This is a genomic window from Shewanella holmiensis (assembly GCF_025370255.1).
Classification (GTDB): domain Bacteria; phylum Pseudomonadota; class Gammaproteobacteria; order Enterobacterales; family Shewanellaceae; genus Shewanella; species Shewanella holmiensis.
In genome coordinates this window covers 1-106,241 of the sequence record NZ_JAMTCD010000015.1, presented here as the reverse complement: position 1 = coordinate 106,241, position 106,241 = coordinate 1, and the positions used below count along the sequence as shown (strand labels likewise).

84 protein-coding genes and 3 tRNA genes are annotated in these 106,241 nt (G+C 41.2%); 51 read left to right on the top strand and 36 right to left on the bottom strand.

Going from position 1 to position 106,241, the window contains the following annotated elements; translation table 11 throughout:
* Positions 1–389 (top strand): hypothetical protein (locus NE535_RS12430; protein ID WP_261298954.1); only part of this gene is annotated, 389 nt, incomplete at its 5' end.
* 357 nt (positions 390–746) lie between these two features.
* Positions 747–1,232, top strand: coding sequence for a DUF4468 domain-containing protein (locus NE535_RS12425; protein ID WP_261298953.1), 486 nt, complete (start codon positions 747–749; stop codon positions 1,230–1,232).
* Between the two features lie 919 nt (positions 1,233–2,151).
* Here the strand turns inward: NE535_RS12425 and mnmC1 are convergent.
* Positions 2,152–4,146, bottom strand: a complete 1,995-nt coding sequence (mnmC1, locus tag NE535_RS12420) for an FAD-dependent 5-carboxymethylaminomethyl-2-thiouridine(34) oxidoreductase MnmC1 (RefSeq protein WP_261298952.1) — start codon at positions 4,144–4,146, stop codon at positions 2,152–2,154.
* 131 nt (positions 4,147–4,277) lie between these two features.
* Between mnmC1 and fabB the strand changes: the two genes are divergently transcribed.
* On the top strand, positions 4,278–5,489 hold the full coding sequence (gene fabB, locus NE535_RS12415; protein ID WP_261298951.1) for a beta-ketoacyl-ACP synthase I: 1,212 nt from the start codon (positions 4,278–4,280) through the stop codon (positions 5,487–5,489).
* A 113-nt stretch (positions 5,490–5,602) separates the two neighbouring features.
* Here fabB and NE535_RS12410 read toward each other — a convergent pair whose 3' ends face one another.
* Entirely contained in the window at positions 5,603–6,199 is a 597-nt protein-coding gene (locus NE535_RS12410) for a Yip1 family protein (RefSeq protein WP_261298950.1), read from the bottom strand.
* A 332-nt stretch (positions 6,200–6,531) separates the two neighbouring features.
* On the opposite strand from NE535_RS12410, the gene miaE reads away from it, so the two are divergent.
* Positions 6,532–7,326, top strand: coding sequence for a tRNA isopentenyl-2-thiomethyl-A-37 hydroxylase MiaE (gene miaE, locus NE535_RS12405; protein ID WP_261298949.1), 795 nt, complete (start codon positions 6,532–6,534; stop codon positions 7,324–7,326).
* Between the two features lie 102 nt (positions 7,327–7,428).
* Here miaE and NE535_RS12400 read toward each other — a convergent pair whose 3' ends face one another.
* Positions 7,429–8,163 carry a UDP-2,3-diacylglucosamine diphosphatase gene (locus NE535_RS12400; protein WP_261298948.1) on the bottom strand — a complete coding sequence of 245 codons (735 nt, stop codon included), beginning with the start codon at positions 8,161–8,163 and terminating at the stop codon, positions 7,429–7,431.
* Complete coding sequence (locus NE535_RS12395; protein ID WP_261298947.1) at positions 8,163–8,654, bottom strand: peptidylprolyl isomerase; 492 nt, start codon at positions 8,652–8,654, stop codon at positions 8,163–8,165. The genes NE535_RS12400 and NE535_RS12395 overlap by 1 nt, the downstream gene beginning before the upstream one ends.
* Positions 8,655–8,796: 142 nt before the next feature.
* Here NE535_RS12395 and cysS point away from each other — a divergent pair, with 142 nt between their 5' ends.
* Complete coding sequence (cysS, locus tag NE535_RS12390) at positions 8,797–10,176, top strand: cysteine--tRNA ligase (RefSeq protein ID WP_261298946.1); 1,380 nt, start codon at positions 8,797–8,799, stop codon at positions 10,174–10,176.
* Between the two features lie 36 nt (positions 10,177–10,212).
* Here cysS and NE535_RS12385 read toward each other — a convergent pair whose 3' ends face one another.
* From NE535_RS12385 to NE535_RS12340, 10 genes are all read right to left on the bottom strand, one after another.
* Positions 10,213–11,457, bottom strand: coding sequence for a CDP-glycerol glycerophosphotransferase family protein (locus NE535_RS12385; RefSeq protein WP_261298945.1), 1,245 nt, complete (start codon positions 11,455–11,457; stop codon positions 10,213–10,215).
* Between the two features lie 33 nt (positions 11,458–11,490).
* A complete protein-coding gene (locus NE535_RS12380) occupies positions 11,491–11,910 on the bottom strand; it encodes an FAD synthase family protein (RefSeq protein ID WP_261298944.1) in 420 nt (139 codons plus the stop codon).
* Between the two features lie 31 nt (positions 11,911–11,941).
* Positions 11,942–13,294: a nucleotidyltransferase family protein gene (locus NE535_RS12375; protein WP_261298943.1), complete on the bottom strand. Its 1,353-nt coding sequence runs from the start codon at positions 13,292–13,294 to the stop codon at positions 11,942–11,944.
* 9 nt (positions 13,295–13,303) lie between these two features.
* Entirely contained in the window at positions 13,304–15,223 is a 1,920-nt protein-coding gene (locus NE535_RS12370) for a WecB/TagA/CpsF family glycosyltransferase (RefSeq protein WP_261298942.1), read from the bottom strand.
* Positions 15,224–15,486: 263 nt separating this feature from the next.
* A complete protein-coding gene (locus NE535_RS12365; protein ID WP_261298941.1) occupies positions 15,487–16,527 on the bottom strand; it encodes a glycosyltransferase family 2 protein in 1,041 nt (346 codons plus the stop codon).
* A complete protein-coding gene (locus NE535_RS12360) occupies positions 16,524–17,840 on the bottom strand; it encodes an oligosaccharide flippase family protein (RefSeq protein ID WP_261298940.1) in 1,317 nt (438 codons plus the stop codon). The genes NE535_RS12365 and NE535_RS12360 overlap by 4 nt, the downstream gene beginning before the upstream one ends.
* Positions 17,841–18,129: 289 nt before the next feature.
* A complete protein-coding gene (locus NE535_RS12355) occupies positions 18,130–19,416 on the bottom strand; it encodes an O-antigen ligase domain-containing protein (RefSeq protein WP_261298939.1) in 1,287 nt (428 codons plus the stop codon).
* Positions 19,374–20,921, bottom strand: a complete 1,548-nt coding sequence (locus NE535_RS12350; RefSeq protein ID WP_261298938.1) for a GumC domain-containing protein — start codon at positions 20,919–20,921, stop codon at positions 19,374–19,376. Before NE535_RS12350 ends, NE535_RS12355 begins: the two co-directional genes overlap by 43 nt.
* A gap of 11 nt (positions 20,922–20,932) precedes the next feature.
* Positions 20,933–22,204, bottom strand: a complete 1,272-nt coding sequence (locus NE535_RS12345; protein WP_261298937.1) for a polysaccharide biosynthesis/export family protein — start codon at positions 22,202–22,204, stop codon at positions 20,933–20,935.
* Between the two features lie 41 nt (positions 22,205–22,245).
* Positions 22,246–22,611, bottom strand: a complete 366-nt coding sequence (locus NE535_RS12340; RefSeq protein WP_261298936.1) for an STAS domain-containing protein — start codon at positions 22,609–22,611, stop codon at positions 22,246–22,248.
* A gap of 702 nt (positions 22,612–23,313) precedes the next feature.
* On the opposite strand from NE535_RS12340, the gene NE535_RS12335 reads away from it, so the two are divergent.
* Positions 23,314–23,514 (top strand): hypothetical protein, encoded by a 201-nt coding sequence (locus NE535_RS12335; RefSeq protein ID WP_261298935.1) that lies wholly within the window; start codon positions 23,314–23,316, stop codon positions 23,512–23,514.
* Between the two features lie 525 nt (positions 23,515–24,039).
* Here the strand turns inward: NE535_RS12335 and NE535_RS12325 are convergent.
* Positions 24,040–24,432 (bottom strand): ATP-binding protein, encoded by a 393-nt coding sequence (locus NE535_RS12325; protein WP_261298934.1) that lies wholly within the window; start codon positions 24,430–24,432, stop codon positions 24,040–24,042.
* 10 nt (positions 24,433–24,442) lie between these two features.
* Entirely contained in the window at positions 24,443–25,756 is a 1,314-nt protein-coding gene (locus NE535_RS12320; RefSeq protein WP_261298933.1) for a SpoIIE family protein phosphatase, read from the bottom strand.
* Positions 25,757–26,026: 270 nt separating this feature from the next.
* On the opposite strand from NE535_RS12320, the gene NE535_RS12315 reads away from it, so the two are divergent.
* Positions 26,027–29,575: a PAS domain S-box protein gene (locus NE535_RS12315; protein ID WP_261298932.1), complete on the top strand. Its 3,549-nt coding sequence runs from the start codon at positions 26,027–26,029 to the stop codon at positions 29,573–29,575.
* Positions 29,576–29,592: 17 nt separating this feature from the next.
* Entirely contained in the window at positions 29,593–31,047 is a 1,455-nt protein-coding gene (locus NE535_RS12310) for a sigma-54-dependent transcriptional regulator (RefSeq protein WP_261298931.1), read from the top strand.
* A gap of 82 nt (positions 31,048–31,129) precedes the next feature.
* Here the strand turns inward: NE535_RS12310 and folD are convergent, their stop codons facing one another.
* On the bottom strand, positions 31,130–31,984 hold the full coding sequence (folD, locus tag NE535_RS12305) for a bifunctional methylenetetrahydrofolate dehydrogenase/methenyltetrahydrofolate cyclohydrolase FolD (RefSeq protein WP_261298930.1): 855 nt from the start codon (positions 31,982–31,984) through the stop codon (positions 31,130–31,132).
* Between the two features lie 254 nt (positions 31,985–32,238).
* Between folD and NE535_RS12300 the strand changes: the two genes are divergently transcribed.
* The 10 genes from NE535_RS12300 (at position 32,239) to NE535_RS12255 (ending at position 42,561) form a co-directional block, all read left to right on the top strand.
* Positions 32,239–32,315, top strand: a tRNA-Pro gene (locus tag NE535_RS12300).
* 189 nt (positions 32,316–32,504) lie between these two features.
* Positions 32,505–32,581: transfer RNA gene (locus tag NE535_RS12295), tRNA-Arg, on the top strand.
* Between the two features lie 8 nt (positions 32,582–32,589).
* Positions 32,590–32,665: transfer RNA gene (locus NE535_RS12290), tRNA-His, on the top strand.
* Positions 32,666–32,991: 326 nt separating this feature from the next.
* A complete protein-coding gene (tig, locus tag NE535_RS12285; protein ID WP_261298929.1) occupies positions 32,992–34,296 on the top strand; it encodes a trigger factor in 1,305 nt (434 codons plus the stop codon).
* A 90-nt stretch (positions 34,297–34,386) separates the two neighbouring features.
* Positions 34,387–34,998 carry an ATP-dependent Clp endopeptidase proteolytic subunit ClpP gene (gene clpP, locus NE535_RS12280; RefSeq protein ID WP_261298928.1) on the top strand — a complete coding sequence of 204 codons (612 nt, stop codon included), beginning with the start codon at positions 34,387–34,389 and terminating at the stop codon, positions 34,996–34,998.
* A 133-nt stretch (positions 34,999–35,131) separates the two neighbouring features.
* Complete coding sequence (gene clpX / locus NE535_RS12275) at positions 35,132–36,412, top strand: ATP-dependent protease ATP-binding subunit ClpX (RefSeq protein ID WP_261298927.1); 1,281 nt, start codon at positions 35,132–35,134, stop codon at positions 36,410–36,412.
* Positions 36,413–36,542: 130 nt separating this feature from the next.
* The gene (gene lon / locus NE535_RS12270) at positions 36,543–38,894 is read left to right on the top strand and encodes an endopeptidase La (protein WP_261298957.1); all 2,352 of its coding nucleotides are present in this window, start codon (positions 36,543–36,545) and stop codon (positions 38,892–38,894) included.
* Between the two features lie 262 nt (positions 38,895–39,156).
* Positions 39,157–39,429 (top strand): nucleoid-associated protein HU-beta, encoded by a 273-nt coding sequence (gene hupB / locus NE535_RS12265; RefSeq protein WP_261298926.1) that lies wholly within the window; start codon positions 39,157–39,159, stop codon positions 39,427–39,429.
* A gap of 211 nt (positions 39,430–39,640) precedes the next feature.
* Positions 39,641–41,515, top strand: a complete 1,875-nt coding sequence (locus tag NE535_RS12260) for a SurA N-terminal domain-containing protein (RefSeq protein WP_261298925.1) — start codon at positions 39,641–39,643, stop codon at positions 41,513–41,515.
* A gap of 167 nt (positions 41,516–41,682) precedes the next feature.
* Entirely contained in the window at positions 41,683–42,561 is an 879-nt protein-coding gene (locus tag NE535_RS12255) for an AraC family transcriptional regulator (RefSeq protein ID WP_261298924.1), read from the top strand.
* Between the two features lie 90 nt (positions 42,562–42,651).
* On the opposite strand, the gene fabV is transcribed toward NE535_RS12255, so the two are convergent.
* The 7 genes from fabV to pspF form a co-directional block, all read right to left on the bottom strand.
* A complete protein-coding gene (gene fabV / locus NE535_RS12250) occupies positions 42,652–43,854 on the bottom strand; it encodes an enoyl-ACP reductase FabV (protein ID WP_261298923.1) in 1,203 nt (400 codons plus the stop codon).
* Positions 43,855–43,959: 105 nt separating this feature from the next.
* Positions 43,960–44,745, bottom strand: coding sequence for a peptide ABC transporter ATP-binding protein (locus NE535_RS12245; RefSeq protein WP_261298922.1), 786 nt, complete (start codon positions 44,743–44,745; stop codon positions 43,960–43,962).
* On the bottom strand, positions 44,726–45,736 hold the full coding sequence (locus NE535_RS12240) for an oligopeptide/dipeptide ABC transporter ATP-binding protein (RefSeq protein ID WP_261298921.1): 1,011 nt from the start codon (positions 45,734–45,736) through the stop codon (positions 44,726–44,728). The genes NE535_RS12245 and NE535_RS12240 overlap by 20 nt, the downstream gene beginning before the upstream one ends.
* Before the next feature lie 3 nt (positions 45,737–45,739).
* The gene (locus NE535_RS12235; protein WP_261298920.1) at positions 45,740–46,630 is read right to left on the bottom strand and encodes an ABC transporter permease subunit; all 891 of its coding nucleotides are present in this window, start codon (positions 46,628–46,630) and stop codon (positions 45,740–45,742) included.
* Positions 46,617–47,648: an ABC transporter permease subunit gene (locus tag NE535_RS12230; RefSeq protein WP_261298919.1), complete on the bottom strand. Its 1,032-nt coding sequence runs from the start codon at positions 47,646–47,648 to the stop codon at positions 46,617–46,619. The genes NE535_RS12235 and NE535_RS12230 overlap by 14 nt, the downstream gene beginning before the upstream one ends.
* A 2-nt stretch (positions 47,649–47,650) precedes the next feature.
* Complete coding sequence (locus NE535_RS12225; RefSeq protein ID WP_371931186.1) at positions 47,651–49,276, bottom strand: ABC transporter substrate-binding protein; 1,626 nt, start codon at positions 49,274–49,276, stop codon at positions 47,651–47,653.
* Between the two features lie 147 nt (positions 49,277–49,423).
* Entirely contained in the window at positions 49,424–50,524 is a 1,101-nt protein-coding gene (gene pspF / locus NE535_RS12220; RefSeq protein WP_261298917.1) for a phage shock protein operon transcriptional activator, read from the bottom strand.
* Between the two features lie 179 nt (positions 50,525–50,703).
* On the opposite strand from pspF, the gene pspA reads away from it, so the two are divergent.
* From pspA to NE535_RS12190, 6 genes are all read left to right on the top strand, one after another.
* Positions 50,704–51,387, top strand: coding sequence for a phage shock protein PspA (gene pspA, locus NE535_RS12215; RefSeq protein WP_261298916.1), 684 nt, complete (start codon positions 50,704–50,706; stop codon positions 51,385–51,387).
* 20 nt (positions 51,388–51,407) lie between these two features.
* Positions 51,408–51,647: an envelope stress response membrane protein PspB gene (gene pspB, locus NE535_RS12210; protein WP_188842879.1), complete on the top strand. Its 240-nt coding sequence runs from the start codon at positions 51,408–51,410 to the stop codon at positions 51,645–51,647.
* Complete coding sequence (gene pspC / locus NE535_RS12205) at positions 51,634–52,029, top strand: envelope stress response membrane protein PspC (protein ID WP_261298915.1); 396 nt, start codon at positions 51,634–51,636, stop codon at positions 52,027–52,029. Before pspB ends, pspC begins: the two co-directional genes overlap by 14 nt.
* A gap of 46 nt (positions 52,030–52,075) precedes the next feature.
* Positions 52,076–53,533, top strand: coding sequence for a YcjX family GTP-binding protein (locus NE535_RS12200; protein WP_261298914.1), 1,458 nt, complete (start codon positions 52,076–52,078; stop codon positions 53,531–53,533).
* Between the two features lie 15 nt (positions 53,534–53,548).
* Positions 53,549–54,676, top strand: coding sequence for a YcjF family protein (locus NE535_RS12195; RefSeq protein ID WP_261298913.1), 1,128 nt, complete (start codon positions 53,549–53,551; stop codon positions 54,674–54,676).
* A gap of 137 nt (positions 54,677–54,813) precedes the next feature.
* On the top strand, positions 54,814–55,146 hold the full coding sequence (locus NE535_RS12190) for a ComEA family DNA-binding protein (protein WP_261298912.1): 333 nt from the start codon (positions 54,814–54,816) through the stop codon (positions 55,144–55,146).
* Positions 55,147–55,205: 59 nt separating this feature from the next.
* Here NE535_RS12190 and NE535_RS12185 read toward each other — a convergent pair whose 3' ends face one another.
* On the bottom strand, positions 55,206–55,943 hold the full coding sequence (locus NE535_RS12185) for a YciK family oxidoreductase (protein ID WP_261298911.1): 738 nt from the start codon (positions 55,941–55,943) through the stop codon (positions 55,206–55,208).
* Between the two features lie 257 nt (positions 55,944–56,200).
* On the opposite strand from NE535_RS12185, the gene NE535_RS12180 reads away from it, so the two are divergent.
* The 3 genes from NE535_RS12180 (at position 56,201) to NE535_RS12170 (ending at position 60,877) form a co-directional block, all read left to right on the top strand.
* Positions 56,201–58,699, top strand: a complete 2,499-nt coding sequence (locus tag NE535_RS12180) for a VolA/Pla-1 family phospholipase (RefSeq protein ID WP_261298910.1) — start codon at positions 56,201–56,203, stop codon at positions 58,697–58,699.
* Positions 58,700–58,814: 115 nt separating this feature from the next.
* Complete coding sequence (sohB, locus tag NE535_RS12175) at positions 58,815–59,825, top strand: protease SohB (protein WP_261298909.1); 1,011 nt, start codon at positions 58,815–58,817, stop codon at positions 59,823–59,825.
* A gap of 8 nt (positions 59,826–59,833) precedes the next feature.
* Positions 59,834–60,877 (top strand): helix-turn-helix domain-containing protein, encoded by a 1,044-nt coding sequence (locus tag NE535_RS12170; RefSeq protein WP_261298908.1) that lies wholly within the window; start codon positions 59,834–59,836, stop codon positions 60,875–60,877.
* 351 nt (positions 60,878–61,228) lie between these two features.
* On the opposite strand, the gene NE535_RS12165 is transcribed toward NE535_RS12170, so the two are convergent.
* The 4 genes from NE535_RS12165 to NE535_RS12150 all read right to left on the bottom strand — a co-directional run bounded on the left by NE535_RS12165 (position 61,229) and on the right by NE535_RS12150 (position 67,182).
* Positions 61,229–62,227 carry an SO2930 family diheme c-type cytochrome gene (locus NE535_RS12165; RefSeq protein WP_342454522.1) on the bottom strand — a complete coding sequence of 333 codons (999 nt, stop codon included), beginning with the start codon at positions 62,225–62,227 and terminating at the stop codon, positions 61,229–61,231.
* Between the two features lie 302 nt (positions 62,228–62,529).
* Positions 62,530–65,175, bottom strand: coding sequence for a parallel beta-helix domain-containing protein (locus tag NE535_RS12160; protein WP_261298906.1), 2,646 nt, complete (start codon positions 65,173–65,175; stop codon positions 62,530–62,532).
* Positions 65,176–65,392: 217 nt separating this feature from the next.
* Positions 65,393–66,460 (bottom strand): DUF3083 family protein, encoded by a 1,068-nt coding sequence (locus NE535_RS12155; RefSeq protein WP_261298905.1) that lies wholly within the window; start codon positions 66,458–66,460, stop codon positions 65,393–65,395.
* 164 nt (positions 66,461–66,624) lie between these two features.
* Positions 66,625–67,182, bottom strand: a complete 558-nt coding sequence (locus NE535_RS12150; protein WP_261298956.1) for an arylesterase — start codon at positions 67,180–67,182, stop codon at positions 66,625–66,627.
* A gap of 61 nt (positions 67,183–67,243) precedes the next feature.
* Here NE535_RS12150 and NE535_RS12145 point away from each other — a divergent pair, with 61 nt between their 5' ends.
* From NE535_RS12145 to NE535_RS12065, 17 genes are all read left to right on the top strand, one after another.
* On the top strand, positions 67,244–67,987 hold the full coding sequence (locus tag NE535_RS12145; RefSeq protein WP_261298904.1) for an ABC transporter ATP-binding protein: 744 nt from the start codon (positions 67,244–67,246) through the stop codon (positions 67,985–67,987).
* A complete protein-coding gene (locus NE535_RS12140) occupies positions 67,987–70,470 on the top strand; it encodes an ABC transporter permease (protein WP_261298903.1) in 2,484 nt (827 codons plus the stop codon). The genes NE535_RS12145 and NE535_RS12140 overlap by 1 nt, the downstream gene beginning before the upstream one ends.
* Before the next feature lie 429 nt (positions 70,471–70,899).
* The gene (recR, locus tag NE535_RS12135; protein WP_261298902.1) at positions 70,900–71,499 is read left to right on the top strand and encodes a recombination mediator RecR; all 600 of its coding nucleotides are present in this window, start codon (positions 70,900–70,902) and stop codon (positions 71,497–71,499) included.
* A 209-nt stretch (positions 71,500–71,708) separates the two neighbouring features.
* Positions 71,709–73,622, top strand: a complete 1,914-nt coding sequence (gene htpG / locus NE535_RS12130; RefSeq protein WP_261298901.1) for a molecular chaperone HtpG — start codon at positions 71,709–71,711, stop codon at positions 73,620–73,622.
* A 58-nt stretch (positions 73,623–73,680) separates the two neighbouring features.
* A complete protein-coding gene (locus NE535_RS12125) occupies positions 73,681–74,547 on the top strand; it encodes a tetratricopeptide repeat protein (protein ID WP_261298900.1) in 867 nt (288 codons plus the stop codon).
* Between the two features lie 135 nt (positions 74,548–74,682).
* Positions 74,683–75,327, top strand: coding sequence for an adenylate kinase (gene adk, locus NE535_RS12120; protein ID WP_188842916.1), 645 nt, complete (start codon positions 74,683–74,685; stop codon positions 75,325–75,327).
* A gap of 90 nt (positions 75,328–75,417) precedes the next feature.
* Complete coding sequence (locus tag NE535_RS12115) at positions 75,418–75,735, top strand: transposase domain-containing protein (RefSeq protein WP_261298899.1); 318 nt, start codon at positions 75,418–75,420, stop codon at positions 75,733–75,735.
* Between the two features lie 415 nt (positions 75,736–76,150).
* Positions 76,151–77,410 (top strand): efflux RND transporter periplasmic adaptor subunit, encoded by a 1,260-nt coding sequence (locus tag NE535_RS12110; protein WP_261298898.1) that lies wholly within the window; start codon positions 76,151–76,153, stop codon positions 77,408–77,410.
* Positions 77,411–77,446: 36 nt separating this feature from the next.
* A complete protein-coding gene (locus NE535_RS12105; protein ID WP_261298897.1) occupies positions 77,447–77,668 on the top strand; it encodes a hypothetical protein in 222 nt (73 codons plus the stop codon).
* A 125-nt stretch (positions 77,669–77,793) separates the two neighbouring features.
* Positions 77,794–78,492 (top strand): ABC transporter ATP-binding protein, encoded by a 699-nt coding sequence (locus tag NE535_RS12100; RefSeq protein WP_226416011.1) that lies wholly within the window; start codon positions 77,794–77,796, stop codon positions 78,490–78,492.
* Between the two features lie 18 nt (positions 78,493–78,510).
* Positions 78,511–79,824 carry an ABC transporter permease gene (locus NE535_RS12095; RefSeq protein ID WP_261298896.1) on the top strand — a complete coding sequence of 438 codons (1,314 nt, stop codon included), beginning with the start codon at positions 78,511–78,513 and terminating at the stop codon, positions 79,822–79,824.
* Positions 79,825–79,846: 22 nt separating this feature from the next.
* Positions 79,847–81,055 carry an FtsX-like permease family protein gene (locus NE535_RS12090; RefSeq protein ID WP_261298895.1) on the top strand — a complete coding sequence of 403 codons (1,209 nt, stop codon included), beginning with the start codon at positions 79,847–79,849 and terminating at the stop codon, positions 81,053–81,055.
* Positions 81,056–81,215: 160 nt separating this feature from the next.
* Positions 81,216–82,619 carry a sigma-54-dependent transcriptional regulator gene (locus NE535_RS12085; RefSeq protein WP_261298894.1) on the top strand — a complete coding sequence of 468 codons (1,404 nt, stop codon included), beginning with the start codon at positions 81,216–81,218 and terminating at the stop codon, positions 82,617–82,619.
* Positions 82,620–82,621: 2 nt separating this feature from the next.
* Positions 82,622–83,965: a sensor histidine kinase gene (locus tag NE535_RS12080; protein ID WP_261298955.1), complete on the top strand. Its 1,344-nt coding sequence runs from the start codon at positions 82,622–82,624 to the stop codon at positions 83,963–83,965.
* Positions 83,966–84,696: 731 nt separating this feature from the next.
* Positions 84,697–86,001, top strand: a complete 1,305-nt coding sequence (locus NE535_RS12075) for an inosine/guanosine kinase (protein ID WP_261298893.1) — start codon at positions 84,697–84,699, stop codon at positions 85,999–86,001.
* Positions 86,002–86,320: 319 nt separating this feature from the next.
* The gene (gene nadE / locus NE535_RS12070; RefSeq protein WP_261298892.1) at positions 86,321–87,151 is read left to right on the top strand and encodes an ammonia-dependent NAD(+) synthetase; all 831 of its coding nucleotides are present in this window, start codon (positions 86,321–86,323) and stop codon (positions 87,149–87,151) included.
* Between the two features lie 200 nt (positions 87,152–87,351).
* Positions 87,352–88,311, top strand: a complete 960-nt coding sequence (locus NE535_RS12065; RefSeq protein ID WP_261298891.1) for a WD40 repeat domain-containing protein — start codon at positions 87,352–87,354, stop codon at positions 88,309–88,311.
* 53 nt (positions 88,312–88,364) lie between these two features.
* Here the strand turns inward: NE535_RS12065 and NE535_RS12060 are convergent, their stop codons facing one another.
* Positions 88,365–88,907, bottom strand: a complete 543-nt coding sequence (locus NE535_RS12060) for a DUF6942 family protein (RefSeq protein WP_261298890.1) — start codon at positions 88,905–88,907, stop codon at positions 88,365–88,367.
* Positions 88,908–89,016: 109 nt separating this feature from the next.
* Between NE535_RS12060 and NE535_RS12055 the strand changes: the two genes are divergently transcribed.
* Entirely contained in the window at positions 89,017–90,471 is a 1,455-nt protein-coding gene (locus NE535_RS12055; protein WP_261298889.1) for an alpha/beta hydrolase, read from the top strand.
* Here the strand turns inward: NE535_RS12055 and NE535_RS12050 are convergent.
* A complete protein-coding gene (locus tag NE535_RS12050) occupies positions 90,449–92,626 on the bottom strand; it encodes a sensor domain-containing diguanylate cyclase (protein ID WP_261298888.1) in 2,178 nt (725 codons plus the stop codon). The genes NE535_RS12055 and NE535_RS12050 overlap by 23 nt on opposite strands.
* 356 nt (positions 92,627–92,982) lie before the next feature.
* Between NE535_RS12050 and NE535_RS12045 the strand changes: the two genes are divergently transcribed.
* The 4 genes from NE535_RS12045 to NE535_RS12030 all read left to right on the top strand — a co-directional run bounded on the left by NE535_RS12045 (position 92,983) and on the right by NE535_RS12030 (position 97,664).
* Entirely contained in the window at positions 92,983–93,249 is a 267-nt protein-coding gene (locus NE535_RS12045) for a DUF4212 domain-containing protein (RefSeq protein WP_188842927.1), read from the top strand.
* Positions 93,250–93,260: 11 nt separating this feature from the next.
* Positions 93,261–94,979, top strand: a complete 1,719-nt coding sequence (locus NE535_RS12040) for a sodium:solute symporter family protein (protein ID WP_261298887.1) — start codon at positions 93,261–93,263, stop codon at positions 94,977–94,979.
* A 136-nt stretch (positions 94,980–95,115) separates the two neighbouring features.
* Positions 95,116–96,963, top strand: a complete 1,848-nt coding sequence (locus NE535_RS12035; RefSeq protein ID WP_261298886.1) for a DUF294 nucleotidyltransferase-like domain-containing protein — start codon at positions 95,116–95,118, stop codon at positions 96,961–96,963.
* On the top strand, positions 96,963–97,664 hold the full coding sequence (locus NE535_RS12030; RefSeq protein WP_261298885.1) for an exonuclease domain-containing protein: 702 nt from the start codon (positions 96,963–96,965) through the stop codon (positions 97,662–97,664). The genes NE535_RS12035 and NE535_RS12030 overlap by 1 nt, the downstream gene beginning before the upstream one ends.
* A 100-nt stretch (positions 97,665–97,764) precedes the next feature.
* Here the strand turns inward: NE535_RS12030 and NE535_RS12025 are convergent, their stop codons facing one another.
* The 5 genes from NE535_RS12025 to dapA all read right to left on the bottom strand — a co-directional run bounded on the left by NE535_RS12025 (position 97,765) and on the right by dapA (position 103,345).
* A complete protein-coding gene (locus tag NE535_RS12025; RefSeq protein ID WP_261298884.1) occupies positions 97,765–98,850 on the bottom strand; it encodes a ketoacyl-ACP synthase III in 1,086 nt (361 codons plus the stop codon).
* Between the two features lie 140 nt (positions 98,851–98,990).
* Complete coding sequence (locus NE535_RS12020; protein ID WP_261298883.1) at positions 98,991–99,686, bottom strand: GntR family transcriptional regulator; 696 nt, start codon at positions 99,684–99,686, stop codon at positions 98,991–98,993.
* A gap of 106 nt (positions 99,687–99,792) precedes the next feature.
* The gene (locus NE535_RS12015) at positions 99,793–101,364 is read right to left on the bottom strand and encodes an aldehyde dehydrogenase (NADP(+)) (RefSeq protein ID WP_261298882.1); all 1,572 of its coding nucleotides are present in this window, start codon (positions 101,362–101,364) and stop codon (positions 99,793–99,795) included.
* A gap of 10 nt (positions 101,365–101,374) precedes the next feature.
* Positions 101,375–102,376 (bottom strand): 4-hydroxyproline epimerase, encoded by a 1,002-nt coding sequence (locus NE535_RS12010; RefSeq protein ID WP_261298881.1) that lies wholly within the window; start codon positions 102,374–102,376, stop codon positions 101,375–101,377.
* Positions 102,377–102,436: 60 nt separating this feature from the next.
* Positions 102,437–103,345, bottom strand: coding sequence for a 4-hydroxy-tetrahydrodipicolinate synthase (gene dapA / locus NE535_RS12005; protein WP_261298880.1), 909 nt, complete (start codon positions 103,343–103,345; stop codon positions 102,437–102,439).
* A 407-nt stretch (positions 103,346–103,752) separates the two neighbouring features.
* Between dapA and NE535_RS12000 the strand changes: the two genes are divergently transcribed.
* Positions 103,753–105,024, top strand: a complete 1,272-nt coding sequence (locus NE535_RS12000; RefSeq protein WP_261298879.1) for an NAD(P)/FAD-dependent oxidoreductase — start codon at positions 103,753–103,755, stop codon at positions 105,022–105,024.
* A 138-nt stretch (positions 105,025–105,162) separates the two neighbouring features.
* On the top strand, positions 105,163–105,717 hold the full coding sequence (gene gmhB, locus NE535_RS11995; protein ID WP_261298878.1) for a D-glycero-beta-D-manno-heptose 1,7-bisphosphate 7-phosphatase: 555 nt from the start codon (positions 105,163–105,165) through the stop codon (positions 105,715–105,717).
* Positions 105,718–106,241: the final 524 nt, after the last annotated feature.

Sequence of the window (106,241 nt, the reverse complement as noted above, 5' to 3'; positions counted from 1 at the left end):
GCGCACTCCAAGTCAGACGAGAAATGTTTGATATTAGTAAAAAACTAGTAATAGCAATGGATAAATTTTATGTAATAAGCTCAGACTCGAATAGTGCACGATTAGAAAATCTATATTTTAAACTTATTGAAAAAATGCGAGAAGGAATAGACTACCACTACAACCCCAAAAGAATTATAGTACCAACTGATTACCTATGTAATTTCAATGTGTTAAGATCTGAAATCATAGAGGTGCTTAACAACGAATTAAATGACTCTAGTAAAACTTTAGTAACTTTTAAAAGAGCAATTCAAACTACAAACACCTCTGCCACTAAGATGTTCGAACCAGAAGATAAAACAGAAAGTGCACAGCGGGGTGATGATCTGTCGTCACATAAAACGTGACCGTTCCCTAACATCAAACCTCCGGACTAATAATTTCTGACAGCGGAGCGTATATGTCCATTTTAATCACTTTAAGTCATTTCTGTCCCATAACTAGTTCCTAGTTCCCGAGATAAATGGATGAATCGGAGAACAGCTAATATAGCCTAATATTTTCTGATTTATTGGGTGATATGATCTTTTTAGTACTAGAGCAATATACCGTTATAATTTCACACCGCAATCCGTGAGAAAAAAGAGCGATAAACTGTTTTTCTTTATGCTTAACAAACTGCTGACGACTTTTTAAGTGTCTGAATTATTGTGGCTTAATAAGCTTTTATGTGAATCTAAAAATATCAAAATAAGGAGATAAATTTGAAAAATCTATTCGCATTTGTAGTTTTAGTAGGGCTAAGTGGATGTGCAACAACATCTATGCAGCAAGTATCTGATCAAGATATTCAGCCTAAAGAGTATATCTATGAAGATCTTGCGATTGATCAGGAGCAAGTTTTTAAGAAAGCGAGAGACTTTTTTGCTGAATCTTTTGGTGACAGCACTTCAGTTGTAAGAGTGTCTGATATTGATGAAGGAAAGTATATCGGTAAGGGAATTGTTTCATGGACTCTTTCAGATGGTATTGCTTCAATACAATGCCCCTCAAACTATACACTTAAATTTTTAGCAAGAGATAATCGCGCAAAATTAGAACTAGTATTAAATAAAGGTATTGTACCAGGGCAAACATGTCGCTGGGATAAACCTACGGTTAGTGGTTATAACGAAGTTCTTGCTCTGTTTGATTCAATATCTGCAAACTTAGAAAGCTATCTAAGATCTAATCAAAGTGATGACTTTTAGTATATAAACATAATCAGGAGGCCGGAAGTTTCAAGCCTCCCAACACCAACCTGCATAGGGCTCCGGACAGGGGGGCGCATTTAGAACACCTAATCTACACTCTTTGGCTAGCTTGTGCTTCGAGAGTGAACTGCGACCTACCTGTCTCTTAGTGAACATAATTCCACTTTCTTAAGATAGCCATTAGTAATGATAATGTGAACCGTATAGTCTAGAGCCTAAGCTCTAAACGATTCCTGTCCAAAAACGATTTAGCTTTTTATTGTCCGATTGATACCCGAAAGGTTAAATCGAAGAGATCAAATAACCAAGTAATCAAGTGTAGATGCGGCTGAGGGTATCGAAAACAGGGATGTTTTCGTTAAGCGGTCAGGGATGACGCATAGCGTCCCGAAGCAGTATCTGCACATAAGCGAGCCGCAGGCTTTTAACAACAATGAAGATTCGACTTTAAACACAAAGCCCAATTCCAACTCAGCCAAATGTTATAAGCTCAAAATGCCAACGCCTTCATTCGAAGGCCTACACACTTTTGTCCAAAAATAAGCTAACTTCTGTTTTATATAGCTCTTTCGAGCAGCCAACAATGAAGCTAAATCGAAGAAACAAAAATTCAGGTGCAGATGATCCAGCGAGTATCCAAAACAGGGCGAAGTTTCACTAAGTGAAACATTTTTGAGCGAGAGGCATGGATGCCGAACTGGCTGTTTAACATGGATGTTATTGTTTTGGTTAAGCCCACATGGAGATGCTTGCGGCGTCTAGCTTGATCATTGGCACTTGAAGTCAATCTGACGTCTATGAAAATTTAACTGAGTTTTAAAATTTAGTCTGGTCAGGGCAAACTTTTATAAAAACAAATCTTCCAATACGCTTATTTTCCAAATAAACGTAACGTTTAAATCTTTAAACATCGAATTTATATCGCTTTGCCTTTGAGTAATTTTCGCATCCACATTCGATTTGGGTTAAGTAACGTTTGGGTGTCTAAGCCTACTGGTATCACCTCGCCACATAAGTTTGCTGCAAGACATTCGGCGACTAGAGGCGCTGAACTTAACCCCCGAGAACCAAACCCGCCTAAAACAAAGAGTCCATCATGAACTGGTGCAGGAGTCGTTTGCCAATACCGCTGCCACAAACTGGGTTTATCATTACTGTTTAATTGGATTTGATAGCGCTGGTTTAATTTTTCCATGTCTGTCGCAAAACCCATAACAGGAAAATGATCACGACTGACCATTCTCACACCCACTCTGGCATCATTATTACGGGTATCAATGTCATTTGGCCAACTGACATCAGCAAAGCTTTGACGCATTTTTTGACCGTTTTCATGTTGTTCTATCGGGCAAAACGTTAGATTCTCGGGATTTTTAACATAACTTGCTCCCACACAATGAAGGTGTTCGTGGGCTGGTGTGAGGTAACCATTGGCACAAATAACGGTTTTGAGCTGTGCTAATTGACCTTGAGAGGGCACATGACTCACTTGCCCTCTAAACCCACTCAATGGGATTTGGGCTGTTTGGCTAAACTGGGTTAAGGTTTCACCATTAGCCAGTACTAATTGTTTGTGCTGGCCTATTGGGCTGGTGTTTGATTCTGTATATAACACCCAGCCATTGTCAGAATGGGTGATGTTGTCAATTTTACAATGAAATTTAATGGTGATGTTACTTAAGGTTGACGCTAGCTCAAGAGATGCCTTGGCAAACTCATGAGGGCATATCCAGCCACCTAATGGATAGAATAAGCCGTCTTGGTTAATTTCAACCCCAGCAATTTGACTGGCCTGCAATGCCGATACGGGTAGGGCGATGTCACTTGGCCATGCCTGACCTTCGATGATTTTAGCAAGCCTTGCTGTCGTTCGCTCATCAAAGCCTGTGTGTAACACCCCACAGAAGTCATGACTTGGTGTAAAACCTTGGCTAATGAGGCGTTGAACGCGTTGGCGGCTATACAAAAAAGCCTGCTGGTAAAATCGGCTGAGAGCATTATTTTCTGGGGTTAATAATGGATAAATGGCTCCTTGGCGGTTTCCTGAAGCCCCCTGTGCCAGCATGTTATCTTGACAATAAAGTACAACATTTCTGCCTCTTTCAGCTAGCGATAGGGCAAGTGATGCACTGGCAATCCCACCACCGATAATACCAATGGTGTCAGCAATGAGTGGCGGGGTTAATGAGCCTTGATAAGCAAAATTTGCTTGCTGTTGATTTCTAAGCGCCAGGCGCTCCTGACATGCTATGACATCAACCTCATTTGAAAGGGGCTGGTGTTGATCTAATAACTGAAATCCACAGTGTTTGATGATAGCTTTTAACTCGTTAGCTAAAGGCTCTATCGCGTGTTGGTCAATATCATAAATACTCAACGCAGCATTATCATTGCTAAGTCTACCTAGTTGCCATATTGCTGCCGATGAGTAAAAGTGATCCCTGACTGTCGGCAGCAACGTACTACTGGCGACAAACCAATGTTGAACAGTTTGGCGATGGTTCGCGATGGCGTTTAACTGTTCAATCGGCGAGCCAAAATAGCAGTCAATGGTAACGTTGCTTAGTAGGTTTAGCCGCTGGCAACCTTCTATTGGCGCAATCGCAATGTCTTTAATCAACGGGGTTAACGTTTGTGTTAGCGTGGTCACAAAATGGGTAAATTCCATTTGTTGTGCCTGAATGTGTCCCGTTAATAAACTGATGTGTAATCGTGGCGAGGGTAATGTTGAGCCACTTTGAGTCACTTGAGTAAATGCATCGATTAAATCATGTAGGTTTTCAGGTTGCATTAATCCAATGTGGCCAATATGGACTAAGTCATGGGTTGCCGCCTCTTCTCCTGTCAGAATAAGCTGCTGGAGGTATTGTTTATAATGATTTACGATGAATAAATTAGTGCTTTTACTCAAAAAATTTTACTCAAACAGGAATAATTGGCATTATTTTACCTGTGTTTATGGAAAGCTGACCACTTAAAAGCACTAAAACAGATATTATTGCCGCAATTAAGTGCCGACATCTACCAAATGGATATCAAATAATGAAAAGAGTCGTGATCACCGGTCTAGGTGTAGTTTCAAGTATCGGTAACAACAAGCAAGAAGTTCTAGATTCACTTAAAGCTGGCCGTAGTGGTATTACCCATTCGGATCAGTTTGAAGAAATGCAGTTACGTAGCCACGTTTGGGGTGATATCAAAATCAACCCAGCAGATCACATTGACCGTAAAGCGTTACGCTTCATGGGTGATGCGGCGGCTTATGCTTATATCGCCATGCAAGAAGCGATAACCGATGCTAACTTAACCGAAGAGCAGTACTCAGATTTTCGTGTTGGTTTGGTAGTGGGCACTGGTGGTGCGTCATCTTCTAATCAGGTACAAGCTGCTGATACGTTACGTGAAAAAGGCGTAAAGCGTGTTGGTCCTTACATTGTGCCACGTATTATGGCCAGTACAGCCAGTGCTTGTTTAGCAACGCCGTTTAAAATTAAAGGTGTTAACTACTCAATTAGTTCTGCATGTGCTACATCAGCACATTGTATCGGACATGCTGTTGAGCTTATTCAAATGGGTAAGCAAGATATGGTATTTGCCGGTGGCGCTGAAGAGGTTGATTGGACACTCACCATGGGCTTTGATGCGATGGGCGCGTTATCAACTAAGTACAATGATAATCCGACAAAAGCGTCTCGTACCTATGATGCTGACCGTGATGGCTTTGTTATATCTGGCGGCGGCGGAATAGTTGTTGTTGAAGAGTTAGAACACGCTTTAGCGCGTGGGGCAAAGATTTATGCTGAAGTAGTCGGCTATGGCGCATCTTCTGATGGTTATGACATGGTTGCGCCATCGGGTGAAGGCGCTGTTCGTTGTATGCAAATGGCGTTAGCCGATGTTGATACTCCAATTGATTACGTGAATTCACACGGTACCTCAACACCTGTTGGTGACGTGCGTGAACTCGAAGCTTTGCGGGCAGTGTTTAAAGACAATATTCCGCCTGTAGCGTCAACTAAGTCGCTTACAGGACATGCTCTAGGCGCCGCGGGTGTTCATGAAGCGATTTATAGTATGTTAATGATGGAAAATAGTTTTATTGCGCCAAGCATCAACATCGACAACCTTGATGAACAAGCTAAAGATATTCCTGTTGTGCGTGAGCTACGTCAAACAGAGTTAACCACCATAATGAGCAATAGCTTTGGTTTTGGTGGTACAAACGCAACATTAATTCTTCGTAAATATAAGTAATTATTGATTTAGTTTGTTGCTGAAGACCCAATAAAAAACCAGTCTAACGACTGGTTTTTTATTGGGATTAATTTAACAAAATAACTTTCAAATTTATTTTGTTAGCATGATGACTATTGCATCATAGGCCCAAAGCCTAAGCTCCATAAAATAACACTAGAAGCCATTAAAGCAACTAACAACACTAATCCTGCCGTGACTACTGAGCTAGCATAAATGAAGCCTTTTTCTTCAGGAATATTCATGATGATAGGTACGCCAGCATAAAGTAAATACACTGAGTAAGCTAAGCCGACTAAACCAACGACCATGATAAACCACAAGACTGGATACAGCGCCGCAAACCCCACCATGAATAATGGTGTTGCTGTATACGCTGCTAATTCTACAGCTTGAGTATATGTTGGGCTAGCATCAAAGGTTTTACCCATCCAATAAGCCAGATAAGCTAATGCCATCACGCCAGCAATTAAACCGAAGTACATGCCAACTGACATAAACATTGCACTTTCACTGGTTAAAAATAACGGTTCGCCAGCGCCTGGATTCCAGCCGATGTGCGCTGTTGCAAAATATGAACAAATAGCAGGTATGAGGGCAATTAGCAGTACATGACTTAAGCTACTTTTTAATGCCTCATGGTTTTTTTCAATCGTTTGCCACTCTTGTTTAGGATGGGTGTATAGCCCCATTAAGTGATTTAGTATCATTATTGTTATCCTTGTTTAGCACATTACTACAAGTTCGCCAAACTACAGACGAACTGACTACAGCTCTTTACAATCGCCTTAATCAGTCCAACACATACTTAGCGCTACAAAATTGAGTAGTAAACTTGCTAAGTAATGACCTCATTCCCAATTTGAAGTCTATCCACTTAAGGTGATTGATGCGCTTGTTAATGTTTAGTTAAATTTAACTGCGCCTAGACTATTTATTGAACATAAAAAGCGTTTCGTCAAGCGGTATTGTGTTTTTGTCTTCAGAAAAAACCACCGGATAGGTAATATGTCAGCCTAGATTGAAAAGGATAATCTCACTCATGCAGCAATTACTTGCCCCCATAAAAGCGTTTTTAGGTTGTGAAACTCCCGAGTCATGGATACAAGCAGCTAAAAAGCCTGAACAATTAAACGTGTTGCTAATTGATCATTGCAATTGCGAATTAAAAGCCGCGCAAACAGCAATGATGATGATCCGTAAATATGCGATTGATAAAAGTAGTGCTGATATTTTAAAAGCGTGGGCCAAGCCATATGAAGATTTTGTGTATAGTCAAACCCGAGATGCGCAGGCATTTTTAAATCGTGATGTTAAGAAAAACGATATCACTAATGATCTGGCGGCAAGTCATCATTTAGCCATTAGTGCGGATTTACTGAGCAAAATGGTACGACTGATTAAAGAAGAGTTTCATCATTTTGAACAAGTTTTGCAGATAATGACTGATAGAGGTATCGCCTATACCAATATGCGTGCAGGGCAGTATGCCAGACAATTGATAGGTCATGTTCGTACCCATGAACCCTTAACCATCATTGATAAGCTAATTGTTGGGGCATTTATTGAAGCCCGATCATGTGAACGATTTGCCAAGTTGGCACCGCATTTAGACCCTGAGTTAACCAAGTTTTATACGTCTTTATTACGTTCAGAAGCACGCCACTATCAAGATTACCTCTCTTTGGCTGAAGAGGTGGCTGGTGGCGATATCAGTGAACGTATCGATTTTTTTAGAATAAAAGAAGCTGAGTTAATCCTTGCTGAAGATAATGATTTTCGATTTCACAGTGGTATGCCTACTGTGGAGGTATTACTGCATAAAACCACGAAGTGATCTTTAGCTGGATGTGATGACAAGGATTAGCGTTTTGATGTGAGCAACCTTAATCTATTAAGCGAGAGCGAGGGTGAGTATGGATGGGCAATGTGGGCTCATTTAAGCCATCTTGCTTGGCGAGACGTCAAAGGGCAATTGCAGCAAATGACAACCATCAGGGTTTACCATTAGCACGCTACCTTGTGTATACCAATCACCGACGACCACTCTTTGTCGCCCATTAGGTAATGGATGAATAGCTGGACGATGAGTGTGTCCGTGGATCATTAACGAACAAGCCGTTTGTGCCAAAAGATTATCTACAGCACCAGGTTCGACGTCCATAATCTGATATTGCTTTTGTTTATTACCAAGCTGGCTTTTTTGCCTGATTTTAGCGGCAATGTTTAAGCGAGTTTGCTTAGGCAGATGGCAGTATATCCAGCGAATAACAGGGATGCTTCTAAAGCGTCTAAATCGTTGGTAAGCAATATCTAAAGTACACAAGGTGTCGCCGTGGAGTATTACGGTGGATTTCCCATATAATTGGGTAATAAAAATATCAGGTAATAAAGTCATACCCGCTTGATTGCAATATGATTTTCCTAACATGAAATCACGATTTCCCTGTGTAAAAAACACGGGTATCTGCTTAGCTACACAGGCTAAAGCAGTGGCAATTTCTTGGGTAAAAGGCTCTGCAATATCATCACCCATCCAGACTTCAAACAAGTCGCCAATAATGTAAAGGGCTTCTACATTATTTAAACCTTGCTGTAAAAACTGCAAGAATGCCTGGGTGATGTCGGGGCGATCGGCACTTAAGTGCAAATCACCCACAAAAGCAGTCTGCATTACTTAACAGATACGCTTTGAATGATAATGGCTTCTAATGGCACATCTTGATGCATGCCACGGTTGCCGGTAGCAACGCCTTTGATTTTTTCTACAACATCCATACCTTCTACCACTTCACCAAATACACAGTAACCCCAACCTTGGCTGGTTTCTGATTTGAAATCTAAAAAGGTATTATCGTTTACGTTAATGAAAAACTGCGCTGTTGCTGAATGCGGATCAGAAGTACGTGCCATAGCAACAGTACCTTTGCGGTTAGATAAACCGTTGTTTGCTTCATTTTTGATCGCTTCATTACAACGCTTTTGACCCATATCTTCAGTAAAACCACCGCCTTGAAGCATGAAACCATCAATCACACGGTGAAAAATAGTGCCATCAAAAAAGCCATCTTCAACGTACTTCATAAAGTTAGCTGCTGTGATAGGCGCTTTTTCAGCATCTAATTGAAAAGTAATGTCGCCCAAGTTGGTATGTAAAGTAATCATGTTTTCTCACCTAGATAAAATAATTTGCGCGATTCTAACTTATCTTGATTGACTCATAAAGTGCAGTGTTCAAAACCGTGTGCAACATGATAGACTCAGTGCAAACAATATTCCCACTAAACTGGTATACAAGAGAACTTCGATGTTAAAGATCTACAACAGTATAAGCCGTGAAAAACAAGAGTTTAAACCGATTAACCCAGGTAAAATTGGGATGTATGTGTGTGGCGTAACCATTTATGATTTATGCCATATCGGTCATGGCCGTACTTTCGTATCTTTTGACATGATAGTGCGCTATCTACGTTACATTGGTTATGAAGTTAATTTTCAACGTAATATTACCGACGTTGACGACAAAATTATTAAACGAGCTAACGAAAATAACGAGTCTTGCGATGCGTTAACAGAGCGTTTAACCGCTGAAATGCACAAAGATTTTGATGCGCTGAATATGGTTCGCCCTGACTTTGAACCTAAAGCAACCCTGCATATGCCAGAGATTATTGATATGGTGCAGCGTTTATTAGATCGAGGTCATGCCTACGTTGCCCCTGATGGTGATGTACTTTTTAGCGTGGCTTCATATAAAGATTACGGCCGTTTATCAGGACAAAACTTAGATCAACTTCAAGCCGGTGCCCGTGTTGAGGTGGATCAAGGCAAACAAAATCCTATGGATTTTGTGTTATGGAAAATGTCTAAACCAGGTGAGCCTACTTGGGAGTCACCTTGGGGTCCTGGCCGTCCTGGCTGGCACATTGAATGTTCTGCAATGAACAGCAAGCATTTAGGAATTCATTTTGACATTCATGGTGGTGGCAGCGATTTACAATTCCCGCACCATGAAAACGAAATTGCTCAGTCTTGTTGTGCCCATGACACGCCTTATGTGAATTATTGGATGCATTCGGGCATGGTGATGGTTGACCGTGAAAAGATGTCTAAGTCTTTAGGTAACTTTTTCACTATTCGTGATGTTCTGGAGCATTATGATCCAGAAACCGTGCGTTATTTCTTGTTGTCAGGCCATTATCGTAGTCAGCTAAATTATTCTGAAGATAATTTAAAACAAGCTCGTGCGGCATTAGAGCGTTTATATACCGCGCTAAAGGATTTAGACTTAACCGTTGAGGCTGCACCAGCCACCGAGTATATCGCTAAATTTAAAACGGCTATGGATGATGACTTCAATACTCCTGAAGCATACTCTGTACTATTTGACATGGTGCGTGAAATCAATCGTCTTAAGTTAACAGATATGGCGGCAGCGTCTGCACTAGGTGTTAGCTTGCAGCAACTGACATCTGTATTAGGTATCGTTAGTCAAACACCAGAGGCTTTCTTCAAAGGTGAGGGGAGCGATGATGAAGTGGCTGAAATTGAAGCTTTGATTGTTGAACGTAACCGCGCCCGTATAGAGAAAGATTGGCCAGCAGCGGACGTTGCACGCGATCGTTTAAACGAACTCGGCGTTGTGTTAGAAGATGGCCCAACAGGTACTACGTGGCGTAAAAAGTAATATTGACGTCGCCTTTCAACTCAAAAGCCTGCTCATTTAAGCAGGCTTTTTTGTGGCGACAATTTGCTCATTTTGAACAAATGCATCTAAGCAATCTAAACCACAACGGTTTTGGTGTTGCCAAAAGGTGTGCAATAAACGGCTTCTGTTAAATGCTTGATAAGAATGCACAGCTTCTCGTTTCGTTACAGTATGGCGTTTTTGTGCAAATTCAATCAAATATTCCTGCAACTCTACAAAGTTGAACAAGTCGATGCCGGCTTTAGGTAATTCAGCCACATAGGAGTATTCACAGCGACATTCTGCTTGATAGTGTGTTTTATCAAATAAGAAAAAAGCGATATCACATGGGTATTGCAAGGCATCAATATAGATAGATGAATAGTCAGTGATTAATAAATCAATTTTTTCAAGAATGCCGTAAATATCATCCCAAAAAGTGATATTTATAATATGCGGATATTGGCTCATCTCAGTTGCAAGGTGCGCTTCATTTGGATGCAACCTTAACAACAAACATTGATTCGACTTTTGTAATTGTGACGACAAACGTTCAAAGTCGATGGCTTGAGTATAAATGTTGGTCGCCGAATCTAAATGACTGTCGCGCCATGATGGCGCATATAAGATCACTTGCTGTGTATTTATGGGTAACTGAAGTTGCAACCAATCTTCACTTTTATAACGTTGATAGTAATCGGTGCGAGGATTTCCACAGGTTAACAACTGCTCATCGTTAATTCTAAAGCCGCTGCAAAACAGTTTTTTAACCATATCACTAGGCGCTACCATTAAGTTTGGGCGCACATATTGTTGATGGTATTGGGCTTTAGCAATCAACTTTTGCATAATGTTTTGTGGATGATAAACCTGAAAAAGCGGACCATTACTGATATCAAATTCGATTTGTTTTAATGGCGAACCATGCCATAAGTTAATTTTAACCGCGCCTTTTGCTAGGTATTGATTAATATCACCAATATAAGTGTTATACACATAAAACTTAGCGGTAGCGCTATGCCACACACCTAATAGCGACCACCTTAGATAAGCTTCATATCCCTGTGTTTGTAAACGCTTAATTAGCTGTTTATCTGCGGAAATCCAGATGGCGCGGATAGTCTTTTGCTGCTGCCAGTGTAAAAATAAGTATTTACTGTTATCGGCAAATTTATCTTTATAACAGCCCATTACCGCTTTGTGACGTCTAGGGATAAAGTCAGAAAGAGTGTAAATAAGCTGAGTGATAGTTAAGCGTAATAACAGCAAAATAGCATTCATGGCGGTATCCAAGTTAAATAAGTTTACCAAGAATTAAACCGTTTGCGGGCTCAATATCGCGGCACGGGTGTTTGCTAAATTATTTTTAATATCAGTGGTCGATATTTGCTGAGTACGTTCTAAATATAGGACGTTACAAATATCATTCAAGTCATCAAATTTACCTGCCCAATCGTCGCCAATGGCAAATACATCAGCATTGAGGCGAATAATGTCAGTACGTTTTTGCCGCCAATCTGTTTCAGCAATTACCATGTCAACGTATTTACAGGCCTCAACAATTTCAATTCTTTGCTGATAATTAAAGAAGGCTGCTTTGCCTTTTAAGGCATTAAACTCATCGGTTGAAACGCCTACAATTAATCTATCTCCTAAGCTTTTTAACCGTTTAAACAGTCTAACATGGCCAAAATGGAATAAATCGAATGTGCCGTAGGTTATAATGGTTTTCATATCTGTATCCTCAAAGTTTGTCTGGTATGCATTAAGCTAATTGCCATAAACGTTTGACGTAGCCGAGTTGACTTAACTGCTGAAACTCCATCTCAACCAATTCGATTTCTTCTGCTGGGGCGTTCTTATCAAGTAACAGTTGTACCGGCCCAAATACCCCATATTTTGCCTGTTGGTTTAAGGTTGCGCTTGCCCCGAAAATTAATAGATTGCCTTTGGCCACATGCCACAATTGCGGTAACTTGGCTAATATTTGCGAATTGACAGCGATTTCGTATAACTGAATTGTGCGCTGCTGGTTACTACTGGCATTGAAGCGAATAATAGGCTGTTGAGGGGAAGTTGCTTTGGCGACCAGTAAACTTATCAGCATTAAAGGTAAAGCCAGTATCAGCAAAGCAAAACCAATGAATCTATGCACTAATGACGGTTTTTGCTGTTGCTTAACGCCAGTCTGACAAGCAGCAACCAGGCTAGTGTCATCGACTTTTACCCAAGTGCTATGGGTTATATCTATGATGTAATCTTGCGAAATAATTTGATTTTTTACTGTGAGGTTTTTACCCACAAAAGTATTGGGCATGATGATGCTATCATTTAGCTCGCTGTCTTCTATAAAACAGTTTTGGCCAATAACAATTAAGTTTTTGCAACTAACTAAAGGGTGAACGAAACTATTTTCGCCAATGCTGCCATGAACCGTTTTATCGGTAAAACTTGGACATTGGGTTTGTTGGCCAAGATATAAATTAGCTGTTTCCAAACTGTCGATTTTACGGCCTTTAATGGCGAAATCATGTGCATGTTTGATGATATACTTTGTTGCCGCAGCGAAGTTTGCAATGCTGTCTAAATGGAACGTTTTACCATGCAATACTTGGTTGATGCTGCGTTGCTGATTTTGGGGTAACTCAGCAATAGGCCAATTTAAACTAGCCCCATGTGAACGGCCAGCGGGTAGCATTAATAACCCAGGATTTTGGTTATTCATCGATGCTAATACAAACGTGTGTTGTATCTTTGAGGCAAAGTCGACAAAACGTTTAATGCAGGGCGTTCTAATGATATCACCGCGGACCACTAACTGCGTTTGTTGTGGGTCTAACTGCATACGTTGTAGCACTGAATTAACATCTTCTTCAGGCTTACTTAAAAAGTAATCTATGGTTAGGTTCCATTTGGCCCCTGTACCAATATGCGCTTCAATCTCACTTGCTCGGTTGGCAACCACTAACTTCGCATGGGTAATACCTGCACAAGATAAGTCCTCTAACGTATACTCAATTAAGGCTTTATTCACTAAAGGCATTAATGCCGCGCTGTACTGACGGTTTAGCGGTGCTAGCTCTGCGGCTGAACGATTAGCAAAAATAATGGCTTGCATGGTCTGCTCCTAATACGCGCCACGGGCAAATAACACCGCGGGTATAGTTTTAAATAACAATTGAATATCTTTAGTTAGCGATTGTTGGTAGATATAATCAACATCCAACTCGACTTGTTTATCAAAAGGGATATCAGACCTGCCAGATACTTGCCAAATACAAGTTATGCCCGGCTTTACCATCAATCTGCGTCTATCTGACAATTGATATTGGTTCACTTCTGTAGGTAATGCAGGACGCGGGCCAACTAATGACATGTCGCCTTTTAACACGTTCCAAAGTTGTGGTAATTCATCAATAGAGAGCTTGCGGATCCACTTACCAACGTAGGTTATCCTTGGGTCTTTCTTCATTTTAAACAGCACACCACCGCGCATTTCATTCTCAGTTTTCAACTTGGCTAAACGCGCTTCAGCATCGTTAAACATTGAACGAAACTTCCACATAGTAAATGGTTGGTTATCTTGCCCCGCGCGGGTTTGACTGAAAAATATCGCACCTTTTGATTCGAAACGAATGGCCAATGCTGTAAGTAAAAATAGTGGTGAAAGTAATATCAGCAGTACACTTGAACCAAATATATCAAGCAGCCTTTTGGCGATTTGATTGAGTTTGATTTTAAGAAAAAACCATTGATAGTTTTTATGGTTAACTTGCTGAGCGTGTTTTCCTAGCATTAAGAAGTTTTGCTCTGCTGCAGTGGCAAAATTTGCATTTTGAAAGTTTGCTGATGCATTTTGCAATTCATTTAACTTAGCCGTTGGTTCAGGTTTGCTATGGGATAGTTTCTGCTTGGCTAACTCGAGAAAGACCCGCATTACAAAGAGAGGATTACCCACAATATAGCGGTGCCACATTCTTTTGGGCTCTTGCATTAATCGCCATGTCCATTCCATTCCCATTTGACGAACTGCAACAGGCGCTCTGCTTACTGCATCTGCATAAAAATCAAATAAGCCACCGACACCTATTGCTGCCCCAACATTTAACTTTTCACTGTGCTCGGCAATCCAACGCTCTTGGATTGGTGCGCCCATAGCAACCAGTAATATTTGTGCACCAGAAGAATTGATTTTACCAATCACTTCATCGGTTTGCTGTTCAGAAAAATAGCCATCATGGGAGCCACAAATGCGTAGCTTAGGAAAGCGTTGTTGCATTTTTTCTGCGGCTTTATTGGCAATATTAGGTTTTGCACCCAACATAAATATGCCCACACCTTGTTCGGCAGCCCGTTGGCATAAGAGGGGAAACATATCAGTACCGTTTACGTTATCTTTTAAAGCAATGCGGTGGAATTTGCAGGCCAAACGTAAACCACTCCCGTCAGCAAATACGTTTTTGTTTTGATTGAGTATTTGTCGATATTGCTCATTTTTATGAGCGATATTCATACAGTCGGCATTTACAAATGCATAGCTGTCACACTCAGGCGTTTTAGCACTGTTAATGACATTGTTGATAGCATCACTCATGGTGATATTGCTAATAGTGACTCTGAATAATTGAAACTGCTTTTGAGTTGAACAGATCACATTGGAGGACAAACTATACCCTAACAGACAGCGCAGTGTTGCTAGCAGGTAACATACTACTGAAGTGTTAAGTTTTGGGTTAATAACATATTGATCGTAGGCTATGCCCATTCGGGCATGCATTTGCTTAAAGGACATTAAACCAGGACGTATCAAATATTCGTGGTAGGGTAAAACCGCATATTGATATTGGCCTCCAACTAATCCTAGTTCACCTTTGATGACATTCAGTAACCCCAGTGGCGTGGAGAAATTTGAGTCAGAAAACTGTAACAATGCAATGGGTTTACTCTGACCACTGTGAATATAGAGAGTCTCAAAGACTTGTCCTGAAGTCACTTTTAGGTGAATTGCTTTAAGTATCAGTATCGGGCTTATCAATACTAATATCATCGAGCTCAAAAGCGTCTCGATCATTCTGACTGATACAGAGACTTGTTTTATATGAATTCGCATAAGTTACCTCGATATATTGTTTAATCCCATCAGGGATTATTTGTTATACATCTAGCAATGCTTAAACTGTGCCATATTTTAAGTTGTTGATTTTTTTTTGGTTTTTACAGTGTTTTTTGTTGATGGGCGATATCCTGTTTGCAGTTTGCAAGGCAGCATGCAAACAGGTTTTACGCAAAGAGAGAAAGGGGATGAGTGAATTATAAAAAGATAGATGACACGCCATCACGGCTAATTTTATATTTTTGGATACTGCCAATAGCTTTTTGACCTAAACATTCTAGCCAATGATAAGCAAAAGCGGGTAATAACCATTGCATATATGCTGCACTGACAGTGCTAATCGTTCTGCCCATTTCGTCTTTTAAGATTTTAGGTGAGGTGGTTAAGGCTTGTGTTGCTAATTTAGCGGCCATTTTACCATCTTTCATTCTAATAGCCTGGCGTGCTAAATATCGTAGTTGATAAGCCCTGGCATCATTTTCATGACGTTTTAACAGCTTAGGAGCAAAGTAACGCGCTTTACTGATCATTTGTTCCCATGAGGCTAACTGTTTTAATAAGTTAGCAGACAATCCGCCATGATTTAAGCGATAGTAAGTTAATGGTTGTGGTAAGCCTTCCATTTTCCACTTTGTTGTTGCCACAATGCGTAACCAACATTCAATATCTTCTGATTGACGAAATTTTTCATCAAAGTAACAAGAGTATAGCTGGTGATGGTGCACGCTTTGATAGCGAATATCATTAAGGGTTTCACGGCGGATCACGGGCGCCGAACCATTACCAACTGGATTACGGCATAACAAATGTGCGGCATCAATATTTGTCAGTTGTGGCATCTGATAAAAATCTAATAACTTGCCGTCATAGCTCATAAAGCTAGAACGAGAAAAGCTGATCCCGACGTTGGGGTTGGCATCAAGATGCGCACAATGACGTTGCAGTTTTTCTGCATGCCACATATCGTCAGAATCTAAAAATGCCACGTATTTACCCAGTGCATGACGGATCCCGGTGTTACGCGCAGCAGCCAGTCCTTTGTTTTCTACATGGTTAATAATCCTCACGCGGCTATCATGGAATTGCTGGCAGATTTTCAAGCTGTTATCGGTTGCACAATCATTGACAATAATCAGCTCAAAATCAGTAAAGGTTTGTGCTAACACAGACTCGATGGCTTTTTTTACAAACATTTGCACGTTATATACGGGCATAACAACAGTAATTTTAGGGGTCATAGTGATTCTCCTATGGAGGTAAGTTGTTGATTGTTTTTAAATACTTTTTGGTAGCTGTAGATACAAATGAGTGGCAAGGTGATGAAGTAACTCACCATTACGGATTGTGCCACTGTGATTAAACTGAACTGGCAAGCAATGCCGATAACCACCGCCAGGCAAATTGTGAGTAATAGATTAATTTTGAGGTTGGTTTGGCTTAAACCGTTTGCTAGTAGCAATTGGCTAGCAGCTTCGCCTAGTGGTCTGACTAAGCCACTTAGGCATAAAAACAGGAAAACATTTATGGCATCGGTTGATAACCATTTATCTCCGTAAACCAGTGGAACATACCAATCAGAAAGTACGCTTTGCATTAAAATAACCGGTACAGTGATTGCCATAATCGCAGCGATACTACTGAGGTATTTTGCAGATAAATCTTCAACGGTATTTCGATGGCAAAGGTGGCTATAAAATGCGGTTCCGAAACTTTGAATTAACCCAAGGCTTATCCCCAAGCTAATATTGTAAGCAAAAAAGTACACTCCTAATGCCTCCACACCCATGAAGTAACCAACTAATAAATAATCAATATTTTGTCTTAGAGTGTTAGTCAAATCGCTTAAACTAACGGGAATGCCAAAGTGTAACAGTGTGATAACCTGAGCATATTTAATGCCAGTTTCAGATTGCATTTTTGGCAAAGGGTTGTGGTAACGATGAATTGCAATCCACACAAAGATAACCAGTACTTTGGGTAAAATGATTGCCCAAATTTCAAACCCAGCCAGTGCCAGAATTGCGGTTAGTGCAGCATCAATAAAGGTTTGCCAAAGATTTGCTCTACCGACAATACGCATTTTGTTGTTTCGTAAATTTATGGTGGCATATTGCATCCCCATAGGTAGCAATAAAAAGCTCATTGCCATTACCGCAATGGGTAAAATTAACGACGTGTCATGGTAGTAACGGGCAATGGGATAACTGGCCAAAAGCATCATCAAGCATGCTAACAAACACACTCCCCAGTTCACCCAATTAGCACTGCTTAAATGGTCGGTGAATTGTTCATCATCCATGCGAATCAATGCAGCGGAGGTAATTCTACGGGTAGCGGTACAAATTAATTCGAACAGCGTGAGTACAATTGCAGCTTGACCAAACATTTCTGGCATTAGCAATCTGGCCAGTACAATGCTGGAAAGTAGACGAATAATCCGTCCACTAAATTGAGCTGAACCTAACCACATCATGCTTTTTCCTAATCCAGTAAATCCTGATTGAATTAGCATCATGGTCTTATTTAAAAATCTATTATGCGGTTTTTTCATATTCATCCTAGCGTAAGTCATTCGCTTTATACGCTAGGGTTACATGAATCGTGCCAAAGTTTAAGTGTTTGTAAATAAATGGTTTATTTGTTTTTTATTTGGGTTTTAACAATGGTTTTGCAGAATGCAAAGGCATATTGCAATGTTAAGGAACAGGTTAGGTTTGTGATAACAAAGATGAATGCTGCTGGGGAACCGTGAAGCGAGTGGTAAGGTTTTTAGGTGTTTAGCAACGGCGAATTAATGCGCTTACAACATGATGCACATCGCGGCAGGTAACAAGCTTGAATCACCTTTTTGATATGTATTCTTTGCCTGCCTCTGCTGGCATGGCGTCATGGTCTGCAATTAAAGACTTACCCAAAATGATTAATCCTGGCCAAAATAAGTAAGCTAAGATTTCGAGGTTTTCGCCAAAGGTATACAACATCAGTAGCATTAGTATCGCCATGCCGACTTTAGCTAAAGGGCGGGTAAATATGTTGATCATCAATACAATGAAAGTCACTAGCATTGGCACTGCTAATGCAATTGCCCCAACTAAGCCTTTTACGAATAACAATCCATACCATGTATGATGTGACCCTATCGGCATATATTCGACCATGTGTGGGCCTCGCTCAACAATGCCATGGCCAAATAATACCGCCTCATTCCACCAGCGCTCAACGGCAATATCTGCTAAGGCTTGTCTAACTCTAGTGGAATCCGCCCTAGCTGATTTTACTGCGGCTATACTCATGGATATTTTATTAAGAATTGACTCTCCGACAAACCCTGTGGCTAGAATAACAGGGCACAGAATGAAATAAAGTATTGGCGAACGTACAAATTGAAGCATAGAAAAATAGCCAAATAAGGCCAGATAACAAATTAATGCTAAGCGTGATTGCGACATTAATACCATCAACAAACTGCCGAACACTCCCCAACGTTTCCACTGTGATGAAGACTCTTGTAAAGCAAAGATGAAATATAAGTTGCCAAGCATGCCAAGCGCAGGAGCCCAAGGCGTGAATAGTCGCCAGCGAGGAATACCGCTACCAGGGTCTATTTCATATAAGCTTAACGAGAAAAACTCAGGACCTGGTCCACCAATAATACTTAAAGGTGAAACATAAAGGGTACTAGGTAAACGGATCATCCAAGCGAGTACAAATATTGGCAATAATAACACCGTGTGTTTACAGACTTGGCAGCAAGCACGATAAATAATTTGTGGTCTGATATCAAGGCAAGCTACGACAGGGAAAATCGCCAAAAGTGCCCAGCCTTTTGCCCAACCGATAGAAGATTTTATTAACTTTGCTATTCCTAAACCTTGTTCTAAATGGCCCACAATCAATGCCATTAACATCACCCACATGCCAAACAACCATACATAATGGGTCAGACTAATAGTATGTGCTGGTTGGTAAGATATTTTCTTAACCAATAAGCGACAAAACAATATCCAAGCAATTACCGGGGCGACAATATATAACGCCCCCACTATCCAAAATAGATAGCTATAAACTATTGCTTTATAGACGATTATTTCGTCAGCATTTTGCGGAGTAATGGTTTGCGGATCCATAAAATACTCAGTCCTATTAGTGCCATAAATGATGCGCCAAATGCCGCTACCAATAATAACATTGTCGCTAAATTATCTGCTTTTGATGGCAGAGAAGGTGGCGACAATAATTGCAATAATGGATAAGCTGTAAAAATGTCGGCCTTACCTACATCCATTTTTGCCACTGCGGAGGTCATTACCGCCGTCGCTAATTGATGAGCACGGTGTAAGTCTTCTAATTTAGCGGCATCATCGTTTGAAAGCTCTAGGCGGGTTTCCCATTGTACAATTTGACTATCCAAGGTATTCAACTCTTCATTAATACCGGTATAAGTGGCTCTTAACTGAATGAGTTGCTCCATTAAGTCGGCACGACCATCAATGTCATCTAATAATAGCTTGTTAATCAATGTGCGGTCAGCTTTGCCTTTTTGATTCGACACTAAAGTCGCAATTCGTTCTGATAGGGCATTTTGCAACTTTGACTCTTCGGCATTTAGGCTGGTTATTTGTGGATGATTATTGCCAAAGTGTGCTGATAGCTCGTGTAACTTACCCAAGATTTCATTATGAGATGTGAGCAATTGTTGAAAGAATTTATCATTATGCAATTTTAATAAATCAGCGGCTTCATCGGCTGTGGTACCTAAATGCAGCATTAATGATTTCTCTTCAGCTTCAATGCCTTTCAATTTTGAAATCATATTCACGCGGTTATGACGAAGGCGTTCGATGGTTAGCGCTAACTCTTTAAATTGATCTAGCGAGACTAAGCCTCGTTCAGATTGAAATGCTAAAATAGCGTCTTGAGATAGCTTCACTTTTTGATTGTATCCCGCTAAACCTTGGATTATCCCGCTTTCTCTTAAATTGACCTCATCGGCACGTAAGTCGTTTAACAAGTTTTGTAATGATTGATAAAGCGCCCAAGCTTTGTCTTGTGCTTCTTTTGCAGAACTGCCTTTGATACTAAACTCCATCAAGCCAGTTTGACTAGGCAGTTTCAGCTTTGGTTTGCCAAGCTGGGCTACTGGCATTTCTAAACTTGTTGCTGCAGAGGTTATTAATAAGTCGCTGTCTGCTATTGCTTTGTAGTTTTCTCTAGGGTCAATCGCCGAGCTTAAATATGGTGAACTTGATGAGCTGGTGGCTTGACCTAGACTGTCCAAACTAACCAATGCACCTGCGCCATTACCAGGTAAAATTAAGGTCCATTTAGATACGTAAGACGTTGGTTTTATTGCCATCAATAAAAAAGCACTTGCCCAAATAATCAGTAAACTGACGAGTGCGGTTTTAAAATATAACTTTTTGCGCGCATTAGGCGTCAGTTTGCTACCTTCTAACGCTGCACGTTTAATCCAAAACAAATAAGCTAATTCACTGAGGCTATTATCTTTTGAATCATTGATTTGATAATCCGCTTCATTAGATGATTTTTTTGAGACATTTTTAATTGGTTCAGCATAAGGAACACTGATCTTTTCATACTCTAAAATGTCTCTTTCAATGACGTTATCCATATGAGTCTCCTTTATAACCAGCCGATAAGGCTTGAAGGAATAAGTACTTCGGTAACGCTGCGCGCAATTTCACGGAAGTTAGTCATGCGAGAGTCATAACAGGCTAGTCCGTCACCTGGTAACAATACCGGATTCATATTGTTAGACCAGGGTTGCTGAATAAGCCCGTCAATAGAGCGTTCTACTACATCTACCTGATTAGAAAGTGGGTTTTTGGTGATAAGTAAAATGTAACGACCAGCATTAGTTGATTGTGCGCCACCGACACAGTTAGCGGCAATGGCTCCATTTAATAGACGTGTTCCATAAGGAAAACGTGTGGCTTCACGGTCTACAGCCGATTGGCTATTTGAGCTTGCAGGTTGAGTAAGGTTTGAAATATACACTCGAATACCGGGGGCTGTAATTGGTGATGGTCTTGCTAATTCATCATCAAACTGATTACTGCTCGGTACATGGATTTTGTCACCACTCATTAAGGTGAATTCCTGAATAGCTTCGCCAGTTAATACACCGCTCAAATTAAGGCTGAAAATTTGGTTATCACGAATGACATTGACTGCGGTTAAGTCTGCATCAGGGCGAATGCCTCCGGATGAGCGAAGCGCGGCTTCAATACTACGTTCAGTCGCTTGGTCGCCGGCATAGTTACTGCCATCGTCTTTCATTTCAATCGGGAGTTTCTTGTTAATCATATGTTGACCAGGTTCAAATACTGCACCTGAAGTCATAATATTAATGGGCGCCCAACTGATTGGCACAATGCTAATGCGGATAGCATGTGGCTTCATTAAGTTTTCAGTAATCAGTTGATTTTTTATCGCCAGATTAAGTTGCGCTAAAGTCAGATCCTTGGCAACAATAGCCTGCATATAAGGTAAATAGATATTACCGTCGGCATCAATTTCAACGGCTTTGCTGAAATCCTCACCATTTAATATGTTGATATCTAATTTATCGCCAACAGACAGTTTAAGTTGGGCATTTTTCCATTGAGTCGCTTGTAAACTCGGGTCTAAATGGCCAATTTTAAAACTGTCTTTGGTAATCACTGGGTTGTTGGCATCGTTCATGGTTACATGATCTGCAAGTGTAAATGCAGGGTTACTGGGTCTTTGAGCACTAATTTGGCGGTCATAGGGCATAGTTTGACCAAAATAATGACATTCTGTCAGAGTATCCATTTGACAAATATCTTTGCTAGCAGGTGCATTCGGGGTAACACAACCAGTTAAGCTAGTGCTGAAAATACCGATAAGTACCGCGAGTTTAGTGTTTGTCATAATGTTGCTCCTTAGAATGAATCGATTAAGATAACTGCGAGTTAACTAGCAATATCTTCGATGTTCTCGCTATAGCTTAGGCTGTCTAATGCTTGTTCTTCTGATTCATAAATGTCCAAGATATGGTGTAACCGAGTGAGTTCGATTAATGCTCTAACACTCGATTTAGGGTTGAGTAAAACAATATTACCTTGGTAGCTCATTGCTTGTTTTCGGGCTGAAATTAGCACCGATAAACCACTTGAATCGATATACTCCAGGTTGCTCATATCAATGACTAAACGGGTATGACCTTGATTGATATAATCTAGCATCGCGGCGCGGTATGTGGGTGTTTGTGCCATAACCATTTTTCCTGGTAGACGCACTACACTGACATGTTTTTCTGCTTGTAATTCGAAGTTCATAATGTCACCTCATTTTGTGGTTTAATTGTCGAGTCAGACATGGGTTGTTTTAGGTTTAGTTGCTTGGGTATAAAACAACCTATCTTGTACGTGTAATGTTTTGCAGTAAGCGTGCCAATGTTTAACTTTTTGTTTTTAATGTATATTTTTGTTATTTGTTATGGTTTTAGTTCATTTTTTGCAAATTGAACGTGAAAATTAGCAATATGCAACAGATTGCATATACCTCTTTCTAGGCATAAAAAATCGATAGTTGGCAATGGATAAAAAATCAGAACACCAAAATAATTAAATGATTGTGAGCACTTAACATCTGGTTTGTGCAGTTGGCACTGACATCATTGTTGGTTTAAACATCTTTAATTAGTCTGATCCCCATACTGTTAAAGTCAGCACTTTTAGCCAGGTGGTTTAATGACGGGGTTGTGTACGCTATATCTGCATTGAGGAGATTTAATCCGTTTGGGAAGGCTAAATACTGCAGCGTATAAGAGGAAACTGTGCATTTGTAGCTTTGGAATAGGAATGTGCGGCTTTAGTGCCTGTTTTTTTACCATTATCTTATTAAGTCATCCCAAGCCATATTGGTTGCAGTGTGGATCAATAAATCGGTTAAAGTGACCTTATTCAAGTGTAAATAATTAGACTCTATCGGCTGTGATTAATAAAATGGCCAGAGTAACCAAACTTGGAAGGTAAAACATGTTACGTAAATCTGTATTCGGATGCCTAGTGCTATTATCGCTTAGTGCCTGTAGTGCCTCTACATCTGACAGCTATGAAGATGAGGACATTAATGTTGAGGTTCAAGTGCCTGCTGAGGCGGTTGATCCTATGATGGAGAATAACGAACGGCTGATTAGAGAGAGCCAAGAAGATGTGTGGCAAAAAAGGATTAAGTAACCATCACATCAGGTTAAGCTAAATCAAGTATTGCCGTTTCTATAACGTGTAAATGAGTAATAGCATCAAGATGGGGTTACACGCGTTAATGAATGTGAACGTTGATACCGATAATGCTTAGCCTGGAAGGTATTTATGTTTGATTTGGTTACTTGGGATTGAACACGACTCGTCATCAACTAGGCTGTGCTATACGCCAACCTAGGGTCTGTTGATCTTTCAAGGTTGTTTTTGCAGCGAATTGTTGGCCTTTACTCACATATATAACTGCGCGGCAGAGACTTTGAGCTGTAGTTATTCTACATAAAAAGTCGATAACGCAGTAAAAATGGCCAACAAACGCTGCCCGGAGGGTTCGGCTAAAAACGTTTTACTCTTTGTTGAATGAACTTTTTGAGAACAAAGAGTGCTTAGATGACTAGGTATCAATCCATTCGCCTCGATTAAAATGTTTTTAACTCGAACAAAATTTAACCAGCAAAGTTCAACAGACCCTAGTTAATGTTTAACAGGAATGTTATTTCTTTAATGCCTTAACAAGCTCATTCTTAAATGACTACCTAATACCGTGGGTTGGTTTAAAACTTGATCCATCCAGTTATACATAATCCATAAACCTCTGCCATTCTCGGTATTAATATCAGGGCAGTCCGTTGGTGTTGGCAATGAGTGATATTCTGCAGTATCCAGTAAGTCGACGATAATTCGGTCGGCATTGCAATGCATCAATAAGGTAATATTTGCAGCATTGCACTGGGTATGTTGCAAGATATTGTTAACCCCCTCTAAAGTGCAAGTGATGACCTTAAATCTTTGTCGGTCATTTATTGCGTTATTCAGCATAAATTGATCTAACTCAACACAGAATTGTTGTTGCTCGATAACTTGATGATTTAAATTTAGTTGTAAGCTATTCATGTTTTGCTCCTTATGCCACAGTTAATGGCGAGGGTATTAATTGAGCTAATAGTTCATTGCTCAACTTTTTAGGTGTATTTTGATATTGCTCGGTATTATCCGCTTTATCCAAACTGCTAGTCAGCGTGTGATTCGAAAACAGCATAATCGACATATCATCTTGACCATCGCCTTGTTTCCAATCGGATAGTGCATGGCGAATATGGTGCATCATCGCATCACCGCTGATAGTGTGTTTTAGCGTACACAGCGCTTTTAACCTTGGTAGTCCAAACATTCCATGAGTAGGATTATTCATTTCATAAATCCCGTCGGAAAAAATCATTAACTGTTGATCCGCTTTTAGCGTACCTTGCCAATTAACGTATTGAGTATTTTCATCAATTCCCACGGGCAAGCTGGACTGCATATTGATTGAGTCACAATGATTTTGATTGATTAATAGCGGCTGAGGGTGTCCGGCATTACACAGTTCATATTCACCTGTACTGCAATTCATTTTACCAATGATCATGGTGGCAAATTGACCTTGATCACTGGGATCAAAAAATACTCGGTTAATGTATTCCATCAATAGATCTGGGCTCGTGTGCCAATCTGCTCTGTTGGGATTGAGTGCTTGGGCCAAAGTAAAACTTTGCATTGCGGCGCCAGCCCCATGACCTGATACATCAATCAGAAAAAATCCCATCCACTGTTCATTAATTTTAAAACATTGAAATACGTCACCCGCTAACTCAGTAGCTGCTTGAAAGTAATGATTTACTTGCCATTGCTGCTGGGTGAAACGCTTGGCTGGTAACAAAGAGCGTTGAAGTTGCGCAGCTTGTTTTAGTTCTGCTTTCTTTTCAGTGAGTAACTTTGTTGTCTGTGTGAGTGCGTCATTCAGTGCGTTATGCTGTTTACGCATTATTTTTTGGGATTTAATTAATCGCATCGCGGCAATGACACGAGTCGTTAATACTCTAGGATCAAAAGGCTTTGCCAAGTAATCATCAGCCCCCGACTGCAACGCATATACCAGATCTTCGGTTTCATTATTGCCTGTCAGCAGCAAAACATAGGGCGTGTGCTCTTCTGATTTTAAGCGTTTACAAAGCTCGATACCGCTAAGATTCGGCATACGCCAATCACTGACAACCAAATCAACGATTTGTGTTTGACAAATTGCCAGTGCTTCTTGGCCATCCGTTGCCTGATTAAAGGTCATGCTGCAACCTTCAAGTGTGACTTGTTGCAAAATGCTGGCAATAAACAAGCGTTCGCTTGGGGTATCTTCAACAAGCAGAATACTAATATTGTGGGTTGCTTCAGTTAAGTTCATGGGTGACTCCAGTTTTCTGTTATGCCTGCATTTTTGATTTTGCAATAGCAAATAAACCATTCCGTGTTTATACCTAGTTGGTATAGCAATAGTCGTTCCATAATTTAATTTTAATATTAAACATATGGTTAGGTTTGTTATTGCTAAACTGAAGTGAATACATTCTCAAATTGCATCGTGTTCATTGCAAATTGCAACAGTGTCATCCATAGTGATTATGTGGCGTAAAATCAAATGCTTTAATGGATAGTGACTTAAAGGAGCAAGAATTTGTCTTTTAGATTAAAAACAATTTTAGGCATTGCATTGATTGAAGGCGTGCTGCTGCTTTTATTGGTTTATACCAGTGTCAGTTATCTTAAAGAATTGAATCAGACTGAAATAGAGAAGCGTGCTCAGCTCACGGTGAGTTTATTTTCAGTTGCTGCTAAAGAGGCACTAATTGAGATCGATAAATCTAAACTTACTGATTTAGCTAAAGAGCTTAGCCGTCAGCAAGAAATTGATTACTTATACATCTACCATAAACATGATTTGATTGTCTCTATGCATAAAGAGGTTGGTATTCCAAAGTGGAATTTGGCTCGACCTCTGAATGATACCGTGCACGATCATACTTTCAATATTTCTATACCTTTAAGTCATGATAGTCATGGGATTGGTATGATTGAGATGGGGTTTGACCGCTCTAACTTTGACCAATTGCTTATCCAGGCTTCTACTCGATTTTTCTCCATTGCTGGCCTTGAAATATTGCTGGTGGCGTTATTTTCTTGGTTACTGGGTGTTTACTTAACTCGAAATTTATCTCAGTTACAAAAGGCATCTAAATTAATTTTAAATGGCCAAAAAGGGGTTCAAATACCGGTTTCGGGGCATGATGAAATTGCTCAAACCGCTGTGGCTTTTAACCAGATGGTGCTAAATATTGATGCTCGAACCAATGCATTGACGGGGGCGAACATTCGACTTAATACCATTTTAGAATCGGCAGCAGATGGCTTTGTTATTATCGATGTAGATGGCGTGATTACTGAAATAAACCAGTCGGTTATCAGATTATTTGGTTACAGTAGGGACGAGTTGATTGGGCAGAACGTCGCCAAGTTAATGCCGATGCACGAGCGTCATATGCATGATGGTTATATGAAACGTTATTTAGACGGCGGCAAACCGAAAATTATCGGTACTGGACGAGAGCTTAAAGCACAGCATAAAGAGGGTCATCAGTTCCCAGTAGAATTATCGATTTCAAAAATGGTGATTGACGATGAAATATTCTTTCTAGGTTTATTAAAAGATCTTACCGCAATCAAACAAAACCAAGAGGCTGCAGCAAGAACTCAATCGATATTACTTGCTACCCTTGAAGCCAGCCAAGATGCTTTGATCACCATTGATATTACAGGCAGGGTGCAAGAGTTTAATACTGCTGCGGTCACGCTTTTTGGTTTTACTCGTGATGAAGTGATGGGTAAACACTTAGAAGATTTAATAATTCCGCAAGCTTTTCAACAAGCCCATAAAAAAGGTATGGAACATTACCGTAAAACGGCGCAGGGCGCGGTGTTGCATAAACGTGTCGAGGTTCCTGCACATAACAAAGCTGGCGAAGAGTTCCCAATCGAACTGAGGGTTATTCCTATTCAATTAGGTGATGACATTTTATTTACAGCATTCGTGCGTAATATTTCAGAGCAGAAGTCTAAGGAAGAAGAATTACGCTTGGCCAAAGAGCAAGCCGAAGCGGGCAGTAAAGCTAAATCACGCTTTTTGGCGACCATGAGCCATGAAATTCGTTCGCCATTAAACGCGGTGCTAGGCAGTGTTGAGCTTTTACTTGATTCCACATTGCAAAAAGAGCAGCGAATTTACGCGACTACCGCCAAAGAAGCGGGTGATGCGCTATTAAATACCATTAACGATATTCTCGATTTTTCTAAAATTGAAGCGGGACAGATGGTGTTGGAGTCGCGTGAATTTGAACCTGACAAATTAGTGGCCCAAGTACTACAGATTCTGGCAAGCAAAGCGCTTGAAAAAGGCGTTCACCTAGCCAGCTTTATTAATCGCAATGTGCCACAAACACTGGTGGGTGATCCACAAAGGCTGCGTCAAGTTATCCATAACCTGGTGGATAACGCAATTAAATTCTCAAGCTCAGGTTGTATTACGGTTGAAGTTTGGATTCCTGACAGCCATAAGGAACGAGTTGAATTATGTTGTGCCATTACAGATCAAGGTATAGGCATTAGTAAAGATGCCCAAGACAAGTTGTTTGCTGAGTTCTCACAGGTTCATGATACCCACACAACCAACTATAAAGGCAGTGGTTTAGGTTTAGCGATTTGTGCCGAATTAGTCCGAATGATGGACGGCAGCATATCTGTTGAAAGTGAGTTAGGCACAGGAAGTCGCTTTAATGTGTTAGTCACTCTAGATGAAAGCACTGAAAGTAATAGTCATTATGTGCGATTACCTGAACATTCAAGAGTGTTAGTCATTCATCCTGATAAGCTGCTGTGTCAATTAGTTAAAAAGCAGTATGTACAATATGGTGTTGAAACTATTTATATTCACGATGTGACCGAAATATATAAGCTTTCAAATGTCCGTGGCCGATTTGATCTTATTTTACTGGATGATTCTTGCATGATGTCAGTTGATGCGAAGTTACTGAGGGTATTGAATCAGGACGTCTTGTTCCCTCATGGAGTATTAGCAGCTTTGAGTACTGGTGTTAATACGCAAATATCACAATTTTTAAGCGACATGGGAATTGAGCAAGTTGTCAACAAACCCTTAAGCAGAGCCATGCTATTAAATCTAATCAGTGGTGCTACTCAAGAAAGTCATATTGAAATTGAACAAGAGGAAAAGCCGATTTTTCCGCCCAATAGTAAAATTCTATTGGCTGAAGACAGCCCCGCAAATCAAATGGTTGCTGGCACCATGTTGGCTAAGCATGGTGCATTTTTAGATTATGCGAATAATGGCGTCGAAGCGGTTCAAATGGCACTAGCGAATGATTATGACATTATTTTAATGGATATCCGTATGCCAGAAATGGATGGACTAGAAGCCGCCAGTAAAATTTTGCAGCATAAACCTCAACAATTTATTTTGGCGATGACGGCTAACGTATTTAAAGAAGAGCTAGAGGCATGTAGTCAAGTGGGAATGCTCGACTTTATTGGCAAACCTGTGAATGGCAAAATGCTGATTCAGAGTGTCGCCCAGTGGTTACACAAAGCTAAAATACACCAAGAAAATTTAAAGGTATCTCCGAGTGTAAACCATTCTATGGGACTGGAGCTTACACCTGATTTTAAGCGTGATATTAACGATAAAGCAGAAGCAGAAGCAGAAGCAGAAGCAGAAGCAGAAGCAGAAGCAATCAAACCATTAACAAGCGTAGCTCCCGCTGAAAATAGCAATGAGCAAAATACTAATGCGCAATTTGATAATGCACCTTTAATAGATATCAAGGTTATTGGAAGTTTACTCGATGTGATCGGCGAGCCAAGCTTACATAAAATGTTGGATGTTTTTTGCCAAGAAACACAAATGCGCATTGATACTTTGCGTCGCATCAATTTAGTGGATGAATTGGCTAAAGTAGAAGATGAAGCGCATACCCTAAAAAGTAGTTCGGGCAGTTTTGGGGCCGCAAGATTGTATGAGGTAGCCAAAGTTTTAGAAGCTGCAGCCAGAAACCAACAGCTGCCGATTGAGCCACTTATTGCGGATACATTGAATATTGCGGAGCAAAGTATCAGTGCACTTAAACAAGCTTATCTTTTGAAAAATAAACCTTAAATATATAAAGGAATATTATGGGATTTCGAGTCATTTTAGTTGAAGACAGCATGTCGCTAGGCGCGTTATATACTGAATACTTGTGCAGCGAAGGAGCCGATGTCACTTTGGTGCAGTTCGGCGCCGATGCAATAAAAGAAATTGACCGACAACCGCCAGATTTACTCATTTTAGATATCAAACTGCCTGATATGTCAGGCATGGATATTCTGTTGCAAGTTCAGCAAAGCCACCCAGAAATAACGGTAATTATGATAACGGCCCATGGCACAATAGATATTGCCGTTGACGCCATGCGCTCTGGAGCGTTTGATTTTCTAGTTAAACCCTTTGACAGTAAGCGTCTAGCCATCACGGTGCGAAATGCGATGAAGCAACGCCAATTGGTTAAGTTAGTCTCTCAATATGAGAACAGTTTACCCAAAGCTAATTACCAAGGATTTATTGGTGAGTCATTGGCAATGCAAACCGTTTATAAAACTATTGATTGTGTGGCAAACAGTAAAGCGTCGGTATTTATATTTGGTGAAAGCGGCACTGGTAAGGAGGTTTGCGCACAAGCGATTCACAATGCTGGCAATCGTAAAAATAAGGCATTTATTGCGTTAAACTGTGCCTCTATTCCTAAGGACCTGATTGAAAGCCAAATATTTGGCCATACCAAAGGGGCATTTACTGGCGCAGTGAGTCAACGTGATGGCGCAGCGAGTCAGGCTGATGGCGGAACATTATTTTTAGATGAAATCTGTGAAATGGATTTAGAACTACAAAGTAAATTGTTGCGCTTTATTCAAACCGGAGTATTTCGCCGAGTAGGTGGCTCAAAAGATGAAAAAGTAGATGTGAGGTTTGTCAGTGCCACTAATAAAGATCCTTGGCAACAAGTGCAAGACGGCTTGTTTAGAGAGGATTTGTATTATCGCTTGCACGTCATTCCCATTGAGTTACCCCCGCTAAATCAACGTGGTAAAGATATTCTGTTAATTGCTAATAAACTGCTCTGGCAATACGCTAAAGAAGAAGGTAAGCCCTTTAAAGGGTTTAATCACGCAGCACAAAAAGTGCTGAGTGAATATCACTGGCCTGGCAATGTTAGGCAGCTACAAAATGTGATCCGGCAAATAGTGGTGCTCAATGATGCAGCTGAAGTTGATATTGATATGCTCCCAGCACGCATTGTGAAGGATGGAAAACTGAGCGTAGCAGCGCCAGCCTCCGCCAATACTCGGGTGATGGAACAAGCTAGCGCATCTTTAACGGCTGCCCATGACACTGTGGCGGATATTCAACATGATCCCAATGCAACGACAGAGCAAGTAATTGAGCCATTGTGGAAAACTGAAAAGCGTACAATAGAAAGTGCTATTGATTTATGTGAAGGGAATATTCCTAAAGCCGCAGCAATGTTAGATATCAGTCCATCGACGATTTATCGTAAAAAACAATCCTGGGATGAAATGGAGCAGGTATAACTAACCTTATTTGTTCAACGATTATCTGTAATAAAAAGCCTGCAATACTTAGCAGGCTTTTTTATTGGTGGCTGTTAGAGGCTTAGCTGTGGTATTGCTCACAGGCATACAGAGTGTTTTCAAGCAAACTGGCAATCGTCATAGGGCCAACGCCACCGGGTACTGGCGTAATGTGTGCCGCATTTTGAGCTGCTACGTCATATTGTACGTCACCAACTAAGCTGCCATTGTCTAAACGGTTAATTCCCACATCGATCACAATCGCACCTGGTTTTATCCATTCTCCAGGAATAAATCCTGGCTTACCTACGGCAACAACAACAAGATCAGCTTGACGTACTTTCTGCTCAAGGTTTTTGGTAAAACGATGACAAGTCGTGGTGGTACATCCAGCTAATAACAATTCTAATGTCATTGGTCGGCCAACAATATTAGATGCGCCAACAACGGTGGCGTCTAAACCATAGGTGTCAATACCCGTAGATTTGATCAGCGTCATAATTCCCATTGGGGTACAAGAGCGTAAAACCGGAATACGCTGTGCTAGGCGACCAACATTATAAGGGTGAAACCCATCAACATCCTTATCAGGACGAATATGCTCAATCACTTTAGAGTCATCAATATGAGCAGGTAAAGGTAACTGTACTAAGATGCCGTCGATGGCAGGATCCTCATTACACTTATCAATTAATGCTAAAAGCTCTGCTTCTGTTGTTGATACATCAAGGTCAAAAGATTGCGATTGAAAACCGACTTCTTCGCAGGCCTTACGCTTACTGCCAACGTAGACTTGAGACGCAGCATCGCAGCCGACTAAGATCACCGCCAGCCCTGGTACCCGGAGTCCAGCTTCTTTACGAGCGTTAACTTTCTGTTTAAGGGTGCTGCGAATAGATTGTGCAATGGCTTTACCGTCAATAATTTGAGCAGTCATGGCTGTAGAGGTTCCTTAGAGTGACGCGGTATAGATTGATGAAGTTAATCGGACGCTATTCTAACAGGCGTATGAAAGTGTGTCATTTGCTTCACTAGGAAAATACAGTGAATAAACTATTCGCGCTATGATGCTAATCACCTTTTTGCTGCTTAAATCAACACACAGATAATTAGCTAAAAAAAATCGTTGACGATCGCAAGGTGACTCGTTAAGATGCGCTCCGTTCTTGAGACTATATAGAACGTTTATATCGGTGATTAGCGCAGCCCGGTAGCGCATCTCGTTTGGGACGAGAGGGTCAGAGGTTCGAATCCTCTATCACCGACCAAATTTAAATGATTTGTGTGAAATAATCTTAAACGGTTAAATGAGCAGGGATCATAGGTTCGAATTCTCGCTTTTTTACAACTGCGTGGTCGACCAAATTTCATTATTTGCTTAAATAAGATTTTTGCGGATAATATAACAAGCAAGATAGCTTGTTAAGCCAGACAGGATACAGCGAATGCTGTGCCATGCGCCCGTAGCTCAGTTGGATAGAGCACCCGCCTTCTAAGCGGGTGGTCGCAGGTTCGAATCCTGCCGGGCGTACCATTTCAATGGTGATTGTAGCTCAGTTGGTAGAGTCCCGGATTGTGATTCCGGTTGTCGTGGGTTCGAGCCCCATCAGTCACCCCATTATTCCAAAGCGATTTTTGCATCAGTCAAAATCAATTTGATGAAATAGTTGCACATTATTCGTGCGATTGTATTAAAAGCGACCTTAGGTCGCTTTTTTTATGTCTTAAAACCCACTATTGATGCTCGACTATGCAAAAAACGCTCGCTATAATGTCGCGTCTTGATAAATATCAATTATGAGCTACTAGTGCCAACAGCGTCTTCAGCATCACTAAATCGCTGTGCTGGGTCTTCTAGTCAAAATCCATGGTCAAGAAACGAATACTTAATAGTTGAGATATCGACTATTACAAAGGACGTTAGACATATTTCGAGGTAAAACAATGCAAGTTTCTGTTGAAACAACTCAAGGCCTAGAGCGTCGCCTAACCATTTCTGTTCCTGCTGAACAAATTGAAAAAGTGGTAAAAGACAACTTATTACGTGAAGCTAAACGTGCACGTATTCCAGGTTTCCGTCCTGGTAAAGTACCTGCTTCAGTAATTGAAAAACGTTATGGCGCAGCTATTCGTCAAGACGTTACTGGCGAAATCATGCAACGCAACTTCATTGAAGCTATTGTCGCTGAAAAATTAAACCCAGCGGGTGCGCCAGTTTTTGCTCCTGGTAAAGTAGAAGGCGAGAACTTTGAGTTCGTAGCAACTTTCGAAATTTACCCAGAAGTGACATTAACAGGCTTAGATTCAATCACTGTTGAACAACCTAAAGCTGAAGTTAATGACGCTGATGTTGATGCAATGATTGAAACTTTACGTAAGCAACACGCAACTTATGCGCCTGTTGAGCGTGAAGCAGCTGATGGCGATAAAGTGAAAATGAACTTTGTTGGCAGCGTTGATGGTGAAGAGTTTGATGGCGGTAAAGCTGATGACTTCGAACTTCAATTAGGCAGTAACCGTATGATCCCTGGATTTGAAACCGGTATTTTAGGTCACAAAACAGGTGAAGAATTCGAAATCGAAGTGTCATTCCCTGAAGATTACCACGCTGAAAACTTAAAAGGTAAAGCGGCTAAGTTCGTTATTACTTTAACTGAAGTTCAAGCGGCTAACCTTCCTGAAGTTAACGATGAATTCGCTTCACTATTCGGTATTGCTGATGGTGGCTTAGATGCACTTAAAGCTGAAATCCGTAAAAATATGTCTCGTGAACTTGAGCAAGCGTTAAAAGCTAACGTTAAAGAGCAAGTGATCACTGGCTTATTAGCTGCTAACGACATCACAATTCCATCTGCATTAGTTGATGGTGAAGTGAACGTTCTTCGTCAGCAAGCTATGCAACGTTTTGGCGGCGACGCTAAAAACATGCCTGAATTACCAGCTGACTTGTTCACAGAACAAGCTGAGCGTCGTGTGAAGATTGGTTTACTATTAGGTGAAGTAATCAAAACTAACGAGCTAAAAGCTGAAGATACTCGCGTTAATGCATTAATCGAATCAATGGCTTCTGCTTATGAAGATCCATCTGAAGTTGTTGCTTACTACAATGGCAACAAAGAACTGATGCAAAACATGCGTAACGTTGCTTTAGAAGAGCAAGCGGTTGAAGCTTTACTTAAAACTGCAAAAGTAACCGTTAAAGACGTCGCTTTTGAAGAATTTATGAACAAGGCTACCGGTCGCGCATAACCTTAGCTTGACTTAACAAGCGGTTCGCCATTTATAATGGCTCGTATGAGGTTCTCATACGAGCCATTTTTTATTTTAGGGAAATGAATAATGTTTAAAGCGCCAGAATCTGTACTTAATGCTCTTGTACCTATGGTTGTTGAACAAACCGCTAAAGGTGAACGTTCATACGATATCTACTCTCGTTTATTAAAAGAGCGCGTGATCTTTTTAGTAGGCCAAGTTGAAGAGCACATGGCTAATCTGATTGTGGCTCAACTATTGTTCCTAGAGTCAGAAAGCCCAGACAAAGATATTTATTTATATATTAATTCGCCAGGTGGTTCGGTCACAGCAGGCATGGCGATATATGACACTATGCAATTTATCAAGCCAAATGTTAGCACCGTTTGTATGGGTCAAGCATGCAGCATGGGTGCATTTCTACTTGCTGGTGGTGCTAAGGGTAAACGTCATTGTCTACCTAATTCTCGAGTGATGATCCATCAGCCATTAGGCGGTTTCCAGGGCCAAGCATCTGATATCGCTATTCATGCTCAGGAAATCTTAGGCATTAAAAATAAACTGAATGAGATCCTAGCTGAGCACACAGGCCAGCCTATGGAAGTGATTGAGCGTGATACAGACCGTGATAACTTCATGAGTGCTCAGCAAGCAACTGACTACGGCTTAGTTGATTCAGTAATGACATCGCGTAGCTAATACAAGCTGATTTTTTGCTGTGACTAGGTTATTCTTACATTAATTGTGAGAATAACTTGGGTATGCAGCATTCAAAGCATATCGACAAGCAGAGCTCAGACGTAAGGTCTAGGCTGCAACCAGAGGTAGAATAATGGGCGATAACAAAAATAACGGTGACAGCACAAAGCTGCTGTACTGCTCTTTTTGCGGAAAAAGCCAACATGAAGTCAGAAAGCTGATTGCTGGCCCATCGGTATATGTATGCGATGAGTGTGTGGAATTGTGTAATGACATTATCCGTGAAGAAATCAAAGAGATTTCTCCTAAGCGTGATGATGACAAATTACCTACGCCGCATGAATTACGTAATCACTTAGATGACTATGTTATTGGCCAAGATAAAGCTAAAAAAGTCTTAGCTGTCGCGGTATACAATCACTACAAACGTCTTAAAAATGCGTCTCCCAAAGATGGCGTAGAATTAGGTAAAAGTAATATTTTGCTCATTGGCCCAACGGGCAGTGGTAAAACATTATTAGCCGAAACCTTAGCGCGCTCGCTAAATGTGCCGTTTACTATGGCAGATGCTACCACGTTAACCGAAGCCGGTTATGTGGGCGAGGACGTTGAAAACATCATTCAAAAGTTACTGCAAAAATGCGACTACGATGTGGAAAAAGCACAACGTGGCATAGTCTATATCGACGAGATTGATAAAATCAGCCGTAAGTCTGACAACCCATCAATTACCCGTGATGTGTCAGGTGAGGGCGTTCAGCAGGCTTTGCTTAAGTTGATTGAAGGAACTGTTGCATCAGTGCCTCCTCAAGGTGGGCGCAAGCATCCTCAGCAGGAGTTTTTACAGGTTGATACCTCTAAAATCCTATTCATCTGCGGTGGGGCATTTGCAGGCCTTGAGAAAGTGATTGAACAGCGTGCCCATACGGGTACAGGTATTGGTTTTGGTGCCGAAGTTAAAGGTGAGGCTGATAAAGCCACGATTTCTGAAACCTTAGGGCAAGTTGAACCTGGAGACTTAGTTAAATTTGGTTTAATCCCAGAGTTTATCGGACGTTTGCCTGTGGTAGCAACATTGACTGAATTAGACGAAGATGCGTTAATTCAGATTTTATCTCAGCCTAAAAATGCGCTAACTAAGCAGTATGCCGCATTATTTGAGATGGAAAATGTTGAGCTTGAATTCCGTGATGATGCATTGAAAGCCATTGCTAACAAAGCCATGAACCGTAAAACTGGTGCTCGTGGTTTACGTTCAATTGTTGAAAGTATCTTGCTTGACACTATGTACGATATTCCTTCACAAGACGGTGTTGTTAAAGCCGTTGTTGATGAGTCAGTCGTTAAAGGTGAATCAGCCCCTATTCTGATTTATGAAAATAATGAAGCTCAGGCTGTATCTGGCGAACAATAAATGTACAGCTAGGTAATAAGTTGAAAAATAAGGAGTCCATTGGGCTCCTTTTTTCGTATTGACCATTGAAACTGAGTACATGACCCCAATATACTCAGTAATAAGTCTTTTCATGAAACGGAATCGAGCCATGACCCAAGAGCGTGAAGCGCATATCGAACTCCCCGTATTACCCCTACGTGATGTAGTGGTATATCCCCATATGGTTATTCCGCTATTCGTCGGACGGGAAAAATCTATTCGTTGCTTAGAGTCAGCAATGGAACAAGACAAACAAATTCTATTAGTCGCACAACGAGATGCCGATCTTGATGAGCCAACAAAAGACGATATTTTTGATATCGGCACAGTTGCCTCTATTTTGCAGCTGTTAAAACTACCTGACGGTACTGTTAAAGTGCTCGTAGAAGGTGGTCAACGCGCTAAAATTACTCGTTATACTCAAGATGAAGCCTTTTTTGTTGCAACAGCTGAATACTTAGAATCTGAATCTCTGGCAGAAAAAGAAGAAGAAGTGCTTGTTCGCAGTGCTATCGGCCAGTTTGAGGGTTACATCAAATTAAATAAGAAAATTCCTCCAGAAGTACTGACTTCGTTAACCGGAATTGATGAAGCGGCTCGTTTAGCTGACACTATGGCAGCTCACATGCCTCTTAAGCTTGAAGACAAACAGTCTGTGCTTGAGATGATCAATGTTGGTGAGCGATTAGAATACCTGATGGCTATGATGGAAGCGGAAATTGACTTGTTGCAAGTTGAGAAGCGCATTCGCACCCGTGTTAAAAAGCAGATGGAAAAAAGTCAGCGTGAGTACTATTTGAATGAGCAAATGAAAGCCATTCAAAAAGAGCTTGGCGATATTGATGAAAGCCATGACGAATTTGAAGTATTAGGCAAAAAGATTGAAGAGTCAGGCATGCCAAAAGATGCCAAAGACAAAGCCAGTGCTGAATTGAATAAGTTAAAAATGATGTCACCAATGTCAGCAGAAGCCACGGTTGTGCGTAGCTATGTTGATTGGATGACGTCAGTACCTTGGAAGAAACGTTCAAAAATTAAACGTGATTTGGCCAAGGCGCAAGACGTATTAGATACCGATCATCACGGTCTTGAAAAAGTAAAAGAACGTATTTTGGAATATTTGGCGGTTCAAAGCCGAGTTAAGCAATTAAAAGGGCCGATTTTATGCTTAGTCGGGCCACCGGGTGTGGGTAAAACTTCACTTGGTCAGTCTATTGCTAAAGCGACTGGCCGCGAATATGTGCGTGTTGCATTAGGTGGCGTGCGTGATGAAGCTGAAATTCGCGGACATCGTCGTACTTACATTGGTTCTATGCCAGGTAAAATCATCCAAAAAATGGCTAAAGTGGGCGTTAAAAACCCATTATTCCTTTTAGATGAAATTGATAAAATGAGCTCAGATATGCGTGGCGATCCATCGTCAGCATTACTTGAGGTATTAGATCCAGAGCAAAATGCGACATTCAACGACCACTATTTAGAAGTGGATTATGATTTGTCAGACGTAATGTTTGTTGCAACGTCTAACTCAATGGACATTCCCGGTCCTTTATTAGACCGTATGGAAGTGATCCGTTTATCTGGCTATACCGAAGATGAAAAACTTAATATTGCTAAACAGCACTTACTGACAAAGCAGATTGAGCGCAACGGCTTAAAAGCGAAAGAAATTAAAGTAGATGACAGTGCCATATTAGGCATCATCCGCTACTACACTCGTGAAGCGGGCGTGCGTTCTTTAGAACGTGAGTTATCTAAAATTTGCCGTAAAGTGGTTAAGCAGATTTTATTAGATAAATCGGTTAAAACCGTAGAAGTTAACCAAGATAACCTGAAATCATTTTTGGGCGTGCAACGATTTGATTACGGTAAAGCAGAATCGAGCAACCAAATTGGCCAGGTCACTGGTTTAGCTTGGACTCAAGTCGGTGGAGATTTACTTACTATCGAAGCAACATCCGTTGCTGGTAAAGGTAAACTTACCTATACCGGTTCGTTAGGCGATGTGATGCAAGAGTCGATTAAAGCGGCAATGACAGTTGTACGGGCTAGGGCTGAACAGTTAGGTATCAATGCTGATTTTTATGAGAAGCGTGATATTCATGTGCACGTGCCAGAAGGCGCTACACCAAAAGATGGTCCTTCAGCAGGTGCGGCGATGTGTACGGCTTTAGTGTCAAGCTTAACTGGTAACCCTGTGCGCAGTGATGTGGCCATGACCGGTGAAATCACTCTTCGAGGTGAGGTTTTACCGATTGGCGGTTTAAAAGAAAAACTACTGGCAGCTCATCGTGGTGGCATTAAACACGTGTTGATCCCCAAAGAAAATGAGCGTGATTTGGAAGAAATTCCACAAAACGTCATAGCAGATTTGAAAATTCATCCAGTTCGTTGGGTTGATGAAGTATTGAAATTAGCGCTTGAACGCCCGGTTGAAGGCTTCGAAGTGGTTAAAAAGTAGCTGTTTAGTAAAAAAAGTGCTCTAGAGCATAAAAAAAGTGAAAAAAGGGGCTTAACAAAACGCTTAGCTGTGGTAGCCTAGGTTTGTGGAGAGTCAGGCACACCAAGCCCTTGGCGCACCTGACTTTGAGCTGTATCCAATTTTTATTTTTTTGGTTTTCTATGAAATTTGACATAGTGTCGAATTTTAAACAAAAAGCCTCCGCAGACCGCTCTAAACATGGATTTGGTTGCGGCGCGACAATAACATTCAAGGGGATGACATGAACAAATCTGAACTAATCGAGAAAATTGCTTCTGGTGCTGATATTTCTAAAGCTGCTGCTGGTCGTGCACTAGATTCATTTATTGCTGCTGTGACTGAAGGCTTAAAAGAAGGCGATAAAATTTCTCTAGTTGGTTTTGGTACATTTGAAGTACGTCAACGTGCTGAGCGTACTGGCCGTAACCCACAAACGGGTAAAGAAATTAAAATTGCTGCTGCGAAGATTCCTGCATTCAAAGCTGGCAAAGCGCTTAAAGACGCTGTTAACTAAGAAATAGTTAATAACGCTGCCTTTATTAAGGCATTCGTAATGTAAGCACTGCTATGGCGGTGCTTTTTACGAAATGAAATATCAATTGTTAAGTCATTGATATTCGGAGTATTGGGTTATACCCTGGGTAGCGTCTGATAACTCCATGTAAACAAGGCGCATCGACAAGAGATGCGCCTTTTTATTTTAGTCGCAACAAGCGAGAATTCAGATGTTAGAAAAAATCCGCGAAGGATCACAGGGAGTTGTTGCTAAAACGATTCTAATTCTTGTGATACTTTCATTTGCTTTTGCTGGTGTCAGTAGCTATTTAGGCTCTAACACTGGTGTTCCAGCTGCTATTGTTAATGGTACTGAAATTCCTGAAGCTGAATTAGAACAAGCTTTCCAAAATGAACGTGCAAGTTTGAAGCAGCAATATGGCGAAATGTTTGATGCCTTATCTGCTGATGACAATTACATGCAAAGTATTAAAGCCAGTGTGTTAGATCGCTTAGTGGCAAATGCTTTGGTTGATCAAGCTGCAAGTGATCTTGGTTTGCGCGTATCAGACGAACAAATAAAACAAGCAATTTTCAGTGAACCGGCTTTTCAAACTGATGGCCAATTTGATAACGATCGTTATCAAGCGGTTTTACGCCAACTAAATTATCAGCCTATAACGTTCCGTAATATGATGCATGTCGATATGACACGTCGTCAGTTATTAAACGCCTTGTTAGGTAGCGACTTTGTCCTAGATGGTGAAGCTAAGCAATTGGCTGAAGTTCAGAATCAAACTCGCGACATTCGTTATATCGCCGTGGATGCAATGCCTTTCCTTGCTACTGCAAACGTGACGGCGGAAGATGCTAAAGCATATTACGACAGTAACTTAACTCAATTTAATAGTCCTGAGCAGGTTAGCCTAGAATATGTTGAGTTAAATGTTAATGATATTGCTAAAGATGTCTCAGTTGATGATGCTGAAATCAGCCAAAATTATGAAGATAATCAAGCACAATACCAAACGCCCGAAAAACGTTTAGCAAGTCACATCTATGCCGCGAGTGGCGATGATGCGGCTGACAAGGCTAAATTAGAAGCCATTGCGGCTCGTATCGCAGCGGGTGAAGATTTTGCTGAATTAGCTAAAACAGAATCAGAAGATCAATTCAGTGCTGAGCAGGGCGGTCAAATTGACTGGTTTGAACAGGGCGTGATGGATCCTGCATTCGATGAAGCGTTATTTGGTCTTGAAAAAGGGCAAGTATCAGGTGTTGTTAAAGGTGAGTTCGGATTCCATATCATCAAATTAGTTGATATTCAGCCAGGTGCTGTAGCTGCGTTTGATGATGTAAAAGATAAAATTATTGCTCAAGTTAAAGAAAAGAAAGCACTAGATATCTTTTATGGTTTACAGACTAAGCTTGCTGATACCAGTTATGAAATTCCTGACACTTTGTTAGATACTGCTAACGCCGTTAAAAAAGAAGTGCAAACAACAGGTTTATTTACCCGTGATAACCCACCGGCTAACTTGAACAAACCTGCACTGGTTAAAGCTGCGTTTTCAGATCAAGTACTGACAAGTGGCATGAACAGCGATGTGATTGAACTTGAGCCTAATCATGTAGTGGTTATTCGTGTTAAGCAGCATCTGGATGCTGGCACTTTGAGTTTCGATAAAGTTGAAACCAACATAGTGCAACGTCTTAAACAAGAGAAAGCCAATGAAACAGCCCGTGAAAAAGCAGCGGGTTACATGACTCAACTAAAAGCGGGTGATTTTGCTCTTACAGATGCTCAACTGATCACTGTGTCTAAATTAGGCCGTTTTAATCAAGACATTGATGCTGCCATTGCCAATAAAGCTTTCAAGATGCCTGCGCCAGAAGCTGGGGCTGTGTCAATTGATACCGCTGCATTAGGTTCAGGATATGCTGTCGTTGTGCTTGATAAAGTTAATGCAGCTGAGACTATTGAAGCAAGTGCATTACAGTCAGTAAAAGAAGGTCTTGCTCGTCAATACGGACAAGCTGATTATCGTGCAGTGATTGATTCTCTTAAAGCGAAAGCAACAATTGAATATCCTGTAGCTGAGTAATTTTGATTAGCAATAATAAGCCAAGGTGATTATGACCTTGGCTTTTTTGTTTCTAAAAATCAGACTTTGTATTTATGATGAAGATTGACTACGTTCCCCTGAACCTTCAAGACGTGAATAATAGTTCGTAGCTTTAACGTAAACATTGATAAAAATAAGGCGCTAATGTGGCTCTAGAACAACAATTTGAGCATGTTTTACAATTCATTGATGAGCATTTAAGTGAAAACCTGTCGCTCGCACTTTTAGCGGACAAAGCTGGGGTTCCAGTTAATCATTTCGAATTTATTTTCCATAGTTTGTATCATACTCAATTCAAGGACTATTTATCATTATTACGCAATATGGAAGCGGCTCAAACCTTAAGTTTTGATAAGTCAGTGGGTATTGAACACGTTGCTCAAATAGCAGGTTATGCCTCAACCACGGCATTTGTTGATGGTTTTACTCTCAGTATTGGTCAAAGCCCTGAATCGTTTAGACAAGCGCCAAACTGGGCCAATTTTTTTGCGAAGCAACAGCCGTTCAAAACGTTCTCAGAAGGGCATGAACAATTAGGCTATTTAGATGCCAATATTCGCGTTGAGACGCTGGAAGAGCTTGAATTGCTGATGATTGAACATCGTGGCCCTGCATTATATGTTTCTCAGTCTATTCAGGCCTTAATTGCGTTTAGAAAAGCACACAGCTTACTGCCATCGCAACAGCGTACATTCAATTTTATTTATTCTTTGCCTCAGGATCACAGCCACAATTATTCAATCGACATTGGTGTAAGTGTATCTCAAGCACAGTTAAGCGCGTTACAGGAGGTATTGTCTGGCTCTGCTCATTTTAAGGTAAAAACATTGCCTAAAGGACGCTATGCGGTGTTATCCCATAATGGTTCTCAAGATGAATTAAACGGTAAAATAAAGTATTTGTATGGCACTTGGCTGACAAAGATGAACTATCAGCTTAGAGAGCAGCCATTAACATTTGAACGCTTTGATATGGGGAATGATGATGAGAATGTTAATCTTAAAATCTATTTAGCAATTACATAAACTTGCAGTGCAGGGGGCTGTAATACATGGCTAATAAAATAACAAAAAACCAGCCTAGGTGGCTGGTTTTTAATGGTATGACAATATTGATTATAGGCTAATCACGTCAAACTCTACATTTGGATCGACATCAGCTTCGTAATCGATACCTTCAATACCAAAGCCAAATAGCTTCAAAAATTCTTCTTTGTATTCGCGGTAATCGGTTAGCTCAGATAAATTCTCAGTGGTCACTTGTGGCCACAGATCACGGCAATGCTTCTGAATTTCTTCACGTAATTCCCAGTCATCTAAGCGTAAACGATTTGATTCATCTACTGCAGGCGCTTGACCGTCAGCGCGGTATAAACGCTCGCTGAACATACGATAAATTTGGTCCATACAGCCTTCATGAAGACCTTCTTCACGCATCTTCTTAAATACCATGGCGATATACAATGGCATTACCGGAATGGCAGAACTTGCTTGGGTTACTACACTTTTAAGCACAGCAACATTGGCACTGCCGCCAGTTGCAGACAACTTGGTATTTAACGCATGCGCGGCACGGTCTAAATCCATTTTGGCTTTACCTAATGCCCCGTGCCAGTAGATTGGCCAGGTGATCTCGGTACCAATATAGCTATAAGCTACGGTTTTACAGCCATCAGCTAATACACCAGCCTGTGAAAGGGCTTCCATCCACAGTTCCCAATCTTGTCCGCCCATGACCGTCACAGTGTCGGCAATTTCTTGTTCTGTAGCAGGTTCAACTGAGGTTTCAATAATGGTGTCTTTGTTAGTATCGACTGCTGTTGCGCTATAGGTTTCACCCATAGGTTTTAGGCTTGAACGGATAACTTCACCAGTATCTGGTAATTTACGCACTGGAGAGGCCAGTGAATAAACCACCATATCAATTTGATCTAAGTCTGCTTTAATCAGCTCAATGACTTTTTGTTTAGCTTCATGACTGAAAGCATCGCAGTTTATACTTTTTGAATATAAACCTTCGGCTTTAGCAAACTTATCAAACGCGGCAGAGTTATACCAACCTGCAGTACCGGGTTTGGTTTCTGAGCTTGGTTTTTCAAAAAATACACCGATTGTGGCCGCGTCACTACCAAATGCTGAAGCGATACGTGAAGATAAACCATAACCACTTGATGAACCGACAACTAATACTTTCTTAGGGCCGTTTGATATTTTACCTTTGGCTTTAGTGAGTTCGATTTGTTCTTTGACGTTAGCCTCACAACCAACAGGGTGAGTCGTGGTACAAATAAAGCCACGAATTTTGGGTTTAATAATCATAAGTCAGTTTCTTCCTTTTTAGTTGGCACTAGGATAATAAGTTCATCGGTGAAATGGCACTGATTTTTGTCGAAAGTGCCTAATTTGGCCAGTGGTTGGAGCAGTTTAACGCTTTTGCATAAATTGACTTTGCTCTTGAATAAGCCTTTGAGTGTATTCATGTTGTGGTGACGTGAATAAGTCTTCTGTTTTGGCTTTTTCAACTAAGCAACCATTTTGCAGCACCATCACCTTATCACTGATATGCCTAATGATATTTAAATTATGGGACACAAAAATATAGGATAAACCCAGCTCTCTTTGAAGCTTTAAGAGTAAGTTGATGATCTGTGAACGCACCGATAAATCAAGTGCCGTTAACGCTTCATCGGCAATAATAATCTTAGGATTTAGCATCAATGCCCTGGCCACTGCCACACGTTGTTTTTGTCCTTCAGACACCATGTGCGGATAAAAATTAACATGTTCGGGTAATAAACCGACTTTCCTTAAGGTATCAATAACCTGAACTTTACGCTCTTCGGCAGATAAATCAGTACTGAAACGCAGTGGCTCATTTAATAAATCACCAATAGTTAATCTAGGGTTCAACGACGTGTTTGGATCCTGAAATATCATTCTGATTAGACGGCAGCGTTGCTTTAAATTACGTGACTCTAAGGCCTCGCCTTCAAAAAATATATCGCCACTGCTGCGCTGCTCTGCACCGACAAGAATACGAGCCAAGGTCGATTTCCCAGATCCAACTTCACCGACAATCGCCAAGGTTTCACCTCGCTCAAGCTCAAATGAAACTGGCATTAAGGCATCATAATATTGTGGCGTAAATCCCTTATAACCTGTTAAGTACTGTTTACTTAGGTTAGTCACTTTAAGCAAAGGTGTTGTCATCGGCTTCTTGCTCATTTTTGTAAGGGAAGTGGCATGCAAATGCACGATCTTTTAATTGCTCTAAATTGGGTTGTTTAACACATTGACGCTTCGCTTCTGGACATCTAGGCCCCAGACGACAGCCTGCAGGCAGATTCTGAACCGATGGTGATGAACCCTGTAGTGTTGGTAAGTTGGATTTGTGACGCATCTTACCAGTGTAATCAGGTAAATTCTTTAACAAGGCCCGTGTATAAGGGTGAAAAGGGCTTGAGACTAATTCTGATGTCAAGCCAGATTCCATCATTTGCCCACCATACAGCACCGTGAGGTGGTCACAATACTGAACTAAGGTCTCAAGTTCATGGCTGACTAATAAAATGGACACATTTTGTAGCTGATTTAACTGCGATAGTAGTCTGAAAATTTGTGCTTGGGTGTTTAATTCCATCGAATTGGTCGGTTCGTCAGCTATTAGCAACTTGGGATGGTTTGCCACAGCCATAGCAATCATGACTTTTTGGCATTCGCCTTCAGATAATTCCCAAGGAAAACATTTCATTAAGGCTTTAGGACTTTTAATGCCGACTTTATGGAGCCATTTTTGGGCGTTTAAATAAGTATCTTTTGACCTACGCCAAAAAGGCACATTTTTATTGGGAGTGATGGCCTCGATTAATTGACTGCCGACGGTCTTAACCGGATCTAAGCTGCCTGAGGGATCTTGAAAAACCATCGAAATATCACTACCCATAATACAGCGACGCTCTTTTGCGGTTAACTCTAATAAGTTTTGCCCATCAAACATCATTCTGTCGGCAATAACATGCCAGTTTGGACCAAGAATACCGAGAATGGCTTTTGCCAGAATACTTCTGCCAGATCCTGATTCACCAACTAGTCCATGGATTTCGCCAGGATTCATGGTCAAACTCACTTTCTCGAGCACAGCGACCCTACCCGTGTCGGTATCCAGCTCTATGGTAAGGTTTCTAATATCGAGTAATGGCATAGGTTAGTTTCTTATTGGGGCTATTGCGGAACGTAATCCGTCGCCCACAAGGTTAACGGCAAGTACGCTGAATAAAATGGCTACACCCGGAATAGTCACCGTCCAAGGTGCTAGTAAAAGGTTATCAAGTCCTTGAGCGATCATCGCTCCCCATTCAGGACTGGGAGCCTGGGCTCCTAAGTTGAGAAACCCAAGTGCTGCGATATCTAATATTGCCGCGGAAATAGCCATAGTGACTTGAATAATCAGTACTTCCCAAACGTTTGGCATGATGACATACCAAAATATTTGCAAATCGTTGGCACCATCCAGTTTGGCCGCTGTTACATATTCTTTTTGTAGCTCTTCATGTACCGCTTGATGTATGGTGCGAATAAATTGCGGCACCATTGCAATTCCGACTGCCCAAAAGACATTACTTAATCCTGGTCCAATAACGGCGACCACCAAAATTGCCATTAATAAGGATGGGATAGAGAGTAAACCATCAAGCAAATGGCCTAAAATACTCGATTTTAAACCGCGCATCATGCCGGAAACCGCGCCAATAATAAAGCCAAAGAATAAAGCACAACTGACAATAATCAATGACATACCGAAGGTTAATTGCACGCCGTGTAATATTCGGCTGAAAATATCACGTCCTAGATCATCGGTGCCAAGAAAGTACTCAACATGTCCTAATGGATCCCATGATGGTGGTAAAAGCAGTATCTGCTGATTCTGTTCATTCACTGAATAAGGAGCAATAAATGGTGCAAGAAGGGTTAATACCAGTAAAAATCCAACGCCCCAAAGGCCAATTAAAGCAAATGGGTTATGGGAGAATGATTTCCATACACGCCCAGCAGGAGTCGCAATATAATCCTGCTTATAAATCTTAATAGGTGGCATACAGTTCCTTTTTACTCATGGGGTTAATGGCTGTATGAATAAACTCAATCAATATACTAAGGAAAATAATCAATAATGATACAGATAAAATACCTGCTTGAATGACGGTATAGTCACGTTGATAAATGCCTGACACTAGCCAGCTTCCCACTCCAGGCCAGGAGAAAATAACTTCTACAACAATACCATAGCTTGCAAATGAACCTAACATAATACCGATACTTTTAAGTACGGGGATCATCGCATTGGGTAAAGCATGACGAATGATAATTTTGAGGGTATGTAATCCACGCGCTTCTGCAGCACGAATATAGGTTTGATTCATCACTTGCAACATTGCTTGACGAGTAATACGCACAATTAAAGTAAAAGGCAGTACGGCCAAGGTTATTGCGGGTAAAATCAAATGCATCAAGGCATCGACAAAAGCTTGCTGGCTGTATATTGAATCAGAGAGTAAGGTATCAATTAACATAAAACCGCTCACGGTCTCTATTTGATACAAAAGATTAATTTGCCCTGAAATGGGTAGCCAGCCTAAATTAACCCCAAACCACAATGAGAGCGTCAACCCAAGCCAGAACACTGGAATGGAGTAACCAGTTAATGTCAGCCCTAAAATACTGCGTTGTATCAGCTTATTTTTACTGAGCGCGGCAGTAACACCAATGGGTACACCGAAAATTAACGCAATAAACCCTGAAAATAACGACAGCTCAAATGATGCAGGCAGCACGGTTTTCAATTCTTCAAAAACCAATTGTTGTGAGTTATTCGAGATGCCCATGTTGCCACTTAAACGTTGTTCAACGTAGGCAATAAATTGGCTAAAACGGTTGCTATCTAAATTGAAATCGTCGTTAGCTTGAGTGATTTGAGCTGCCGTGGGTTGTTGGATCCCAGTGAGAGCATAGTGTTCGTTAACAGGAAAAAGATGAGTCGCATAAAACAACACAGCCATCATGATGAGGGTAGTGGCTAAAAATAAGCTAACTCGTCTAAAAAAGTATCGCCACATGGTTAATTACTCTCTTGATGATTTTGTACGATTTTGGCAAATGCAATACCACCATAAGGTCTGACTTGCATTGACGTAATGGTATCTTTTTTCAAGATAACTTTTTGAGCATGTGCAATCGGGATTAAAGGCACTCGATCACTCAAAATAGCTTCGGCAGCTTGATAGAATGCTTTACGGTCTTCTCTTATGGTGGTGTTTTGTGCTTGCGTTAATAAGTGGTCAAAATCAGCCTGACACCATTTAGATCGATTATTATTTGATGATAAGGCTGCGCAACTCAGCAGGGGAGTAAAAAAGTTATCGGGATCACTGTTATCGGCATTCCAACCAATCAGTACGGAGTCATAATCATCACTGGCCAATTTCTGGGTAAAAACACTCCAATCGTATGAGATAATATTGATTTTAACGCCTACTTTGGCCAAATCTCCCTGAATCAATTCAGCCGTTTTAAGCGCATTTGGGTTATAAATTCGTGCGACAGGCATTGCCCAAATATCAATTGCTAAGTTTTTTATCCCAGCTTGCTCTAAAAGTAATTTGGCTTTTGCTGGATTATATTCATTACTGGCTAGATTGGCTGAATATGCCCAGGATGCTGGCGGCAAAATACCATTCGCTTCAACAGCAATATCATTATAGACCACGTCTAAAATATTCTGTTTATCAATAGCGTGGGCAATGGCTCTTCTTACTCGAATATCATTTAAAGGTGGCTTCTGAGTATTCAACGCCCAAAAAGCGACGTTAAGCCCAGGTTTTGCATCAACTTTGATGTGCTTATGCTGATCAATTACCGCTAACTCGCCGGCTTTAGGTAATGCAGAGACACTGCAGTCCCCTGTGATGAGTTTTGCAATTCGCGCAGTGCTCTTCGGTGTAATATCAAAAACCAGATGCTCTATATCGGGTTGAGCTCCCCAATAATTAGGGTGACGAATATAACGAATATATTCATTTTTAATGTATTGAGTTAATTGAAAAGGTCCGGTACCCACTGGTTGTAAATCTATCTGTTCAGGCACTCCATCTTTGAGTAACTTTGTCGCATATTCCGCGGACAGCATCACGGCAAAATCAGTGGCGAGATTAGATAAAAAAGAAGCATCTTTACGATTCAGATGAAATATAACTTGGTAGTCATTAACCTTTTCAATAGACGAAATAAGCTGTTCAAAACTAATACTTTGAAAGAAAGGGTAACCTGTACGGCTTACTGAATGGTAGGGATGTTGAGAGTCTATAATGCGGTTGAAAGAAAATAATACATCATCAGCATTAAACACTCGTTGCGGTTTAAAACGATGGGTCTCATGGAACAATACGTTATGACGCAGATTAAAGGTATAACTTAAACCATCATCGCTAATGTACCAGTCGGTAGCGAGTCCCGGCACAATATCGCCTAAATCAGGATTGTAATTTACCAGTCTGCTGTATATTTGATGTGATGTGGCATCAATGGTCGTGCCTGAGGTAACAAGCTGCGGATTAAAGCTTTCAGGGTTACCTTCACTGCAATATACCAAGCCCGGCGGAAGAGTTGCTTGGCCACACGCACTGAGCAACAGTCCGGTAAGACATACAAACATTAGTTGAAACCGTTGTTTCAAGAACACAGTCATAGCGAAATCGTATTTTTGCGGATCTGAGTGGCCATTTTAGCAGTGTAAATATCTTGGTAGCAAACAAGTTATTAAATTGTTTTTGGTGACTTTTTATCATCGCCCTTTAAAGCCTAATGGATTAAAGGACGATGTGATTATTTGTTGCTAGAGTAAATTGTATTTTTTTAAGATGCCACGCAATTGATGGTAACTCAGGCCGAGTATTTCTGCGGTTTTCTTTTGATTAAATTGACTTTCAGCTAAGGCCAATTGCAGTAATTCAATTTCTTGCTTTTCGGTATGCTCTTTAAAGTCGAGAGGAAAAGTGATCTGAGCTGCCGTGCCAGAACTTGTTGCGTTAGATAAATCCGACGCTAAAGCAGGGTTTGGGTCAGTGTCAACTTCTTTAACTGGTTCAGCCATTTGAGCCGATGTGGCAGCAACTTGTTGACGTTCTTTTGTTTTTATACGTGTTTGTGGACGATAAGGTGATGCGAATGGATCCAAAATAATATGATCAATCTCCTGTCCGTCGCTTCCTTCACGATAAACACTACGCTCAACCACGTTTTTAAGTTCACGAATATTACCTGGCCATGTATGGCTCATAAGCTGCTCAACTGCCAATGGGCTGAATCCGCCGAAATATTCTAATTTAAGTTGCCGTGCCATACTGATGGCGAAGTATTCGGCTAAATCCATAATATCTTCTGTACGACAACGAAGTGGCGGTAAGGTGATCACATCAAATGCAAGTCGGTCGAGTAAATCCGCTCGAAATTCGCCTAAATCAGCCAGTGATGGTAAGTCTTCATTGGCAGCACAAATCAAACGCACGTCAGTTTGTACCGTTTTACTGCCACCGACACGTTCGAATTCGCCATATTCAATAACGCGTAATAGTTTTTCTTGGATAAGACCTGATGTGTTTGCTAACTCATCTAAAAATAATGTGCCGCCATTAGCGCGCTCAAAACGACCTTCATGTTTACCTTTTGCGCCAGTAAATGCCCCAGATTCATGGCCAAACAACTCTGATTCGAGTAAGTTTTCACTTAATGATGAGCAATTAAGTTTAATAAAACTTTGATCCCATCTACCTGATAGGTAATGTAAACGTTCTGCTATGAGTTCTTTACCTGTACCGCGTTCACCAATAATCAGTACAGGCTTTGACAAAGTCGCTATTTTCGAGACATGCTCTAATACTTCAAGCAGTGCATTAGATTGTCCGATGAGGTTATCTTGTTGAAATTGCTTATTCACAGTATTTGTTAGTCTTTTACGCTAATTATTGGTGAAAATAATAATAAGTGGCTCCGTACATAAAAGAAAGAGAAATGTGAAAATATAGTTAATCTGTTGATATTAAAGTAATTATAAATGTTGGCACACATAATGTATTAGTTATTGCGTCATCCACATAGAAAACTGAGGTACATATTATGGGTATTTTTTCTCGCTTTGCTGATATCGTTAATTCAAACATCAGCGCAATCCTTGATAAAGCAGAAGATCCAGAAAAAATGGTTCGTCTGATTATACAAGAAATGGAAGATACGGTTGTCGAGGTTCGTTCTACTTCAGCTAAAGTTCTTGCTGAGAAAAAAGAATTGCTTCGCCGTATCACTCGAGTGCAAGAGCAGGTTCACGATTGGGAAGAAAAAGCGGAATTAGCTATTTCTAAAGACCGTGAAGATCTAGCCAAAGCGGCATTAGTTGAAAAGCAAAAAACGGCTACTTTGTTAGCAACGCTTGAAGCTGAATTGAAAGTCGTTGAAGAGCATATTGCGCGTTTAAAAGATGAAGTGAGCCAGTTACAAGAAAAGTTAACTGATGCGCGAGCACGTCAAAAGACTATCATCATGCGTAAGCAAACAGCCACTTCACGTTTAGAAGTAAAAAAGCAGCTTGATTCAAGTAAAATTGATGATGCCATGATGAAATTCGAGCAATATGAGCGTCGGGTTGAAGGACTTGAGGCACAGGTTGATGCTTATGATTTAGGTAAAAAGTCAACTTTAGACGATGAGTTTGCTGCGCTAGCTGCTGAAGATTCTGTTAACGATGAGTTGGCAGCATTAAAAGCAAAAGTAAAAGCAAAAAATCAACCTAAATCAAAAGCGTAATAATTTTTCAGAGGTGAGTTATGGATATGGATCTTCTTATTGCACCAATTATCATTTTTATGATTGTTGTGGCTCCTATCTGGTTGGTGCTTCATTATCGCAGTAAGCGACAAGTGAGCCAGGGGCTCACTGATGAAGAATTTAACCAGCTAAATGATTTAATTGCGAAGGCGGATAAAATGAATGGTCGCATTCATACTTTAGAAGCTATCCTTGATGCAGAATCTCCAGAGTGGAGGACGAAACATGAGCGAGTCTAACGGACGTACCTTATACCGTAATCCGCAATCAGGAAAAATTGCTGGAGTGTGTGCGGGAATCGCAGAGTATTTTAACTTTGAAGTTTGGTTAGTAAGAGTGGTCTCAGCATCAATTTTATTACTAGGTGGCAGCGGTTTTATTGTGGTTATTTACATTGCGATGTGGATGATTTTAGATGTAAAACCACGTAATCAGTCACATTTAGATACGCACAAAGATATTGAAGTTAAAAAGAAAGTTTGGCAGGCTGGCGAGCCAGCAAAACAGGCGCTATTTGATGTAAATCGTCAGTTTGCATCGTTAGAGTCAAGATTACAAAAATTGGAAAAACATGTCACTTCAGACACTTTTGATTTGAAACGCCAAATCAATAATCTGTAATCAAATCTAGGGCGGTTATCCGCCCTTGTTTTATTTGGAACTTACAATGAGTCTACTGGAACGCTCGTTCAATAAAATCGCTCAATCCGCCCAATCATTGGTTCACCGCAGTACAGATAGGCATGTGCGTTTGGCTGTCACGGGGTTGTCTGGCGCAGGTAAAACCGCTTTTATCACAGGGTTGGTGAATCAGTTATTACACGCGGGACTCAACTTTGATAAGAATCCACTGCCTTTATGGCAAGTCGCTAGAGACGGTCGTTTATTGGGTGTTAAACGTACTTTACAGCCAGATCTCAATATTGCTCGTTTTGATTATCAAAATGCTATGCAAGCTTTGGGTGGGCAACCGCCAGTTTGGCCACCTTCAACACGAAACATCACTGAGCTTAGATTGGCTATTAAATATCGTCCCGAACAAGGGGTATTAGCTAAATTGACAGATTCAGCCACATTATATGTGGATATTGTTGATTACCCAGGTGAGTGGTTATTAGATCTTCCAATGCTTAAACAGGATTTTGCAGCTTGGTGTTTAAGCCAGCAGGATGCCGTGACGCGCTTACAAAGCAGTTCATTGTATGCTGTTTTTAGCGATCTTATTGCGGGTATTGAGTTAGCCGCTGCTGCTGACGAACAAGTACTAAAAAAGATTGCCGATACTTATCAAAACTTGCTTAATGAGATGGTACATAAACACGGGTACTATTTTGCACAGCCTGGAAGAATGTTGTTACCCGGTGAATTTGAGCATACTCCATTACTGACTTTTTTCCCGTTGTTAAGTTTATCACCGCTGCAACATGCACAATTCAACGATACTGAAGCAACTAGCTATTACCAGGTGCTAAAAACGCGTTATCAAGAGTATGTTTCCAAAGTGGTAAAACCTTTTTATCAAGATCACTTTGCTAAGTTCGATCGTCAAGTGGTGTTAGTGGATTGTTTAAATGGGCTTAATCATGGGCAAGCGCAGTTCAATGATATGGGACAAGCACTAAACAGCATAATGGAGAGCTTTCAATTTGGTCAATCCAGTCTGCTTAAACGTCTTTTTTCACCCCAAATTGATAAGGTGCTATTTGCCGCAAGTCAGGTAGACCGAGTCACTCGAAGCCAACAGAGTCATATTTTAAATTTATTAACAGAAATGTTAAAACAGAGCCAACATTTTGCACGCTTTGAAGGTTGTGAAGTGGAAACCATGGCGATCAGTGCAATCAAGGCGACTCAACATGGCATGATTAATTCGGCTAATGGTCAGCAAGAAGTGCTTAAGGGTACGGATAAAACCGGAAAGTTAGTAACACTTTACCCTGGAGATGTGCCAAGTCATCTACCACTGGCTGATTTTTGGCAGCAACAAGGCTTTGGCTTTTGTGCATTTTCACCGCCGTCTTTAGCTTCTTTGCCAGATGCCAATGTTGATCCCCAACAGCGCCTTTATCCGCATATTCGCTTAGATCATTTACTAGAGTTTTTGTTGGGCGATAAGCTGACCTAACAATTGAGTAAAAATATGAAGAACAATAACATAAAGCCGGCTCAAGTGTTTTCTGAACAACAAACGGTTGATGCTAAAACAGATGATGCTGTGTCTACAGTGCAACCGCCTTTAAAGCCCGCGCAATCTTTCAATGAGGCTGATTTTATTGATGAGTTGGCATTAGCAACGGACAAAACAGCTGATGACCTTCAATCATTGATGCCAGAGAGTGTGCTTGACGAAGTACTAAAGGAATCGAAGCAACCCAAAAGATGGTCTTTGTTGGCCAAGCTATCGCTTATTTCTGTCGGATTGTTGATTATTGTGCAGACGGTAACGGGTTTATTGACTGCTTTTGAACAAAGCCCATATTTGTTTGGTTTTTATGCATTTGTACTTGGTGTGTTGATCTCCTGGTTGAGTGTTATTGTGATTAAAGAGTGGCGAAAACTTGTGGCTCTCAAACAGGTCGGTGTCAATCAAGATACTGCTACCCGATTGGCTGACAGTATGCAGATTGGTGAAGCTGGGCCCTATATTGAGTCATTGCTTCTACATTATCCTGATAACCAGGCTAAGCATGCTTATTTGTCTCAAGTCAGTGTTGAGCATAATGATGCTGAAAAAGTCATGTTATTTGATGACCTTGTGTTATCAGAGCGAGATGAATTAGCCAAAAAATATGTGAGTCGCTTTTCTGCTGAATCAGCTTTGCTGCTTGCTGCTAGTCCATTAGCGGCATTAGATATGGCACTCATTTTATGGCGTAATCAAGCCATGATTTCAAAAATTGCCAAAGTTTACGGTATTGAGCTAGGGTACTGGAGCCGCATAAAGTTGATTCGTTCAATTATCGTCAATATTATCTATGCTGGTACCGCTGAGGTCGCAACCGATTTAGGTACCCAATTATTGTCAGTTGAAATGACAGGTAAGCTATCTGCCAGAGTCGCGCAAGGTTTAGGTGGTGGATTACTGACGGCTAGATTAGGCTATCAGGCTATGGCTTTATGTCGGCCGATTAAGTTCAATAAAAAAAACAAACCTAAGTTAAGCAAAATCCATCAACACTTGTTGTCTGAGATAAAAGGATTAACTGCTGACGCAATTAACCAGTCAAAAGTATTAAAAGCAACTGATGAAAAGCAAAAAGTACAATAAATTAAGCAGATTTTTTGTGGTTTTTTTAATCAAAGTCTAATCTTAATATCTATCTTAATGACGAGATAGATTACTGAGCCCCGCCAGGGAATAGGGAAGTCGGCATTTGGCTCTGATTAGGACATAGGAGAAATAAGATGAAATTATCACCTTTAAGTTTGTTTGCTGTAATGACGATAGGGTTACTATCATTTGCGCATATCAACCTACATGCCGCGCAAGAAACGCCTGCGAAACAAGTGAGTCAAAAAGTGGTTGAGGCTAAATCTGACGTCACCTCAAAAGTGAATATTAATAAAGCTGATTTAGCGGAGTTACAATCATTAAATGGCATTGGTGAAGCAAAAGCTAAGTCTATCATCGAATACCGTAATAAAAATGGTAAATTTAAAGATGTAAAACAGCTGATGGAAGTCAGTGGGATAGGTGAAAAGTTATTAGCGCAAAATGCCGGTAGATTGGTCATTTAACCCTACTTATTAAGATAAAAAAGGAAGCATTTGCTTCCTTTTTGGTTAAATGCTTTTAGTTATTGGGCATTTAGGGCTTGTCCATTGGTGTTGATAGAATCATCACCCATTAAAAACAAGTAGGTTGGCATAATGTCTGCGGGTGATTTTAATGATTGCGGATCTTCAGCTGGGTAAGCTTTAGCGCGCATTTCAGTTTGGGTCGCACCAGGGTTAATACTGTTTACGCGAACCTGTGTGTTATCACACTCATCAGCAAGCACTTGCATCATGCCTTCTGTTGCAAACTTTGAAAATGCATAAGGTCCCCAATAAGCACGACCTTTTCTGCCTACACCGCTAGAGGTGAAGATAATTGAAGCATTAGTAGCTTTGCGCATTACCGGCAATAAAGCTTTTGTTAAAATGGCCTGAGCTGTGACATTCACTTTCATGATCTCTTCAAGTGAAGCCAAATCAATATGCTCAAAAGGACCAAGCGCGCCTAATTGTGAAGCATTGTGCAACAAACCATCTAGTTGACCGAATTGTTCAGCAATGGTTTCAGCCATATCGACATAGTTTTGTTCTGTCGCACCTTTTAAATCTAGTGGCACAATAGCTGGTTTTGGCGCGCCTAAAGCGACAATTTCATCATAGACTTTTTCAAGTTTTTTGACGGTTTTCCCCAATAGAATAACCGTAGCACCATGCTGTGCGTAAGCTAACGCAGCAGCTCGGCCAATACCATCACCTGCGCCAGTGACTAATATTGTTTTATTATTAAGCAAATCTTTTCTAGCTTGATATTCCAACATGATTCATTAATTCCTTGGGACACAACTGCCCGTCAAATCTACAATCGAACAAAAGGTAAACGACTGTTTTAAACAAATGACTGATATTTGTATGCTAAACAGTCAACAGGGTGTAATAAACTTGTAGCTAACTCTATAATTTTACGTTAACTTGAAACTAGCTAAGGGCTAAAATAAGTCCTTATGGTCATGATTGGACTATTGTGACCAATTTTTGGGGAAAACAAAATTATTACAACAAGATTTGGGGAAAAAAGATGAAAAGACTCATTTTGGGTGTTGCTATTGCATCTGCTCTAGGACTAACAGGTTGTTCGGAAGAAAGCTTTAATGAAGCTAAAGAAAGTGCCACTCCTTTAGTACCTGTGTCTCATATGCAGTTTGATCCTGAAAATGGCAAACTTCCATTACCAAACGATTTACTCTTTAGCGGTACCACTGATGGCACATTAAGCATTCCTGGTGAAGATGGAATTGACTACGTCAACCCTGAATTAGCATTGGGTGCTCTTGATGGTTGGTCAACAACTTCGCCTATTACTGTTACCGTAGAGTTAGCCAAAGATACTGACGGGACTATGCTTACTATTGATGCTGCATCAGTATTTCAGCCTGGTGCAGTAAGAGTTTTTGAGGCAACTGTAGGTGGCGCGTTATCAAGCGATCCAGAGTGTAAAGCGGCAGCATCTGTTTCAGCATGTAAAATAGGTGATGAATTAACATTTGGTGTCGACTTTGTTTCTAAGGCTTCAGGTAATAAAGTGGCTATTGTGCCACTTAAACCTCTTAAAGCGGGCCAATCATATCTTTATGCCACAACTGATCTTATTCAGGACTCATTGGGTCGCGGTATTGCGCCATCAACCACTTATGGTTTGTTAAAGTTAGACATTGATGTTAATCCTTTAGAAACACCTTCTCAGTTACAGTTACAAGGATTAGTCAATAGCTATGAAAAAGGCATGGCGGCAGAGCATGGTGTCGACCCTGCATCAGTTAGCTTCTCAGGCTTGTTTACAACTCAATCAGTAAAAGATGTGTACGAAACAACCAAATTACTCATGGCTGGTAAAGATCCTTATAAGCCATCATTTGTACAAACTCCAACGCCAATGCCCAATGGTGCTGGCGGAATTGTTACCGTTGCCCAAGCTGCCGGATTAACGCCAGCAGATGGCGCTGCATATGTGGTATCAAGTTTAGCTGATGTGTATACAGCAGCAATTAAAGTACCCATTTATGGCAGCTGTTCATCTAGTGCTTGCCTAAGCCCACAAGGTGCGCCGTTAATTAATGGCCGCTGGTTTGCCCAAGGTGATAGCCCTGTATCAGTTTTATTAGCTGTTCAATCAGGTAAACTTAGTCAGGCAAACTTTGCCCAACAAGCTATAGGATTTGGTATTGACCCAAGTGCCGCGCTTGCTAATCCAGCATTGCTGGCTGGTTATCCTTGGATGTTAGATGACGGCACGAGTGCTGATCCAACCAAACATTTAACTAAGTTTAACCCGATCCCAAAAATCATGAGTTATGAAACTGTTCCTGTATTGATTGCTATGCCAAACGCACAAAAAGTGGCAGCATTCCAGGCAACTCAAGGGTTAACCTTTACACCACCTACTAACGGCTGGCCAACTAATATTGCTATGCATGGTTTAGGTGGTGGTAAAGAGATGGCGTTAGCTTATGCTGGCTCTTATGCTGCTATGGGGATTGCTACGATTGCGATTGATATGCCGTTGCATGGTGCACGTTCATTTGGTAATGATGGTACAGGCGCATATCTTGTTTCAGCGACCGATCCGGCTTACGGCGCGGTTGTCGGTGATACCAATAAATTCAAAAATGGTAGCCCATTAGTATTTGTGAACATTGGTAGCACATTAACGGTACGTGATAACTTCCGCCAAGCAACTATGGATCATTTAGCATTGCGTTTGTTACTGACGGGCATGTACTCGCAAATCGCTCAAGCAGGCGGTCAGCAAGTATTTGATATCAGTAAAATCAGTGCTCAGGGTTTAAGCCTTGGTGGTATTGTTGGCACAACATTCTCTACCTATGCCAGTTCAGGTTTAGTTGACCCAGCGTCTGGAACACAATTACCTAACGCTTATGGCTTAACGGCCTCTTCTTTAGTTGCTCCAGCTGGTGGTCTAGCAGGTTCATTTGCGGGTTCTGCAACATTTGGCCCAGTATTGTTTGATAATATTAGTAAGTCTGACACTTTCATGGCGTTGGTTAATGCTGCTAATAAGGTTCCTGGTTATGAAGAGGGGACCCCTGAATACGATGCGCTGGTGCAAGCGGTTTATGCTGAGTTTTTACCGGCTTTCGCCTTTGCTGTGCAAACGGCAGTTGATAGTGCAGATCCTGTGAACCACGGTGCTAAGTTAGCGGCAACAGGTTTACCTGTTCACTTAATCGAAGTGGTTGGTGATGGCGCGGGTAATTTACCTGACCAAGTTTTACCTAATGTTGTTGAGGGGTTCCCACTGTCGGGTACTGAACCTTTAATCGCATCACTAAAATTGGGTTGTATTGACTCAACTGCGGCGGGGTCTGGTGCAGTACGATTCTCTAAAGGACATCACAGTTCAATAGTGAGCCCAAGTGAAACCTCAGCCACCGATGGTATGGCTCCACAAGCTACAGCTGAAATGCAATCTCAAGTAGCCATGTTTGCTCGCACAGCGGCATTAGGTGCAGCGACAGTTGTAGTATCTGATAGCGATGTGATCCAAACTTGTAACTAATCATAACAATTTAATGTTTTGATTGTTTAAAAACCCAGCATAAGCTGGGTTTTTTATTGTTTGTTTATCAATGGATATTGGTAAACTAAGTTATTATTTTTTCGCGGAGTGAATTTTGGACTTTTTAATTGAATACGGCATGTTTCTCGCTAAAGCGGTGACTATAGTGATTGCGATTGTGGCGGTGGTGATTGTCGTTGTTGCTAGTGGCATGAAGAATAAGACAGATAAAGGCGAGCTTAAGCTGACAGATTTAACTGATGAATTAAAGCAATTGAAACATGATTTAAAACATGAGGTATTGTCTAAAAAACAGCTTAAAGCTTATGAAAAGGAAGTAAAAGCAGAAGAAAAGGCCGCTGAAAAAGAAGATAAAGCACCCAGTAAAGTTTATGTCATCGATTTTAAAGGCAGTATTGATGCGAGTGAAGTGGCCTCTTTACGTGAAGAGATAACTGCTATTTTAACGATTGCTGAAAAAAACGATCAAGTATTGGTCAATGTTGAAAGTGGCGGTGGTATGGTTCATGGCTATGGTTTAGCATCAAGCCAACTAGATCGATTACGTCAGGCCGAAATTCCTTTTACTGTGTGTATTGATAAAGTGGCCGCAAGTGGTGGCTATATGATGGCTTGCGTTGCCAATAAGATTGTTGCTGCCCCTTTTGCCATTGTAGGCTCTATCGGTGTGGTAGCCCAATTACCCAATTTTAGTCGCTTATTGAAAAAGCATGAAATTGATTACGAACAGCACACTGCAGGTAACTTTAAGCGCACCTTAACCGTATTTGGTGAAAATACCGATGAAGGTCGTGAAAAGTTTCAACAAGAGCTGGAAGAGACTCATGTCTTGTTCAAGCAGTTTGTGAGTCATTATCGTCCAGAGTTAGATTTGGAAAAAGTGGCAACGGGTGAGCACTGGTATGGTAAGCAGGCTTTGGATTTAGGTTTGGTGGATGAAATTGCTACCAGTGATGACATAGTGCTATCTTTTGCCAAAGATCATCAAGTTTTTAAATTGAAATATCAAACGAAGAAAAAACTAGCGGATAAAATCGCCCACGGAGCATCGTTGTCAGTGTCGAGTGTGGTGAGCAAATTGGCAGAGTTTAATCGGGTGCTTTAGGGCTTATTATGCTTAAACAAGGCGGCTACAATCCAAATCTTATGGTTGGAGATCAATGTTATCCGGCCTTTGAATTACGCAATTTGTTAGTGTTCATTCAGCAAGAGCTGGGTGATGACTTAGTGCAAACAATTTGCCAGCAAATTGGCGTGGGTATGGTTGAGTTAGCCGCCAGTCAGTTTGTGTATGTATGGCAGGTGGATTTCGCCTTAGAGTCACTTCGCACTCATAGCTCTCATGATATGGGGGCTAAGTTAGGTGCCAGCTATCAAGTCGAAAGTTTAGATGTACTGTTACCTTATTTAGAACAATTTGACACCCTGGGCGATTGCTTACAGTTTGTCGTTAAGCACCCAGAGCTTGTTGGTAGCTTTACCGACAGTCTTATTCGTGTTGAGGGTAATAAATTGTGGGTTCGTTGGCTTAACACGGGTAAGTCAAATATTAAAAAGTATTCGTTTCAGTTTCAACATAGCATCTGTTCATTAATTGGTTTAGCAAGGCAATTAGCGGGCAAGCACATTGTGGTAAGCGATATTCATCTAGCTGATTCTCAACAGAATAGTGATGGTGTCGAACATCCGTTTTTAGCTGAATTTACTGGTGCTAAAGTGTGCTACCAACAAGCCTATTTTGAATGGAGTATTGAAATTAATTGGTTATCATTGCCGATAACCTTCGCATTTCCCCAGCAAAATAGCACTGATCAACGCCCGCATATTCCTTCTTTGATTGAAGCGGTTTTACAACAATTGCGTCGTGCGATGCCTGAGGTGCCCACTTCGCTAGAAATGGCCGAAATGATGCACATGAGCGATCGGAGCTTGCGCCGAAAGCTAGCTTCAGCAGGCAGTAGTTATCAAAAGTTAGTCGATCAAGTGCGATGCCAGTTAGCGATAAAAATGATTCTGTCAGATAAAATGCATGCTGAGGATATTGCTGACATTATGGGATACAGTGATGTTAGCCATTTTAGGCAAAGCTTTAAACATTGGTTAGGTTACCCTCCCGGCTATTTTTTACGTCAGAACTTATCAGAAAAGTCTGAATGACAGTTGCTTTGCAGTTAATACATTGTAATTATTGGTTTTTCATTGTCATAATTCATGGTTAATGGCAAATTGTCGGGTTAAAAGATAGCCTTAATAAGCTGAGTTCAACAGTTTTAGTTAACTTCGTAGCAAACTTGTCATTTGTTTTGAAAACAAGACAGATTAACACGTCAATAACGGGCCTATTGCACATTAATGAAACGCATTTAGCAAGACATAGGGCTGTTTGGTAAGCGCTTACTATCCCAAGCTGGGGTCAGTCCGCCATGGCGTAATTTCATTAAGATAACAAACATAGACAAAGCCACGACAAAAACCATATTTGCTCATCTCCATCTGCATTTTTAATGCTTATTGGCAGTTTCCTAAACTAGGCGGTAATGAGTCAATCCACTGCTTAATCAATGCAACGCCTTCTTGATGAACCACCTCGCGGCCAATAGGCGGCATTCTATCTTTAGCTGAAGATAAAATTTGTCTTTCATGAATGATCGAGCGATCTCCATTTCCGGGCACTATGTCGTAAGCGAGGCCGTTAGGGCCACCATCCCATCCAGGTGGTTGTTTGCATATACCATATTCGAATGTGGTGTGGTCAACATCAAAGCCGAGCCTCAGCCCTGAAATACTGGCAAAACCTTGCGGGTTATGACAATGGGCGCAGTTGATGTCTATATAGCCTTTTGCTCGGGCGGTTAAATCTTGCGTATTATCGTTTAATGCAAATGATTGCGGCGCGTCAGCTAATTGTAGTTGTTGCAGCCAACCTTTATTTTCCAATAGTTGCAGTTGATTAATCGTTTGGCCGTTAGTGAGCGTAATGCTTCTATTTAGCGCATGTGCTTTTAAGCCTATTGGCATAATTTGGCTGGTTTGTTGTGATACCAGTTGATGACATATCTTACATTCAGCTTTACTAGGGATGTGGTATTCAAATTGAATGGCTTCACCCTGGTTATTCATTTCGTGTTTAATATTTGCACCAGCAACTAATAATGTGGCTTGTTGGTTTTTCCACTGATATGTCAGAGCCGTCCAGCCAGTTTCTCTGTGGATTAACAGCCGTGTTTCTATCAATATTTCGTTTTCGCTACCACTTAAGCTTGTGTCATATGGGAGAGCAAAAGTTTTAACTAATACAGATCCTACTGGTGGTGTCATACGTTCATTGGCTTGGTAATTAAATGATAGCCCTTGTGGAATAAACAAAAACCGGTATTTACTGGCATAGTTAGAAAAAAGCTCAGTAGATAGCTGATATAAATACCCAGGTGTTCTTGGTGAGGCTGTGGGATTGCTAGGGTCAATAAACAGACTGTAGTCGGCTAAATCGTCGCAATCTTTATTCATTAGTGCTTGCCAGTTCACTTCGGTGGTTTGGCTGTTACAAATCTCATCTTTGCTAGGTGGATTGATTGTAGGAGGTGAAACAATTGGTGGAGTGGGTGTTACGGATGGCGCAGAAGTATCATTGCTTCCACCCCCACATCCACTAAAACAGCTCAAAGAAAGCAGCACAACTATCGAAGCAAAACGCGCTTTTTTTGAAGAAGTGCAGGGCAGGCTGACAATGTATTTTTGTGGCATCATATTATCCTCTGCATAACAAAGCCGGGTTTCCCCGGCTTTGTGTCAGTCACTATATGTGTCGTTTAAGAACAACTAGCCGCTGGTAAGCGTTTAATCCACTCACTGATCAATGCAACCCCTTCAGCATGGGATAAGCTTCGACCAATTTCTGGCATACGATCACCTGGGTTGTTACTTTCCATACGGAAGTGAAGAATCGAGTCTGCGGGCTTGCCTGGCACGATATCAAAGCCTAAATTACCACCACCATAAGCAACTGGAGATTTACATGTACCATGCGAGAATCCCGCATCGTCTGCATAGGCACGCCAGTATTCAAGCTTTAAGCCTGTATTTGAAGCGTTACCTTCAGGACGATGACAGTGTGCACAGTTAATATCTAAATAGCCTTTGGCCGTTTGCATTAATTGCGTATCAGTCATGCTGGTAATACTGGTTTCATCACCATCTTGGTATTCAGGAACACTATCAACCTGAGTTAACTCAGGCACACCTTGAAGAATACCAGCCGCTTGCCATTTAGATAACTGATTCATCGTGCCATCAGCATAAGCGTAATCACGATTTAGATGACGCGCTTTAGGGCCGATAGGTACAAACACCGCGTTACTGTCAGCGTCAGCTTTAAACTGATGACATTGTTTACACTGGTTCATGCTAGGCACAACATAATCAAAGTCTAAATCTTCGCCTTTATGGGTAATTTTTTTACCTTGAATAGCACCCGCTTTAGCAATAACCGCATCAGACTTGTCTGACTTCCATACATAAGGTAAAGCACTCCAGCCTGTCGCACGATGAATTAACAAGCGTGTTTCGACTAAATCTTCATTGGCAAAGCCACGATTATTAGTATTGTCTGGCAAGGCGAAGGTTTTACTGATAACCGTACCGACTGGAAAGTCGAATGACTCGTTGGCGGTGTAATCAGCTTTGGTTCCTTCAGGCACATATACAAAGCGGTATTTAGTTGCATGATCAGTAAATAACGGAGTATTTAAATCATAAGGTAAACCACCAGAGTTAGGGGCCGTAGTGGGGTTTTTCATATCAGCAAACAAGTTGTAGTCTGACAGATTAGGGCAGTTTGCTTTGAGTAGCGCATCCCAATTAACGTTGCTTCCCTGCGGTTCACAAAGACTTAAATCGCCATCACCGACTAAACCACCTTCACCTTCACCGATTGACCCACCACCGCCAACTAAAGTGCCTCCGTCACAACCTGCAGTATCATCATCAACACCACAGCCAAACACTTGATCACCAAAAGTCACCGTATGAACCGGTAAACTCACTTGTGAGCAGGCTAATAAATCGGTTTGCGGAGCTTGGTAAAGTGTATCGGGAATGTTCATGTCACTGTTGGAGTTAGCAAATAAGCGGCCGACACTGACATCTCCATTATTAGTGATACAGACATTATCGCTGCCATCGTCTGCAAAGGGTAACTCTTGCAAGCCAAGGTAAGCTGCAGTGCCATTATTGGATAATGCTTCACCTAAACCATCATACAAAATCCCCGGTAATTTTCCGTGAGTGAGTACATAGGCCTTGATAATATCATCAATCAGATAACCCTTAGGTTTTGAGCCGTAGTCAGTAATGATGTTATCGTGAACGTGAATATTACGAGGGGTTGGGCGCCAACCATCACTAATTGCTTGTCCTGGTTGACCATAGTTACCAACAAAGCTACTAATATCAGGTTCAGCAATGAAGAAACTGGTAACAGTTAACCCTAAGGTGTCGTGATTAGTAATTTCATTATTAAACACTTCTACTTTATCTGTTGATAAAATGATCACGCCGGTACCCGGTGGAACAATATGTACACCAGCAGGGTTAGATGAGGCATTAGCAAAGTTTAAGGTGTTGTTATCATGCACTTTGTTATTAAACACACGTACGCTAGAACCGTATCTGTGATTGTTGATCGGTAAGTCGAACACTAAAATACCGCCAGTATTACCTACTGCTTCGTTGTCATAAACATCGGCATATTTAGAGTTTTCAATTTCAATACCCGCCACGTTCTCTTTAGCAATGTTACGACGAACCACAATATATTCAGACTGACCCACATAAATACCCGCATCAGCGCTACCGCGCACATAGGTATCTTCAATAAGAATGTTTTCACACTCAACTGGGTATAAACCATAAGCACCATTATCTTGGTCCAGCTCACCTTCCCAAATAGTGGCTAATCGGCGCAAAATAATGCCATTAGTGTTTTTAAGTTTTATGCCGTTATTTTTAGCTTCGTTAACCGATAAATCTTGGATAATGATATTCACTGCATTTTGAACGAATATGCCGTCACCTGAGTTAGCTTCAGAGAAGTCTAAGATGGTTTCGTTCATGCCATAACCCATAATGGTGACATTTTTAGCGAAGGTGCCATCACCATCGACGTCGCCATCAAATAGTAATGTGGATTGGATTTTAAAGTTACCCTTTGGCAGAACGATGACGTCACCCGATTGAGCATTAATTAATGCCTCTTGAATGCTAATACTCAGGTTGTCACCTGCCTCTACCATAATGGCACCTTCAGGGAAGGTTGGGCCGGTTTCTGTTGGGGGTTGGACGACTGGCGGGGTGGTATTGATTGTTGTATCGTCATCAGAACCACAACCTGTAAGCCCAATACTTACCGCTGTAGCGACTAATGTAGGCATAAGCCAAGGCAATTTCTTGTTGAACATAGCATCTCCTGCTTTTTATTATTTATATTGGTTTGATTGAGCAAACCACTACGGTTTATCCGTATGCTGTTCAACATGCCTTGTTTGTGGATTGTTAATCAATGTGAAATCTGGCCACAATTTAATAACATATTCTTTTTTGGCATTAAAAATAAAAACGGTAGCCTAAGCTACCGTTTGAAACGCATGTATAACGTTATGATAAAAATATTGTTATTTAAGCCTTGTAACTTAAATGCTGGTGGAAACGTAAAATCACATCAATGTGTTCTTTATCGATATCAAATTCATTGGTGAAGCTACGAACAGCATCTTCAACTTGGTTCATGAAACGACCAAAGCCTTCATCATTTGAGTCATTTTTACCGGCAACGATAACAAAGCGTAACGCTTCAACTAACTTATCATCTTCCCAATGTAAAATAGGCGCAGGTGCTTCTGTATTTGGATCAAAACCGACCATTTGGAATTCAGCTGTGCTGTTTAAACGTTCAAATTTACTGTTACGCACTAAAGGTACTTTACCGTTAGCGACCATCGCCACGCGTAAAAGTTGGCGTTCTTTGGTTGCTGCAATAAATTTGTCGGCCACATTTTGATAGCTTGGACCAAAGTTAGTGGTGTTTTCAGACAGTAATTGCTTTTTGATACGACGGCCAACAGGGATGCTTACCGTAACATAATTAAGTGTACTGACATCTTCAGGCAGGTTACATTCACGACGTTTATAGCGGTTATCTACTGCACGTAATTTATAACCATAGGTTTCTTTAATGCCTTTGTTTTTGGCGAAGAAATCATATGAAATGTGTTGATGATCGCGCACTTTCATTTGAATATTAGCAATAGGCAGTAAAGGTTTAATTTCAGCCATAAACTTTTGCACATTCGCGTGGAAAGTGGCCGAGTTACTGCGTAATTCTGTGCCTGTTGCTAGAAATACAATCTTCAGTTTTTTGGCTCTATAACCACTAATGCTGTGTAAGCGGTTTGCTTCGTGGTGCGCAGGATTATAGAAAAAACGCAGTTGTTCTTCAGTTGATAAGCAATAGGCTTCACTATGAAAACGCACCATAGGAAGTTTATCTGTAGCGATAACGTGAACATTGAATAAATCATGCTTTTCAGCGACTTGATAGACTAGTTTGCTAAATTCATAATAGCAATTTTCGAGGTCTGTATAGCTAGCTAAGAAAGCATCTGTAAGTGGGAATCCTACCGAGATATACTGGTTTTTACGTGTTGCTGTAGGTAGGTATACTTTTTTTTGACGACTGACGGACATAATTTTTCCTTTTAGTCTTACATTAAGTCTTGTTTTAAGTTCTGTTTTTAATCTTTAGTGTGAAGTCAAACGTGTCTACTAATCCTTGTCATCGTATTCTAAAGGCTAAATCTTAAAATAAAATGACTATTTTAAGATTTTATGCTGAATAAATTTTATCTAGATCACTTTTCTAACACATCAATGATCCAGGGTTTCATCCATTGCGTAATGATTGGCTGTGCTTCCACATTGGGATGAATGCCGTCTCGTTGCATCAATGAGGGGGTGGGAGCGATGTCTTGCATGAAAAAAGGGATCAGCGGAATGTTGTAACTGTCGGCTAACTCATAAAAGACATCATTAAACATCTTGCTGTAACGAGGCCCATAATTGGGAGGGACCATGACTTCGGTGAGTAACACTTTTGCATCAATTTGCTGAGAGGCTTCAATGATTTTTGTAAGATTTGATTTCAATTGAGTCGGTGGAAAACCTCGTAATCCATCATTACCGCCCAACTCAATGACGACTAAGTCAAATTGGCTAGAAGCGAGTAAATCCGCGATACGTCTAGCACCGCCAGCTGATGTCTCACCACTAACCGAGCCATTTATAATGGTGTGCTGAGGGAGCTCATTACGTAACAATTGCACCCAACCTTGCTCTTCTTCCATACCATATCCTGCACTTAAGCTATCACCTAGTATCAAAATCGTGGCAGCATAGCTGGAAGAAGAAATTGATAAAACAACAATTAGCGTAGCAAGACTGCGCTTAATCGCTAATGTTAAGAAGGATCCTATGTCGAATTTTGCTAAAGACTCTAGTGCCATTACAGTAACTAACCTCATAAAAACAGTGGTAACTCAAGAAGGTGAGCTTACTATCCTCAAGGGCATCAACATGGATGTCAAGCAAGGAGATAGTGTTGCAATTTTAGGACCGTCTGGATCTGGCAAGTCAACGTTACTCGGGCTACTTGCCGCACTAGATACACCTACATCGGGTGAAATATTATTAGCTGGCTCGGCGTTGTCAGGTCTCAATGAAGAGCAAAAAGCAGCGCTGCGAAAAAAGAAAGTCAGCTTCATTTTTCAATCATTTATGCTAGTTGATACCTTAACGGCTCTCGAAAATGTCATGTTGCCAGCAGAATTGGCCGGTGTTAAAGATGCCAAACAAAAAGCTCAAAATATGCTTGAACGTGTCGGATTAAGCCACAGGTTGACCCATTTACCTAAGCAATTATCAGGCGGTGAGCAACAAAGGGTGGCCATTGCGCGCGCCTTTATTTGTGAGCCCAAAGTACTTTTTGCTGATGAACCCACAGGTAATTTAGATAGTGTAAATGGCGACAAAATTGCTGACATGTTATTTGCGTTAAACCAAGAAAGCGACACCACACTAGTCTTGGTTACCCATGATTTACAATTAGCAAAACGCTGTAAGCGCCAGTTTGTAATGGACAGTGGCCTGCTTACCGAAGCCAATAACACCCAAGCTAAAACCATTAATCAACCTTTGATGACAGAGGAGATGAGTTAATGGAGTGGCAATTAGCATGGCGCCTTTTCAAACGAGAATTAGCCCAAGGTCAGTTACTGCTTATTGTGTTGGCTATAACCCTTGCCGTGTTATCTGTGAGTGGTTTAGCGCGCGTCAGTGAGCGCTTACAGGTAGCGATTAACGGTGAAGCAGCTACCTTTATCGCGGCTGATCGCATCATAAATTCTCCTGTGGCGGTTGATCCTAAATTATTGGCAATCGCCGATGAGTTAAGCCTTAAGCATGTTACTAATATGCAATTTAACTCTATGGTCTATGCCGGTGATAAATTTCAATTAGTGACCATTAAAGCGGTGGGTGAGGCTTACCCTTTAAAAGGTAAAATTGAATTATCGAGCGGTGAAACCTCAGCATTACCCTCCAAGGGCGAAGCCTGGTATGAAAATCGTTTAGGCGGATTGTTAGGTTACCCAAAGTCTTTAGAATTAGGGAATAGCATTTTAACCCTATCAGCTGAAATTAGCCGCTTACCCGACGGCGGTTTTAATCCCTTTGCATCGGCGCCTGTGTTACTGATGCGCCTTGATGATGTTAATGCAACCGGCATTATTCAACCAGGTAGTCGGGTCAGTTATATTTATCAATTCACAGGAGATACAGACGCGTTAGCCGAATTTGAACAACAGGCGAAGCCTTTACTCAATAACAGTCAGCGATGGGTAGATGTACAGTCTGGTGATTCGCCAATTGCCTCCGCGGTAAAACGTGCGGAACGTTTTTTATTATTAGCCAGTTTACTAGGTATCGCGTTAGCCTGCGCTGCAATAGGTATTGCTGCTCAGCGTTATTGTCAGCGCCATTATGATGTTGTGGCCATGCTAAAAACCTTTGGCGCATCAGCTAAACAAATCCGATTATTGTTTGGCTTGCATTTGATGCTGGTGACGTTACTTGGGATTGTGCTGGGACTATTGGGTGGTTTATTACTTGATTTAGCGATAACCCAATTCTTGCCACCTGAAATCGCGGCTTATTCGCCACCTTATTTACGCCCATTTTTACTGGGAATGTCGACTGGATTAATCAGCGCTTTTATGTTTTCGGCTTATCCACTCATGCGCTTATTAGCTATTCCACCTTTACGGGTATTGCAGCGTCAGCTGGAAGGGTTACAACTGGGGATGTGGCTACATTTGCTACTCAGTTTAGGTGCTATGGCATTATTGGGCTACCTGTACTCAAGAAGTATCGCATTAACCATGACAGTAGTGCTTACAGTATTGTTGCTGGGTTTACTGCTCAGTATTCTTGGGTTTGTGATGATCAGAATGGGCCACAGTGTGGGCATGAAAACCACCAACCCATTACAGTTAGCTTTAGCAGGGCTTCGCCGCAGAGCAAGACAAAACGCGGTTCAGTTGGTCGGCTTTAGTAGTGCTCTGGTATTGCTGCTAACCATATTGGCTTTGCGACAAGACTTACTAAATGAATGGCAAAAACAGTTGCCCGAAGATGCACCTAATTACTTTTTGGTTAATATTGCCCCTGAAGATACCCAACCTTTGCAGCAATTTTTGGATCTACATCAAATACAAGCAACCGATATTTATCCTGTTATCCGCGGGCGATTAACCCACATCAATGGTGAAGAGTTAATTTCAGGTGAGCAACAAGATGCTGGCATGACTGGCCGTGTGGGGATTTCTCGCGAGTTAAATTTAACCTATCGAGATACTTTACCGCCAAATAATCCGATTGTTGAAGGGACGTTTAATCTGGCTGACGATGAAGTGTCTGTTGAGTCTGGTGTGGCAGAGCGACTTGGGTTGGTTTTGAATGATACCATGACATTCAATATTGATAATCAGTCATTTACGGTTAAAGCAACCAGTATTCGTAATGTGCAATGGGAAACATTGCAGCCGAATTTCTTTATGATTTTTAGGCCCAAAGCTCTTGATAAGTTTAACTATACTTCCATGGCCAGTTTTCATTTAGATGATGACAAGCTTAAACAGGCGGGCAGCCAATTGAGTGCTAATGCGGTTGTGCTGCAATTAATCCAACAGTTTCCGACTATTTCAGTGATAGATGTGGGCGCTATGGTTGGACAATTAAGGCAGATTATTGATCAAGTGTCATTATCGCTCAGTCTTGTTTTAGCGCTTGTGCTTTTGGCCAGTGCGTTAGTGTTGATTGCACAAACGGAAGCGGGCATGGCAACAAGGCAGCGGGAGCTGGCGGTGCTGCGAACCTTTGGCGCATCCGGTTGGCTATTGCGTTCAGCAACTGGATTAGAGTTTGCACTACTTGGTGCTATCGCTGGGTTGTTAGCTGTGATCGTGGCAGAGTTTGCGCTTTATATGCTTAAAACGCAGGTGTTTGAATTAGTGGTTTATATGCATTGGCCCTGGTGGATTATTGCTCCGTTATCAGGTGCTGCAGTAGTGTCAATATTAGGCATGTGGCGTTGCCGACAGCTGTTAAACCAATCTTGCAGTGATTTGTTAAAAGCAGGATAAAACAATATTAGGGAGATGCTTTGTCTCTCCCAAATTGTTACTTAACATGTGATTTGGTTAACGTTAAGGCTGATGATCATTTGTGGTTATATGTTGTTGAAGTCAAACCCTTCGGGCCGCGTTTGTTGGTCATTTGTACTGCGTTATCGACTTCTTATGTAGAATAACGACACCACAAAGTCTCTGCTTTGTACAAATGACCAATAATTCGCTGTAAAAATAACCTTGAAAGATAAAAGGCCTTAGGACATATGAAGTCAACGCTTGCAATAGAATGTGCTGAAATATCGATAAAACCCCATTACCCAGTATCGTTTAGCCATTTTAACTTGGATGTTTTTGCAATCTGTTTTGCAATCTTAGATGACACAGTGAATAATCAGCCACATTAATGCTTATGCTATTTAGATTTGAAGGTTTGTTATAAATATGAAATTCAGCCCGTTGGTCGATGAGCTTATTCAATCGCTGCGAATTTTACCTGGTGTTGGTCCCAAATCGGCACAACGCATGGCTTTTCAATTATTAGAGCGTGAGAGAAAAGCCGGTATTAAGCTTGCCGAATCATTACAAAAAGCCATGTCTGAGGTTGGGCATTGCAAAGGATGTAGAACCTTTACTGAACAGGATTTATGCCCGATTTGTGCTAGCCATAAACGAGGTAATGCCGACGTTATTTGTGTGGTTGAAACCCCTGCTGATGTATTAGCGATTGAGGCTGGTGGCCACTTTAATGGTCGTTACTTTGTATTGCTTGGACATTTATCGCCACTGGATGGCATTGGACCTGAAGAGTTAGGATTGGCCTTATTGGAGCAACAATTATCGTCCGATGATGTGCAAGAGCTAATTTTAGCCACCAACCCAACGGTTGAAGGTGATGCCACAGCCCATTTTATTGCCGATATGGCTCGCCGTCATAATGTGGTCATTAGCCGTATTGCCCATGGCGTGCCAGTGGGAGGCGAATTAGAATATGTTGACAGCACGACGTTGGCCTTATCGTTTAATGGGCGCATAAAATTATAACCTTATCGTTCATGCTTAAGTCATCATCACTTAGTGGGTGATGGCTTAAAAAATAAGCAAAAAAACACCTCCCCCTTGAATTGTATTCCCTAAGCCCCATCTCTTGTATATCAAAGCATTTTAAAGTGGTCGCTTTGGCGGTGTTATCAAGTTACCCGCATAAAGTGACTGTTATGTAATACCTCAAAGTACTATCAAGGGAATTATTCATGTCACAACAAGAAACACATGGTTTTCAAACCGAAGTTAAACAGTTACTGCATTTGATGATCCACTCTCTGTATTCAAACAAAGAGATTTTCTTACGTGAATTAGTTTCAAATGCGGCCGATGCGGCGGACAAACTCCGTTACTTAGCCTTAACGGATGATGCCTTATATGAAGGCGATGGTGATTTGCGCGTGCGTATCAGCACCGACACTGAAAAAGGCACAGTGACCATTTCTGATAATGGTATCGGTATGACTCGCGACGGTGTGATTGAGCATTTAGGTACTATTGCTAAATCAGGTACCAAAGAGTTTTTTAGCCATCTTTCTGGTGAAGCGTCTAAAGATTCACAATTAATCGGCCAATTTGGTGTCGGTTTTTACTCAGCATTTATCGTGGCTAAAAAGGTCACTGTTCGCACTCGTGCGGCGGGTAAACCAGCAAATGAAGGCGTATTGTGGGAATCCGAAGGTGAAGGTTCATTTAGCGTAGATAACATCACCAAAAATACCCGCGGTACCGAAATCACCTTGCATTTACGTGATGAAGAAAAAGAGTTTGCTGATGATTATCGTTTACGCTCAATCATTACAAAATATTCAGACCATATTTCTGTACCTGTGCAAATGTTTGAAGAAGGTACTCCTGAATCAGATGGTCCAGACGGTGAAAAAATTCCAGCAACCGAAGGTTTTTGGAAACCAATGAACAAAGCGACTGCGCTTTGGACTCGTAATAAATCAGATATTTCTGATGAAGAATATCAAGAGTTTTACAAGCATATTTCGCACGATTACAGCGATGCATTAAAGTGGTCACATAACCGTGTTGAAGGTAAGCAGGAATATACTAGCTTATTGTATATACCATCAAAAGCGCCGTTTGATATGTTTAACCGCGAACACAAGCACGGATTAAAACTGTTTGTTCAGCGCGTGTTTGTTATGGATGATGCTGAGCAGTTTATGCCGACCTATTTACGTTTTGTAAAAGGCTTAATTGACTCGAAAGATCTGCCATTAAACGTTTCGCGTGAAATTTTACAAGATAACCAAATCACCAAGTCATTACGCACAGCATTAACCAAACGTGTGCTGGGTATGCTTGAAAAGCTAGCTAAAGATGATGCTGAAAAGTATCAGGCTTTTTGGGCTGAGTTTGGTCAGGTGTTAAAAGAAGGTCCTGCTGAAGATTTTGCTAACCGTGAACGTATTGCCAGCCTTCTGCGCTTTGCATCAACTCACGATAATACCGCGGCAACGACTGTATCGTTAGATGCCTACATTGAACGCATGAAAGAAGGGCAGGAAAAGATTTACTATATCGTAGCAGATAGTCATGACGCTGCAGTAAATAGTCCACACCTTGAATTATTGCGTAAAAAAGGCATTGAAGTGTTGTTAATGTCAGAACGTATCGATGAATGGTTAATTAACCATTTAACCGAGTACAAAGGCAAAAAACTGCATTCAGTCACTAAAGGCGATTTAGAGTTAGGTTCATTAGAAGATGAAGCTGACAAAGAAGCCCAAGAAAAAGTGGCTGAAGAGTCTAAAGGCTTAGTTGAGCGTATTAAAGCGGCACTTGATGGCAAAGTGTCTGATGTAAAAGTGACGTCTCGTTTAACCGATACTCCAGCATGTGTGGTAACGGGTGAAGGCGAAATGTCGACCCAAATGATTAAATTAATGCAAGCAGCCGGTCAGCCAGTGCCTGACTCTAAGCCGACATTTGAAATCAACCCAACGCATCCGTTGGTCGAGCGTTTGAACAGCGAACAAGACGAGCAACTGTTTGCTGATTGGTCAAACTTGTTATTACAACAAGCGCAACTTTCAGAGAAAGGCAGTTTAGCTGATCCATCGGCATTCATTAAATTAATGAACCAAATGTTGATGTCGAGCTTTAAATAACACTTGAGCGGATATGAAAGCGGACTACATGTCCGCTTTTTGCACTTTAAGGGGACCTATGGACCATATCATTTCGTTAACTAAAGAAAACATCCAGCAAGTTGTTGATACCTCGATGGAAAAAATGGTGGTATTAACCTTTTTTGCCCAGCAGCAGCCTGAAAGCATGCAAATGCTACAAACACTTACCCAGTTAGCTAACGCACAACAAGGGCGTTTCATTTTGGCATCGGTTGACTGTGAAGCGGAAATGGAAATTGCGCAATATTTTCAAATTCAAAGTTTACCTACCACGCTTGTGTTAGATAAAGGTCGCCCAATTGATGGCTTTGCTGGTGTGCAAGACAGCGTAAGTGTTACCGCGTTACTGGATAAACATTTACCGCCGATGTGGTTACAAGCATTTGAAGACGTTAAAGCACAGTTGGCACAAAGTGAACCATTAACGGCTGAAACACTAACCAACCTAAGTGTAGAACTCAAAGAGATTGCACAACAAGCGGATAAGCTTGCTCAGGTGCAATTAGTGCAGGCGGATGTGTATTTACAATTAAATCTGCTAAGTGATGCAAAAACGATACTGTCGAGCATTGGGTTGGCGGATCAAGACAGCTATTATCAAAATTTAAAAGCTAAACTCGCATTAGCTGAAGATGCTGCTGATACACCTGAAATTCGTGATCTTCAACAACAACTTGAAAGTAATCCTGCAGATATTTCATTATCAATTGATTTAGCTAAAGCACTTAACAAAGCCCAACGTAATGAAGAAGCGTTAGACACGCTTTTTGGTTTTTTACAAAAAGATTTGAATGCAGCCGATGGTAAAGTTAAACAAGTGTTCTTGGAAATATTAACCGCTATGGGGCAGGGCAATGCCTTGGCAAATCAATATCGCCGCAAATTATACACCCTGCTGTATTAAACACGCTTAGCTTCAATTGGGGCGCGCTTATTAGATATAGGTCTAATGGAGTGTGTTTGCCACTATGAATAGTGCGGCAGATATGCGAAAATCGCCGCCCTAAAAAGAATATAATCTTAAAAGAGGACTTTAGAGATGCGCATTATTTTATTAGGTGCCCCAGGTGCCGGTAAAGGTACCCAAGCTCAATTTATTATGGAGCAATATGGTATCCCACAAATCTCTACTGGTGATATGTTGCGTGCTGCGGTTAAAGCGGGAACACCACTTGGTTTAGAAGCCAAGAAGGTAATGGATGCTGGCCAACTAGTTTCAGATGACTTAATCATTGGTTTAGTAAAAGAACGTATCGCACAAGATGACTGTGCTAAAGGCTTCTTACTTGATGGTTTCCCTCGCACAATTCCACAAGCTGATGCAATGGCTGCTAATGGCATTGTGATTGATCACGTGATTGAAATTGACGTGCCAGACGAAGAAATTGTTAAGCGCATGAGTGGTCGTCGTGTTCACTCTGGTTCTGGCCGTGTTTATCACGTTGTATTTAATCCACCAAAAGTGGAAGGTAAAGATGACGTTACCGGTGAAGAATTAGCAATTCGTCCAGATGACGAAGAGTCGACTGTTCGTAAGCGTTTAGGTATCTATCATGAGCAAACTAAGCCATTAGTTGACTATTATGGTAAAGTTGCTGCAGAAGGCCGTACCGAGTACAACAAGTTTGATGGCACTCAAAGTGTAGCCGCCGTAAGCAAGCAATTAGCTGCGGTGCTAAAATAATCACTTCATCAGTGAATAAAAAGCCTGCATTTGCATAACACCGATCAGTTAAGAAACTGATCGGTTGACATCAAAGATGATCCTACGAAAATGACTCCTTCTTTTGAACGGAGTCATTTTTTATGCCAGTCTAAATGGCTTATTGATACTGAACTGCTTGCCGCCCCCGAAGAACTATCTATCTTTCAAAAAGAATTGCCGTTGGAATGGATTGAACAAGCGTTGGAGCTAACCTATAAATCAAGTATTAGGCGCAGAAAACTTCCCGCAGAATTAGTCGTTTGGCTCATCGTTGGCATTGGCCTATACCGAAAGCGTTCCATCGCCGAAGTCTTCTCCACGCTCGACTTAACGTTAGTTGATAAACTGGCAGAAACCGTTGCACCAAGTGCTATCCCGCAAGCCTGACAGCGACTTACAGCCGCTTCCCCTTAAAGTCCTTTTTGATATTATTTCTAAACTGAAGTTCAAGGGGTAACTGATGTTAATCAGACGTGAGTTAATTGTTATCAGCCTCAATCTGTTTTCAACTATCAGCTTTATGCTATCAGCACGCTACAGTCCGGAACCTCAACGGACTGGTATCGTTTTCCCTTCGCTGTATTAATTACTCAGTTTTTGATTACATTTGACTGTCCGCGCGGACACTTTTTCATATAGCGGACAGTTTTAAACCTGTCCGCGGACACTTCTACAGTGTCGAATACTCTACTCTGTTATGTATGTTATTGAAATTAATGAATATGTAATTAGTGGCATGGCTTGTGCTTTGTCTTGGTATATATGTGAGAGGTGTGTTGTTCGCACCGACCGAGGAACCAAGATGATTAAAGATACCAGCAGCCAAGATACGGTTATAGCACCTAAATTAGGCCGTAAACTGCGTTTGCCTTTGATAATAGGTGGCGGTGCAATATTGATGAGTGCATTAGTGTGGGCGAGTTTAGGCCAAGACAGTTCAGTGCGTTCAGTTGATGGTGCCGATTTACGTTTAGCAACCCTGATCCGTGGCACCTTGGTGCGAGATATTGCCACTACAGGGAAAATTGTGGCGGCTAACGCGCCGATTTTATACAGCACTGAAGAAGGTGTGGTGACGCTATTAAGTCAGCCTGGCGATGAAGTGGAACTTGGGCAAGTAGTGGCTAAGATTGACAGCCCACGTTTACAAAGTGAACTGCAACAACAGCAGTCATTACTTGAAGGTATGCAGGGCAGTTTAGAGCGTGCCAAATTAGATGCTCGTCGTGAGCAATTACGCGTTAGCCAGATTTTAGACATGGCCAAAGTAGATTTAGAAGCCGCGGATCGTGAAAGCCGTCGTGGTGATCAATTAATTGAATCGAGTTTAATCAGCAAAATCGATTTTGAAAAAAGCAAAGATGATTTACACAAAGCCAAATTACTACACAAACACGCTCAGCAAGAAGTCGATTTAATGCGCGACACACTGACCTTCGAAATTAAAAATCGCACCCTTGAGGTAGAGCGCCAGGCTCTCGTTGTCAGTGAGTTAACTCGCCAGGCAAATGCCCTCAATATCATCGCCCCTGTTAGCGGCATTATCGGTAATTGGCTGGTGGAGCAAAAAGCGCGTATTGCAGCTAGCCAGCCAATATTAACCGTAGTCGATTTAACCGCCTTTGAAGCCGAACTGGCCGTGCCGGAATCTTATGCCGATGAGCTTGGGCTAGGTATGGATGTTGAGTTGAGTTTTGGCAGCGTCAATGTGGTGGGGCAGTTGTCGTCAATATCACCTGAAGTACGTAACCGTGAAGTCACTGCCAGAGTGCGCTTTGCTGACAGTAATACCTTGTCTTTACGTCAAAATCAGCGTTTGTCAGCCCGAGTATTATTAGAAAACAGACCCAATGTGCTGATGGTCAAACGTGGCGATTTTCTTAATCTTGGCGGTGAAATAGCCTACCAAGTGATCGAGTCTGTTGCGCAGCAAAAAACAGTCAAACTTGGTGTGGGCAGTATGAGCCAGGTGGAAGTGCTTGACGGTGCTGAAGAAGGTGAGGTGTGGGTGATATCAGGCACTGAAAGCTTTAAAAATCAGCCTAAAATTCAGATCAGATAAGCTAATTACTAAAAATTTAACGAGTAAGGGGATCCCATGTCAGTCATACAACGCAAACAGCTTATTGAACTCGCCGCTTTATTTCTTTTGGTCGTGGCAGTGATTTATCGAATTGATAATCATACTGACTGGTTGTCGGTAAGTTTGCACCTAATTGATATGGGCAGCCATTTATCGACTCAACTCTTAAGTGATAGTCACACGGTCAGTATCGATATTGCTATCAGCTCACTTGCCCAAATTAAATTGCTGCTTTAAGTCTTTTTACGCCAGCAGAATAGATGTCGACAGAATTTGAATTAACCGTATTTACATCAACAGTATTGCTCTTAAGCGCCATCAATACTGAGGTGTTACAACCGATTAAACTAAGGAAAGCCAGTATGTTATCCATGAAAAATATCAGTAAAGTATTTAAAACCGATTTAGTTGAAACCCATGCCCTGCGTGACTTTAACCTTGAAGTACAAGAGGGCGAATTTGTGGCGGTAACCGGTCCCTCTGGTTCAGGTAAAACCACCTTTTTGAATATTGCTGGTTTACTTGAAGGTTTTACCTCTGGCGAGTTCAGCCTTGATGGCGTTAATGTGTCGAATTTAAGTGACAACAATAGCGCCAAAGTACGCAATGAAAAAATTGGTTTTATCTTTCAAGGATTCAACCTTATCCCTGATCTTAACTTGGCCGAAAACGTCGAAGTGCCGCTGCGTTATCGCGGTATGAAAGCGAGTGAGCGTAAGCGCCGAGTTGAATCAGCATTAGAACAAGTGGGTTTAGGTGCACGGATGAAGCATTTGCCGACTCAGTTGTCTGGCGGGCAGCAACAAAGGGTCGCGATAGCACGTGCCTTAGCAGGCGAGCCAAGGTTTTTACTCGCCGATGAGCCAACAGGTAACCTAGACAGCTTAATGGCGCGTCAAGTGATGGAACTACTTGAAAATATCAATCAACAAGGCACCACCATTATTATGGTCACCCACGACCCAGAACTTGCCCGCCGTGCCCAGCGCAATATTCAAATTGTTGATGGCCAAGTGTGTGACTTTTCGATGTACCAACAAGCTGCTACGGGCACGCGTTAATCGCATAAGGGGAACACTATGTTTTTTTACTATTGTGATTTAGCGTGGCGAAGTATTCGTAAAACACCCATGTTATCGATGTTAATGGTATTAGCGATTTCGATAGGTATTGGCATTACCATTACAACTTTAAACGTTTATAAAACCATGTCTTACAACCCAGCAGGTGATCGCAGCGAGGTGATTAACTCGGTTCAACTGTGGAGCCAAGGCTTAGATACCTGGGATGATTTTATTTCAAATATCACCTATATGGACGCGATGAACTTACGCAATAACACAGAATTGGGTTTAAAAGCGGCGACGTATCGTACCGGCTTAGCAATGCAGTCAGACAATCTTAAAATTGAACCCGTATTACAAGGCGTGCGGGTAACCGATAGAGACTTTTTTAGGATTTTTTCAGTACCATTTGTTTATGGTAGCTACTGGGATGCCAGCGTTGATTTACGCCCCGCTTATCAAGTGGTCATTAGCCAGAAGTTAAATTTACGCTTTTTTGAAGGTAAAAATAGTGTCGGTAAAACGGTGTTTTTAGACCGTAAGCCATACCAAATTGTTGGGGTGATTGATGACTGGAATCCGCAACCTAAGTACTACGATCCACTTAATGGTGCGTTTAATGATGCAGAAGAGATATTCATTCCGTTCTCGTTAACAGGCCAAGAAGAATTTGATGTGTGGGGCAATACCAGTGGTTGGAAGTTCGAACCCATGCTGACGTATAATGACAGGTTAACATCTGAAAAAGTGTGGATTCAATTTTGGACTGAATTGAATAGCGAAGATGAAAAACAGAGTCTTCAAGGTTGGTTAACTCGCTATGTCGAGCAACAACGCACCATTGGTCGCTTTACGGACACGGCTAAAATCCCAGCGGAAGCTGTGCAAATTAGTGATATTGATAAATGGCTTGAAGATAATGATGTGGTGCCAAAAGATAACAAAATTCTTGTTGGTTTAAGCTTGTTGTTTTTAAGTGTGTGCTTGGTGAATATTCTTGGGCTTTTACTGACCAAATTTCTGAAACGTGCCCCTGAAGTAGGTGTTCGCCGTGCGATTGGTGCCAGTCGTGAACAGATTTTTAGTCAGTACATGGTTGAAGTGGGCATGATTGGTTTTATTGGTGGGGTTGTGGGCTTATTGTGGGCATGGGGATCATTAACCGCATTGCACAGTTATTTTGCAATGGAGCAAAGTGTGACCGGGCTGGATGCCAGTATGTGGATTATTACGCCGTTAATTGCCATTTCTACCGCAGTATTGGCAGGGGTTTATCCTGCTTGGGTGGTGTGCCGCACTAAACCCAGCGTGTATTTAAAAGCCCAATAATGGATTAAATAAGGACTTCACCATGTTACATATCAAACCGATTTTATCCAGTTTAATGCGCAGCAAAAGTGCGCCTATTTTATTGCTGTTACAGATAATTCTATCTGTTGCGATTGTGGCCAATGCTAGCTTTATTATTAACGAGCGTTTGTCGCTAATGCAGCGTGAGTCTGGCTATGCAGAAGATCAAATATTGACGTTCAGTGTGTACAATTTTGACCCGGCTATCGATAACATCAAGCAAAATGAAGTCGATCAACTCATTTTACGCGCCTTGCCAAATGTGATTGACGCCAGTTATAGCAATATGTTGCCGTTAAGCGGCAGTGGCTGGATGGATCGCTGGGTTGACAGCCCTAACGAAGATACCGCTAAAAGTACCCCAGGTTTTGCATTTTATTTAGGTAACGAGCATTTATTGAATGTCATGGGAGCAAAACTGATTGCCGGACGTAATTTTAGCGCTGACGAAATAAATACCAACTTAGGTGACAGTGGCATGCTAGCGTTAGTGTCGCAGCCCTTAGCCAAAGCTTTTTGGGGCGATGAATCGCCATTAGGCAAAACCATGTATCAAGGCGATCAGACTGTCACGGTTGTAGGGGTGGTAGATAAGCTTCAAGGAGCTTGGATCGACCATGAAAACTTTGAATACAGTGTGATCCAAAATATCGATTTTGGTGGTAGCAGTAGTAATAAAACCTATATGGTTCGAGCCTTACCTGAGCACATTCCTGCGTTAGAAGAGGCGATTCGTAAAGCCTTGAATGCTGAAAACCCTAATCGCGTACTGGATAACTTTCAAACCCTGACCGAATTAAAAAGCCTGACTTACAGTAATCATCGTTTAATGGCGACGGTATTGAGCATTATGGTGGTGTTATTGCTGTTAATTACAGCGCTGGGATTAACCGGTATGGTGATGTTTAACATTCAACGTCGCACTAAGCAAATTGGCACACGCCGTGCGCTAGGGGCTAATAAGCGCGATATTATTCAATACTTTATGGTGGAGAATTACCTGATTTGTATTGTCGGCGGCGTCATTGGCGGTATGTTAGCATTAGTGCTGGGTCAGCAATTAATGTCATTGTATAGCTTGCCTATGGTGCCAATGATTTATCCGATTATTTCAGTGATTGGTTTATTGATTGTGACCACGCTGGCAGTAATAGTGCCGGCAGCTAAAGCCGCTAATATTTCACCTGCTATGGCAACGCGCAGCGTGTAATATACAAAACGGGCGCTTGTAGTTAACAATAGCGTGACAGTGAGGTTTTCTGTCATGTTATTGTTTAGTGCCTTTTTGTTTTAAATATTTTTGTATAAACGGACTTTGTGTAAACATGTTTTTGTATTGCTGCAACCAAATTGGACTCAAATAAACTTTAATGGATAATATTTTAATTGTTGATGACAATCATGCCATTTGCCAAGCTCTTGCGTTAATGATTGAGCTGCATGGCTATCAGGCTATTTTTTGCCATTCACCTGAAGCGGCTATCGAAATTGTTATCAACAAAGAGATCAGCCTGGTTATTCAGGATATGAACTTTAGCCATGACACCACCTCGGGTGAAGAGGGCAAGCAGCTGTTTTACGCATTGCGCCAGTTACAGCCTAATTTACCGATAATTTTAATGACGGCTTGGACTCAACTAGAAACTGCTGTCGAGTTGGTCAAAGCGGGCGCCGCCGATTACATGGGTAAACCTTGGGATGATGCCAAATTACTCAACAGCATTAGCAATCTATTATCTATTTATCGTTTGTCTCAGCAAAACAGTCAATTAACTCGGATAGACAGCGAACGTATGTCGGCCATTAATGGTGCTGATTTATGTGGCTTAGTGTTTGGCAGTGGTGCGATGCAGCGCTGCGTTGATTTGGCATTACAGGTGGCGCGCTCAGATGTGTCGGTCATGATCACTGGCCCAAATGGTGCAGGCAAAGACAAAATAGCCGATATTTTACAGGCGAACTCGCCATTAAAAGACAAACCCTTTATTAAGGTCAACATTGGTGCTTTACCAATGGACTTACTCGAAGCCGAATTGTTCGGCGCTGAAGCGGGCGCTTTTACCGGCGCAAATAAAACCCGTATCGGCCGTTTTGAAGCGGCCGACGGTGGCACATTATTTTTAGATGAAATTGGTAATTTGCCATTATCAGGTCAAGTGAAACTATTGCGCGTGTTGCAAACCGGTGAGTTTGAACGTTTAGGGAGCCATCAAACCCGCAAAGTGAATGTGCGGGTGGTGAGTGCCACTAACGCTGATTTAGCCGACGATATAGCCCATGGGCGGTTTCGTGAAGATTTGTTTTACCGCTTAAATGTGATTGAACTGAATGTGCCGCCACTCAATCAGCGTCAAGATGATATTTTACCCTTAGTAAAACACTTTATAGGTGCCAATTTTAGCCTTGATAAGTCGACCCAACAGGCGTTACTTACACACAGTTGGTCGGGTAATGTGCGCGAATTAGAAAACGCCTGTAAACGGGCGGTGCTGTTAGCTAAATCAGCACTATTAACTATTGATGACTTTGGTTTGATGGCGATAGCTAATGGCGGCGCGGCTGCTCAGTATGACTTGGTGGTTGAAGATCATCTTAATAGCCGTAAGCAAGATACTGATGATACTCAGTCGATTTTTAAACCCGACAAACAACAGATAGAAGCGGCATTAGCACAACATAATGGTGTAATTGCCAGAGTCGCTAAATCCTTTGGTCTAAGCCGACAAGCCCTTTATCGTCGTATGGAAAAATACGGTCTTAGGGTGACTAAATAATGATGTTATCGCTACGCACTAAATTGCTATTCAGTAACCTGCTAAGTTGTCTTTTGGCTGCGGTGTCAGGCGCTTTAGTGTGGTTTACATTGGGTGATGACACCTTATGGTTGGCCATTATTGTCATGCTGGCGGTGTGTTATTTTTGCAGCATGTGGCTTACCCGCAGATTGAGTGACAGCCTGCAAGCACTTGAAATCGGCTTACTTAACTTTAAAGACAACGACTTTAGTGTGTCGCTGCATCCCTATGGCGAGCCACAACTTGATGCTTTGGTGAGTTTATATAACCAAGCGTCGGCAAAACTGCGCAGCGAGCGACAATTTATTTATCAGCGTGAGTTAATGCTCGATAAAGTGATTCAAAACTCACCCAATGTGATGCTATTGATTGATGATAATCAACGGGTTATTTATGCTAATGGCGCCGCCAGACACTTATTTAATCACGGTGTAAAAGTAGAAGGTATGCTGTTATCTGAACTGATAATGATGTTGCCTGATGCGCTTAAAGCCGCATTAAACAGCGAGCAAGAAGGGCTGTTTTCGATGGGTGGCAACTCGGTTGAAGGTGCTGATGATATGGGCACGGATGGTGATGTTGAAACTTGGCATATTTCCCGAGGTCGCTTTACCCAAAACAATCAACAGCATCATTTAATTTTACTAAAACAACTGACCAAAGAGCTCAATCGTCAAGAGGTCGCCGTGTGGAAAAAGGTGATACGCATTATCAGTCACGAGCTGAATAACTCAGTGGCTCCAATCGCCTCTATGGTCAACTCAGGTAAGTTTTTAACCCAGCACTTAGACAACAGCAAGCTGCAATTAATTTTTGATACCATTGAGAATCGCACCACGCATTTAAGTCAGTTTATTTCCCATTATGCCGAGTTTGCAAAGCTGCCGCTGCCACAGAAACAGCTGATTGATTGGCCTAAAATGACTCTGCAGTTAGCACAGCAATACCCATTTAAGCTGTTGTCCTCTTTACCACAAACGCCAATTAAACTTGATGGGGTTCAGTTAGAACAAGTACTGATTAACTTGCTGAAAAATGCCCATGAGTCTGGTTCAAGTGCAGAAAGCGTCGCGCTGATTTTTGAACAGATAACCCACCCCGTAGTGGGTTTATTAATAAAAGTGGAAGATGAAGGGAGTGGCATGTCTAGCGAGGTATTATCGCAAGCATTGTTGCCGTTTTACTCGACTAAACAGTCTGGTACAGGTATTGGTCTGCCCTTGTGCCGCGAAATTATCGAAGCCCACGGTGGCCGAATTAGCATGCAAAACCGCGTAGAAGGCGGTTTAAGTGTTAAAGTCTGGTTACCTGTACTCCAGGGTTAATAATGTAATGGTCACTCATCTCCATTAGGCTTAAAGTGCAAACACTTCTGCGACACGCCACAAGTACATTCCTAGAGACTGTAACAACTTGCTCGTAGGCGCAGACAATCACTTGGTGCTAAATGAGAATGTTAACGCAATTCCGGATGCCTAATATCTAATGCCTAATAGTTCTCTGGTAATAGATGCGCTGGAAGAGGCTGATAATACTTAAAAGACGACGGATATAAGACACTCTACATCTTTATCAATCAAACCATCACATAGTTTGATCAACGTTAGCTAGAGAAATAATAATATTAGAATGAGCCATTAGTTGTTGTTTGATGTTACATCTGGTTAGTGTGGTTCATTGACCTGAATGCTGAACAATACTGTTTATTGCTTTTGTAGATGATGTCGCTTAATCGTTAATTCTCAAACCATCATGGTTAAATATGTATTCAAAAAATGTAATAACTCGTTATAAATTCGACTCATAACAAGAAGTAGATATTTAGCCAGTTCAGATCTGTGTTGTCATCAGAGTTTTGCTCATTGAACACAAGGCAGAACAAGCTAGACATGTCTTGTGATTGTGGCAAAAAGTCATTTAATCTCATAAGGTTAATATGTTATTATTCGCCGCCTTTTGTCTATGGCAGCTGCATATTTAGGCAACATTGCCTTAAATATAAACTAAACTGATATTTTTATTTCGCTGCACGGATGCAAACTCATGAGAATCGATTATGAAGTTTCCAGGTCAACGTAAGTCGAAGCATTATTTCCCAGTAAGTAACCGTGATCCGCTTTTGGCGCAATTTACCCAACAGCCGCAAACTTTTCCTACTTACATTTGTGGTATCGATCAAACTTTAGTAGACATTGAAGCTAAAGTTGCCGAAGAGCTACTTGAGCGCTATGGCTTACCTAAAGGTAACTCTACGTTAATCGATGATGAAAGAGCACACATTCTTTACAACGAATTAAAATCAAATGACATGATCAGTGATGAGTTTGCGGGTGGCACCATAGGTAATACCGTGCATAACTACTCAATTCTTGCAGATGACCGCTCAGTATTATTTGGTGTCATGAGCCAAAATATTATGGTCGGTAGCTATGCTTATCGCTACCTTTGCAATACCTCTTCAAAAGTAGATTTAAACTATTTACAACCCGTAGATGGCCCTATCGGACGCTGCTTTACGTTAATTTCGGCTGATGGTGAACGCACTTTTGCGATCAGCAAAGGTTCAATGGACAAGCTGACGCCACATTATATTAATCAGCAAGTGGTTCAAGAAAGCTCTGCTTTGGTGATCACTGCCTACTTAATGCGAGCGAGTGAGGGGGATGGCATGACATCGGCTGCGATGCAAGCGATTGAATATGCAAAAGCCGCTGAAGTCCCTGTCGTGTTAACGCTTGGTACGCGTTTTTTAATTCAAGAAGATCCTGTTTGGTGGCAAAACTTTATTAAAGAGCATGTCACTATTCTGGCAATGAATGAAGATGAAGGTGAGGCGTTAACGGGCTTTAAAGATCCTTTATTGGCCAGTGAAGCTGCGCTTGAGTGGTGTGATATGGTGCTGACGACCGCGGGACCTATTGGTTTATATACTGCAGGTTATGCTGAAGATAGCGCTAAACGCGAAACCAGCCACACTTTGCTACCTGGTGCTATTCCTGAATTTAACCGTTATGAATTTTCGCGTCCGATGTTAAAAGCTGACTGCGAACAGCCAATTAAAGTGTATGCACACATTGCCCCGTATATGGGGGGGCCGGATTATATTCGTAATACTAACGGTGCTGGAGATGGGGCTTTATCGGCTTTGTTACATGATCTGTCGGCTAATAATTTCCATAAAGCCAATGTGCCTGGTTCAAGTAAGCATAAGCGTGATGGATTATGCTACTCGTCATTCTCTCAAGTGTGTAAATATGCTAACCGTGTCGCTTATGAAGTATTAGCCCAGCACAGCCCAAGGTTGTCTAGAGGTTTGCCTGAGCGAGAAGACAGTTTAGAAGAGTCTTATTGGGAACGCTAATCCGAGATTTAATTAGCTAAGTAATCTTTACTCTGGTTAATAAATCTTTCTTCTGCGGCTATTTTTAACGCTAACGGTTTGGGTTGACGTGCAATACTCATTTAATGCAAGCATATTTGACTTGTAGCCCTGAAGCGTTCAGGCTGAGGAGTTGGAGTATGTATTTGACTTAATATCAATGCATTAGTGAATACCTTATCCAGAGTTCAGCTTAAATAAAAAATACTTTAAAAATAAACGATAATGTTTTGTCATTATCGTTTTTTTTTCACAAATTTTTAATAGAATAGAGCCAGATTAATCATTGAAGGAGCTTAAGGTGAAGGGACAAATTTTACGAGAAATGCATGTGCTCAAAGCAATTGAACCCGAATTTGAAGTACAAAGACGCGTCGCATTTATCAAATCTAAGCTCAAAGATGCCCACTGTTTTTCGCTTGTTTTAGGGATCAGTGGTGGCGTTGATTCATCATTAGCAGGGCGTTTATGTCAATTAGCTGTTGATCAGCTAAACGAAGGTTCGGCGGATAAATCTTATCAATTTATTGCAGTCAGATTACCTTATCAAGTTCAAAAGGATGAAGATGAAGCGCAATTAGCTTGTAAATTTATTCAACCCAGTAAGCAAGTGACTGTGAATATTGGCCAGGGGGTTATTGGTGCGCATGACGCCACTTTAGCTGGACTTGCAGATGCCGGAATAAAATTACCAGACACGGATAAGGTTGATTTTGTTAAAGGTAATGTGAAAGCCAGAATGCGTATGATCGCGCAATATGAAATTGCGGGTATGGTCGGGGGCTTAGTCGTCGGTACCGATCATAGCGCTGAAAACATTACTGGCTTCTATACTAAATTTGGCGATGGTGCATGTGACTTAGCGCCTTTGTTTGGCTTAAATAAACGCCAAGTACGTCAAATTGCAGCCTATTTAGGTGCACCAGATATTCTAGTTAACAAAGCTCCGACAGCGGATCTTGAAGATGGCAAGCCGCAATTGGAAGATGAGGTTGCATTAGGGCTAACCTATGATCAAATTGATGATTTTTTAGAGGCTAAACCTGTAGATGCTCATGTTGAGTCTAAATTAATTGCGATTTATCAGCGTACTCAGCATAAACGTAAACCTATTCCAACGATTTACGATTAATATCTCTTTAACATTGCTGGCAACTTTCAGAAATATGACACATAGCAACTTGTATGAGTTTTTTGTGTGTCTTTTATTTTTGTTCAAATCAGTGCTCTTTAGCATTAAACAGACTCAATCCTATGCTTGGGTATTCACGGTGATAAGTTTAAGGAATTAATTTGCTTGCTAGCACTAGCACGAGATCATCGTGGATGTTTATGCTTATCCCATTGGCATTCACTATGCTTTTTGGCTGTAATCAAATCGAAGATAGTAAAAAGCCGATTGAAATTCATCGTTTGGTCAAAGAGAATCTTGTGGATGCTGTATTGTCAACTGATGCCAGTATTGCGGTGACATTGGGGCAAAGTCGCACATTGTCTGTGTGGGATATCACGACTCGAACCCTATTACATCAATGGACTGGTGATGACTTTGACGAAGTGAATTATCAATTGGCACTATCAGGAAATAAGCAATACTTGATAACAGCAGGAAAGAACAACATTTCAATTTTAAATCTTGTAACTGGAAAGCGAGATCTTCGTTGGATGGCTCAAGGCTTTAACCCTGATGCGAGTGTAACAAGTCTTTTTTTAAGTCAAACTGGTGGCACAATTATCGTCGGTATGAGTGATGGTACTATCACTGTCATCCAGCGCAGCAGCATGACTATGTCATTGTTTAAACAACACAGTGCCGCGGTTAATCATGTTGAACTCTCTGATGTTGAACAGCAGGTTTTATCTACGGGACTTGACGGTCAGGTACAGATTTGGGCTATCAATAGCGGTGAAGTAATAAATAGTTTTTCACGTCCGCAAAGGGTCACCAGCGTGAGCTTTGATCAAGTCAGTAGGCGTTTATTTATTGCGGATGCTTTAGATAATAATGCTATTTTTGACTCGAAGACCAGTTTGAATGTTGGCAAGCTCGATTACCTTGAACGTTATCGTTACTTTCGTGTTGCGCTACTTATCAACAATGCTAATAATTTAGTTACGGCAACCTCAAAACAAACGGTTATCTACTGGAATACGATATCTGGAAAAGAGCTTTATAGTTGGAATATTACCGCCTTTAGCGCAGGAACAACAGTATTGTCGATGAAGCTCAAATCAAAGGGTAAATTATTGACCTTAAGCTCAGATGGAGCACTAGAAACCTGGCGTTTGTAAAACACATTCCCCATCGATATTATTTAACGGTTGAGTATCCTACTTGTTAAACTTCAGTTATTTTGGTGCAGCAAAGGTCTTAATAATGCTATTAATGCATTAGGAAATTGGCGATAGTCTAAATATGGCGTTAGAAATATTGGGTGATGGTATTGAATAGTCTGCTTTTCATTCAATGACAGGTTTTGATCAAGTTTGATATTTTCAAATGTGAAACGTGAAAAGGTATTTTTGCCGCAAATGATGTGCATGATATTAGGATCTAGCGCAAGATCATCCGCTTTTTCAAATGAATCATGCACAATGACAATTGCAAGGGGGACATGAGCGGCACTATTTTGTTGAAACAAGCTTGGTTGTACTTTTCTCCAATCAGAAAACTCTTTGCACACAAGTTTACTTATTATCACCATAATTTTACGCCAGTGATTACCATTAGCATGAATTAATTGTGCAATTGCTTGTTCATTTATCGCAAGCCAATGTTTTGGAATGATTGGCGCTGACGGTAAATAAAAGATGATTTTGGGTGTCGAGGCCCCAAAGTAGTGACTAATTGATTCTGGCGTGGATGAATTTTCATCAAGCATTTTCATTTTAATATCGTTTACTATTATGATTAATATAATATCTTATCAGCCTAAACTCTTTTAGGCGTTTAGTTTTTTGATGTACTCATTGTTGGTTTAGATTAAAAGGATCCCCATGCGCGCTATTGTTATCGGTTCTACTAAGCACTTTTTCTTTGCATTATTTTATAGCATCATTGGCACATCCCTCGCTTTGATTATGTTGGCAGTTTGGCTATTAAATGAAAAGCCAGATCTTTCAATATGGCATACAACCCATCTAAAAAATGAATATCATCAACAGTCTGGTTTAAAAAATTTTACTGAATATCTATCCTTAGAAGATAAACTTTTTAAAGAAGTTGATAAAAAGATTTATCAGAAATATCAGCCGGAAATAGCCTCTCCAGTAAATCGTTATGAAAAAGGCAGTTCGTCGGATCCTGCTTTATGGCATTCAGATTGGAATCGCTCTTTTGAATGGGAAAATGATGATGCTGAATTTGGCTTATTGCTAATACATGGTATGTCAGATTCCCCTTATTCAATGTCACATATCGCAGAACATTATCGTCACCAGGCTCATATTGTGGGATTAAGATTGCCTGGTCACGGTACTATTCCATCTGGGTTGACTGATATTACCTGGTCTGATTTAGCTGCTGTAGTGTCACTGGCCACCACTCATCTTTCAGAAAAACTAAAAGGTAAACCCCTCTATGTGGTGGGTTTTTCAACGGGTGCAGCGTTAGCGTTAAACCATGAACTTGAAGCAATTACGCTTAACAAAGCTACCCAATACAGTAAAATGATTTTCATGTCTCCAGCAATAGGTTTAACGCCCATCGCACAGGGAGCCTACTGGCAGGCAAAGTTAGGTGAGTTACTTGGACAAGAAAAATTGTATTGGAATAGTGTTGAAACTGAATATGACCCATTCAAATACATGTCATTTGCCGTGAATGCGGGGGATGTTGTTTATCAGTTAACGTTACGTAATCAGCTGCTTTTGAAACAATTAAATCCTAAGCAATTGCAAGCAATTGCGCCGATTCAAACGTTCCAGTCAATCATTGATGATACGGTTTCTTCGGTAAATGTTGTAGATGAGCTTTATCAATATTTACCCGAAAATCAGCATGAATTGGTTATCTTTGACTATAATCGCAGTTCAAATTTTCGTTTGTTAATGAATCAAGATCCAATGTTACCGTTTGATCCATACTGGACCAATCATCCGATTGATTATCGTTTAACTTTTATCGAAAGTTATCAACAAGATGGACGCGCAGTGCGTGCAAGGGAAGTCGGATTATTCGCTGATCAAGCTCCGCAAGAACTATTGTTGAGCTGGCCTAAAGGAGTATTTTCTCTTTCGCATATTGCTTTACCTTTTCCAATTGAAGATTCACTTTATGGGCCAATTGCCGTTGAAAACAGTGAGACGGTTCAAATTGGCCTAGCAATATTTCAGGCTGAAAGAGGTTTGTTCTCAATGTCTGCAGCCAACATGTTGCGTCAAAAATGGAACCCATTCTACCCTTATATGTTAGGTCGAATGGATGCCTTTATGACTCAGCTTCAGGATTAATAATACTGACAATGACTCTATTACGTCCCTGGGCTTTTGCCTGGTATAGATTATCATCAGCAATTTTAATCCATTTATCTAATTGGGCATGATAACTGGCATTTGCCGTTATCGCGCCTATGCTGGCCGTGATGTTGAAATTTTGCTCCGAATTTGGGGCGTTGATTTTAGTTGCTGCTAACTTAATTCTAAATTCATTTAAATGATGCTCAATATTCAGTGCATTTGTCATTGGCAAAATCAGAATAAATTCTTCACCACCATAACGAGCCAAAATATCAATATCGCGCTTAAAGTGCTGTGATAATTGCTCAGATACTTGGCGAAGACATTCATCTCCGGCTAAGTGCCCATAGCTGTCATTAATCGCTTTAAAAAAATCTAAGTCGAGGACCGCCACAGTAATAGCTTGTTCGCTACGTAAGCAAAAATCTCTTATTTCAGTAAACTTATGTTCTGCAAAGCGTCGATTAAATAGATTTGTTAATGGGTCTTTATCCACTAATTCCTGTAGTTTTTGATTGGCATTTTCCAGTTCTAATGTCCGCAATGCGACGGTTTCTTCCAGTGCTAACTGGTGTGATATAAGCTCTTGTTTACTGGTTAATAATCTTTGATAAAGGCTATAAACTTCTCTTGGCGAGCTTTCATCTAATACTTGAGTGTTTAAATCATTTTGATTTAATTTTCCAAAATGATTTGCCACCATCTCCAAGGGTACTGTCAGTAACTGACTAATTCGATTAGAAATAAAGAAACTGAACAGCAATGCAGCCAGTAATATGATAAAGCTAGTGAGCATTTGTTTTTCTGCCTGTTTTAACAATGGCGAAAAAGGCTCAATGACATATATTTTCCAGCCGTTATTAAGCTCTTTAGAGGCATAAATATATTCAGGAATATTAGATGCTGTATTTTTTAAATTGAGTAACTGTAAATCTGTGACATAAAATCCATTATGTATACTGTACTTAAATGGTGACATCACTTTTAAATTGAGCTCATCTGAGGCGTAAATGATGCTATTGGCTTCATCGGTTAATATGACTGACTGGTTCTTGTGTTTGTTGAAATCATAATCAATAGCGGAGAAGTATTTTAAATCGAGTGAACCTTCAATAATCCCCGCTGGTTGTAAAGGAGCATCTTTTTGAAAATAGGGGGCGCTAATCGCTATGATTGCATCATTACCGAAACCTCTTCCGACAAAGACTGACGAGGTAAATATTTTCTGGTTATAAAAAGCCTCGATAAAATAGTCTCGGTCTTTAACGCTTAAATGGTTACTCGAGTGAATGTCTTTAAATCGTGTAATTGGGGTTGCGCTAACTATTTTCGCTTTATCATCAGTGATGAGCATACTGATAAAACCTGGATAATTATTATGTAAATTGCTCAGTAAAGGTTGTTGTTCGGCGCTGGTATTGTTCACTAATGTAAAAAACTGTGCGGCATTTTTTATCACCTTGGTATGCATCTCGATATATTGTTCGCCAGCATAACTTAGATGAAATACCGTTTCTTGCTGATTCTTTTTAATCAGTGATTGCTGTTTATTCAATGAAATAAAGTTGAAATACAAAGCTGAAAACAAGAGCGATAAAGTAATCATTAAGGTTATGAAATACACCATCTGCTTACTGAGTGTCCGGCGCTGTTTATCTTTAATCTTAGTTTCAAATAACCATAATTTGGGCAGCATTAATATCAGTAAAGAAGCAATACTGGTGTAAATCAAGCTATTAATAGCTTGCTTTAGCGTCACAAAGGGGAGGTGTTCTGCGGGTAATTCAAAGAATATATTGGCCATTAAGTAGAATATGGGCATGCCAATCAAAACCCAAAAAATGATACTGCCATAAAGAGCATAAATATCACGTCGCCGACAAAAACCTAAAAATAATGCCTCTAAGGAAAAAATAGCAAACACATGATAACTGTCCCAAATTAGCATCAGGCCTGTAGAAGCAAACATGGAGGTAATTAACGCGTACCAAGGACCACATAATACCGCTACGATAACCGTTAGTGTATTACCTACAATAAATTGTACGTTAGCAAAAAAAGGAATGGGATAAAGATTAATTACAAGGGCAAGAATGCCCATTGCAATGGAAAATAACAGGTTTTTTGGAGTTGAAAACAGGTTTTTCAATGAAATATCCTTTCTCATTATTATATAAAAATTTTACCTGCCAAACCACATGATCACAAGTTATTCACTTCGCCTTTCACTTATAATAGCTTGGTTATTTCCTGTCTTAGTTAATTTAATGGTTATAGCAACAGCATATTTGTTCGACCTTGGTCTAGGGCTGCAGGCTAATTACATTATGTTTACCTTGTTCGAAGCTTACCTATGTGTATGTTTTTAATCTGTTTATTTTGCTTTCTTTGATGTGTGTCATCATTTAATTAGACTAAGGTCTTGATTGTCGAACCCCCTAGAGTTGCTAGATTAACAATGACTTTACAACTCGACTTTATAAAAACTAGCACAGGGGAGTCGCAATGGCTTTTGAAAATAACGATAAAGCAGCAGGGTATTGGCGTGAAAATTTACGTTTAGTACTTGGACTGCTAGCAATTTGGGCTGCAGTGTCATTTGGCTGCGGTATTTTATTTGTAGACGCGCTTAATGAAATCACCTTTATGGGATTTAAATTAGGCTTTTGGTTTGCGCAGCAGGGTGCAATGTATGTATTCGTGGCGCTGATTTTTGTTTATGTGGCAAAAGCAAATGCCCTAGACAAAAAATACGATGTTCATGAAGACTAAGGGGCACTGAAATGGATGTTCAAACATTAACATATATCATTGTTGGCGCGACGTTTGCGCTGTATATCGGCATCGCGATTTGGGCGCGTGCTGGTTCAACTAAAGAGTTTTACGTTGCTGGTGGTGGGGTTCCACCAGTGATGAACGGTATGGCTACCGCAGCAGATTGGATGTCAGCGGCATCATTTATCTCGTTAGCAGGTATCGTATCGTTTACGGGTTATGACGGTTCTGTTTACTTAATGGGTTGGACAGGGGGCTACGTATTATTAGCTTTGTGTATGGCGCCTTATTTACGCAAGTTCGGTAAGTTTACGGTGCCCGACTTTATCGGTGACCGTTACTACTCACAAACCGCACGTACCGTTGCAGTTATCTGTGCCATCTTTATCTGTTTTACCTATATTGCAGGTCAAATGCGTGGTGTGGGTGTGGTGTTCTCTCGCTTCTTAGAAGTTGAAGTCGACACAGGTGTTTATATCGGTATGGCCGTGGTGTTCTTCTATGCGGTATTAGGCGGCATGAAAGGGATTACTTATACTCAGGTTGCTCAATACTGTGTATTAATTTTTGCCTTTATGGTTCCTGCTATTTTTATCTCTGTCATGATGACGGGGCACGTATTACCTCAAGTTGGTTTTGGTGCTGAATTAGTCGATGCCGCAGGTAATGGTACGGGTGTTTATTTGCTGGACAAACTCGACGGTCTATCTGCTGAACTCGGATTTTCGCAATATACTGAAGGCTCAAAAGCCATGGTTGATGTGTTCTTTATCACTGGCGCATTGATGTTTGGTACTGCAGGTTTACCACACGTAATCGTTCGTTTCTTCACGGTTCCAAGAGTGAAAGATGCGCGTTTATCAGCGGGTTGGGCATTAGTGTTTATTGCAATCATGTATACCACTATTCCAGCATTAGCGGCTTTCTCTCGTGTAAATATGATTGAAACCATTAATGGTCCTGATTCAACTGGTGTGGCATATGAGTCTGCTCCTGATTGGATTAAGAACTGGGAAAAAACCGGTTTAATAGCATGGGATGATAAAAATAACGATGGCAAAATTTCGTATGCCAATGGTGCGACAAATGAAATGACCATTGACCGCGATATTATGGTACTTGCTACGCCTGAGATTGCTAGTCTACCAGCATGGGTTATCGCCCTTGTTGCCGCCGGTGGTTTAGCCGCAGCGTTATCAACTTCAGCCGGTTTATTACTTGTTATTTCGACGTCGGTATCACATGACTTGCTTAAAAAGAATCTCATGCCTGATATTTCAGACAAGAAAGAATTGATGTATGCCCGAATTGCAGCTGCGCTAGGTATTGTGATGGCAGGATACTTTGGTATTAATCCGCCAGGTTTTGTGGCAGCGGTGGTTGCGATAGCCTTCGGTTTAGCCGCAGCATCGCTATTCCCAGCCATTATTATGGGTATTTTCTCGAAAACTATTAATAAAGAAGGCGCAATATCAGGTATGTTAGTTGGTTTATTATTTACCGCTGGCTATATTGTTTACTTCAAGTTTGTCAACGTCGGTGCTAACACGCCAGAAAACTGGTTATTCGGAATTTCACCAGAAGGTATCGGTATGATGGGTATGTTTGTTAACTTTATTGTGGCATTCGCTGTCAGTAAAGTAACAGGCGCTGTACCACAGGATGTTGTTGATATGGTTGAGTCTATTCGCTTCCCTCAAGGTGCGGGTGAAGCTCAAGACCACTAAGCATTATTATCTTCCCTTTTAAGAGCGCTTCGGCGCTCTTTTTTATGGGTGAAAAAATAATCGTTGGGCTTAAGTCTTATAGCCAATATTTAGTTAGTGGCGCTATATTAAATCAAAGGGTCTTTGAGAAAAAATTATGAATGCCAGCGAGTTACAGCCCATTGAACAGTTTTTACAAACCCATGCACCTTTTGATGTGCTGTGTGCTGCGCTGATAGCACGTTGCGCCCGTGAAATTAATATTGGTTACTATGCTAAAGCATCAGCATTTGTTGAGTTTGATCCAGTTAATCCCAAACTCTATTTAGTGCGAAGTGGCGCGTTTGAGGTCAGAGATCCCCAAGGTGTGCTCGTTGATAGGGTTGCTGAAGGTGAGTGTTTCGGCTTCTCGACCTTATTGTCGGGTGAAAAGGTGGTTAATAAAGTGGCCATTTTAGAAGATGGTTTGGTGTACCACATTCCCCAAGCTTTGTTTACCGAGCTGCGCACGCAAAATCGTCAGTTTGATACCTTTTTCACCCGAGCGTTTGCACAACGTTTGCGAAATGAGCATAAGTTTAAGGCCAAAGATCTCACCACGACGAGTCGTATAACCAATCTTATGTCGCATACACCGATCAGCATTGAAGTAAACGCTAGCGTTCAGCAAGCCGCAAAGTTAATGCGTGATCACCGAGTTTCTTCCGTTTTAGTGTTGCAAGATCAACAATTGGTTGGCATTTTAACTGACCGCGATTTACGTAATCGCGTCTTAGCTGAAGGCTTAGATGGCCTCGCGTGTGTCGACAAAGTCATGACAAAACAACCACAAACGGTTGCCTCAAATGCATTAGTTTTTGAAGCCATGTTATTGATGAGCGAACACAATATTCATCATTTGCCAGTGGTTGATAATCAGCAAGCCAAAGGGATGGTAACCAGCACTGATATTTTACGTTCGCAAAGTTCGCAACCTTTATTACTTATTGGTGAAATCGATCGCCAATCTTCTATTGAAAGATTAATCCATGTCAGTAAGCAAATTCCGGTGTTATTACAAAACTTAATCAGCGCAGATGCAAGAGCTGAAGAAATCGGCCGAGTATTAACCTCGGTTACCGATGCATTGACTCGTCGATTGATTGTGCTTAACCAACAATTATTAGGCAAGGCGCCAATGGCGTTTTGTTGGTTAGCATTTGGTTCACAAGGACGTCAGGATCAAGTGGCGTGTTCGGATCAAGACAATGGCTTGTTACTAGCCCATGAACCAGATGAATTTGCCGCAGCATATTTTGATAAATTGACCCATGCAGTTTGTAAGGGGCTAGACCAATGTGGTTATATTTATTGTCCAGGCGATATCATGGCGCAAAATCCACAATGGCGATTATCATTGCAACAATGGCAACAGAAGTTTAAAAAATGGGTGATGTCTCCAGAACCTAAGGCGCTGATGCATGCCAGTATTTTCTTTGATATGCGCGCGGTTTATGGACCGCAAACCTTGTTTGATGAGCTACAAGACTCGGTAATGTCGCATACTAAAGATAATGATATTTTTTTAGCGGGCATGGCGGGTAATTCATTACAACAAACGCCGCCTTTAGGTTTTTTCAGAAAATTTGTGCTTGAGCGTGATGGAAGTGAAGTGAAAGGCATGGATTTAAAACATAAAGGCAGTGCCTTGATTAATGATATTGCTCGGGTGTATGCCTTAAGTGCAGGGATAAAAGAGGTGAATACCGCTAAACGCATCCGTGCGTTAATGGATGCCAATATCATCAATCGTAAAGATGCGCTAAACCTTGCTGATGCTCATGAATTTATTGCTCATATGCGCTTAGCTAATCAAGGTTATCAAGCCACTAACAATTTGGTCGTAAGTAATTATCTAAAACCGCAGGATCTCTCATCATTGCTTCGCCACCAATTACGCGATGCTTTTAAAGTGGTGCATGATGCTCAATCTGGGTTAAAGCTTAAATTTACTCGGAGCTTCTAGTGGTCAATCATTTATGGCTTAAAAGTCGATTTTGGTTAGACTCGTTATCAAAACAACAAGGCTCACATGATCGCCAATTAAATGAATATCAACATTCATTAACTCAACAGTTTACTCGCAGCATTTATGATGCTGATTTGATGGCTATTGATCTTGAGATGACGGGGCTTGACCCGATAAATGATCAGATAATCAGTATTGGTTTGGTGCCAATTAGTAAGGGAACGATTCCTTTAGTTAGAGCACAGCATTTGATGATTTCAATTGATGGTAGTGTGGGCCAAAGTGCCGCTGTGCATGGCATTGTCGACCACCAATTACAGGATGCTTTACCTATTGATGCGGCTATGGCGTGGTTATTAAGACAAACTCAAGGTCATATTTTAGTGGCTCATCATGCACCTATGGATATGGCGTTTATCCAACAAAGCTTGCAAAACGTATTTGGTCAGCGGGTATTATTGCCTTTTATCGATACCTTAATGATCGAGAAAACCCGTTATCTTCGTCAGCACGGTCAATTAGTTGAAGGGTGTGTTCGCTTAGGGCAAAGTCGAGAAAGATATCATCTCCCTGTTTACGCAGGCCACAATGCACTGATCGATGCGATTGCCTGTGCAGAGTTATTTTTAGCGCAAGTGTCAGCATTAGGTGGTTTAAAGCAGATAAAGTGTCATGAACTTGTGGGGCTATCAAAATAAAAATGCCCATCAAAGATGGGCATTTTGAATGCGAATTAACAGTAAATAAACAATAACTGAGTTTAATTAAGTCTTTGACTAACTAAGCTACATAGTGGGCTTATCTACCTTCTTCAGCCGCTTTTTTAAAGAAATAATCCACAGCAGGTTTAATTAACTCAAGTGCAGTTTGCTCACAATCTGGCACTTTGGCATCACTTGTATTAATGGGGGTCACACGGTCAGTCCATTTGAACAGCAATGCTGCCGATGTTAAGCCAGCACCAAATGCACAAGATAAAATGGTTTGGCCTGGTTTGATCAACCCTTTATCTAACGCATCACATATTGCAATGGGAATGGTGGCTGCAGAAGTGTTGCCATAATTAGCGATATTGACGATTGCGCGTTCTTTCGGAATTTTCATCCGACTAACCAAAGTATCGATGATACGCTCGTTAGCTTGATGTGGAATCACCCAATCAACATCATCTTTATCGACGTTACACTTCTCAAGAACCTTAGTGCTCAACGAGCCCATTCCTTGAATAGCGCGTTTAAAGATTTCTTGACCATTGAATTGTATATAAAAATCTAATGAGCTGGTGTCTAATCTATCCATTTGGCTGCCAAAGCTTGATTTCAATATTTCACGTCCATCAGGGTCATTATTAAGCTCATAGCCTAATACTCCACCTTCCTCTTCACGTGCTTCTAAAACCACAGCGCCAGCACCATCACCAAACAACACGGCTGTTTCTCTACGCGACCAGTCTAAATAAAACGATAAACGTTCAGCACCTATGACTAACACCTTTTTATTTTGGCCACTTTTAATCAATGAGCTCGCTAAACCGATACCGTATAAAAATCCGCTACAAGCGGCATTGATATCAAAAGCACCACAGGTTGCACCAACATTGGCTTGAACTGTAGAAGCAATGTTCGGGATCAATGTATCAGGGCTTGCTGAAGCTAAAATAATTAAATCTAATTCACTGCCATCGATACCTGCTGCGGCTAAAGCGTGTTTTGCGGCAACACTTGCAAGCACCGAAGTGTTCACATGGCTGATATGACGTTTGCTGATCCCAGTACGAGATTTAATCCACTCGTCAGAGGTTTCCATGAAAGTAGCCAGATCATCATTGGTTAATGACGATGGCGGGACGGCTTTGCCCCAACCTGTAATATGCGCGTACTGCATTGTATGTTCTCTCAAAAAATCAAATTAGTCGTAGGTTGCTATTGAACGTGACAATCGGTATGAAAATAGCGGTGTGATTACATGTCATTTCAAATGCTTTAGGGGTGGACAGTGTAGGTTATCAATGCGCTACACAGTCCTTATTTAGGCTTTTTTAGAGGAGTGCTGCTTGTTGAGCTTGGGACTAATGCTCTGATTGCGACTAACACATCCATAATATGTTGATGTAACAGTGCAGTTGCCGCCTCAATATTTTTACTTTTGCATAGTTCCAGTAATTGCCTATGCTCCTGTTCCGCTTTTGGGATCCCCGCTGTTCTCAGCAGTTGTAATCGAATATAACGGTCACAATTGGTGTTTATGCCATGCACAAGATCAAGGGTGTGTGGGCGATTTGCGGGTTTGTATAGAATCGTATGAAATTGGGTATTAAGCTCGTTCCAGCTTGCCACTGTGTCTTCATGCTTAAAGGCTGACTCTAATTGGTCGAGGATATTTTCAGCCTGAACAATATCTTGTTGTTGTAAGTTAGGTATAGCTTTAGCGAGTAAATCGGTCTCGATCATCGCTCTTAACTCAAATAATTCGGTGGCTTGTTCTGCAGATAAAAGCGTAGCTGTTGCACCTTTGTGCGCCTCAAACTTGACCAATCCTTCAGCTTCTAGCTGCAATAAAGCTTCGCGAACTGGAATTCGACTAACATTGAGTTCCTCTGCAAGGGCGCTTTGACGCAGTGCCTCGCCAGCCACGATGGCACCAGAGAGAATTTTTTCCCTGAGAACTTCGACAACAATTTGAGTACGTGTTTTATGGATAATCGGTGTTATTAGACTCATAGCTTCCGTCTATTTATTCATTACTACATTTTATCCACCCAAGGTTACCGCTAAAAAAACTATTAATAAAGGGAAAATATTCGTTTCCCTTTATTAATTTTCACTATTAAAAAGTAATTAATTGCGGGTTTTCGGGGCGTAAATCCCTTGGAAGTTGTGACAACGGCATATTCTGATAGCAAATAGGGCGCACAAAGCGTTTCATCGCCTCTATTCCTACAGATGTTGAACGCACATCAGTACTGGCTGGATATGGGCCTCCGTGGTTCATCGAGTAACAGACTTCCACACCGGTCGGCATTTGATTGAATATTAATCTACCTACTTTGTAGCTTAAATTTTCTATGAGTTGGTCGCAGGCTTTAAGGTCTTTTTCAAGCCCGTGAATGCTGGCAGTTAGTTGACCTTCTAATCCATCTACAAGTTGATGCATTTCTGCCATTGTGTCGCATTGTACTAAAACAGCGAAAGGGCCAAACACTTCAGCTTGCAGGCTTTGATTTTCCAAATAGTCGCTAACTGAGACAGTCAAAGCAAGCGGACGTGTGTGGTGGCTTGCCGTTGCAGCTTTTCCTTGAGCAAGAATATTTACCCCTTTAATGTTCATTAATGCTTGTGTCATTTTCTGATAAGTTGCAGCTATCCCTGACGTTAGCATTGGGGCTGCCTCTTGCATTGCCATTTCTTCACTAAAGCTGGCCAGATATCTTTTCAGGGCTACATCTTTTAGTGCAACGATTAGCCCAGGACTTGTACAAAATTGACCATGTCCCATCATCATTGACTGCACCTGTGTGCGGGCAAGCGATTCAGCATTTTCAGCCATTAATGCAGGTAAAATAAATTGTGGATTGATTGAACCTAACTCACCATAAAAAGGTATCGGTTGGGGTCGGGTTGAACACAGGTCCGCTAAGATACGACCTACTTTTAACGAACCGGTAAACCCAACAGCCTTGATGCTAGAATGTTGAACAAGTGTCGTTGATCCCGTTGGCTGACTTGCCTGAATAAGATTAAAAACCCCTGCAGGCATGTTACAAATCTCGACGGCACGCGCTATCGCCTTGGTGACTAACTCACATGTAGCAGCATGAGCAGGGTGCCCTTTAACGACAACGGGACAACCCGCTGCGAGTGCTGATGCGGTATCGCCGCCAGCAGTAGAAAAAGCCAACGGAAAGTTAGATGCACCAAATACGGCAACAGCGCCAATGGGTAAGTAACCCAGGCGCGAATCCGCTTTAGGTAATGGGGCTCGTTCTGGGTTAGCGGCATCAGCGTACCGAACATCTGAAGGTGAGCGTAAATAACTGGCAAACATTTTTAGTTGATTGCAAGTTCGACCTGTTTCACCTTGCAGACGAGCCAAAGCAAGGCCAGTTTCTTGATGTGCAATTGCGATGATATTATCGACATCGGCCATAATTTGTTTGGCAATTTCATCGAGAAAATCCGCTTTTTGAATCGAAGAGGTTTGACGATAAGCAGCAAAAGCATTATCAGCTGCAATAACCGCTTCGTTTACGTCTTGAGCTGTGGCTTCAGCAAACGTCCAAGACAATGGCTTGTTTTCTACTGGGTTAAAACTGGTGAAGCCATCAGCGTTACCTACCCAATGACCGCCAATAAAATGCTGACCGCATATGTTTGCTGTTGTATTGTTTTGCTCTTTCATCGTTATTCCTTTAAACCACCTGAAAACCAAATGCATATGGATCGCTATCATCGATTGTGATGGCATTTTGTCCGAAAACTCGCGCCCAGCCTTGAATACTTGGACGAATCGCATCGTAGTCACCCACTTTTGTAGCTGATTCTACTTTACCGATAAATTGGCTACCGATAATACTTTCGTGAGTATAGGTGTCGCCGACTTTGAGAATGCCGCGGGCAAAAAGTTGCGCAAGTCTAGCGCTAGTCCCTGTACCACAAGGTGAACGGTCAATGGCTTTGTCGCCATAAAAGACTGCATTGGCACCGTCTGAGCCTTCTGAAATAGTCTCGCCGGTCCACAGAACGTGAGAGACACCTTGAACCGTTGGGTCATCAGGATGCACGCAAACCAGTTGTTGGCGTGCCGCTTCACGCACAATTGGGCTCCAACGTAAAATGTCTGCAGCTGACCAATGACGCAATCCGGGGAAGTTTTCTTGAGGATCAACTATGACATAATAATTGCCACCATAAGATACATCTACCGTTAAGGAACCAAGACCTGGCACCTCCAAAATAGCATCCATATGTGCTAAGTATGCGGGCACGTTATAAATCTTTACCCAATCAACTTTATTATCAGTTTGTTTGTAGTCGATATTGATTTGACCAGCCGGTACATCTAATGTCAGTTTTCCGGGGACTTTTGGTGTTAATAAACCGGTTTCGATTGCTGCTGTAACTGTGCCTATCGTGCCGTGGCCACACATAGGTAAACAACCACTTGTTTCGATAAATAAAATTGAGGCGTCGCTGTTAGCTGAGCAAGGCGGGTAGAGAAAAGACCCTGACATCATATCGTGGCCTCGTGGTTCAAACATTAGTGCTTTACGGATCCAATCATAATTGGCCAAAAAATCCTGACGCTTTTCACTCATAGTGTTGCCGATAAGATTCGGATGGCCACTGGTGACCAACCGAACCGGATTACCGCAAGTATGAGCATCGACGCAAAAGTATGTTCCTTTTATCATCGTTGCCGACTCCATTCTTGTTATTGTTGTTTAGGGGACAAGTCTTTTAGGGAATAAGAATTAAATGTACTTATTCAAATCTAAACGTGTGGCTAAAGCTTCGTTTACCACTTTTTGAACATAATCGCGTTCTTCACCGATTAACGTCATGCGTGGCATACGGACGTTTTCATTACCTCGTCCAACGATTTGCTCTGCCAGTTTGATGCATTGAACCAATGTTGGAATGGTGTCTAACCTCAGTAGTGGCATAAACCAGCGGTATATTTCACGCGCATCTTCGATACGGCCTTCACGGGCAAGTCTAAATAAGGTGACAGATTCACGTGGGAATACATTGGTTAACCCAGAGATCCAGCCAGTCGCACCTAATAAGATACTTTCTAGTGCAATATCATCAACGCCACATAGAATTTCGAAACGATCACCAAAACGGCTTTGCAATTCAGTTAAACGGCGGGTATCGGTTGTGGATTCTTTAATGGCAACGATGTTTTGTTCTTCCGCTAGAATTGCGGTCATTTCAAGGTTGATGTCCACACCATAACTGACAGGGTTGTTGTAAATCATGATTGGCAATTTTGTTGAACGTGCAACGGTTTGGAAATGTGTAATCACTTCACGATCGGTTCCACGGTAAACCATAGCGGGTAATAACATTAATCCATCAACACCCAGAGCGTCGACATCTTGAGCATATTGCGCCGCAAGTTGGGCGGTATTTTCGGTGCACCCAGAAATAACAGTAATACGACCATTGACTGTGTCAACTGTATGCTTGATGAAGTCACGCTTTTCTTGAGGGCTTAAAGAAGCATTCTCACCAATAGTGCCGAGTGCAATAATGCCGTCTATACCGTCATTAATCAGATCTTCAAGCATCCGGGCATTCGAGTCATAATTAATGCTCCCGTCATTATTAAATTGTGTCGATATCGCGGGGAATACGCCTTGCCAGTTTCTTTTCATTTTGTGCCCTTATTTTGCGTTAAGGTAGAGGTTAATAGTATTAAGCGTTACTTCTATCAGGAATCAAACCTAAGCACAGATAATCATACTGATGCTTAGGATTTAGCTTTCCCAGTGTTTACAAAATAGCCATTTAGAGGCCCGATTTAGTCATCTATACCGTATAGAGTCTAAATGATGTTAACTACTTTACTATAATTGAATACTGTATACAATATTCAGTTCGTAGTTGTCATTATTTGAAATAGTGCATTAGGTACAATTGGAAGTGTTTTAAGAATAGTTGTTGAAATAATTTTTTCGACATTATTGCAATGTAAGTAAGCATTCGTTGCTTATTGCTCAAAGCGCTAGTCAAGCTTAGTTTATAAGCCCATATAATCATGAATTAACATAAGAGATTGAAAATGGATTCAGGTAATAGCAGTGTTGACGACTTAGGTGAGATGACTGTAATAGGTGCAGGTATTGTGGGTTTAGCATCTGCGCTTTACTTACAAAGAGCAGGTTTTAAGGTCAGCCTTTTTGACAAAGAGGCTATCGCTGCCGGTGCATCACAGGGAAATGCAGGGCATTTTGCCACAGAACAAGTATTCCCTTTGGCAAATCCGAGTTTACTGCACCAATTGCCTTGGATGCTAATTGATCCATTAGGGCCATTTAGGATACGTCCTAGATATTTTTATCGTGCTTTGCCTTGGTTCATGAGATTTTTGTTTAATATGTTACCTGAACGTCGAACGCATAATAGTCTGGCCATTAAAGCACTTAATGAACAATCAATTCATGAAATGAAAGAGATACTGGCTTTTTGCGACAGTGAAGAATTATTACATTTGAATGGTAGCTTATTGGTATTTGAGGGGAACTCTCTTGAAGAGGTTGAACGAGAGTGGCGTATGTACCAAGAGGCGGGTGTCAATGTTGAGCTATTAACGGGTAAGCAGGTACGTGAGTTGGAGCCAAGTTTAAGTGACAAGATCACTCATTCACTGTTTTTTACTCAAGTGGGGCACACGCCAGACCCTTATCAGATTTGCGTTGCCATAGCGGATAAATTTAAGGCTTTAGGGGGCATTTTTAAAGTGGCACAAGTTGACACCATCATTGCAGAGGGTGAATGTGTTTCTGTTTTGATTGATGGTGACATGAAAGTCTCCAGCAATAAGCTTCTATTAACGGCTGGTGCGTGGTCTAAGCCTTTAGCCAAACAACTTGGTCATCATGTGCCGCTTGAAGCTGAGCGGGGTTATCATCTTATGATGCCGCAAAAGGCTAAGCTATCGCGGCCTGTGGCATCCTATAACCGTAAGTTAATTATTACGCCAATGGCTAAAGGAACCCGGTTAGCTGGCACTGTCGAATTTGGCGGGCTAGATGCACCTATGTCTCCAGGGCGAGCGGACTGTTTATTACCACATGCAAAAGCGTTGCTCCCGAATGTATTTGAACATGCAAATGTTGAGGATGGAACAAGATGGATGGGATTTAGGCCTTCATTACCAGATAGCTTACCCGTTATTGGAAAAACAATGGTTGATAACATTTATGTGTCTTTTGGTCACCAACACTTAGGGTTAACTTGGTCGGCAATCAGTGCCAAATTGATTACAGAAACGATTCTAAATGAAAAAACAACGTTGGACATGGCACCATATAGCATCGGAAGATTTAGTTAACGAGAGAACTAAGTGATGTAATGAGATTGCTGGTACTTGCAAAATTGAATGATTGATATCATTTACGCGGTGCAATTTATAACGATGAATGGAATAATAGTAAAATAATATTTTATATTGTCTTATGGAGTTGCACCTTTGAACAGAGCTGTATTTTTAGATAGAGATGGTGTCATTAATAAAGACACGGGTTATGTTCACCTTGTTGATGATTTTGTATATATAGATGGCGTATTTGATGCTTGTCTTGCATTAAAGAAGATGGGGTATCTATTAGTCGTTGTTACCAATCAATCAGGAATAGCTCGTGGCTTCTATAGTGAAGATGATTTTCATACATTAACTGAATGGATGGATTGGAACTTTGCAGATAAAGGTGTGGATTTAGATGGTATCTATTATTGCCCACATCATCCTGAAAAAGGCATAGGGGAATACAAGCAAGACTGTGATTGTCGTAAACCTAAACCAGGAATGATGCTTGATGCTGCCAAGTTTTTGAAAATCGATATGGCGAACTCAGTAATGGTCGGTGACAAAGCTGACGATATGCGAGCAGCTAAGGCTGCAGGTATTGGAAAATCAATATTAGTACGTAGTGGTAAAGTGGTTGATGAAGCCGGCATTAAAGAAGCAACTATAGTAGTTGATAGTATTGCTGATGTACCAAATGCGATAAAACAAAGCCTTTAGCAACTTACATTGCGCTAAAGATCCTCATTTTTGATGGTAAAAACACCACTTGGTTCAAAAAGTATTCACTTGGGCGATGATTTGTTAAAAAAGCCCAAACAGGGCTTGCACAAAATCTTAAGCTGCCTATAATGCGCATCCACTGACACGGCACAGAGCGAAAGCGAAACGCAGAGTCAGCTTGGTTTACAGCGGTAAAACGCAACAAACCAAACGCGAAAAGAAAGTTTGAAAAAACACTTGACGCAAACAACAGGGTCTGTAAAATACGCAGCCCAAGCCAACGACCTAGCGTCCTACGGCGATGTTTGAAAAATTAACATCAACGCTCTTTAACAATTTATCAAGTAATCTGTGTGGACATTCACAGGTATTGAGTTATTCGAAATTGCTTCTTTTTAGGAAGAGCAATCAAAAAATTTAAACTCAATGCAACGATGAATGTTCATAGCAATATGTACAAAAAGACTTTGTTAACTTCGGTTGATAAAGCAATCAGAATTCATTGAGCCGAGACTTTGTCT

Coding starts and splice junctions, on each gene's coding strand:
- fabB (WP_261298951.1), top strand. CDS start 4,278: ATGAAAAGAGTCGTGATCACCGGTCTAGGTGTAGTTTCAAGTATCGGT.
- NE535_RS12410 (WP_261298950.1), bottom strand. CDS start 6,199: ATGATACTAAATCACTTAATGGGGCTATACACCCATCCTAAACAAGAG.
- miaE (WP_261298949.1), top strand. CDS start 6,532: ATGCAGCAATTACTTGCCCCCATAAAAGCGTTTTTAGGTTGTGAAACT.
- NE535_RS12400 (WP_261298948.1), bottom strand. CDS start 8,163: ATGCAGACTGCTTTTGTGGGTGATTTGCACTTAAGTGCCGATCGCCCC.
- NE535_RS12395 (WP_261298947.1), bottom strand. CDS start 8,654: ATGATTACTTTACATACCAACTTGGGCGACATTACTTTTCAATTAGAT.
- cysS (WP_261298946.1), top strand. CDS start 8,797: ATGTTAAAGATCTACAACAGTATAAGCCGTGAAAAACAAGAGTTTAAA.
- NE535_RS12385 (WP_261298945.1), bottom strand. CDS start 11,457: ATGAATGCTATTTTGCTGTTATTACGCTTAACTATCACTCAGCTTATT.
- NE535_RS12380 (WP_261298944.1), bottom strand. CDS start 11,910: ATGAAAACCATTATAACCTACGGCACATTCGATTTATTCCATTTTGGC.
- NE535_RS12375 (WP_261298943.1), bottom strand. CDS start 13,294: ATGCAAGCCATTATTTTTGCTAATCGTTCAGCCGCAGAGCTAGCACCG.
- NE535_RS12370 (WP_261298942.1), bottom strand. CDS start 15,223: ATGATATTAGTATTGATAAGCCCGATACTGATACTTAAAGCAATTCAC.
- NE535_RS12365 (WP_261298941.1), bottom strand. CDS start 16,527: ATGACCCCTAAAATTACTGTTGTTATGCCCGTATATAACGTGCAAATG.
- NE535_RS12360 (WP_261298940.1), bottom strand. CDS start 17,840: ATGAAAAAACCGCATAATAGATTTTTAAATAAGACCATGATGCTAATT.
- NE535_RS12355 (WP_261298939.1), bottom strand. CDS start 19,416: ATGGATCCGCAAACCATTACTCCGCAAAATGCTGACGAAATAATCGTC.
- NE535_RS12350 (WP_261298938.1), bottom strand. CDS start 20,921: ATGGATAACGTCATTGAAAGAGACATTTTAGAGTATGAAAAGATCAGT.
- NE535_RS12345 (WP_261298937.1), bottom strand. CDS start 22,204: ATGACAAACACTAAACTCGCGGTACTTATCGGTATTTTCAGCACTAGC.
- NE535_RS12340 (WP_261298936.1), bottom strand. CDS start 22,611: ATGAACTTCGAATTACAAGCAGAAAAACATGTCAGTGTAGTGCGTCTA.
- NE535_RS12335 (WP_261298935.1), top strand. CDS start 23,314: ATGTTACGTAAATCTGTATTCGGATGCCTAGTGCTATTATCGCTTAGT.
- NE535_RS12325 (WP_261298934.1), bottom strand. CDS start 24,432: ATGAATAGCTTACAACTAAATTTAAATCATCAAGTTATCGAGCAACAA.
- NE535_RS12320 (WP_261298933.1), bottom strand. CDS start 25,756: ATGAACTTAACTGAAGCAACCCACAATATTAGTATTCTGCTTGTTGAA.
- NE535_RS12310 (WP_261298931.1), top strand. CDS start 29,593: ATGGGATTTCGAGTCATTTTAGTTGAAGACAGCATGTCGCTAGGCGCG.
- folD (WP_261298930.1), bottom strand. CDS start 31,984: ATGACTGCTCAAATTATTGACGGTAAAGCCATTGCACAATCTATTCGC.
- tig (WP_261298929.1), top strand. CDS start 32,992: ATGCAAGTTTCTGTTGAAACAACTCAAGGCCTAGAGCGTCGCCTAACC.
- clpP (WP_261298928.1), top strand. CDS start 34,387: ATGTTTAAAGCGCCAGAATCTGTACTTAATGCTCTTGTACCTATGGTT.
- clpX (WP_261298927.1), top strand. CDS start 35,132: ATGGGCGATAACAAAAATAACGGTGACAGCACAAAGCTGCTGTACTGC.
- lon (WP_261298957.1), top strand. CDS start 36,543: ATGACCCAAGAGCGTGAAGCGCATATCGAACTCCCCGTATTACCCCTA.
- hupB (WP_261298926.1), top strand. CDS start 39,157: ATGAACAAATCTGAACTAATCGAGAAAATTGCTTCTGGTGCTGATATT.
- NE535_RS12260 (WP_261298925.1), top strand. CDS start 39,641: ATGTTAGAAAAAATCCGCGAAGGATCACAGGGAGTTGTTGCTAAAACG.
- fabV (WP_261298923.1), bottom strand. CDS start 43,854: ATGATTATTAAACCCAAAATTCGTGGCTTTATTTGTACCACGACTCAC.
- NE535_RS12245 (WP_261298922.1), bottom strand. CDS start 44,745: ATGACAACACCTTTGCTTAAAGTGACTAACCTAAGTAAACAGTACTTA.
- NE535_RS12240 (WP_261298921.1), bottom strand. CDS start 45,736: ATGCCATTACTCGATATTAGAAACCTTACCATAGAGCTGGATACCGAC.
- NE535_RS12235 (WP_261298920.1), bottom strand. CDS start 46,630: ATGCCACCTATTAAGATTTATAAGCAGGATTATATTGCGACTCCTGCT.
- NE535_RS12230 (WP_261298919.1), bottom strand. CDS start 47,648: ATGTGGCGATACTTTTTTAGACGAGTTAGCTTATTTTTAGCCACTACC.
- NE535_RS12225 (WP_371931186.1), bottom strand. CDS start 49,276: ATGACTGTGTTCTTGAAACAACGGTTTCAACTAATGTTTGTATGTCTT.
- pspA (WP_261298916.1), top strand. CDS start 50,704: ATGGGTATTTTTTCTCGCTTTGCTGATATCGTTAATTCAAACATCAGC.
- pspB (WP_188842879.1), top strand. CDS start 51,408: ATGGATATGGATCTTCTTATTGCACCAATTATCATTTTTATGATTGTT.
- pspC (WP_261298915.1), top strand. CDS start 51,634: ATGAGCGAGTCTAACGGACGTACCTTATACCGTAATCCGCAATCAGGA.
- NE535_RS12200 (WP_261298914.1), top strand. CDS start 52,076: ATGAGTCTACTGGAACGCTCGTTCAATAAAATCGCTCAATCCGCCCAA.
- NE535_RS12195 (WP_261298913.1), top strand. CDS start 53,549: ATGAAGAACAATAACATAAAGCCGGCTCAAGTGTTTTCTGAACAACAA.
- NE535_RS12190 (WP_261298912.1), top strand. CDS start 54,814: ATGAAATTATCACCTTTAAGTTTGTTTGCTGTAATGACGATAGGGTTA.
- NE535_RS12185 (WP_261298911.1), bottom strand. CDS start 55,943: ATGTTGGAATATCAAGCTAGAAAAGATTTGCTTAATAATAAAACAATA.
- NE535_RS12180 (WP_261298910.1), top strand. CDS start 56,201: ATGAAAAGACTCATTTTGGGTGTTGCTATTGCATCTGCTCTAGGACTA.
- NE535_RS12170 (WP_261298908.1), top strand. CDS start 59,834: ATGCTTAAACAAGGCGGCTACAATCCAAATCTTATGGTTGGAGATCAA.
- NE535_RS12165 (WP_342454522.1), bottom strand. CDS start 62,227: ATGAATAAAGATTGCGACGATTTAGCCGACTACAGTCTGTTTATTGAC.
- NE535_RS12160 (WP_261298906.1), bottom strand. CDS start 65,175: ATGTTCAACAAGAAATTGCCTTGGCTTATGCCTACATTAGTCGCTACA.
- NE535_RS12155 (WP_261298905.1), bottom strand. CDS start 66,460: ATGTCCGTCAGTCGTCAAAAAAAAGTATACCTACCTACAGCAACACGT.
- NE535_RS12145 (WP_261298904.1), top strand. CDS start 67,244: ATGTCGAATTTTGCTAAAGACTCTAGTGCCATTACAGTAACTAACCTC.
- NE535_RS12140 (WP_261298903.1), top strand. CDS start 67,987: ATGGAGTGGCAATTAGCATGGCGCCTTTTCAAACGAGAATTAGCCCAA.
- recR (WP_261298902.1), top strand. CDS start 70,900: ATGAAATTCAGCCCGTTGGTCGATGAGCTTATTCAATCGCTGCGAATT.
- htpG (WP_261298901.1), top strand. CDS start 71,709: ATGTCACAACAAGAAACACATGGTTTTCAAACCGAAGTTAAACAGTTA.
- NE535_RS12125 (WP_261298900.1), top strand. CDS start 73,681: ATGGACCATATCATTTCGTTAACTAAAGAAAACATCCAGCAAGTTGTT.
- adk (WP_188842916.1), top strand. CDS start 74,683: ATGCGCATTATTTTATTAGGTGCCCCAGGTGCCGGTAAAGGTACCCAA.
- NE535_RS12115 (WP_261298899.1), top strand. CDS start 75,418: ATGACTCCTTCTTTTGAACGGAGTCATTTTTTATGCCAGTCTAAATGG.
- NE535_RS12110 (WP_261298898.1), top strand. CDS start 76,151: ATGATTAAAGATACCAGCAGCCAAGATACGGTTATAGCACCTAAATTA.
- NE535_RS12105 (WP_261298897.1), top strand. CDS start 77,447: ATGTCAGTCATACAACGCAAACAGCTTATTGAACTCGCCGCTTTATTT.
- NE535_RS12100 (WP_226416011.1), top strand. CDS start 77,794: ATGTTATCCATGAAAAATATCAGTAAAGTATTTAAAACCGATTTAGTT.
- NE535_RS12095 (WP_261298896.1), top strand. CDS start 78,511: ATGTTTTTTTACTATTGTGATTTAGCGTGGCGAAGTATTCGTAAAACA.
- NE535_RS12090 (WP_261298895.1), top strand. CDS start 79,847: ATGTTACATATCAAACCGATTTTATCCAGTTTAATGCGCAGCAAAAGT.
- NE535_RS12085 (WP_261298894.1), top strand. CDS start 81,216: ATGGATAATATTTTAATTGTTGATGACAATCATGCCATTTGCCAAGCT.
- NE535_RS12080 (WP_261298955.1), top strand. CDS start 82,622: ATGTTATCGCTACGCACTAAATTGCTATTCAGTAACCTGCTAAGTTGT.
- NE535_RS12075 (WP_261298893.1), top strand. CDS start 84,697: ATGAAGTTTCCAGGTCAACGTAAGTCGAAGCATTATTTCCCAGTAAGT.
- NE535_RS12065 (WP_261298891.1), top strand. CDS start 87,352: ATGCTTATCCCATTGGCATTCACTATGCTTTTTGGCTGTAATCAAATC.
- NE535_RS12060 (WP_261298890.1), bottom strand. CDS start 88,907: ATGAAAATGCTTGATGAAAATTCATCCACGCCAGAATCAATTAGTCAC.
- NE535_RS12055 (WP_261298889.1), top strand. CDS start 89,017: ATGCGCGCTATTGTTATCGGTTCTACTAAGCACTTTTTCTTTGCATTA.
- NE535_RS12045 (WP_188842927.1), top strand. CDS start 92,983: ATGGCTTTTGAAAATAACGATAAAGCAGCAGGGTATTGGCGTGAAAAT.
- NE535_RS12040 (WP_261298887.1), top strand. CDS start 93,261: ATGGATGTTCAAACATTAACATATATCATTGTTGGCGCGACGTTTGCG.
- NE535_RS12035 (WP_261298886.1), top strand. CDS start 95,116: ATGAATGCCAGCGAGTTACAGCCCATTGAACAGTTTTTACAAACCCAT.
- NE535_RS12025 (WP_261298884.1), bottom strand. CDS start 98,850: ATGCAGTACGCGCATATTACAGGTTGGGGCAAAGCCGTCCCGCCATCG.
- NE535_RS12020 (WP_261298883.1), bottom strand. CDS start 99,686: ATGAGTCTAATAACACCGATTATCCATAAAACACGTACTCAAATTGTT.
- NE535_RS12015 (WP_261298882.1), bottom strand. CDS start 101,364: ATGAAAGAGCAAAACAATACAACAGCAAACATATGCGGTCAGCATTTT.
- NE535_RS12010 (WP_261298881.1), bottom strand. CDS start 102,376: ATGATAAAAGGAACATACTTTTGCGTCGATGCTCATACTTGCGGTAAT.
- dapA (WP_261298880.1), bottom strand. CDS start 103,345: ATGAAAAGAAACTGGCAAGGCGTATTCCCCGCGATATCGACACAATTT.
- NE535_RS12000 (WP_261298879.1), top strand. CDS start 103,753: ATGGATTCAGGTAATAGCAGTGTTGACGACTTAGGTGAGATGACTGTA.